94 protein-coding genes, 1 tRNA gene and 1 pseudogene (2 of these 96 cut by a window edge) are annotated in these 115,343 nt (G+C 63.6%); 43 read left to right on the forward strand and 53 right to left on the reverse strand.

Going from position 1 to position 115,343, the window contains the following annotated elements:
* From J7I12_RS11655 to J7I12_RS11690, 8 genes are all read left to right on the forward strand, one after another.
* Positions 1-340, forward strand: partial view of a NuoI/complex I 23 kDa subunit family protein gene (locus J7I12_RS11655; RefSeq protein WP_118230209.1) — the 3' portion only. Its footprint begins 101 nt before the window's first position; the window shows 340 of its 441 coding nt (coding positions 102-441); its start codon lies off the left edge, out of view; the stop codon is at positions 338-340.
* Entirely contained in the window at positions 340-864 is a 525-nt protein-coding gene (locus tag J7I12_RS11660) for an NADH-quinone oxidoreductase subunit J family protein (protein WP_288907955.1), read from the forward strand. The genes J7I12_RS11655 and J7I12_RS11660 overlap by 1 nt, the downstream gene beginning before the upstream one ends.
* Positions 861-1,184 (forward strand): NADH-quinone oxidoreductase subunit NuoK, encoded by a 324-nt coding sequence (gene nuoK / locus J7I12_RS11665; RefSeq protein ID WP_118230207.1) that lies wholly within the window; start codon positions 861-863, stop codon positions 1,182-1,184. The genes J7I12_RS11660 and nuoK overlap by 4 nt, the downstream gene beginning before the upstream one ends.
* 147 nt (positions 1,185-1,331) lie before the next feature.
* Positions 1,332-2,828 (forward strand): monovalent cation/H+ antiporter subunit D family protein, encoded by a 1,497-nt coding sequence (locus tag J7I12_RS11670; RefSeq protein WP_118230206.1) that lies wholly within the window; start codon positions 1,332-1,334, stop codon positions 2,826-2,828.
* Positions 2,825-3,076, forward strand: a complete 252-nt coding sequence (locus J7I12_RS11675; protein WP_118230205.1) for a hypothetical protein — start codon at positions 2,825-2,827, stop codon at positions 3,074-3,076. Before J7I12_RS11670 ends, J7I12_RS11675 begins: the two co-directional genes overlap by 4 nt.
* Positions 3,069-4,859, forward strand: coding sequence for a Na(+)/H(+) antiporter subunit D (locus J7I12_RS11680; protein ID WP_302549061.1), 1,791 nt, complete (start codon positions 3,069-3,071; stop codon positions 4,857-4,859). Before J7I12_RS11675 ends, J7I12_RS11680 begins: the two co-directional genes overlap by 8 nt.
* Before the next feature lie 25 nt (positions 4,860-4,884).
* Positions 4,885-6,408 (forward strand): NADH-quinone oxidoreductase subunit M, encoded by a 1,524-nt coding sequence (locus tag J7I12_RS11685; protein ID WP_118230229.1) that lies wholly within the window; start codon positions 4,885-4,887, stop codon positions 6,406-6,408.
* A gap of 31 nt (positions 6,409-6,439) precedes the next feature.
* Positions 6,440-7,864, forward strand: a complete 1,425-nt coding sequence (locus tag J7I12_RS11690; protein ID WP_302548414.1) for an NADH-quinone oxidoreductase subunit N — start codon at positions 6,440-6,442, stop codon at positions 7,862-7,864.
* 317 nt (positions 7,865-8,181) lie between these two features.
* Here J7I12_RS11690 and J7I12_RS11695 read toward each other — a convergent pair whose 3' ends face one another.
* Together J7I12_RS11695 and J7I12_RS11700 are read right to left on the reverse strand one after the other, a co-directional pair.
* A complete protein-coding gene (locus J7I12_RS11695; RefSeq protein WP_288907953.1) occupies positions 8,182-9,468 on the reverse strand; it encodes a dicarboxylate/amino acid:cation symporter in 1,287 nt (428 codons plus the stop codon).
* A gap of 842 nt (positions 9,469-10,310) precedes the next feature.
* Complete coding sequence (locus J7I12_RS11700) at positions 10,311-12,152, reverse strand: carbon starvation CstA family protein (protein WP_270229340.1); 1,842 nt, start codon at positions 12,150-12,152, stop codon at positions 10,311-10,313.
* Positions 12,153-12,803: 651 nt separating this feature from the next.
* Between J7I12_RS11700 and thiS the strand changes: the two genes are divergently transcribed.
* The 3 genes from thiS to thiH all read left to right on the forward strand — a co-directional run bounded on the left by thiS (position 12,804) and on the right by thiH (position 15,301).
* Positions 12,804-13,004 carry a sulfur carrier protein ThiS gene (thiS, locus tag J7I12_RS11705; RefSeq protein WP_118230202.1) on the forward strand — a complete coding sequence of 67 codons (201 nt, stop codon included), beginning with the start codon at positions 12,804-12,806 and terminating at the stop codon, positions 13,002-13,004.
* A 96-nt stretch (positions 13,005-13,100) separates the two neighbouring features.
* The gene (locus tag J7I12_RS11710; RefSeq protein WP_302548415.1) at positions 13,101-13,898 is read left to right on the forward strand and encodes a thiazole synthase; all 798 of its coding nucleotides are present in this window, start codon (positions 13,101-13,103) and stop codon (positions 13,896-13,898) included.
* Between the two features lie 284 nt (positions 13,899-14,182).
* On the forward strand, positions 14,183-15,301 hold the full coding sequence (gene thiH, locus J7I12_RS11715) for a 2-iminoacetate synthase ThiH (protein ID WP_118230200.1): 1,119 nt from the start codon (positions 14,183-14,185) through the stop codon (positions 15,299-15,301).
* Between the two features lie 140 nt (positions 15,302-15,441).
* Here the strand turns inward: thiH and J7I12_RS11720 are convergent, their stop codons facing one another.
* The 3 genes from J7I12_RS11720 to galE all read right to left on the reverse strand — a co-directional run bounded on the left by J7I12_RS11720 (position 15,442) and on the right by galE (position 19,744).
* Positions 15,442-17,502 (reverse strand): elongation factor G, encoded by a 2,061-nt coding sequence (locus J7I12_RS11720; RefSeq protein ID WP_302413367.1) that lies wholly within the window; start codon positions 17,500-17,502, stop codon positions 15,442-15,444.
* 314 nt (positions 17,503-17,816) lie between these two features.
* Complete coding sequence (locus tag J7I12_RS11725; protein ID WP_302148881.1) at positions 17,817-18,752, reverse strand: bifunctional methionine sulfoxide reductase B/A protein; 936 nt, start codon at positions 18,750-18,752, stop codon at positions 17,817-17,819.
* Positions 18,752-19,744 carry a UDP-glucose 4-epimerase GalE gene (gene galE, locus J7I12_RS11730; protein ID WP_288907810.1) on the reverse strand — a complete coding sequence of 331 codons (993 nt, stop codon included), beginning with the start codon at positions 19,742-19,744 and terminating at the stop codon, positions 18,752-18,754. Before galE ends, J7I12_RS11725 begins: the two co-directional genes overlap by 1 nt.
* A gap of 164 nt (positions 19,745-19,908) precedes the next feature.
* Between galE and J7I12_RS11735 the strand changes: the two genes are divergently transcribed.
* From J7I12_RS11735 to J7I12_RS11755, 5 genes are all read left to right on the forward strand, one after another.
* Entirely contained in the window at positions 19,909-20,343 is a 435-nt protein-coding gene (locus tag J7I12_RS11735) for a hypothetical protein (protein ID WP_118230197.1), read from the forward strand.
* Positions 20,344-20,540: 197 nt separating this feature from the next.
* Complete coding sequence (locus J7I12_RS11740; protein ID WP_118230196.1) at positions 20,541-21,977, forward strand: efflux transporter outer membrane subunit; 1,437 nt, start codon at positions 20,541-20,543, stop codon at positions 21,975-21,977.
* A gap of 34 nt (positions 21,978-22,011) precedes the next feature.
* Positions 22,012-22,425, forward strand: a complete 414-nt coding sequence (locus J7I12_RS11745; RefSeq protein ID WP_118230195.1) for a copper-binding protein — start codon at positions 22,012-22,014, stop codon at positions 22,423-22,425.
* A 54-nt stretch (positions 22,426-22,479) separates the two neighbouring features.
* Positions 22,480-23,895: an efflux RND transporter periplasmic adaptor subunit gene (locus J7I12_RS11750; protein ID WP_118230194.1), complete on the forward strand. Its 1,416-nt coding sequence runs from the start codon at positions 22,480-22,482 to the stop codon at positions 23,893-23,895.
* Positions 23,892-27,047, forward strand: coding sequence for an efflux RND transporter permease subunit (locus tag J7I12_RS11755; protein ID WP_118230193.1), 3,156 nt, complete (start codon positions 23,892-23,894; stop codon positions 27,045-27,047). The genes J7I12_RS11750 and J7I12_RS11755 overlap by 4 nt, the downstream gene beginning before the upstream one ends.
* A 119-nt stretch (positions 27,048-27,166) precedes the next feature.
* Here J7I12_RS11755 and J7I12_RS11760 read toward each other — a convergent pair whose 3' ends face one another.
* The 4 genes from J7I12_RS11760 to yedF all read right to left on the reverse strand — a co-directional run bounded on the left by J7I12_RS11760 (position 27,167) and on the right by yedF (position 30,444).
* On the reverse strand, positions 27,167-27,613 hold the full coding sequence (locus tag J7I12_RS11760; RefSeq protein ID WP_118230192.1) for a flavodoxin: 447 nt from the start codon (positions 27,611-27,613) through the stop codon (positions 27,167-27,169).
* Between the two features lie 349 nt (positions 27,614-27,962).
* Positions 27,963-28,637, reverse strand: a complete 675-nt coding sequence (locus J7I12_RS11765) for a hypothetical protein (protein WP_130957901.1) — start codon at positions 28,635-28,637, stop codon at positions 27,963-27,965.
* An 83-nt stretch (positions 28,638-28,720) separates the two neighbouring features.
* The gene (locus J7I12_RS11770; protein WP_118230190.1) at positions 28,721-29,488 is read right to left on the reverse strand and encodes a septal ring lytic transglycosylase RlpA family protein; all 768 of its coding nucleotides are present in this window, start codon (positions 29,486-29,488) and stop codon (positions 28,721-28,723) included.
* Between the two features lie 344 nt (positions 29,489-29,832).
* Complete coding sequence (gene yedF / locus J7I12_RS11775; RefSeq protein WP_118230189.1) at positions 29,833-30,444, reverse strand: sulfurtransferase-like selenium metabolism protein YedF; 612 nt, start codon at positions 30,442-30,444, stop codon at positions 29,833-29,835.
* A gap of 152 nt (positions 30,445-30,596) precedes the next feature.
* On the opposite strand from yedF, the gene J7I12_RS11780 reads away from it, so the two are divergent.
* Positions 30,597-32,291, forward strand: coding sequence for a bacteriohemerythrin (locus tag J7I12_RS11780; RefSeq protein WP_302548417.1), 1,695 nt, complete (start codon positions 30,597-30,599; stop codon positions 32,289-32,291).
* A gap of 561 nt (positions 32,292-32,852) precedes the next feature.
* Positions 32,853-33,779 (forward strand): energy transducer TonB, encoded by a 927-nt coding sequence (locus J7I12_RS11785; RefSeq protein WP_302548418.1) that lies wholly within the window; start codon positions 32,853-32,855, stop codon positions 33,777-33,779.
* 139 nt (positions 33,780-33,918) lie between these two features.
* Here the strand turns inward: J7I12_RS11785 and J7I12_RS11790 are convergent, their stop codons facing one another.
* The 5 genes from J7I12_RS11790 to J7I12_RS11810 all read right to left on the reverse strand — a co-directional run bounded on the left by J7I12_RS11790 (position 33,919) and on the right by J7I12_RS11810 (position 41,035).
* Positions 33,919-37,044 carry a molybdopterin dinucleotide binding domain-containing protein gene (locus J7I12_RS11790; RefSeq protein WP_302548420.1) on the reverse strand — a complete coding sequence of 1,042 codons (3,126 nt, stop codon included), beginning with the start codon at positions 37,042-37,044 and terminating at the stop codon, positions 33,919-33,921.
* A 4-nt stretch (positions 37,045-37,048) separates the two neighbouring features.
* Positions 37,049-38,056, reverse strand: a complete 1,008-nt coding sequence (gene nrfD, locus J7I12_RS11795; RefSeq protein WP_288908453.1) for an NrfD/PsrC family molybdoenzyme membrane anchor subunit — start codon at positions 38,054-38,056, stop codon at positions 37,049-37,051.
* The gene (gene dsrO / locus J7I12_RS11800) at positions 38,049-38,768 is read right to left on the reverse strand and encodes a sulfate reduction electron transfer complex DsrMKJOP subunit DsrO (RefSeq protein WP_118230184.1); all 720 of its coding nucleotides are present in this window, start codon (positions 38,766-38,768) and stop codon (positions 38,049-38,051) included. Before dsrO ends, nrfD begins: the two co-directional genes overlap by 8 nt.
* A 226-nt stretch (positions 38,769-38,994) precedes the next feature.
* Positions 38,995-40,575 (reverse strand): ammonia-forming cytochrome c nitrite reductase subunit c552, encoded by a 1,581-nt coding sequence (locus tag J7I12_RS11805; RefSeq protein WP_118230183.1) that lies wholly within the window; start codon positions 40,573-40,575, stop codon positions 38,995-38,997.
* Positions 40,568-41,035, reverse strand: a complete 468-nt coding sequence (locus J7I12_RS11810) for a cytochrome c3 family protein (RefSeq protein ID WP_118230182.1) — start codon at positions 41,033-41,035, stop codon at positions 40,568-40,570. The genes J7I12_RS11805 and J7I12_RS11810 overlap by 8 nt, the downstream gene beginning before the upstream one ends.
* A gap of 217 nt (positions 41,036-41,252) precedes the next feature.
* On the opposite strand from J7I12_RS11810, the gene J7I12_RS11815 reads away from it, so the two are divergent.
* The 3 genes from J7I12_RS11815 to J7I12_RS11825 are packed head-to-tail and all read left to right on the forward strand — an operon-like array spanning position 41,253 to position 45,242.
* Entirely contained in the window at positions 41,253-42,866 is a 1,614-nt protein-coding gene (locus tag J7I12_RS11815; protein ID WP_498793737.1) for an ATP-binding protein, read from the forward strand.
* A complete protein-coding gene (locus J7I12_RS11820) occupies positions 42,812-43,522 on the forward strand; it encodes a response regulator (protein WP_498793739.1) in 711 nt (236 codons plus the stop codon). The genes J7I12_RS11815 and J7I12_RS11820 overlap by 55 nt, the downstream gene beginning before the upstream one ends.
* A gap of 55 nt (positions 43,523-43,577) precedes the next feature.
* A complete protein-coding gene (locus J7I12_RS11825; protein ID WP_487125946.1) occupies positions 43,578-45,242 on the forward strand; it encodes a sigma-54-dependent transcriptional regulator in 1,665 nt (554 codons plus the stop codon).
* Between the two features lie 63 nt (positions 45,243-45,305).
* On the opposite strand, the gene J7I12_RS11830 is transcribed toward J7I12_RS11825, so the two are convergent.
* From J7I12_RS11830 to J7I12_RS11845, 4 genes are all read right to left on the reverse strand, one after another.
* A complete protein-coding gene (locus tag J7I12_RS11830) occupies positions 45,306-46,289 on the reverse strand; it encodes an AEC family transporter (RefSeq protein WP_118230179.1) in 984 nt (327 codons plus the stop codon).
* 214 nt (positions 46,290-46,503) lie between these two features.
* Positions 46,504-47,130, reverse strand: a complete 627-nt coding sequence (locus tag J7I12_RS11835; protein ID WP_118230178.1) for an OmpH family outer membrane protein — start codon at positions 47,128-47,130, stop codon at positions 46,504-46,506.
* A gap of 167 nt (positions 47,131-47,297) precedes the next feature.
* A complete protein-coding gene (locus J7I12_RS11840) occupies positions 47,298-48,032 on the reverse strand; it encodes a transglycosylase SLT domain-containing protein (protein WP_498793741.1) in 735 nt (244 codons plus the stop codon).
* Positions 47,930-48,364, reverse strand: coding sequence for a hypothetical protein (locus tag J7I12_RS11845; RefSeq protein ID WP_498793743.1), 435 nt, complete (start codon positions 48,362-48,364; stop codon positions 47,930-47,932). Before J7I12_RS11845 ends, J7I12_RS11840 begins: the two co-directional genes overlap by 103 nt.
* A gap of 310 nt (positions 48,365-48,674) precedes the next feature.
* On the opposite strand from J7I12_RS11845, the gene J7I12_RS11850 reads away from it, so the two are divergent.
* From J7I12_RS11850 to J7I12_RS11870, 5 genes are all read left to right on the forward strand, one after another.
* On the forward strand, positions 48,675-49,787 hold the full coding sequence (locus tag J7I12_RS11850; protein WP_118230226.1) for a hypothetical protein: 1,113 nt from the start codon (positions 48,675-48,677) through the stop codon (positions 49,785-49,787).
* Between the two features lie 79 nt (positions 49,788-49,866).
* Entirely contained in the window at positions 49,867-52,002 is a 2,136-nt protein-coding gene (locus J7I12_RS11855) for a SulP family inorganic anion transporter (RefSeq protein ID WP_302548424.1), read from the forward strand.
* Entirely contained in the window at positions 51,999-53,021 is a 1,023-nt protein-coding gene (locus tag J7I12_RS11860; protein WP_303193223.1) for a tRNA dihydrouridine synthase, read from the forward strand. The genes J7I12_RS11855 and J7I12_RS11860 overlap by 4 nt, the downstream gene beginning before the upstream one ends.
* Before the next feature lie 48 nt (positions 53,022-53,069).
* The gene (gene ispH / locus J7I12_RS11865; protein WP_118230174.1) at positions 53,070-53,921 is read left to right on the forward strand and encodes a 4-hydroxy-3-methylbut-2-enyl diphosphate reductase; all 852 of its coding nucleotides are present in this window, start codon (positions 53,070-53,072) and stop codon (positions 53,919-53,921) included.
* A 92-nt stretch (positions 53,922-54,013) separates the two neighbouring features.
* The gene (locus tag J7I12_RS11870) at positions 54,014-55,015 is read left to right on the forward strand and encodes a chemotaxis protein (RefSeq protein WP_118230173.1); all 1,002 of its coding nucleotides are present in this window, start codon (positions 54,014-54,016) and stop codon (positions 55,013-55,015) included.
* Between the two features lie 854 nt (positions 55,016-55,869).
* Here the strand turns inward: J7I12_RS11870 and J7I12_RS11875 are convergent.
* The 8 genes from J7I12_RS11875 to J7I12_RS11910 form a co-directional block, all read right to left on the reverse strand.
* The gene (locus tag J7I12_RS11875) at positions 55,870-56,697 is read right to left on the reverse strand and encodes a histidinol-phosphatase (protein ID WP_302413512.1); all 828 of its coding nucleotides are present in this window, start codon (positions 56,695-56,697) and stop codon (positions 55,870-55,872) included.
* Between the two features lie 72 nt (positions 56,698-56,769).
* Positions 56,770-57,219, reverse strand: coding sequence for a GtrA family protein (locus tag J7I12_RS11880; protein WP_288908115.1), 450 nt, complete (start codon positions 57,217-57,219; stop codon positions 56,770-56,772).
* Positions 57,220-57,295: 76 nt separating this feature from the next.
* Positions 57,296-58,240 carry a carbohydrate deacetylase gene (locus tag J7I12_RS11885; RefSeq protein ID WP_302549065.1) on the reverse strand — a complete coding sequence of 315 codons (945 nt, stop codon included), beginning with the start codon at positions 58,238-58,240 and terminating at the stop codon, positions 57,296-57,298.
* A 2-nt stretch (positions 58,241-58,242) separates the two neighbouring features.
* Positions 58,243-59,133, reverse strand: coding sequence for a glycosyltransferase family 2 protein (locus J7I12_RS11890; protein WP_498793748.1), 891 nt, complete (start codon positions 59,131-59,133; stop codon positions 58,243-58,245).
* A gap of 71 nt (positions 59,134-59,204) precedes the next feature.
* Complete coding sequence (locus J7I12_RS11895) at positions 59,205-60,848, reverse strand: translation initiation factor 2 (protein WP_487125943.1); 1,644 nt, start codon at positions 60,846-60,848, stop codon at positions 59,205-59,207.
* 522 nt (positions 60,849-61,370) lie between these two features.
* Positions 61,371-62,789, reverse strand: a complete 1,419-nt coding sequence (gene gltA / locus J7I12_RS11900; protein ID WP_118230815.1) for an NADPH-dependent glutamate synthase — start codon at positions 62,787-62,789, stop codon at positions 61,371-61,373.
* Positions 62,779-63,621: a sulfide/dihydroorotate dehydrogenase-like FAD/NAD-binding protein gene (locus J7I12_RS11905; RefSeq protein WP_118230816.1), complete on the reverse strand. Its 843-nt coding sequence runs from the start codon at positions 63,619-63,621 to the stop codon at positions 62,779-62,781. The genes gltA and J7I12_RS11905 overlap by 11 nt, the downstream gene beginning before the upstream one ends.
* Before the next feature lie 98 nt (positions 63,622-63,719).
* The gene (locus J7I12_RS11910; protein ID WP_130957905.1) at positions 63,720-63,944 is read right to left on the reverse strand and encodes a hypothetical protein; all 225 of its coding nucleotides are present in this window, start codon (positions 63,942-63,944) and stop codon (positions 63,720-63,722) included.
* A gap of 144 nt (positions 63,945-64,088) precedes the next feature.
* Between J7I12_RS11910 and J7I12_RS11915 the strand changes: the two genes are divergently transcribed.
* The gene (locus tag J7I12_RS11915) at positions 64,089-64,373 is read left to right on the forward strand and encodes a hypothetical protein (protein ID WP_118230818.1); all 285 of its coding nucleotides are present in this window, start codon (positions 64,089-64,091) and stop codon (positions 64,371-64,373) included.
* 427 nt (positions 64,374-64,800) lie between these two features.
* On the forward strand, positions 64,801-65,418 hold the full coding sequence (gmhB, locus tag J7I12_RS11920) for a D-glycero-beta-D-manno-heptose 1,7-bisphosphate 7-phosphatase (protein ID WP_118230819.1): 618 nt from the start codon (positions 64,801-64,803) through the stop codon (positions 65,416-65,418).
* Here the strand turns inward: gmhB and J7I12_RS11925 are convergent.
* Both J7I12_RS11925 and fliM read right to left on the reverse strand, forming a co-directional pair.
* Positions 65,415-65,708 (reverse strand): hypothetical protein, encoded by a 294-nt coding sequence (locus tag J7I12_RS11925; protein WP_288907986.1) that lies wholly within the window; start codon positions 65,706-65,708, stop codon positions 65,415-65,417. The two genes, gmhB and J7I12_RS11925, sit on opposite strands and share 4 nt — an antisense overlap.
* 20 nt (positions 65,709-65,728) lie before the next feature.
* Complete coding sequence (fliM, locus tag J7I12_RS11930) at positions 65,729-66,709, reverse strand: flagellar motor switch protein FliM (protein ID WP_118230822.1); 981 nt, start codon at positions 66,707-66,709, stop codon at positions 65,729-65,731.
* A 145-nt stretch (positions 66,710-66,854) separates the two neighbouring features.
* Here fliM and J7I12_RS11935 point away from each other — a divergent pair, with 145 nt between their 5' ends.
* The 4 genes from J7I12_RS11935 (at position 66,855) to J7I12_RS11950 (ending at position 70,636) form a co-directional block, all read left to right on the forward strand.
* Entirely contained in the window at positions 66,855-68,621 is a 1,767-nt protein-coding gene (locus J7I12_RS11935) for an ASKHA domain-containing protein (protein WP_303193163.1), read from the forward strand.
* A 384-nt stretch (positions 68,622-69,005) separates the two neighbouring features.
* Positions 69,006-69,560 (forward strand): small ribosomal subunit Rsm22 family protein, encoded by a 555-nt coding sequence (locus tag J7I12_RS11940; RefSeq protein WP_498793752.1) that lies wholly within the window; start codon positions 69,006-69,008, stop codon positions 69,558-69,560.
* Positions 69,557-70,453: a small ribosomal subunit Rsm22 family protein gene (locus J7I12_RS11945; RefSeq protein ID WP_498793754.1), complete on the forward strand. Its 897-nt coding sequence runs from the start codon at positions 69,557-69,559 to the stop codon at positions 70,451-70,453. Before J7I12_RS11940 ends, J7I12_RS11945 begins: the two co-directional genes overlap by 4 nt.
* 106 nt (positions 70,454-70,559) lie before the next feature.
* Positions 70,560-70,636 (forward strand) — tRNA-Pro (locus J7I12_RS11950).
* A gap of 163 nt (positions 70,637-70,799) precedes the next feature.
* On the opposite strand, the gene J7I12_RS11955 is transcribed toward J7I12_RS11950, so the two are convergent.
* The 12 genes and pseudogenes from J7I12_RS11955 to J7I12_RS12010 form a co-directional block, all read right to left on the reverse strand.
* Positions 70,800-70,976 (reverse strand): integrase core domain-containing protein, encoded by a 177-nt coding sequence (locus J7I12_RS11955; protein WP_417038452.1) that lies wholly within the window; start codon positions 70,974-70,976, stop codon positions 70,800-70,802.
* Positions 70,977-71,007: 31 nt separating this feature from the next.
* A pseudogene (locus J7I12_RS11960) lies at positions 71,008-71,223 on the reverse strand (transposase); the annotation flags it as partial.
* 203 nt (positions 71,224-71,426) lie between these two features.
* Positions 71,427-76,559, reverse strand: coding sequence for a DEAD/DEAH box helicase (locus J7I12_RS11965; RefSeq protein ID WP_487125939.1), 5,133 nt, complete (start codon positions 76,557-76,559; stop codon positions 71,427-71,429).
* Positions 76,560-76,561: 2 nt separating this feature from the next.
* Complete coding sequence (locus J7I12_RS11970) at positions 76,562-79,903, reverse strand: STY4851/ECs_5259 family protein (protein WP_487125938.1); 3,342 nt, start codon at positions 79,901-79,903, stop codon at positions 76,562-76,564.
* Between the two features lie 59 nt (positions 79,904-79,962).
* On the reverse strand, positions 79,963-80,055 hold the full coding sequence (locus J7I12_RS11975; protein ID WP_498794173.1) for a hypothetical protein: 93 nt from the start codon (positions 80,053-80,055) through the stop codon (positions 79,963-79,965).
* A 24-nt stretch (positions 80,056-80,079) separates the two neighbouring features.
* Positions 80,080-81,212, reverse strand: a protein-coding gene (locus J7I12_RS11980; protein WP_498793755.1) for an IS3 family transposase whose coding sequence is annotated in 2 segments (ribosomal slippage) — positions 80,080-80,963 and positions 80,963-81,212 — 1,134 coding nt in all. Because the reading frame shifts where the segments join, the coding sequence is not laid out codon by codon here.
* Between the two features lie 219 nt (positions 81,213-81,431).
* Positions 81,432-81,683: a type II toxin-antitoxin system BrnA family antitoxin gene (brnA, locus tag J7I12_RS11985; protein ID WP_207287321.1), complete on the reverse strand. Its 252-nt coding sequence runs from the start codon at positions 81,681-81,683 to the stop codon at positions 81,432-81,434.
* Positions 81,673-81,933, reverse strand: a complete 261-nt coding sequence (locus tag J7I12_RS11990; RefSeq protein ID WP_118230486.1) for a BrnT family toxin — start codon at positions 81,931-81,933, stop codon at positions 81,673-81,675. Before J7I12_RS11990 ends, brnA begins: the two co-directional genes overlap by 11 nt.
* 410 nt (positions 81,934-82,343) lie before the next feature.
* Complete coding sequence (locus J7I12_RS11995; RefSeq protein WP_487126147.1) at positions 82,344-82,658, reverse strand: hypothetical protein; 315 nt, start codon at positions 82,656-82,658, stop codon at positions 82,344-82,346.
* Positions 82,659-83,187: 529 nt separating this feature from the next.
* A complete protein-coding gene (locus tag J7I12_RS12000) occupies positions 83,188-84,486 on the reverse strand; it encodes an amidohydrolase family protein (protein WP_242621210.1) in 1,299 nt (432 codons plus the stop codon).
* 13 nt (positions 84,487-84,499) lie between these two features.
* Positions 84,500-85,366 carry a YitT family protein gene (locus J7I12_RS12005; RefSeq protein WP_118230483.1) on the reverse strand — a complete coding sequence of 289 codons (867 nt, stop codon included), beginning with the start codon at positions 85,364-85,366 and terminating at the stop codon, positions 84,500-84,502.
* A 245-nt stretch (positions 85,367-85,611) separates the two neighbouring features.
* Positions 85,612-86,409, reverse strand: a complete 798-nt coding sequence (locus tag J7I12_RS12010) for a sulfite exporter TauE/SafE family protein (protein ID WP_302548880.1) — start codon at positions 86,407-86,409, stop codon at positions 85,612-85,614.
* Between the two features lie 339 nt (positions 86,410-86,748).
* Here J7I12_RS12010 and J7I12_RS12015 point away from each other — a divergent pair, with 339 nt between their 5' ends.
* The 4 genes from J7I12_RS12015 (at position 86,749) to amrB (ending at position 91,514) form a co-directional block, all read left to right on the forward strand.
* Positions 86,749-87,705: an aspartate carbamoyltransferase catalytic subunit gene (locus J7I12_RS12015; protein WP_118230481.1), complete on the forward strand. Its 957-nt coding sequence runs from the start codon at positions 86,749-86,751 to the stop codon at positions 87,703-87,705.
* Positions 87,702-88,964 carry a dihydroorotase gene (locus tag J7I12_RS12020; RefSeq protein WP_118230480.1) on the forward strand — a complete coding sequence of 421 codons (1,263 nt, stop codon included), beginning with the start codon at positions 87,702-87,704 and terminating at the stop codon, positions 88,962-88,964. Before J7I12_RS12015 ends, J7I12_RS12020 begins: the two co-directional genes overlap by 4 nt.
* 42 nt (positions 88,965-89,006) lie before the next feature.
* Positions 89,007-90,470, forward strand: a complete 1,464-nt coding sequence (locus tag J7I12_RS12025) for an NAD-dependent succinate-semialdehyde dehydrogenase (RefSeq protein ID WP_118230479.1) — start codon at positions 89,007-89,009, stop codon at positions 90,468-90,470.
* Positions 90,471-90,587: 117 nt separating this feature from the next.
* Positions 90,588-91,514 (forward strand): AmmeMemoRadiSam system protein B, encoded by a 927-nt coding sequence (gene amrB, locus J7I12_RS12030; protein ID WP_302548881.1) that lies wholly within the window; start codon positions 90,588-90,590, stop codon positions 91,512-91,514.
* Positions 91,515-91,870: 356 nt separating this feature from the next.
* On the opposite strand, the gene J7I12_RS12035 is transcribed toward amrB, so the two are convergent.
* From J7I12_RS12035 to J7I12_RS12060, 6 genes are all read right to left on the reverse strand, one after another.
* On the reverse strand, positions 91,871-94,687 hold the full coding sequence (locus tag J7I12_RS12035; protein WP_302548566.1) for an FAD-binding and (Fe-S)-binding domain-containing protein: 2,817 nt from the start codon (positions 94,685-94,687) through the stop codon (positions 91,871-91,873).
* A 490-nt stretch (positions 94,688-95,177) separates the two neighbouring features.
* Positions 95,178-95,765, reverse strand: coding sequence for a GDSL-type esterase/lipase family protein (locus J7I12_RS12040; RefSeq protein WP_288907713.1), 588 nt, complete (start codon positions 95,763-95,765; stop codon positions 95,178-95,180).
* 20 nt (positions 95,766-95,785) lie between these two features.
* The gene (locus J7I12_RS12045) at positions 95,786-97,060 is read right to left on the reverse strand and encodes a uracil-xanthine permease family protein (protein ID WP_302149110.1); all 1,275 of its coding nucleotides are present in this window, start codon (positions 97,058-97,060) and stop codon (positions 95,786-95,788) included.
* A gap of 14 nt (positions 97,061-97,074) precedes the next feature.
* Entirely contained in the window at positions 97,075-97,701 is a 627-nt protein-coding gene (gene upp / locus J7I12_RS12050; protein WP_118230474.1) for a uracil phosphoribosyltransferase, read from the reverse strand.
* A 157-nt stretch (positions 97,702-97,858) separates the two neighbouring features.
* Entirely contained in the window at positions 97,859-98,950 is a 1,092-nt protein-coding gene (locus tag J7I12_RS12055; protein ID WP_288907422.1) for a DUF362 domain-containing protein, read from the reverse strand.
* 262 nt (positions 98,951-99,212) lie between these two features.
* Positions 99,213-99,899 carry a hypothetical protein gene (locus J7I12_RS12060; protein ID WP_302413589.1) on the reverse strand — a complete coding sequence of 229 codons (687 nt, stop codon included), beginning with the start codon at positions 99,897-99,899 and terminating at the stop codon, positions 99,213-99,215.
* Between the two features lie 714 nt (positions 99,900-100,613).
* Here J7I12_RS12060 and thrB point away from each other — a divergent pair.
* Positions 100,614-101,168: a homoserine kinase gene (thrB, locus tag J7I12_RS12065; protein WP_242621211.1), complete on the forward strand. Its 555-nt coding sequence runs from the start codon at positions 100,614-100,616 to the stop codon at positions 101,166-101,168.
* A gap of 175 nt (positions 101,169-101,343) precedes the next feature.
* On the opposite strand, the gene cobM is transcribed toward thrB, so the two are convergent.
* Genes cobM through J7I12_RS12085 form a run of 4 tightly spaced genes read right to left on the reverse strand, consistent with a single transcriptional unit; the run spans position 101,344 to position 106,167 of the window.
* Positions 101,344-102,177, reverse strand: a complete 834-nt coding sequence (gene cobM / locus J7I12_RS12070; RefSeq protein ID WP_118230470.1) for a precorrin-4 C(11)-methyltransferase — start codon at positions 102,175-102,177, stop codon at positions 101,344-101,346.
* Positions 102,178-102,221: 44 nt separating this feature from the next.
* Complete coding sequence (gene cbiE, locus J7I12_RS12075) at positions 102,222-104,030, reverse strand: precorrin-6y C5,15-methyltransferase (decarboxylating) subunit CbiE (RefSeq protein WP_302413256.1); 1,809 nt, start codon at positions 104,028-104,030, stop codon at positions 102,222-102,224.
* The gene (gene cbiD / locus J7I12_RS12080) at positions 104,027-105,271 is read right to left on the reverse strand and encodes a cobalt-precorrin-5B (C(1))-methyltransferase CbiD (RefSeq protein ID WP_118230468.1); all 1,245 of its coding nucleotides are present in this window, start codon (positions 105,269-105,271) and stop codon (positions 104,027-104,029) included. The genes cbiE and cbiD overlap by 4 nt, the downstream gene beginning before the upstream one ends.
* Positions 105,268-106,167, reverse strand: a complete 900-nt coding sequence (locus J7I12_RS12085; RefSeq protein WP_118230467.1) for a histidine racemase CntK family protein — start codon at positions 106,165-106,167, stop codon at positions 105,268-105,270. Before J7I12_RS12085 ends, cbiD begins: the two co-directional genes overlap by 4 nt.
* Positions 106,168-106,451: 284 nt before the next feature.
* On the opposite strand from J7I12_RS12085, the gene J7I12_RS12090 reads away from it, so the two are divergent.
* Together J7I12_RS12090 and J7I12_RS12095 are read left to right on the forward strand one after the other, a co-directional pair.
* Entirely contained in the window at positions 106,452-107,447 is a 996-nt protein-coding gene (locus tag J7I12_RS12090) for an OmpA family protein (protein ID WP_118230466.1), read from the forward strand.
* An 82-nt stretch (positions 107,448-107,529) separates the two neighbouring features.
* On the forward strand, positions 107,530-108,111 hold the full coding sequence (locus tag J7I12_RS12095; protein ID WP_118230465.1) for a translation initiation factor 2: 582 nt from the start codon (positions 107,530-107,532) through the stop codon (positions 108,109-108,111).
* 225 nt (positions 108,112-108,336) lie between these two features.
* On the opposite strand, the gene J7I12_RS12100 is transcribed toward J7I12_RS12095, so the two are convergent.
* Genes J7I12_RS12100 through J7I12_RS12110 form a run of 3 tightly spaced genes read right to left on the reverse strand, consistent with a single transcriptional unit; the run spans position 108,337 to position 111,025 of the window.
* Positions 108,337-109,209 (reverse strand): DMT family transporter, encoded by an 873-nt coding sequence (locus J7I12_RS12100; RefSeq protein WP_118230464.1) that lies wholly within the window; start codon positions 109,207-109,209, stop codon positions 108,337-108,339.
* Positions 109,210-109,223: 14 nt separating this feature from the next.
* Positions 109,224-110,012, reverse strand: a complete 789-nt coding sequence (locus J7I12_RS12105) for an alkaline phosphatase family protein (RefSeq protein WP_302549089.1) — start codon at positions 110,010-110,012, stop codon at positions 109,224-109,226.
* Complete coding sequence (locus J7I12_RS12110; RefSeq protein ID WP_118230462.1) at positions 110,012-111,025, reverse strand: polysaccharide deacetylase family protein; 1,014 nt, start codon at positions 111,023-111,025, stop codon at positions 110,012-110,014. The genes J7I12_RS12105 and J7I12_RS12110 overlap by 1 nt, the downstream gene beginning before the upstream one ends.
* A gap of 250 nt (positions 111,026-111,275) precedes the next feature.
* On the opposite strand from J7I12_RS12110, the gene J7I12_RS12115 reads away from it, so the two are divergent.
* The 4 genes from J7I12_RS12115 to J7I12_RS12130 all read left to right on the forward strand — a co-directional run.
* A complete protein-coding gene (locus tag J7I12_RS12115) occupies positions 111,276-112,370 on the forward strand; it encodes a glycosyltransferase family 4 protein (RefSeq protein WP_303192863.1) in 1,095 nt (364 codons plus the stop codon).
* A gap of 176 nt (positions 112,371-112,546) precedes the next feature.
* The gene (locus J7I12_RS12120) at positions 112,547-112,900 is read left to right on the forward strand and encodes a hypothetical protein (RefSeq protein WP_130957915.1); all 354 of its coding nucleotides are present in this window, start codon (positions 112,547-112,549) and stop codon (positions 112,898-112,900) included.
* Positions 112,901-113,129: 229 nt separating this feature from the next.
* Complete coding sequence (locus tag J7I12_RS12125; RefSeq protein WP_302413255.1) at positions 113,130-114,305, forward strand: glycosyltransferase family 2 protein; 1,176 nt, start codon at positions 113,130-113,132, stop codon at positions 114,303-114,305.
* Positions 114,306-114,635: 330 nt separating this feature from the next.
* A protein-coding gene (locus J7I12_RS12130) for an ABC transporter permease (RefSeq protein WP_498793764.1) crosses the window boundary here: on the forward strand, positions 114,636-115,343 show its 5' portion. The gene runs 474 nt beyond the window's last position; only the first 708 of its 1,182 coding nucleotides appear in the window; it begins with the start codon at positions 114,636-114,638; its stop codon lies beyond the right edge, outside the window.

Here is a 115,343-nt window from a genome sequence, read left to right on the forward strand (position 1 = left end):
CTACCCGCGCGAAACGCCGCCCATCCCCCCGCGTTACCGGGGGCACATCGACCTGGTGTACGACCCGGAAACGGGCAAGGACCGTTGCATTGTCTGCGGTTCCTGCCAAAAGGCCTGTCCGTCCGGCTGCATTTCTTTGGAAGGGGAAAAGCTGGAGGGCGCCAAGAAAAAAACGCTTACCCGCTACGAACTGGATTTTACCCGCTGCAGCCTGTGCGGCATGTGTGTGGAAGCCTGCCCCACAGAGGCCCTGACCTTTTCACGCGAATACAACCTGGCCGGCTTTGACGCGAAGGACTACCATTTCGATCTCGTCCGGCGGCTCAAGGAGCGTCCGTGATGTTCAGTCCGCAGACCCTGGCGGCTCTGGCCGAAGGCATTTTCTGGTTCTTTGTGGTGGTGACCTTTACGGGCGGCGTGCTGGCCGTGGGGGCGCACTCGCTTATCCGCCGGGTGGCGGGGCTGGCCCTGTGCTTCACGGGGGTGGCGGGCCTTTACTACTATCTTTCCAGCCCCTTTGTGGCTTTTATGCAGATGCTCATTTATGTGGGCGCGCTTTGCGTCACCATCACCTTTGCCATCATGTTGGCGGAAACCACCGACGCCCGGCGCGCGCCCCGGCGGCGGGGCTTTACAGTGCTGCTGGGCGCGGCGGGCAGCGTTTTGGTGACGGTGGTTCTGGCGGGGCAGGCATTGTATGGCGTATGGCCGCAAACCCCCGCTGCACAGGCCCCCGGCACGGTGGAGCGCGTGGGCGAGGCTCTGTTGAGCACCTACTCCATGAGTTTTGAGCTTATTTCCGTGGTTCTGGTGGTGGCCATGGTAGGCGCGCTGGCCCTGGCGCGCCACGGGAGGGAGAAATGATCGCCAGCGCAAGCCAGTCGTTGGAAGCGTACCTGATTATCGGCGCGGGCCTGTTCGGTCTGGGCTTGTTTGGCATGGCCGTGCGGCGCACCTTTATCGGCATGCTTATCGCTTCGGAGCTGATCCTCTGCGGAGCTTCGGTGAATTTTATGGCTTTTGGGCGCTTTACGGCCCCGGACCCGGTGGCGGGGCAGGTGGCCACCCTGTTTGTCATGGCCATTGCGGCGGCAGAGGCGGTCATCGTCCTCTCCATTATTCTGGCCGTATACCGGCTCTACCGCTCCATTGAGACGGACGGGCCCTCGGATATGCACGGCTAGCAAGGTTATTTTGCCATTGCTCCAGAGGCCCCGGCAGGGGGCTGACGGCGCAGACCGTGGGCAGTTGAAAGCTGCGGTCGGGATTTTTTACAGCTCACACGGCGCGAGGGGGGCAGACCCCCGCGCGCAACCGCTCTGGGGGAGCACATGGAAATGGTTGCATCCGTCATACCCCTGGCCGCCGTATTCTCCGGCCTCGTGGGCGCCTGCCTGGTCGTGCTGACCGGGCGCTGGCCCAACGTGCGCGAGACGGTCTCCTTTGTCACGGCGGTGGTCATGTTTGCCCTGGTGGCCTCCATGATCCCCGACGTGGCCCCCGCGCCTGTGGGGCGCGGCCTCACCCTGCACCAGACGCTCTTTCCCATTCTTCCGGGGCTTTCGGTAAGTTTTCGGGCCGACGCCTTTTCTATGGTTTTTGCCCTGGTGGCTTCATTTTTGTGGATTATCACCGTGTTCTACTCGGCGGGCTACATGCGCGGCCTCAAGGAGCACGCCCAGACCCGCTTCAGCGTCTGTTTCGCGCTGACCCTGTTCGGAGCCATGGGCGTGGCCTTTGCGGACAACCTCTTTACCCTCTACCTGTTCTATGAGGTGGTCAGCATCTGCACCTACCCCCTGGTGGCCCACCACCAGGACGAAGAGGGGTATGAAGGCGCGCGCAAGTATATCGTCTACCTGACCACTACGGCCAAGGGTCTGGTGCTGCCCGCCATGATCGTCATCTATGTGCTCACGGGCAATCTGGACTTTGCCCATAACAGCCACGAGGGCATCTTCCACGGCGGGGTCAGCAATGCCCTGGCCACGGTGCTCTACGTCTGCTGCCTGCTGGGCTTTGCCAAAAACGGCATCATGCCGCTGCACCACTGGTTGCCGGGGGCCATGGTTGCGCCTACGCCGGTGTCGGCCCTGCTGCACGCTGTGGCCGTGGTGAAGGTGGGCGTGTTCTGCACCACGCGGGTCATGCTCTACGTCTTCGGCACAGACCTGATGAAAAGCCTCAACCTGGGCGTGCCCACGGCCTATTTTGTTTCCTTCACCATCCTTACGGCCTCGGTCATCGCGTTGACCAAGGACAACCTTAAGGCGCGGCTGGCCTATTCCACGGTGAGCCAGCTTTCCTACATCATTCTGGGCGTGGCCCTGCTTACCGTGGACGGCATTCAGGGCGGCATTGTGCACATTGCCAACCACGCCTTTTCCAAGATTACGCTCTTTTTCTGCGCCGGGGCTATCTATGTGGCCACGCACAAGAAGTGCATTTCGGAGATGAGCGGCCTGGGGCGCACCATGCCCTTTACCTTTGCGGCCTTTGCGGTGGCTTCTCTTTCCATGATCGGCGCGCCGCCCGTGGCGGGCTTTGTGACTAAGTGGAAGCTGCTGACCGGGGCCATGGAGATGCCCGCCCATGCCGTGGGCATCATGCTGGTGCTGCTGGCCAGCACCTTGCTGAACGTGGCTTACTTTGCCCCGGTGACCTACAAGGCCTTTTTCGGCAAGCGCCCGGCAGGAGAGGCGACGCAGGGCATCCGCGAGGCCCCGCTGGCCATGGTGGTGCCCATTCTTCTGGCCGCAATCGTGTCTGTGCTTCTGGGCGTCTATCCCGACGCCATCATGTCCTTCGTGAAGGCGGTGACAGGATGATAGTCAGAATCATCGAATTTTTCCGCGCCAGGCTCAAGGGCACTATCCGCGCCTGTCTGGTTTTGCTGGCCTTGGTGGTGCTGTGGGACGCCCTGTTTGTTCCCAAGGAGCATGTGCACACCTTTATGGAGCGCCTGCCAGGTTTCTGGGCTGTCTTCGGCTTTGTGGCCTGTGTTGTAATCATCATCGTTTCCAAGTGGTTTGGCCATTTGGGCATCATGACCCGCGAGGATTATTACGATGACTGAACCCTGGATCCATCCCTCTGCCGTGCTCCTGCTGGGGGCTGCGCTGTTGCCCTTTGTGCCCAGGGCGGCGCGCAAGGTCTTTCTGGTGCTGGTGCCCGTGCTGGCCTTTGCCGCCGTGCTGCTCATGCAGGGGCACAACGGCGTGTACGGCGTGGTGCCCTTCATGAAGTGGACGCTGACCTTCGGCCGGGTGGACGCCCTGAGCCTGGTTTTTGCCTACATCATGACGCTCATGTGCATCATCGGCACCGTTTATGGCCTGCATGTGGAGCAGCCGGCCCAGCACATGGCCGCCTGGACCTATGTGGCGGGCTCTCTGGGCGTCATCTTTTGCGGCGACTACCTGACGCTCTTTCTGTTCTGGGAGGTCATGGCTTTTTCATCCGTATTTCTGGTCTGGTTCCGGGGGCGCAAGGCCTCGCTGGGCGCGGGCTACCGCTACCTGCTGGTGCACACGGCGGGCGGCCTGCTGCTGCTGGCCGGGCTGGTGCTGCGCTACCGGGCTACGGGCGACCTGAGCTTTGGGCCCATAGGCGTGACCGACCCGCAGACGTATACCTATCTGATTATGGCGGGCTTCATTCTCAACGCCGCCGTACCGCCCCTGCACGCCTGGCTGCCCGACGCTTACGGCGAAGCCACGGTGACGGGCGCGGTGTTCATGTGCGCCTTTACGACCAAGACGGCCGTGTACGTGCTGGCGCGCAGTTTTGCGGGCATGGAGGTGCTGGTGCCCCTGGGCGTGGGCATGGCTCTCTACGGCGTAGTCTACGCCGTGCTGGAAAACGACGCCCGCCGGCTGCTGGCCTACCACATCATCAGCCAGGTGGGCTACATGGTGGCAGCCGTGGGCATAGGCACGCCCCTGGCCATCAACGGGGCCTGCGCCCATGCCTTTGCCCACATCCTGTACAAGGGCCTGTTGTTTATGGGCTGCGGCTCGGTGCTGCAGATGACGGGCGTAAGCAAGTTTACCCAGTTGGGCGGGCTGTATAAAAAAATGCCCCGGACCTTTGTGTTCACGCTCATAGGGGGGCTTTCCATTTCGGCCTTCCCGCTGTTCAGCGGCTTTGTGAGCAAGGCCATGATCGTGTCCGCCGGTTTTGAGGCCCACAACTACTGGGCGGGCTTTCTGCTTACCCTGGCTTCGGCGGGAACCTTTTTGCACACAGGGCTGAAGGTGCCGTACTTCATCTGGTTCGGCAAGAACAACTGCTCTGAAGAAACCTGGAAGCGCGCCTGCGATCCGCCCAAGAACATGCAGGTGGCCATGGCCGCGGCGGCCTTTTTGTGCATCTTTATCGGCTGCTACACGCCGTATCTCTACAACATGCTGCCCTTCCCCGAAGCGGCGGCCGCCTATGATCCGTACACGGCGGCGCACATTTCAGAGACGCTGCAAATCCTGCTTTTTACGGCTCTGGGCTTCTTTTTGCTGCTCAAAAAGCTCACGCCCGAACCCACCATCAGCCTGGACCTGGACTGGTTTTACCGCATGGGCGGGCGGCTGTTCTACTGGTTTGCGCGCAAGCCCGTGCAGTCTGTGGATACGGCCGTGGGCCAGGCCTGGAACCGGCAGGGCATAGTGCCGCTGATGCGCTCCGCGCGCTTCTGGTCCTGGTTTGACTGGCACGGCATAGATACGGTGGTGGACGGCGCGGCTCGGAGCGTGCGCGCTCTGGGCGGGGTGCTGCGCCTGGTGCAGAGCGGCAGGCTGCAAACCAATATTGTTTCCATGGTCGCGGTAATGGCTGTGGTGCTCACGCTGCTGGCGCTGGTCTGAACGGATCGGGAAGGAGATGGCCGCCATGGATTTTTTGAGCATGAACACCCTGGGCTTTCCCATTCTTTCACTGCTGATTTTTCTGCCCCTGGCCGGGGCGGCGGTGGTGCCTCTGCTGCGCGGCGACAACCTCGTGCGGCTCTGGACGCTGGCCGTCACCTTGGTCAATGCCGGGCTTTCCCTGCCGCTGTACACGCATTTTGACCCCACGTCGTCCCTGTTCCAGTTTGGCGAGCACCGTCCGTGGATTGAGACCTTCAATGTCAATTATACCTTGGGGGTGGACGGCATTTCGCTTTTGCTGGTGCTGCTGACTACGCTCATCATGCCCATCTGCGTGCTGGGCTCCTGGCGGTATATCCAGAGCCGGGTCAAGGAGTTTATGGTCTGTTTGCTGGTGATGGAAACGTCCATGCTGGGCGTGTTCATGGCCCTGGACCTGGTGCTCTTTTACGTGCTCTGGGAGGCCATGCTCATCCCCATGTACCTGCTTATCGCCGTGTGGGGCGGTCCGCGCAAGGCCTACGCTTCGGTGAAGTTTTTCCTGTACACTCTGGCCGGATCGGTTTTTCTGCTGGTGGCCATTGTGGCCCTGTACATCAATCAGGGCACCTTCAGCATTCCGGCGCTTATGGGGCAGCAGTACGCCGCCAACTTCCAGCTGCTGGTCTTTCTGGCCTTTTTCATCGCCTTTGCCATCAAGGTGCCCATGTTTCCCTTCCACACCTGGCTGCCCGCAGCCCATGTGGAAGCGCCCACGGCGGGCTCCGTACTGCTGGCTTCTGTTCTGCTCAAGATGGGCACCTACGGCTTTCTGCGCTTTTGCCTGCCCATTACGCCGACGGCGGCCATTGACCTGTTGCCGGCCCTGCAGTGGCTTTCCGTGGCGGGCATCCTTTACGGCGGCCTGACCGCCCTGGCCCAGCAGGACATGAAAAAGCTCATTGCCTATTCCAGTGTGGGGCATATGGGCTTTGTGACCCTGGGCATCTTCTCCCTGAATCAGCGCGGTCTGGAAGGGGCCATGCTGCAGATGATCAACCACGGCGTGACCACGGGCGCCCTGTTCCTCTGCGTGGGCATGGTCTACGAACGCTCCCACAGCCGGGAGCTGAACGACGCTGCCGGCCTGGGCAAATTTATGCCCATCTATGTGACGTATCTGACGTTCTTTTCTCTCTCGTCCTTAGCCTTTCCCGGTACCAACAGCTTTGTGGGCGAGTTTCTCATCCTGGCCGGGGCCTTTTTTAACAACAAGATCGTGGCGGTCTGCGCCGTGCCCGGAGCCATCCTGGCCGCCGCCTACATGCTGCGGATGCTGCAGCGCGTCATCTGGGGCGGCACGCACAACCCAGACCAATCCCATATGCGGGATCTGGGCTGGCGTGAAACCGTGACCCTGGCGCCTTTGCTGGCCTTTGTTTTCTGGATAGGCCTGGCCCCGGAGCCCTTCCTCCGGGTCATGCGGCCAAGCCTGGACCATCTGCTGGCCCAGACCGGCTACCAGGCCCACAACGCCCTGGCCCTGGCCGAGCTTTTTGCGCGTTGACCCGAACCCCAAGCACAGACAAGGCCCACGCATGAACGCACATCTCTTTGCCCCGGAACTGGTTCTTCTTGCCGGCTGCCTTCTGGCCTTCGGCATGACCCTTACGGCATGCCGCCCGCAGAGCCTGCGCCTGGTGGCGCTGGGTGTGGGCGCGGCCTTTGCCGTGGCCTGTTTTGTCAGCCTTTCCGCCACGGGAGAGCTGTTTTACGGCGCTTACCGGGTGGATCTTTTCTCCCAGCTGGTCAAATGCGCCCTGGCCACGGGCTTTACCCTGCTGACCCTGTTTGGTGCGGACGTGCGGGGTGTTTCCGTGCGGATGCGGGCGGAATACTACCTTTTTCTGCTCACGGCCCTGCTGGGGCTGACCCTGCTTTCCAGCAGCGTGGAGCTGATCACCCTGTTTGTGGCCCTGGAGCTTTCTTCCTATTCCCTGTACCTGCTGGTGCCCATGCGCACGCCGTCGGAGAGCCTGCGCCTGCCCATGGAAGCGGCGGTCAAATACCTGCTGTTCGGCGTGACGGCTTCGGGCATCATGCTCTTTGGTATGAGCTGGATTTTTGGCCTTACGGGCACCACCTATCTGGCCAAAGCCCTGCCCGTCATGCACGCGGCCGGCGTGCAGGTTACCGCCGCCATCGCCCTGTGCATGCTGCTTTGCGGCATGTTCTTCAAGTTGGCCGTGTTCCCCTTCCATTTCTGGGCGCCTGACGTCTACCAGGGCGCTTCCAACGACACCACAGCTTTTATTTCCTCCTTGCCCAAGGTGGCGGCCGTGGCTGTGCTGGCCCGCTTCTGCGCTTTGGCTGAACCGGGCCCCGGGCCGCTGGTCTGGCTGCTTACGGCGCTTTCCATCGCCTCCATGTGTTACGGCAACCTGGTGGCTCTGGTGCAGACGGACGTCAAGCGCATGTTGGGCTTTTCGGGCATTGCCCACGCGGGCTATATTTTGCTGGGCATGGTGACCTTGCAAAGCTGGGGCTTTGGCACGGCCCTGTACTACGCCACGGGCTATCTGTTTATGATGCTGGCGGCCTTTCTGGTGCTCTGCGCCGTGGCCCCGCAGGGCGAGAACCTGGCCGTGCGCGACCTTAACGGCCTTGCCGGGCGCTCACCCCTGTTGGCTTTTGTGCTGGGCGTGAGCATGTTTGCCCTGGCGGGCATTCCGCCCTTTGTGGGCTTTATGGGCAAGTTTCTGCTGCTGACCGGGGCCTGGAAGGCGGGGCACAGCGCTTTGGTGGTTATTGCCGCCATCAATACGGCCATAGGCATCTATTATTATTTGCAGGTGGTGCGCGCGGCCTACACTGAAGCCGCCCCTGCGGAAACGGCCGCGCCGGCCCCGGCCGTGGGCACGCGTCTGGCGGGCATCTGCCTGGTGGGGCTGGTGGTGGCCTTGGGCGTGGCCCCTGAAAGAATGGTGCAACTGGCTATGGAGGCCGTGCAGTCTATCTGGTAGGTCTGCCGCTGCCGCCTTGCTTTACGGCCGCCTTGGGCGGCCGTTTTTTGTGGCGCGCCGGTTCGCCGGAAGCGTGAAGATCCTTGTGTCGCGCTTGCCGCAGCATATGGACGGGGCGGAGCACCGGTCGCAGCCGCCAAAGGGTGTTTGCTGCGGGGTGCAGAGGGGCATCGCGGGGTAGAGAATTCGGCCGTGTTGCGGCAGGGGGCGGCATTGAAGTGCAGAAAAACGGCCCCGCAGGGGCGAAATTGCGCGCGGCCCGCCGTACGGAGAACTTCCGTCCGACGGGCCGCGGCATAACGGATGCGGAGTCAGCGTCAGGCGGCTTCCGCTGCCAGGGCTTCTCCCTTTTTATCAAGCACGTCGCGCATCCTGTCGCCGTCGAGCTGACCGGTCATCTTGGCCACGGCGATGGTGCCCACGCCATACCCCACCAGGTTGGTGAGGGCGCGGGCTTCGGACATAAAGCGGTCAATGCCGAAGATGATGGCAATGCTTTCGGGCGGGATGCTGCCCACGGAACCCAGGGTGCCGGCCAGCACGATAAACGCGCCGCCCGTTACGGCTGCCGCGCCCTTGGAGGATATGAGCAGCACGGTCAGCAGGATCAGTTCGTCACTGAGGGTCATGGGCGTGTTGGTGGCCTGGGCCAGAAAGACCGAAGCCATGGTCAGGTAAATGGCCGTGCCGTCCAGGTTAAAGGAATAGCCGGTGGGGATGACCAGGTCCACCACGCTCTTATGACAGCCAAGGCGCTCCATCTTGTGCAGCATATTGGGCAGCACGGATTCGGACGAGGAAGTGCCCAGCACGATGAGCAGCTCTTCCTTGATGTAGCGGACAAATTTGAGCACGTTGAAGCCGCAGAGCCTGCCGATGAAACCCAATACCACGACCACAAAGAGGATGCTGGTGATATAGAAGCAGACGATCAGCTCACCCAGCGAAACCACCGAACCGATGCCTTCCTTGCCGATGGTGAAGGCCATGGCCCCGAAAGCGCCCAGGGGAGCCACATACATGATGATCTTGATGATGCGGAACATGACTTCCGAAAAACTTTTGATGAAATCAAAGACGATTTGCCCCTTGGCCCCGCTGAAGTGCAGCGCAAAGGCAAAAAGAACGGCCACCAGCAGTACCTGCAGAATTTCGCCGCTGGTAAAGGCTGAGGCAAAGGTCTTGGGAATGATGTTCATGAAAAAGTTGACCAGGTTGTTGCTGTGAGCCTTGCCGGCGTACTGATCGGCCAGATGTCTTTCGGCTTCGCCGAAGGTGCTCACGTCCACATTCATGCCTACGCCGGGCTGCGCCAGATTGACGACCACCAGGCCGATGATCAGGGCCACAGTGGTGAGCACCATGAAGTAGGCCAGCGCGATGCCGCCGGTTTTGCCCACAGACTTCACGTCCGACATGCCGGCAATGCCCGTAACAACGGTACAGAAGATCAGGGGGGCGATGATCATTTTGATGAGATTGATAAAACCCCTGCCCAAAGGCTGCATCTTAACGGCGATATCGGGGTAAAAATGTCCGAGTAAAATGCCGATGGCAATAGCGATCAGCACTTGAACATAAAGAATTTTAAGATATTTCAGCATAAGGCCCCCTCGTGTTGTTGCAGTTCAGTCTTTGCGGCAGCACCTTCAAGAGTACGATAGTTTGGCGTGGGAGGTGGACGGTCTTGCGGGACGGCCGACGCAGGCCGTTATACCGCGTTGTTGTCGGCGGTGTTCGGGTGTGGGGGAGGGGGGCGGGAGGCATTACGCCGCAACGAGAGGTGTTTTTCAGGCCTGTGGGCGTGATTTCGGCGGCGTCCCCGGCAGCGGGACGGCTCGACGCAGTGGTCAGTATGCCTGAAGGTACAGATGGTTGGCGGATCGTAGGGTCGGTAATCCATATGGAACCTCTGCGCTGCAGGTGCAAACCGTGGAACCATCCGCATACTGACAAGATCTGTTTTGGATAAAGTCATATTTTGATACCGCATCGCCGCAATTATTGGCAATCAAAAGAAAAATTTCGCAGCCGTTTTGGTACAGCTTTTTTTGATAACTGCGTATAATAAAAGGATGAAAATAATTGTTGCAACTATATCCACAAAAAGGTGCGGTCGCTTGTGCTGTGCGGCTAGAGCAGTTAGCGAATGAAATGAGCTAACTGCTCTGCAAGGATTTTCTTGAAAATCCTTGCCACGAAATGCGAGAAGGCAGGCTTTTGCCTGCCGTAAGCGAGCATTTCAAGTGTTAAATGCTCTAAGCGTCGAAGGGGGCATCTTGCTGCCAGCGACAATGCATAGGGGCAAGGCCGCTTGCCAACGGGAAAAGGTTGTGAGGGCGCAGGCAGGAAAGGGCAAAGAAAAGCCCCCGCACGGTCTGGCCGCACGGGGGCTGAGCTGTCCAAAAGGGGCGTGGAGCGCCCCCCCAATACTGTGTTTGTAACCTTACTCTTCGGCCAGGACGCGCACGGATTCTCCATAGGCGTCCTTGACGGTAGTCTTGATGCCCATGAGTTCATTCCAGCGGCGGAAGGTGCCCACAAAGACGAAGATCATCAGCACCATGACCAGGCAGGCCAGGGTGGCCAGCAGATACTTGCCGTTGGGGATGTAGTCGCCCGTCACCTGCAGATAGCCGGCCCAGAACGTGACCGCCGCCATGAACACGCCGGGTATGGCCGTGAGCAGGCAGAGCTTGCCGCGGTTCATACGCAGCAGCATGGTGGTGCTGACGATCAGGGCGCAGGCGGCCAGCAACTGGTTGCTCATGCCAAAGAGCGGCCAGATGCTGCTGATGTTGCCGGTGTAAACCAGGTAGCCCCACATGGAGGTGAAGATCAGGCTGGTAATGACCACGCCGGGGGCCCAGCTCTTATCTCCAAAGGGCGCGTAGACCTTGCCCAGCATTTCCTGCAGGAAAAAGCGGCCCACGCGCGTGCCGGCGTCAATGGCGGTAAGGATGAACACCGCCTCAAACATGACGGCGAAGTTGTACCAGTAGGCCATCAGGCTGTCCATGTACGGGATTTTGTGGAAGATATGGGCCATGCCCACGGCCAGAGAAACGGCCCCGCCGGGACGGGCGTGCAGGTTCAGGCCAATTTTTTCTTCAAAAAATCCCAGGTCCACGGTATTGAGGGCCGGGTGCGCGGCTACCAGGGCGTCGAACTTGGCCGGGGTAGCGTTGATGGCAAAGTAGTCGCCGGGCATGAGCGTGCAGGCGGCGATAAGGGCCATAATGGCCACAAAGCCTTCCGTCAGCATGGCGCCGTAGCCCACAAACAGAATGTCGCGCTCATTGGCGATCATCTTGGGTGTGGTGCCCGTACCGATGATGGCGTGGAAGCCGGAAACGGCCCCGCAGGCAATGGTGATGAAGATGAAGGGCAGCACAGGCCCGCCGATGACGGGGCCGCCGCCGTTGATGAAGGGGGTAATGGTGGGCATGAGCAGCGTGGGCCGCACAAAGATGATGCCCAGGGTCAGCATGAGGATGGTGCCGATTTTCAGATAGGTGGAAAGATAGTCGCGCGGCACCAGCAGAAACCACACCGGCAGCACCGAGGCGATGAAGCCGTACACGGCAATGGCAATGGCCACGGTGTTGCGGTTCCAGTCAAAGGCCCAGCCCAGCACGTCCTGTTTCATGAGGTCGTGCCCGCTGAGGATGCCGATAACCAGCAAAACCACGCCCACCACGCTGGCCAGGATGACGCTGTTCTGCTTGTAGCGCATGATCAGGCCCATGAGCATGGCTATGGGCATGGTGATGACCACGATGAACAAAGACCAGGGCGCGTTGTGCATGGCGCTGATGCAGGCCAGCGAAAGGCCCGCCAGGGTCAGAACCAGGATGCAGAGCACGGCGATGCCGGCTACGGTGCCGGTTACCGGCCCCACTTCGCGCGTGGCAATGGCCGCAAGGCTCTGCCCTTTGTGGCGCACGGAAGCAAACAGAATGACCATATCGTGCACGGCGCCGCCCAGCACGCAGCCGATCAGAATCCAGAGCGCGCCCGGCAGATAGCCGAACTGCGCGGCCAGCACCGGGCCCACCAGCGGGCCAGCGGCGGCGATGGCGGCAAAATGGTGCCCGTATAACACAAATTCATTGGTTTTGACATAGTCGTGGCCGTCGGCAAAGCGCACGGCCGGGGTGGGGCGGCTGCCGTCCAGCCGCAACACTTTGTTGGCAAGAAAAATGCCGTAAAAACGGTAGGCGATGGCAAAAACGCACAATGCCACAAAGACCAGAGTCAGGGCATTGATATGCTCCAGAGCTTCCATCTGGCTTCTCCCGTCAGAACTGTTTACGAATCCAGCGGTCACGCATCCTTGAGACCGTGATCGTGGCAATAGCCAACATACTTGAATTATTGCTTCCTTCCCCCCAAACGCCTCCTTGCTGCAAAATTGTGCGTATACACATGGGCGGGCTGTACCATGCCGAACATTCCCGCTGGTGTGCTCAGATAGTGAAGATGTACTTTTGCCTACACCAAACAAGTTTTACTGTCCATAACCCCGCACGGCGCGTGGCGCGTGGGTTGTGCGGCATACATTTCCCATTAAATACGTCAGGAATATATCCGTTGCGCGCCAAGGCCCTGCCCTCCGTCCGGCTTGCCGCCCTTGCATTCGCCCCGGCTCGGTACTATGGTAAGACATACCGGCTGGGGGAGCCCACACAAGGCTGAGAAAGGGTGATCGCGCCCTGACCCCTAGAACCGCGCAAACAAACGCGGTTCTGCACCTGACGCGGATAGTGCCGACGAAGGGAAGCTGGCCAGCCTGCCACAACGCAGGTTTGTGCTCGCCCGCAGCCGTAATGGTCTGACGGGCGTTTTTTGTGCCGCATGCGAGCCGTTTCGTCATGAAGCCCTGCAGCGGGGCGCCCGCCGGTCCGTTACTCACCAACCTGTAGTTTGGAGGTGCGTTATGGACATCCTGGTCAACGGCGTGGCTGAGCCCCACCCGCAAGGGTGCAGTGTGGCCGACCTGCTTGCCGCGCGCGGGCACGACCCCGCGGCGGTGGTGGTGGAGCGCAACGGGCAGATCCTGCCCCGCGAGCGTTTTGCCCAGACCCGGCTTGCGGACGACGACCGTCTGGAAATTGTGCAGTTTGTGGGCGGCGGCTAACCGCCGCGTCCCGGCTTCGGCCGGCGGCGTTTTTCCCGGATTCCTCTTTCCGTTGAAACCACGACCCGCAATTTTTTTGCAGACGGAGCAAACATCATGGAAGATTCTTTTGTCATCAACGGCGTGACCCTCAGCAGCCGTCTTTTTATCGGCACCGGCAAGTACGGGGCGGACAGCCTTATTCCGCAGGTGGCCGCCGCCAGCGGCGCTGCCGTCATTACCGTGGCCATGCGCCGGGTGGATCGCCAGAATCCCGCCGATGCGGCCGACCCGGCCCGACAGGGCGTTATGGCCCACATCCCCAAAAATCTGCGCCTGCTGCCCAATACGTCGGGCGCGCGCACGGCCGAAGAAGCCGTGCGTCTGGCCCGCCTGGCCCGCGCAGCCGGCTGCGGCGACTGGATCAAAATAGAAGTCATCGCCGACACGCGCCACTTGCTGCCCGACGGCTACGAAACTGCCAAGGCCACGGAAATCCTCGCCAAAGAAGGCTTCACCGTGCTGCCCTATATTAATCCCGATATCTATGTGGCCCGCGCCTGCGTTGACGCCGGAGCCGCCGCCGTCATGCCTCTGGGCGCGCCCATAGGCACCAACCGGGGCCTGCGCACCAAGGAAATGATCGGCATCCTCATTGACGAGCTGGATCTGCCCATCGTCGTGGACGCGGGCATCGGCCGGCCCTCCCAGGCCTGCGAGGCCATGGAAATGGGCGCGGCCGCCTGCCTGGTCAACACGGCCATTGCCTCGGCCGAAGACCCTGTACGCATGGCCGCCGCCTTTGGCGCGGCGGTCAAAGCCGGGCGCGGGGCCTGGCTGGCCGGCCCCGGCGCGGTGCGCGCCCAGGCCGAAGGGGCGCAGGCGTCCTCGCCGCTGACCGGCTTTTTGCGGTAATGCTGCGGGATAGGGCATTGCAGCGTTGCAATACCCTGGCGGTTGCCCAAGCAGCCGCCCCTGTGGAGGCACAAGCGCAAGGTATTTGCGCGGTTAAGCGCCGGAGCGAGCGTGCCGTAAACTTTTTGCTGCCGCTCCGGCAGGCACGCGGTTTTTGAGGGCTTTTGCGGCAACGGCCTTTTGCCGGTCGGGAAGCCGCACACCGCGTGCGGAAAACTGCAGCTCTGCCCCTATGCGTGCAGGAAGCTGCGCACAATCTGCAAAGAACGTACGACAGGTGACCTATGGAAACCTTTGAAGAATATCTGCAGCAATGGCCGACTGAGCGCCGCAGCGCCGGTGCGGCCCGCGCCACGGGCGATGCCGTCCTGGCCGTGCTGGAAAAGGAATCGCTCACCCCGGCCGATTTTTTAACCCTGCTCTCGCCAGCGGCCCAGCCGCATCTGGAAGCCCTGGCCCGCAGGGCGCACGGCCTCACCCAGCGGTATTTCGGCCGGGCGGTCAACATCTTCACGCCCCTTTACATCTCGGACGTCTGCACCAACCAGTGCCGCTACTGCGGCTTCAACGCCAAAAACAAACAGCCTCGCCGTCACCTCAGCGTAGACGAGGCCTGCGCCGAGGCCTTTGCCATTGCGGACAGGGGTTTCCAGCATATTCTGCTGCTCACGGGCGACGCCCGCAAGCTCTCTTCCCCGGAATACATCGCCGCCGTGGCCAGGCGCATCAAGCCGCGCTTCGCTTCTGTGGGCATTGAGGTCTACTCCCTCACCACCGAGGAATACGCCCTGATGGCGGCCGCCGGCGTGGAAAGCATGACCATGTTTCAGGAAACGTATAACCAGGAACTCTACGCCTGGCTGCACCCGGTGGGGCCCAAGCACGATTATGCCTTCCGGCTCAATGCGCCCCAGCGCGCCGCCGAAGGCGGCATCCGCTGTCTGGGCCTGGGCGCGCTGCTGGGGTTGGAATCCTTTGAGCAGGATGCTTTTGCCACGGGCCTGCACGCCTGGTGGCTGCAACGCCGCTATCCTGGCGTGGATATGAGCGTATCCATCCCGCGCATCTGCCCCCATGAGGGCAGCTTTGAGGTGCAGCACGGCGTGGACGACCGTCATCTGGTGCAGTACGTTACAGCCCTGCGCTGCTTTTTGCCCCGTGCCGGCATCACCTGCTCCAGCCGCGAGAGCGCCTTCATGCGCGACCACCTGGTGCCCCTGGGCGTTACTCGCGTGTCTGCCGGGGTTTCCACCGCCGTGGGCGGCCGCGCCACCGCAGACCTGCACAATCCCGGCCAGTTTGAGATCACCGACCACCGCAGTCTGGATGAAATGATGGATTCCCTCGTCCGCCTGGGTTATCAGCCCGTGCTCAAGGACTGGGAACACCCCGTGGCCGTGTAGCCGTCCACGTCGAAGCCAGGGCATTGCAACGGGTTGCAATGCCCTGGCGGTTGCGTAAACAGACGCCCGGTATGTGGGGAAAAACGGCGTCGGGCCGTTGGGGCCCGACGCCGTGACAGTGTCCGCAGCGCGGCTGCAGGCTATTCGCCGCGGCTTTTCTGGTGCTCGGTCATGACCTTTTCGACCACGGGCTGCGGGGCCTCTTCATAGTGGTCAAATTCCATGGTGAAAAAGCCCTGGCCGCCGGTCATGGAGCGCAGGTCCGGGGCATAGCGCAGCACTTCACTCATGGGCACATGGGCCTTGATTTCCGTGGCGCCGCCCTGGGAATCGGAACCCAGCACCTTGCCGCGGCGGGAGGAAAGGTCGCCGATGACGTCGCCCATGCTTTCGTCCGGCACGGAAACGGTGAGCAGGACGATGGGTTCCAGCAGCACGGGTTTGAGGGTTTCCATGGCTTTTTTGAAGGCCAGGGACCCCGCCACTTTGAAGGCCATTTCAGAGGAGTCCACCGTGTGGTAGCTGCCGTCGTAGACCTTCACGCGAAAGTCCACCACCTGGCAGCCGGCCAGAAAGCCGCGCGCTGCGGCTTCCTGCACGCCTTTGTCAATGGCCGGGATATACTGGCGGGGGATGACGCCGCCCACGATGGCGTCTTCAAAAATATAGCCGGAGCCGCGCGGCAGGCCTTCCATCTCAATCCAGCAGTCGCCGAACTGCCCCCGGCCGCCGGACTGTTTTTTGTGCCGCCCCTGCACCTGGCACTTGCCCCGCACGGTTTCGCGGTAGGGCACCTTGGGCGTTTTGAGCACAATATCCACCTTGAAGCGGCGTTTGGCCTTTTCTACCGAAAGCTCAATGTGCAGCTGGCCCATGCCTGAAAGCAGGATGTCGCCGGTTTCTTCATCGCGGCCCAGGCGCAGGGTGACGTCTTCGTCCAGCAGCCGCTGCATGGCGGTGTAGACTTTGTCTTCCTCGCCTTTTTCCTTGGGGGCCAGGGCGTAGGTGATGAGCTGCGGGGGCAGGTCGGGCACGGGCAGGCTGAAGGGGGCTTTTTCGTCACACAAGGTGTCGCCGGTGCGGGTATTTTTGAGCTTGGCCACAGCCACCAGCGCGCCGGGGCCCACGGCTTCCTTGCAGGGGGTCTGGGTTTTGCCCAGCAGGTAGAGCAGCCCGCCCAGGCGTTCGCCCTCGCCGCTGCGGACGTTTTTAAGATTCATGTCGCCGCCGAGCGTGCCGGAAAGCACTCGCAGCAGGGAGAGCTGCCCGGCAAAGGGGTCCGCCAGGGTTTTGAATACAAAGCAGGCCACCGGGGCTTCGGGGTCGGGCGCGCGTTCCGCGCCGTCTTCGCCCACAAAGGCCGGGCGGTCCAGGGGGGAGGGCAGCAGGGCCTCAATGGCCTCCAGCAGGGCTTTGCCGCCCTTGTTTTCCAGTGAGGAGCAGGCCAGCACCGGGGTCAGCTCGCCCTTGAGCACGCCTGCGCGCAGGCCCGTGCGCAGGTCTTCGGGGCTGAGGCTGCCTTCCTCCAGATATTTTTCCATGAGTTCTTCATCGCTTTCGGCGATGTTTTCTACGGCAACGTCGCGCAGCAGGGTTACGTCGTCAGCCAGGCCCGCGGGGATGTCCGCGTCGGCCACGTCGCCGTCGGCGCCGTACATCCGCGCCCGGCCTGCGAGCACATCAGCCATGCCCACCAGGGTCTCGCCCTGGCGTATGGGCAGCTGCAGGGCCACGGGCTTGATGCCCAAGGCGGTCAGACCGTCAAAGGCCATTTGAAAATCGGCCCGGTCGCGGTCCATTTTGTTGATGACCAGCAGGGCGGGCAGGCCGGCGGCGCGTACCATGCTCCAGAATTTTTTGGTCAGGGGGCGCACTCCGTCCACAGCGTCCAGCACAAAGACCACGCTGTCCACGCCTTTGAGCAGATATTCCATATCGCCCGTAAAATTGCCGTCACCGGGGATATCCAGCAGGAAATGGCGGTTTTTGTTCCAAAGGTAGGTGGCGCAGGCGGGCTGCACCGAACCGCGGCGGCGCACTTCTTCGGGTTCGTAGTCCAGGCAGGTGCTGCCTTCTTCGATGGCGCCCAGGCGGCTCACGGCCCCGGCGTTGAAGAGCAGCATCTCCGCCAGAGACGTTTTGCCGCAGCCGCCGGTGCCGACGAGTGCGAACGTGCGTTGCATTTCCAGTGGAGTAGGCATGGTTTTCTCCCTTGCTAAGCGATATGGCGGGCGCGTCGGGCGCTGGCCGGATGTACGGAACAAAGGACGGGCAGTATCCTCCTGAAAAGGCGGCTCAAGCTCATGGATTGCGGCTTCTGGTCCGGCGTCGGTCCCCGTGCGGACGGGGGCCCGGCGTCGCGGCAAAGGCGGCCGCCCCGCTTGGCCCATTGTCTTGTACCCTACAGGGTTGCCGTCAAAAAGGGAAGAGGGGCGGTGCGGCGGCGGGAAGGGGATGGCTCCTCTGCCCTTTTTGACGGCAACCTTTGTGGCGGGTGGGGACGCGCGTCGGCGGGTCAGTCTTCGGCCCGACGGGAAAAGCGCGGCACGGAAAGGTGACAGGCCCCGCGCCCCGTGCGCCGGGCAAAGTGCTGGTGGTAGGCCTCGGCCGGGTAGAAGGGCCCGGCGGGCAGCACCTGGGTGACCACGGCGTAGCCCAGGCCGCGCAGCGCGTCCAGCAGCCGCAGGGCCGTGTTTTTCTGGTCTTCATCCACATAGAACACGGCGGAGCGGTATTGCTCCCCCACATCCGGTCCCTGGCGGTCCAGTTGGGTGGGGTCGTGGATTTCAAAAAAGCGGCGCAGGATCTGTTCGTAGCTGATGCGGGCGGGGTCGAAGGTCAGGCGCACGGCTTCGGCGTGGCCCGTGAGGCCGGTGCAGACCTCTTCATAGGTCGGGTCGGGGGTGTGGCCGCCCGTGTAGCCGGACTGGGCCGAACACACGCCGGGCAGACGGCCCAGAGCGTCCTCCACGCCCCAGAAGCAGCCCCCGGCCAGCAGGGCCAGCCCCGTGCAGGCGGCGTCCGCGTCCGGCCCGGTTGCGCCGGGCTGCGGAGCGGCGGCTTTGGCCGTGGGGGCCGCCGGGTCTTTCCCGGCCGGCACAAAGTGCAGGGAAAGGGAATTGACGCAGTGCCGGGTGTTTTTGGGGGTAAAGCCTTCGCCTTCAAAAACGTGGCCCAGGTGGCCGCCGCAATGGGCGCAGACGATCTCCGTGCGGCGTCCGTCGGGGTCGGGCAGGCGGCGCACGGCCTGGGGCAGGGCGTCGTCAAAGCTGGGCCAGCCGCTGCCGGAGTCAAACTTGTCTTCGGCGCGGAACAGGGGTGTGCCGCACTGGCGGCAGAGGTAAGCTCCCGGCGTTTGGGTATGTACATAGGCTCCGCTGAAGGGCGGTTCCGTGGCCTTGTGCAGCAGGACGGCGGCTTCTTGCGGCGAAAGTGGGGGTATGGCGGGCATCAGGAATCCTCCTCATAGCCGTGGGGATGGCTCTGGTGCCAGGCCCAGGCCGTGGCGATAATGCTTTCCAGCGGGGCGTGGGCGGTCCAGCCCAGCACCTGGCGGGCGCGCTCCGGCGCGGCTACCAGTCGGGCTGGGTCGCCGGGCCTGCGGGGGCCGATTTCGATGGGGATGTCTTTGCCGGTGACCAGGCGGGCCGCGTCAATCATTTCCCGCACGGAAAAGCCCCGTCCGTTGCCCAGGTTACAGACCACGCTCGCGCCGCCGGCGCGCAGATAGTGCAGGGCGCGGCAGTGGGCGTCGGCCAGTTCCAGTACGTCCAGATAGTCGCGTATGCAGGTGCCGTCCGGAGTGGGGTAGTCGTCGCCGAACACGGTGATGTGGGGCCGCAGGCCTAGGGGCACCTGCAGGATGAGGGGCACCAGGTGGCTTTCGGGCCGGTGGTCTTCGCCCATGCTGCCGTCGGGCCAGGCCCCGGCCACGTTGAAATAACGCAGCACTACGGCGCGGATGCCGTGGGCCCGGCCCGCCCAGTGGGTCATGCGCTCCATGACGTGTTTGCTTTCGCCGTAGGGATTGGTGGGTTCAAGAGGCGTGTCTTCGGGGATGGGCACGCTGGCGGGCTCGCCGTAGACGGCGGCGGAGGACGAGAACACGATTTTGTCCACGCCGTGGCGTAGCATGGCTTCCAGAAGAACCTGCATTCCATAGATATTGTTGTTGAAATAGGGCAGGGGCTGTTCCACGCTTTCCCCCACCAGGGACCAGGCCGCAAAGTGCAGCACGGCCTCTATCTTATGGCGCGCAAAAATGGCGTCCAGTTGGGCCGGGTCGCGCATGTCGCCCACATACAGGGGCACGCCTGCGGGCACCGCCGCCCGGTGGCCGGTGCGCAGGTTGTCCAGCACCACGGGTTCTTCGCCGCGCGACTGCAAGAGCCGCACGTTGTGTGAGCCGATGTAGCCGGCGCCGCCGCAAACCAGTATGGACATACCTTTTCCTTTCGTTGGGGGTGACGGGGCCCCGGCGCAGCGGGGCCTGATTCCAGTCTGCCCCGCTGCGCCGGCTTTGACAAGAGTGCGCCGCAGCGGCCGAGACAGGAATGATTCCGAAAATTTTACTTGACACAGCTTCGATCTATTCTTATTAAAAAACTATGTTGAAGCGGAAAACCTCCATATGCGTCATCCTGCTCATGGCCCTGCTTGCGCTGGGCCGGGCGCAGCCCGCCTTTGCCGACGGGTGCGGTCAGGCCGCGCCCGCAGGGGCGGTCTGCGCCATGGGCGATGCTGCGCCGCTTGCGACGTGTTGCGCCACAGCCATGCACGGGGGGTGGGGTGCGTCAGCCGATGTTGACGGCGCAAGCGCCGCCAACGCGGGTCACGCCAATGACGCGCCCGCCCCTGCGGGGCAGGCCTGCTCCATGCAGCTCTGCCTGCAGTTCTCCGCTTCCATTCTGCCGCAAGCGCTCACCGTGACTGCGCCGTCGCCTTTGGCGGAGCCCCTCGCGGTTTTGGGCGAAAGCGTCCTTCCTTTCCGTCTTGTCCACGATCTCTTCCGTCCTCCCCGTTCGACCACCTTCCGGGGATAGTGTCGGGCCTGCGGCCTTCCGTCCTTTGCGGGCGGCCTGAACGCCGGGGCCAGACCTCCCCTCCGGGCCGGTGCGGCGCGTAATGGCGCGGCGCGTCCGGCGTGCAATCCGAGATTCTGTTTTGGCAACCTTCGTGCGCGTCCGTACCTGCGGCGCGGCGGGCGGGTTGCGTGGATTGACCCCAGAGGTGGTGCCTTATGGATACTACGCGTGTGCCGACCGTGGTGGCCCTTGTGCTGACACTGTGGCTTGCCGCCTGCTCTCTTGCGCCGGAATACCAGCGCCCGGCGGCCCCCATTCCGTCTTCGGTGACGGATGCGGGCTACGGCCCCGACGTCGTTGCTCCGGCCGCAGGGCAGCCTGCGGATGCGGCGGCCCCGGGCTGGCGCGATTTCTTCACCGACGACCAGCTGCGGGCGCTTATTGCGGAGGGCCTGCAGCAGAACCGCGACCTGAAGCTGGCCGTGCTGGCCGTAGCCGAAGCCCGCGCCCAGTACGGCGTGCAACGGGCTGAACGCCTGCCCCAGTTGTCGCTGGACGGCAGTGATACGGTTTCCGGTTCCTTCTATGATCAGAAACCCAAAGACAAGTTTGCGCCCATGCTGACGATTCCGGCTTTTGAACTGGACTTCTTCGGCAGGGTAAAAAACCTCAGCGGCGCGGCTCTGGAACGCTACCTCGCCAGTGAGGAAGCGGCTAAAACCGCGCAAATCAGCCTGGTGGCGCAGATCGCCCAGAGCTGGGCCGACCTGCGCCTGGCCCGCGAAAGTCTGCAGCTGGCCCGCGAAACAGCGCAAAGCTGGCAGGCTTCTTACGCCTTTATGGAAAATCGGCTGCGCTCCGGCCAGGCTTCGGTGCTGGAGCTGGAGCAGGCCCGCGGCGCGGCGGCTTCGGCCCAGGCGGCGCTGGCCCAGCAGGAGCAGGAGGCCGTGCGGGCCGCCAACGCCCTGTCCTTGCTGTTGGGCAGCTTTGAGAAGCGAAACCTGCCCCCTGCCGTACCCCTGGCCGAGCAGGTCATGGCGCCGCTGCCGTCCAGCTTGGCCTCGTCCGTGCTGCTGCGGCGGCCGGACGTGCTGGAGGCCGAGCACAAGCTCCGGGCCGCCAATGCGGACATCGGCGCGGCGCGGGCGGCCTTCTTTCCCGTCATCAGCCTGACAGGCAGCGCGGGCTACGCCAGCGGCGCGCTCACAAGCCTGTTTGACGGCGCGGCCTCGGTCTGGACTTTTGTACCGCGTCTGGTCCTGCCCATTTTTACGGCGGGACGCAACAAGGCCAACCTGGATCTGGCCACGGTGCGGAAAGAAAGCTCCGTGACAACCTATGAAAAAACCCTGCAGACGGCCTTCCGCGAAGTGGCGGACGCGCTCATGACCCGGCAGCACTACGCCGGGCAGCTGGCGGCGCAACAGGAATACCTGGCGGTTCAGCGTCGGGTGCTGGCCCTGGCCAAGGGCCGTTACGCCAGCGGAACCATCAGTTATATTGAAGTGCTGGACGCACAGCGTACGGTCTATGCCGCCGAACAGGCCCTTTTGACCATCCGGCGCAACCAGCTGGTCAACGACAGCAACCTCTACGCCGCTCTGGGCGGCGGGCAGACGGAACACGCGCCCGCTCCCGCGGTGCGGCCCTGACCAAAACCCTTATACCCATACCATGAGGAAGATCATGAATACCCGTATCTTTGCTTTTGCCGCAGCCCTGGCCCTGACCCTCTCCTTTGGCCTTGTTTCCCGCAACGTTTCTGCCGCCCAGAGCCTGGACCACGCGGCCCACGGCGCGGCCCCGGCCGTCGATATGACGCAGAACGGCCCGATGGCCGGCATGAGCCACGACGCCCCCGCAGCCGACGCCGGACAGGTGTATACCGCCCAGGGGACGCTGGTGAGCGTGGACGCGACCATGCCCAGGGCGGTCATCAAGCACGCCCCGGTGACAGCTCTGAACTGGCCGGCCATGACCATGGGCTTCGCCGTGGAGGACGCCGCCTTGCTGGATGGTCTCAAGCCCGGCGACGCGGTGCGCTTTGACTTCCGTATGGAAGGGACCAAGGCCGTCATCGTGGATCTGGAACGCCGCTAACAAAGCCAAGCCCGGCGCGCGGACGCCTGTCCGCGCGCCGCAAAGGAATACGCCATGACTGCGAAACATCTGCTGCTGGCCGCTGCTCTGCTTACAGGCGGCCTGGCTTTGGGCTACGCCTTGTGGGGACACGGGGGAGCCGCGGGGGGCGAGGCCCCCGGCGGCAGCACGGCTGCCGCGCCCACGGGCGAACGCAAGGTGCTGTACTGGTACGACCCCATGTATCCGGGCACCCACTTTGACAAACCGGGCAAATCGCCCTTTATGGATATGGACCTGGTGCCGCGCTATGCCGACGCAGGCGATGGCGCGGGCGTGCGCATCGACCCAACCCAGGTGCAGAACCTGGCCGTGCGCACGGAAAAGGTGCGGCGCGGTCGGTTGATTTTTGCCCGGCAGCTGCCCGCCAACATCAGCTACAACCAGTACAGTATGGCCAGGGTGCAGCCCAGGGCTGAAGGCTTTGTGGAAAAAATCCAGGCCTATGCTGTGGGCGACGCCATAGCCAAGGGCGCGTCCCTGGCGGAAATCACCGTGCCCCAGTGGGCAGCGGACCAGAGCGAATACCTGCTGCTCAAGGCGCAGAAGGGCGACCCCGCCGTGGTGCGCGGCGTGCGGGAAAAAATGCGCCTTACGGGCATGCCGGAAGAAATGCTGGCCGCCGTGGACAGGACCGGCCGGGTGCAGACCCGCATGGCCCTCAAGGCTCCGGTGGCGGGCATCATCACCGCGCTGGACGTGTACCCCGGCATGAACGTGGGCAAGGACAAGACCATTGCCGTCATAGAGGGCGTGGACCCCGTATGGGTAACGGCCAACGTGCCGGAAAGCGACGTACACCTGCTGACGGGCCGAAGTCGCGTGCGCCTCAGCGTGGCGGCCTATCCGGACCGGGTTTTTCAGGCGGAATCCTTCACCTTGCTGCCCGACGCAGACCCGGCCACGCGCACCGTGCCCCTGCGCCTCAGCGTGCGCAATCCGGAAGGGCTGCTCCGGCCCGGCATGACCGCCACCATAAGCCTGCGCGGCAGCGGGCCGGAAAGCCTGCTCATCCCCACCCAGAGCCTCATCGACTTCGGCGAGGAGCAGCGCGTCATTGTCCGCGCGGCAGACGGCAGCTTTGTACCTCGGCGGGTAGAGGTGCTGCGCTCCTCGCGGGAGCAGACGGCCGTGGCCTCCGGCCTGGAGGAAGGGGAGGACGTGGTGGCTACAGGCCTCTTCCTCATTGATTCCGAAGCCAATCTGCGCGGCGCTCTGGAAAAGATGCGGGCAAACGTCGCCCCGGCGGAAACTGCGGCGGCCCCGGCGGCCGGTTCCGCAGTTCCGGCAGGTGCTGCGCCTTCGGGTGGACCGCAGACGGCACAGGATGCGCCGTCTGTCCCGGCGGCGCAAACGGGGGCGGGCCATGCCCCCGATCACGGCCAAAGCGGCGCGGGCGCTGCGACGTCCGGCGGGAGGCAGGGATCATGATCGGCGCTCTTATCCGCGCCTGCGTGCGCAACCGTTTTTTTGTGCTGCTGGGGTCCGTTCTGCTGGCCGTCTGGGGGGCCTGGGCCGTTTACCATACGCCTGTGGACGCCCTGCCCGACCTTTCGGATACCCAGGTCATCATCCGGACGTCCTATCCGGGCAAGGCCCCGCAGTTGGTGGAGGACCAGATCACCTATCCGCTGACCACGGCCATGCTTTCTGTGCCGGGGGCCACCAGCGTACGCGGCTATTCTTCCTTCGGCGATTCATATGTCTACGTCATTTTTGACGACAAGACAGACCTCTACTGGGCCCGCAGCCGTGTGCTGGAATACCTGAACCAGGTGCAGGGGCGGCTGCCCGATGGCGTGACGCCCGCCCTGGGGCCGGACGCCACGGGCATCGGCTGGATTTATGAATACGCCCTGGTGGACAAAAGCGGCAAACACGACCTGGCCGAGCTGCGCTCTTTGCAGGACTGGATGCTTAAGTTTGAGCTGGCCGCCGTGCCCGGCGTGGCCGAGGTGGCTTCGGTGGGCGGCGTGGTCAAGGAATACCAGATCGTTGCGGACCCAGTGAAGCTGGCGCAGTACAACATCCCCCTGGGCGCTATTGCCAGCGCTGTGGGCAAGGCCAACCAGGAGGCCGGCGGCTCCGTCATCGAGCAGGCCGAGGCCGAATATATGGTGCGCGCGGGCGGTTATCTGCAAAGTCTGGACGATTTTCGCAAGATCGTGCTCAAAACCGCCGCCGACGGCACGCCCGTCTATCTGGAGCAGGTGGCCACGGTGCGTCTTGGCCCGGAAATGCGCCGGGGCCTGGTGGAGCTTAACGGCCAGGGCGAGGTGGCGGGCGGCATTGTGCTGCTGCGTTCGGGCGAAAACGCCCGCGCGGTCATCAACGCCGTGCGTGAAAAACTGACTGAGCTGAAGAAAAGTCTGCCCCAGGGCGTGGAAATAGTCACTACCTATGACCGCAGCCAGCTCATCCAGCGCGCCGTGGACAACCTTACGGATAAACTTAAGGAAGAATTCCTGGTGGTGGCTGTGGTCTGCGCGCTCTTTCTGCTGCACCTGCGTTCGGCCATGGTGGCCGTGCTGGCCCTGCCCCTGGCCCTCTGCGCGGCCTTTATCACCATGTACTATCAAGGCATCAGCGCCAACATCATGTCTTTGGGCGGCATAGCTATCGCCGTGGGGGCCATGGTGGACGCCTCGGTGGTTATGGTGGAAAACGCCCACCGCAAGCTGCGCCGCTGGGCGGACGCCTCGCCCGGCGAACCCCTGACCGAGGCGCGCCGCTGGGAAATCATCACCGATGCGGCGGTGGAACTGGGCCCGGCCCTGTTTGTGAGCCTGCTCATCATCACCCTGTCGTTCATTCCGGTCTTTGCCCTGGAAGGGCAGGAGGGCAAGATGTTCCGCCCCTTGGCCCTGACCAAGCTCTATGCCATGGGCGCTTCGGCCATTCTGTCCGTGGTGGTCATCCCTGTGCTCACGGGCCTGTGGGTGCGCGGCAATATCCCGTCGGAGGAGAAAAACCCCATCAGCCGTTTTCTCATCCGGCTGTACAATCCGGCCATCCGGGCCGTGCTGCACAGGCCCAGGACGACGTTGGTCGTGGCCCTGCTGGTGCTGCTTTCCACCCTCTGGCCCCTTGCGCGCTTGGGCGGCGAATTTTTGCCGCATATGGACGAAGGCGATCTGCTCTACATGCCTTCCACCCTGCCGGGCGTTTCTGTGGCCGAGGTGGGCCGCATCCTGCAGCTGACGGATAAAATGATCAAAACCGTGCCGGAAGTGGATACGGTTTTCGGCAAGGCGGGCCGGGCCGAAACGGCCACAGACCCCGCACCGGTGGAAATGCTGGAAACCACCATCCGCCTCAAACCCCGCGAGCAGTGGCGCAAAGGCATGACCATTGAGAAAATCATTGAGGAGCTGGACGCGGCCGTGCGTCTGCCGGGCATGGCCAACCTTTGGGTGCCGCCCATCCGCAACCGTATTGATATGACCTCCACCGGCGTAAAAAGCCCCATAGCCGTCAAGGTGTCCGGGCCGGACATGGCGCAGATCGACGCCACGGCCCTGCAGGTGCAGCATGTGGCCGCCAGCGTGCCCGGCGTGGTTTCCGCCCTGGCCGAAAGCCTTACCGGCGGCCGCTATGTGGACGTGCGCGTCAACCGGGAGCGTGCGGCCCGCTACGGCATGAACGTGGCGGACGTGCAGCTTTTCGTTTCTTCCGCCGTGGGTGGGGAAAAGATTGGCGAGACCGTGGAGGGCGTGGCCCGTTACCCCATCAATCTGCGCTATCCGCAGCAGTACCGCGACAGTCTGCCCGCCCTGCAGAGCCTGCCCGTGCTGACCCCCGCCGGGGAGCAGATCACCCTGGGCGACGTGGCCGACGTGCGTATGGTCTCCGGCCCCACCATGCTCAAGAGCGAGCAGGCGCGCCTGGCCGGCTGGGTATACATTGACGCGCGCGGGCGGGACATGGTTTCCGTGGTGCGTGACCTGGACAAGGCCATCCGCGAGCAGATCAGCCTGCCTGCCGGGGTGAGCGTGTCCTTCACCGGGCAGTACGCCATGCTGGAACGGGCTACGGAGCGGCTGACGCTTATGGTGCCCGCCACCCTGCTGATCATTTTTGTGCTGCTCTACATGGAGTTCAAAAGCGTACGCGAATCCCTGCTGATCATGCTCTGCCTGCCCTTCTCGCTGGTGGGCGGGGTGTGGTTCATGTACCTTAAGGGGTACGCCATGTCCGTGGCCACGGGGGTGGGCTATATTGCTTTGGCCGGGCTGGCGGCGGAGTTTGGGGTAGTCATGCTCATCTATCTCAAACACGCCGTGGCGGAACGGCCAGGTCTGGCTTCGCCCGCCACAGCCACGGCGGCAGAGCTGGACGAGGCCATCCACGACGGCGCGGTGCTGCGCGTGCGCCCCAAGGCCATGACTGCCGTAACCACTGTGGCGGGCCTGCTGCCCATCTTCTGGACGGCGGGCACGGGCTCGGAAATCATGACCCGCATTGCCGCGCCCATGTTTGGCGGCATGATCAGCGCAGCGGCCCTGTCCATGTTCATTCTGCCGGCGGCCTACAAGCTGCTGCTCGCCGCCCGCCTGCTGCCGCACGGCAGGCCGCAGGCGTAGCGCGGCAGCGTGATACTGCGCCACAAGGCCGGAGAACCTGCAGGTTCTCCGGCCTTGTGCGTTATGAGGGGGAGGTTGTCGCGCGGGCTCGCGTGCGGCGCGCGCCCTGGCGGGACGGGCTAGAGGTTTTTGAGGACGTCTTCGGCGAAGGAGGCCACGGCGTCGGGGTCGTTCATGGCGTCGCCTTCCATTTTGAGGCCTTCGGCGATGATGGTGGCGCCCAGATCCTTGGCGCGCTCTTCAATGGCGTTGACGGCCCCGCAAAAATGTTCGTATTCCCGGTCGCCGGAGGCAAAGGCGGCCACCTTGCGGCCCTTGAGGTTCATCTGGTCGAATTCGTCAAACAGAGGGGCGAAGTCGTCCTGCATTTCCAGGTCGTCCGTGCCCCAGGCCGAGCAGCCCATGAGCACGGCGTCGTAACCGTCGGCCAGATTGTCCGCCGAGGCTTCGGCAGCGTTGAGCAGCTTCACGTCGTGCCCGGCCGCGCCGATAAGCTCCGCGAGCTTCTGGGCGATGCTTTCCGTGTTGCCCGTGCTGGAACCGTAGAGAATGAGAACCTTGCTCATGAGGCGAACTCCTCCCGGCATGGCCGGGGATTAAAATTGAAATCCATTTTCACAAAAGAAGTAAAGACCTTCGTCCTTGCTGTCAAGGGGATATCCCGCAGGGATTTTATCAGGGGTTGCGGACCAGTGCCGGGGCAGCCCGGTGGGGTCCGCAGACTGCCCGCGTTGGCGCAGGGTTTGGGGCTGATGCCGGGCGGATCTGTGCGGGGCCCCATGCGTCGCCCTCCGGCGCATCTTTTTGATTCTGGTCCGAGAAGACGGCGTGGGGGCCGCGTGTCCTGCCGGGGCGCAGGCCTGCCTGCGGATACAGTGTGGAACCTGCTCTAGGAGTAAGGCGCTCAAGGGCGGTTCAGAAGTCCAGTTTGAACTGCATGCCCAGGCCCAGTTGGGAATCGGGCTGGCGGTTGTTGCCGGGGCGTTCGCGTTGTTCGTTTTTAAGGATGAGTTCTGGGCCCACGCCGATGCTCAGATCCTCCGAGGGGGCCATATCCGCATAGGCGCGCACCACATGGCGGCTTTCCAGGGTCAGATTTTCGTCCGGGGCGCTGTTTGGGTCGGCAGGGGATTCGCGCCAGGAGGCGCTTTCGTCCGCCACCTGTACGTTCATGCCGCCCCGTTTTTTTTCTTCCTGCTGGGCTTTGTCCAAGGCGGAATTGATGCCGGCGGCCGTGTCCACACTACCGGATTTTTTACCTACGGCCCGCTGCTGCAGATTTTCGGAGGGCAGGCCCTTTTGCCAGGCGTTGCGGCTGGAATCCGCCGGGCCAAAGGCCCACGGGCGGGCGTGCAAGCCCTGAGCCTGGCGGTGGGCAACCGGGTGACGGGGCGGGGCCTTCTTGCCCGCGTAAGATTTTTGGGGCGTGCCCGCTTTGGACGGCACAAGCCGGGCCTTAGCGCCGGTTTTGCCGGGCGCGGCAGGCTGGGGCTGGTCCGCACCTGTCGGGCCCGCAACAGCGGGCGCGGCCGCAAAAGCGACCACAAGCAGGCAGCAGAGCAAAAAAAGCCACAGTCTGACCATAGGCACAAGTGTATGCGGGGGACAGGCCCCCTGTAAAGGGTGGGCCGGCGTCCTTGCCCGGGCCCGTGGGCAATCCGCCTGGGGTTTTGTCAGCGTTGGGCCGCGTTGCCCAGCACCACCACGGCTTCTGGGTGGACCTGGCGCACGGCTTCGTGCATGGCGGCAGCATCGGCAAAGGCGCGGTAGGGGCCCAGGGTCTCATCGCCCATGGCGGCCTTGTAGCGCACGTAATAGGCTTCATCGGGGCTCAGGGGGGTGCCGCTTTCGTCGCTGACAACCTCCAGGGCCACGCGCCCCACGCCCTTGTTGCCGATATCGATCTGCTGGGCTGCGGCGTAGGAAAGATCGATGATGCGACCGCGTACAAAGGGGCCGCGGTCCGTCACACAGACCATGACACTTTTGCCGTTTTCCTGGTCCGTGACGCGCACTACGGTGCCCATGGGCAAAGTGCGGTGAGCTGCGGTGAAGGTGTACATGTCGTAGTTGAGCCCGCTGGCCGTGGGGCCGCCGTGAAAGTCGCGGCCATACCAGGAGGCCTTGCCCGTCATGATCTCGCTTTCCTGGGCGCGGCGCAGCCACACGTCACGGCTGTCCACGCTTTCGCGCGTCACACGGCTTTGCTTTTTGCCGTTTTTGCGCTGCGTTTTCTGCTTTTGGGCGGAGGTTTTTTTGACGTTGCGCTTGGCGTTGCGCACATCTTTGGAAGCGGATTTTTTGGAGGCGGCTTTGGAAGAAGCGGAAACCTTTTTGACGGAAGCATCGCCGGAAGAAGCCGCGTCGGCTTTAAGGGGAGCGACCAGGAGCATACAGGCTGCCAGGACCGCCGGCACAAAAAGCCAGCGTGAATACTGCATGACCATTCCTTTGTTGTTGTTCGAGGCTGGCCGGCGAATTTGCCGGACGGACCGCGCCCGCAGTCCTGACCCCAGAAACCTTCCTCTGGCGGCGGCAGCGCCTTGCGCCCCGTTCCGCCGGTTTCCCCGGGGAATGCCTTTTCTGATGCATCAAGTGTACCGTAGGTAAATGGTTTGTGTCAAACTGTGAATAAACTTTTTATTTCAATGGATTAGCATGAAATTTTTTCTAAAAAAAGTCAAAAAAACGGCCGCCGTGGGTCTTGTGACGCCCGAACGTTTTGTCTGTTTTTTGTCGCCGTACCGCAGCGGCCGACGGCGTGGGGGCAGCATAAAGGTCTGGTTCAGGGCCGGATGATTTTGTCCGCCAGGTCAAGGCTGGTGACAATGTCCAGCATGTTGGAAGTTTCGCCTACGGCCTTGGCTTCCAGCAGGCCGTAGTGGGTGAGGCAGGTGCCGCAGACCAGCACGGAAACGCCGTCGGCGGCCAGACGCTGCAAAGCCTCCAGGGCCGGGCCCGGTGTGGCGGCCAAGGTGACGCCGCCGTTGATGAGGATCACCCGCCAGAGGTGGGAGCCCAGTTCCGGCAGGGTGGTCAGAAAGTTGGTCATGAGCTTGGCGCCCAGGCCGTCATCACCCCTGCCCAGGGTGGGCGTGGTGATAAGCGCCAGGGTACGCGGGCCGTTTTTTGCCGCAGAGGCAGCGGGGCGGGCTTCCGGCGCGGCGGGCGGCTGCCCTGCTGCTTCGTCGGCGCTGGCCGTAAGGCTCCAGCAGGCCGGTCCTTCCTGCGCCACACTCACGGCAAAGCCCTGGCCGCGCAGAAAGCGGCTTACATTATCCACTGCGGGTTCGTTGTCTACCAGCAGGCGCAGGTCTTTGGCGCCCGCCCGCAGCAGGTCGCGGCAGCGCACCACCGGCAGGGGGCAGGCCAGGCCGCGGAAATCGGCTGTTTCCATATGTCCTCCTCACGCTCCGCCTGGGGGCGGGCCGCGTCAGTTGTGGTTTGTGCACGGCCCCTTAAGAATAGAGTTGAATCGGCCGATAAGCAAGCAAGGGCCGCGTCGGCAGATGCAACGCGCGGCCACGCGCAACATAAGGCGGGTTGGTTATGGGTATTGGACTGCAGGTGTTGGTGCTGGCGATTCTGGGGGCCCTGACTTTTTACGCGGATCTTGGCGGCGACAGGCTGATTTTTGTTGGGCTCGCGGCCCTCTGCGCTCTGGCCGACATGGCCTTGTGGCTGCAGGCGCGCGCTCAAAGCCGGAAACTCTACGACTACACAGGCACGCTTATTGACGTCGGCGATAATGCCCTGCACGGCGATGCCGCACAACGCGCCCTGCACTGCCTGGAGCAGCTGCGTGCGGCCACGGCCCGCCAACCGGAAAACGACGCCGCGCTTGTGCGGCTGCAGGAGGAAAATGCGGACCTGCACAGTCGGCTGACGGCGCTGGAGGCAGAGAAGGAAGCCTTGCAGCAAAAGACCGAGCAGGGGGGCAGCGTGCTGCACAAGGCCCACACGGTCTGCAACAAACTTTCTGAAGAGGTGCGCGGCCTTTCGCATCTGATTACGGCCGTGAACAAGGGGGTGGAGGTGCAGCGCGACCACCTGGCCGAAACAGCACAGGCCATGAAGCGGGTGGCCGCCACGGCCAGCGAGGCTTCGGTACAGGTGCGTGGACTTTCGGACAGCGCCCAGAACTCCAGCGCCAGCGCGGCCACGGGCGAGCGCGAGGTGGAGGGATCCGTGGCCTCCATTGAACGGGTTAAGGACACCATTGTGCAGCTCAAGGAAGCTATGGCCGGGCTGGGCGACAAGGCAAGCAACATCGGCCAGGTCATGTCCGTCATCAATGAAGTGGCGGATCAGACCAACCTGCTGGCGCTCAACGCGGCCATTGAGGCGGCACGGGCCGGCGAGGCCGGGCGCGGTTTTGCCGTGGTGGCCGACGAGGTGCGCAAACTGGCTGAAAAGACCATGGGCGCCACCAAGGAAGTGGAAGAGGCCGTGCGGGCCATTCAGGACGAAACCCGCCGCAACGTGCTTACGGTGGACAGGGCCGCCCAGCTTAGCGTGGACGGCGCGGAGCAGGCCTCGCGCGCCGGCAACTTCATGCGCGATATTATCCATGCCATGACGGAAACGGCCGGCAGCCTGCAGGTCATTGCCGACAACGCGGCGGGGCAGTCCAAAAACAGCGCGGGCACCAACGGCGCGCTGGAAGAAATCCGCAATGTGGCCGAAAACACGGCCACGGCCATGGAAAACTTTACCGCAGCCCTGCTTACCTTCCAAAGCGGCATGGAAGAGCTGGACATGATCGTCAACGCCCTGGTGAGCGGCGACTACGACCAGGCCGCCACAGACCAGTTTGTGCAGTGGACGCCCAAGCTGGACCTGCACGTGCCCATGGTGGACCGTCAGCACAGGATGCTGGTGGGCTATATTAACGAGCTCTACGAAGCCATGGCCCACAACCGCACCAGCAAGGAGCTGCAGGCCATTGTCAAAAAACTGCGCGACTACACGGCCACCCACTTCAGCGACGAAGAAAAGCTCTTTGCTCCCACCAGCTACCGGGGCACGCAGGAGCATATCAAAATCCACAGAAAATTTGTGGCCAAGCTGGACGAAGTGGAACAGGAACTGCAAAACGGCACGGCCACGGTGAGCATGGAGCTGCTTACCTTCCTCAAAGACTGGCTTGTGCAGCACATTATGGGCACGGACCCGACCTATGTGCCCTACCTGCCGGCCGAGGACAAGGATTCGGAAGCGGACCTGAAGAGCGCGGCGGTTTAGCGCCGGTTTATCCTGAACGTGCGTTGGCGGTCTGACGGCTTGCCCGGGCTGCACGGCCGGGCTCTTGCTTTTATCGTATTTTAGTGTTACGATTATTTTAAAGATAACTTTAGGGCATTGCAACGTTGCAATGCCCTAGCAGTTGTGTGAGCAGACGCCCGCCATGGAGGCGCAAGCGCAGCTTTAGCCGTTACGTCGCAGGAGCTTGGCCCGCTACGACGAAGGAAGTTCCGGGCAAAGACAGCGGCGCTGGCTACGGATGAAGACGGCACCGCTATGTATTTGCGCGGGTAAGCGCCGGAACTCGTGTGCCGTAAACTTTTGTGACTACCTCTTTTCAAAGGTAATCTGCTCTAGAGCATGTAACACTTGAAATGCTCGCTTACGGCAGGCAAAAGCCTGCCTTCTCGCATTTCGTGGCAAGGATTTTCAAGAAAATCCTTGCAGAGCAGTTAGCTCATTTCATTTGCTAACTGCTCTAAAAGCCGCCACATTCTGCCGCCCGCAAGGCGGGGCCGGCGCGTAACAACGCATTTGAAGGTAAGATAAGGAGTCTGCGGCATGGGTCGTTCCGCGCATCCCCTCCCGCTTCCCGTCCTGACGGTTTCCGCCGTCGGCGCTCCGGCTATGGCTGCGGAGCCCGGAGTGGGCGCGTCGGAGGCGGCGGTCTTGCCTGCTCTGCCCGCGCCGGAATCCGGCGGCCGCCTCGCGTGCTGCAGAGGGGTGTTCTCTTCCCTGCTGCTGCACGCCGCTCTGGTCATCCTGGCGTTGGCGGCTCCGCTGACCGGCGGCGGGCCGCAGCCCGTCCCCTTGCTGCGGGTCACTCTGGTCAGCCTGCTGCCCGGCCCGGCGGTTTCCATGCCTGCGGCCCCTGCCGCGCCCACAGCCGCCGCGCCCGCCCCGCCGTCAACGCTGTCTGCCGCGGAAGCGGCTGCGTTGGCCCCCAAAGCCGTTACCCCGTCCCCCGTGCCCCGCAAAAACGCCGCCCTTGCTCCCAGACCGCGCGCGCCGGCCTGGCCCGCATCCGTGCGGCCTACGCCCGTAAAGCCAAATCCTGCCCGGCCTGCCGCTGCCGGTTCCGCGCCCGTTGCCGCAAGTCCGGCCAAAGCAGCCGCCGACGCTCCGGCAACGGCCTTGGGCGCAGGCACGCCCGGCCCGACGCCCGGCGCGGCCCAGGGCGAGATTCGGGGCGAGGCCCTTTACACGCCCAGCCAGCTGGACAGGCCTCCGGCCGTCACCCGTCCGGTACGGCCCCATTATCCGGACAGCGCCCGCAGCCGCCGCCTGGAAGGCCGGGTAGTGGTGCGGCTGGTGGTGGAATCTTCCGGCCTGCCGGGCCCCTGCGCCGTCCACGCGGCCAATCCGCGCGGCTATTTTGAGGACGCCGCCCTGGAGGCCGCGCAGCGCACGCGCTTTCGTCCCGGCAGCAAGGACGGTCGGGCCGTGCGCACGGTGGTGCTGCTGCCCTTTGATTTCCGGCTGCAATAGCCTGCGATAGCCCGCGGAAAAGGGGCGGGTCGCTCACCGCTCCCAAAAAAAGCGGAGAAAGCCTTTGGTGCAGCTTTCTCCGCCCGTGTAGGCGCATATGGAATTCCAGGCTCCAGGACCGGGAGGGCGCGTAGCGCCGCTACCCCCGGAGCCGTTCCACCCGGACAGGAATGCCCTGGCGCACAGCGCTGCCCGAATCGCTTTCGGTCAGGGCGGTAACGCCTTTGCGGCTGGGGTCGCCGGGCACAAGGTCGTTAAGGTTCATGCCTGTGCCGCAGCCAGGTACAGCGGGGATGCGCCTTCCGTCCACCCAGACGTCGGCGGCGCCCAGGGCCTTGTGCCCAAAGCCGTGTTCTACGGCCACTACGCCGGGCATAACTGTTTCCGTCACCGTGACCTGCGCTTCAGTCGCGCCGCCGGGGCTGACCAGACGCACGCGTTCCCCTTGCAGTACGCCCAGGGCGCGGGCGTCGTGCGGGTGCAGAAGGACCATGTTCACTGGTTTGATGGTCCGCAGACGCGGCGAAACAATGGCGTAGGAATTGATCAGGTTGGATTTGAACGAAATCATCAGTAAAGGATAGTCTCGCTCGCTCCAGTGCTGCCGCAGGGGCGTGCCGTCGCTGAATTCTCCGGTCCGCAGGGTAGGAAGGCCGCTGTAGTGCCGCCCTGTCTGCCAGTGCACAGCCTTGGCGGCGTCTTCGTTGTATACGCACAAGGCGCGGGTCCAGCGGCTGCCCAGTTTATCGCCGTCGTAGCCGGCGGCAAAGGGCGCGAAGAGGCCGCCCCGGCTGTAGATGCGGGCCACGGGGCCGCGTTCTTCGGGCGGCAGCACGGCCGTAATGTCCGGCAAAATGCGCCCGATGCCCGAAAGCCGCGTGTCTTCCGCACTGGGTGCGGCCTGAACCTGCCCCTTACCGAAGGCCATGTTGGCGGCCAAGCGCAGATAATAGTCCTGCGGCGTGTTCAGGGGGTGCAGCGCGCCGTCCGCGCCGGGGATGGCCTTATCCCCAAAGCCGGGCAGATCCATGCGTCTGGCCACGGCAATGAGAAACTGCTCCATGCACACGGGTTGTCCTTCGGCGGTCTTTTGCTGCGACGGGGCCACAGCAGGCCAGCGGGCCGTGGACATGCGGGTAAGCACGCCGCACCAGGCCCCGGCAAAGCCGCCCCAGCCCTCGTACATGCAGGGGTCCGGCACCAGGTAGTCGGCATAGGCGTTGGTTTCGTTGTGAAAGGCGTCGATGCCGATGATTAGGGGCAGATTTTTGGGTTCGCGCAACAGCGGGTCCATAACCTTGTGCAGCCCGCCGTGGCCGTACAGCACGTTGCCCGTCCAGTTGATCCAGGCTTTAAAGGTAAAGGGATAGCCGTTGGCGTGGCCCAGCAGATGCTCGCCCGGCATATTGGGGGGCGTCAGCGGAAACCAGGGTGAATCTGCCGGATAAGGATTGAGGCCCGCCGCCTTCCTTTTCCGGAAGGCCGTGGATTTTTCGTAGGGGGCGCGGCAGCGGTTGGCCGGAAAGCCCTGCGGTCCCTTTTTGCCGGGAAAGTTGTTCAGATCGTAGCGCGGCCCGGCATAGGCGGCCTTGTGGAAGTTCGGCGGGGGCACGGCCACGCCGCCTTTAACGTTAAGGTTGCCGATAAGCGTGTTCAGGGTCAGGGCCGCAAAGGTGGCATTCATTCCGGAAAGGCTCATCATGCCGCCGTGCACGTCCACCACGGCCCGCTTGCCGTGGGCGGTAAACTCTCGCGCCAGGTCTTCTATGGTTGCACGCGGTACGCCGCAAAGCGCGGCATACTCGTCCAGACTGTGGGCGCAGGCTTCTTCCTTCAGCAACTGCAGGGCCGTGGCCGCTGTGGCCGTGGTTCCGTCGGGCAGCGTTACCTCGCCGCGAAAGAAAAGCGCCGCCGTGGGGCACTGCCCCGCCGGGGTCAGCTCTCCTTGAAGGCTCATGACCAGGGGCTCGCCGGGCAGGGGGGTACCGTCCGGGCCTTTTTGTCCCGTGGGGGGCAGGCGCAGTATTTTGTTTTGCTGCGGGCCGGAAAGGCAGACCAGGTGGGTGGCGTTGGAAAAGGCCGCTTCCCCGGCAGAAGTGGCGGCCTCCAGGGTGGGGTGGCTCAAAAAGGCCGCGTCGTGACGCGCGTTTTCCAGAATCCAGCGGATCATGCCCAGGGCCAGGGCCGCGTCTGTGCCGGGCCGCACAGGCACCCAGCGGGCCCGGTCGCGCGCGGCGTCAGTGACGGAAAGGCGCAGTACCGGGTCAATGACCACATAGTGCAGGTTGCCCAGGGTGCGGGCCTCGGCCACCATGCGGGCCGAGCGGTTGAAGGGGTTGCCCGCCTGGGCCGGGGCCGTGCCCCAGAATAAGGCAAATTCGCAGTGCTCAAAGTCCGGCTTGGCGTGCGTGTTGGTGGCCAGATTGTTCAGGGCCATGCCGGAACCCATGCGGAAGGAAAGCCCGCAGTAAGCCCCGTGCTTGCCGAAGTTGCGCGTGCCGTAGGATTGGATGCCGAAGCGCTGGAAGAAAAAGACCTCCCGCCCGTCGTCAAAGGCGTAGGTCAGAAGCAGGCGGTTGGCGTGGGGGCCGAACTCCGGGTGTTCCGGATTGGCTGGGCCGGGTGTTTCACGGATGGCGCGCAGGCCGTCCACCGGCCCCTCGCCGAACAGGTCTCCGCCTTCCACCACCTCTTCCACCAGCTGCTCAAAAGAGATGCTCTTCCAGCGGCCTTCGCCGCGCTTGCCTACCCGTTTAAGGCACTGCCGCACGCGAAAGGGGTTTGTTTGGGCGTCGGTCATGGCCGCGCCGCGTCCGCAAACAGCGGCCCGCCCGCTGTGCCCGGCCAGGGGGGATTCAGGCGCGTCGGCTCTGGCGGAAAGGGCGCGCAGGGCTTCGCTTACGGGAGTCTGCATGGGCAAGGCGTGGGAGGACGCCAGCGGATTGTAGGGATTGCCCGCCACGCGCGTCACCTGCTCCTTGCCCGCATCAATGTGCAGACGCACGCCACAGAGCGTGGTGCAGCCCCAACAGAGATTGAAGGCGGTGCGGACGCCCTGACCGGGACTGACCTGCCCCTGGGCGTCCACCGAGTATTCGGGTTCCAGAGCGTTTTTGTTCACGGGGTCGCGCACGGGCATGCCCGCCGTGCCCCGCATAATGCCGTCCAGAACGTTCTTGCCCGCACCGGCCGAGGCGGCGGCCAGTGCCCCCGCGCCCAGCAGGGCCGCGCCTGTGCCCAGAAATTTACGTTTCTTCGCGTCCATGGTCCTATCCTTCCAGAGTGGGGGCGGCCGGCGGCAACAGCCGGGGCAGGAGCACGGCCACCAGCACGGCCAGCCCCGCCGTGCCGGCAAAGGCGGCCAGCGCGTCCGGCCGCAGCAGGTCAAAAAAGGCGGCACGCGCCGGATACAGCGCAGCGTTGCGCCCAAAGATTTCCCCCATGTGTACAATCTTCCACAACAAAAGTACGCCGGACAGCAGCGCGGCAAGCCCCCAGGCCGTCCGGCCGCCGCGCCCCGTATTGTGCAGCAGCAGGGCCGTCAGCCCCAGCAGGACCATGAGCGTTTCCGGCCCGTGCCACCAAGGTCCCACAAAGGGGGCAAAACCCTGGGGCGCGGGCAGCAGCAGTGCGGCCAGAGCGCAGAGCGGCACAAGGGCGGGCGCGGTGCGGCGCAGGCCTTCCGGCGGGGCGGAGCAGCGCCCCAGCACGGGCCAGAGGCGCAGGGCCAGCAACAGGGCCAGGCCTGCAGCCCCGGCGGTCCCGCCCGCCAGCAACACGGGCGTGGCCCAGAGGGCGGACCAGAGCGGACGCCCCACGCAGGCGCGCAGCTCGCCCGTGGCATAGGCCAGCACCAGTCCCCCCAAAATCAGGGCGGCCAGCGCCAGGGCAAGCCGGACCGGGGCGATCAGGCCCCCTGTGCGGACCGCAGGTTCCTTGCGCCGGTGCAGCCAGAGCAGGGCCAGGGAGCAGAGCAGGGCCAAGGGCAGAATATAGGCTCCCCAGGCCGTCCACGACGAAAAAGCCGGATGGGCCACAAATTCCCAGACGCGCAAGGGCTGTTCCAGGGGCACGAACACGCCCAAAAGGCCGCAGGCCAGGGCGCAGAGGGCCGTGAGGGCAAAGAGGTAGGCCCAGGAAGCGGCGGCGTGCCAGGCGGCCAGCCCCGCGGCCGGCAAGGCTACGCCGCCCGTCAGGATCATAGTCAGGGCCAGGGGTTCCCAAGCCCCCCACTGGGGCGGTCGGGCAAAAGGCACGAGGTCAAGAAATTCAGTCATGGCTGGCCCTCCCTGCCGGATCCACGGGCAGCGGCTCCGGCACGCCGTTCGCATGGATGAAGCGTGCGTCCAGGCCGAGGTAGAAGACGTGCGGCCTGGTGTCTTTTTCAGGATACAGCACGGCCACCTTGCCCGTGTAGGCGGCCAGCAGGCGGCTGACCGGACTTAGGGGGTCGTGCAGGTCGCCAAAAACGCGCGCGCCGCCCACGCAATTTTCTACACAGGCGGGCAGCAGGCCGGCGGCCATGCGGTGGGCGCAGAAGGTGCACTTGTCCGCCGTGTGGGTTTCGCGGTTCAGAAAGCGCGCGTCATACGGACAGGCCTGCACGCAAAAGCCGCAGCCGATGCAGGTGGCGGCGTTGATGAGCACCAAGCCGTCCTTCCGCTTGTAGGTGGCGCCCACCGGACATACGGGCACGCAAGGGGGATTTTCACAATGGTTGCAGAGACGCGGCAGCACGGCCAGGGCAGGGGCGTGACCGGCGGCCGGATCGCCGCCCAGAGCGTATTCGTTGACCGTGGTGCGGAACTCGCCCAGGGGTACGGCATTTTCCGCCCCGCAGGACACGGTACAGGATTGGCAGCCCACGCAGCGGCGCAGATCCACCACCATGGCGTAACGCGGGCCTTGCGGCGCATCCGCCTGAGCCGGATCTGCAAGCAGACCGGCCGCGCTCACGCAGCAAAGGGAAAGGAAGGTTCTTCGGCGCATCAGGCCCTCCATTAACACGATCCCGGCGAAACCGTGACTGTTGCATGTCAATCGTAATTAGACCAGTTTTGTAGGCTTTGGACCTCTGGCTGTCAACTTTGGACCATTTGGCACAATCTGTTGCCAGGCTGGAGAGGAACCGGCCCGCCGCGCGTGGACAAAAAAAGGCGGGGGCAGACCGCAAAGGTCCACCCCCGCCGCAGCGGTCAGGAAGTACGCGCGCGTGCTATCGGGGCGCGGCGCTGGATTCCAGGCGGTTTTGCCCGTCCCAGACCTGGTCGGCCTTGGGCAGCACGGGCAGCAGTTTGGTCCAGGGGTTCTTTTGCAGGAACTCGCCGTCCTGCTGCAGCTTGCGGCTCAGCTCCAGAATGGGCGGCACCACTTCCCTGATGTCCTTGGCCATGATCGGCGCAATGGTGAACTGCGTGGCCTCGGTGGCCAGAGCCACGGCGCGCTCGCTGCATTCCAGCGACACGGCCAGCGTGTTCATGGTCTTCACGGGGTTATGGAAGCCCATGCTGTTTTCGGCCGAAACGTAGTCCCAGAAGAGCTGGCCCTTGCGGACCATCTCGCGGGCTTCGGTCATAAGAGCGTCATAGTTGTCGGGTCGGGGGCCTTCATAGGCATTGGCCAGGCGTACGGCCTCGTGGGCCTTGACCGAAAGCGCCTCGGCCCTGATGAGCTGCTTGTACGCCTTTTCCTGTGTATAGAGCACGCGGCTGCGCAGGTAGTCCGCAGTCTTGTCGGCGTGGCACTGGCGGCAGGCGCGCATTTCAGGATCCTTCATGGGCGAGGTCATCCAGTGGCTAGAAACCTTTTTGCCGTCTTCTCGCACGTACTGCATGTGGCAGTCGGCGCAGGAAACGCCCGCTGCGCCGTGGGGGCCGTCCTGGAAGGTTTCGTAATCCGGGTGCTGCATCTTGATCATGCCCACCTTGGAGGCGGCGTGCACCCAATCCACAAAGGGGCCGGGCTTGCCGTCGGGGCCCTTGGGGCCGTGGCTCTTGTAGTACTGGTACATGTCTTCGGGGTTCTTGCCGTTGTCCCAGGGGAAGACCGGACGCAGCTTGGGGCCGTTGTCCTGGTGGGTAAAGTAGTATTCTACATGGCACTGGGCGCAGACCAGGGTACGTTTTTCGTTGCGGCTGAGCTTGTTCCAGTCCTGTCCGCTGCGTTTGAGCCAGTCCTTGAGAGGCTCGGAGTAGGGGCGCAGCTCCATGGTGGCCGGGTCGTGGCAGTTGGCGCAGCCGATGGTTTCGTCTCTGGCGTCGATGGATTCCTTGCCGCGAAATTCGTTGACGTCCTTGGACCAGAAGGAATCGCCGTACTGGGCGATCCAGTTCATCATGCGCGGCGTTTTGCAGTTCCAGCAGGTGGCGGGCATGTTGCCCTTGCCGTCCGCGCCAAAGCGGTTGAGGCGATCAATATTGACAAAGTCTTCCACCGCGTGGGTGTGCCCGCGCGTTTCATTGTATTCATACATAAAAGGGTAGCCCAGCCAGAGATTTTTAAGATAGGGCTGGGCGTGCTTGAAGCCCTTGGGCAGCGGGTTGACGCCGTCGTTCTTGTGGTAGGGCACGGAGCCTTTGTACTCCGTCATCACCTTGTCTTCGTCGTTTTTCATGTACGAAGCGTGCTGCTGCGGAAAGGCTGCCTTGAAGGCGGAAATGCGCGTTTCCGTTGCGGCAATGCCCGTCTTGTAGGTGGGGGCCTTGAGCTCGGTGGAAACATCTTCACAGCCGCCAAGCGCCAGCACGGCCAGCAGTGCGGCCCCGGCAAAAAGAGGAGAAACTACGGTCTTATTCATAGGCTACCGTCCTTGTGCTGATGGGCCGCATGCGCATGTGGGCCACGTTGCGGTGACAATCCACACAGTAGGGTTTGGCGTCCATACTGGCCACGTTGACGTTGGTCTGGGCGTGGCAGGCCTTGCAGTTGGCATTGACGACGTCACGGGTGTGCAGACTGACGGGGTGCGGCACGTCCTTGCCGGTGATGTTGCCCCAAAAGTCGCGCAGGCCCTCCTGGGCCTTGAATGGCAGCTTGACCAGCAGGTTGTGCGGCGCGTGGCATTCGTTGCAGGCCAATCGCGCGTGCGTGCCTTTCTTCTGGGTGACGGCGGCCTCTTCCATGATGTGACAGGTGGAGCAAAAAGGCCGACTGTCCGTGGTCGTCATGGCGTAGGCCAGCACGCCCAAAAGCGCCATGCCCGCCACAACGCCGCCCGCCAGCCACTTGAGCCAAGGTCCATGGCGGGGTGTTCCCATAAAGCCTCCTTGGATGCGTTGCCCGCGGCCCCCATGACCACGGTTTGGCGACATACATCAAAAAGCATACCAGTTTCTTATTTCCACCTGTAAAAAAAATCACATTATTTTTCACACAAGTACAGAAAGCTACAGCATGGCGTCGGTTCGCGCTGTTGCTTTTTTCATAAAAAAAAGACAGTATTCATAAAAATCAGACAAGCCAGGTGCCATTGTCATGTCCCCCATATGCCCTTTTCGCCATCCTCCCGGTCGCCTGCTCTGGCTGCCGCTGGCGGCCTGCGCGCTCTGGCTGGCCCTGGTCTTTGGGCTCTACCGTCAGGCTCTGCACGCGGAAACCGCGCACCGTCTGGAGCTGGAGCGCACCAGGCTGGCCACAGTGGCCCGGCAACTGCTGGACGTACGCAACTGGAACGCGGCCCACGGTGGCGTCTATGTGCGCCAAAGCCCTTACGGCCCACCCAATCCCTGGCTGCCGGAGGAAGACCGCACCCTGGCCGTTGCCGACGGCCGCACCCTGGTGCTTATGAACCCCGCCTACATGAGCCGTCAGCTGGCCGAGCGCGTGGCCGAACCGGGCCTGCGCATCAGCATCGTCAGTCCGCATCCCCTGCGTCCGGACAATCTGGCCGACGCCTGGGAAAGCGGCGCGCTTGCCCGCTGCACCGAAGGCGCACGCGAAATTTTTGCGCCGCCGCAGGCTGATGGTCAGGGGCGTCTGCGCCTGCTCAGTGTGCTTACGGCAGGGCAGGACTGCCTGCGCTGCCACCATGACCGCGCTGAAGGCGAAATCCTGGGCGGCATCAGCGTGAGTCAGGACGCCACGGATTTCCAGCGCGGTCTGGCAACGCAGGTCCGCCACATGCACCTGCTCTACGGCCTGCTGGGGCTTACGGGCGTGCTGAGCGTCGGCGGCGCCAGTCTTTATCTGACCAGACGACGCTGGCTGGCGGAGGAAACCAGCCGCCTTAAAAGCGCCCTGCTGGCCCGTCTGGGCCACGACATGCGCACCCCGCTTTCTGCCATGCTGGGCATGGCAGAGCTTTTGCGCCGTCCGGACCTGCGCGCGCCGGAAAAAAACCGCGCCTTGGACTACCTGACCCAGGCGGGCGGGGCCCTGCTGGAAATGGTCGGCGACATCACGGACCACGCCGCTCTGGAACAGGCTGCGCCCCCCTTGCGGGAAATCCCCTTCAATCTGCGGGCCTGTCTGGAGGAATGCCTGGCCCTTTACCGTCCTGTGGCCGAGGCCAAAGGCCTTTTCCTGCGCCTGGAGGCGGCCCCGGACCTGCCCCAGACCGTGACGGGCGACTGCTTTCGCCTGCGTCAGGCTCTGGGCAACCTGGTCAGCAATGCGGTGAAATTTACGGAACTGGGCGGCGTGCAAGTGGACGTGCGCGCCCAGCCTGAAGGGGACCGGCTGCGCTGCGTCCTGGCCGTGACGGACACGGGCCCAGGTCTGCGGCCGGAAGAGCAGGAACGGGTCTTTGCCAATTTTCAGCGCGGGGAGGCCGCTTCCAGTTGCCCTGGCACGGGCCTGGGCCTGGGCATGGCCCGCCAGCTGGCCCGACGTATGGACGGCGAGGTGCACCTTTGCTCCAGCCCTGGCCAGGGGGCGCGTTTTACTCTGGAAGTTCTTTTGCGCCCGGCCGCGACACCGGCCGCGTCCGCCGCGCGCTGCCGCCGGAGCCCGCAGGCCCTGCGCCCTCTTCCGGGGCCCTCGCCGCGCCGCCCCTGCCGAGGGCCGCAGGCCGGGACGCGCTGCCCGGTCTGCGCGTGCTGCTGGTGGAGGACAATCCGGCCACGGCCTACTATCTGCAACAGATGCTGACCCGCGCCGGGGCTGCCGTGCGCGCCCTGGACGACGGCGATGCGGCCCTGGCTCTGCTGCGGGACGCCTCCCGCGGCCCTTGGGATGTGCTTTTGCTGGACGCCTGCCTGCCCGGCCGCAGCGGTCTGGACCTGCTGGAAGCCGTGCGTCAGGGCCGCACCGCCGTGCCCAGCGACCAGAAAATCCTGCTCTGCACGGCCTCGCCGGCCATGACTGAAACGGCCGAAGCCCGCCGTCGCGCGGCCCTGGCCGACGGCCTGCTGCGCAAGCCCTTTACCTTTGCGGTCCTGCGTCAGGCTCTGGCGGCCACCCTTGGCCCGGCAACACCTTTGCCGGTCTGGGACCGTCAGGCCGCCCTGGCCGCCGTGGACAACGATCCCGCCCTCCTGGCCCAACTGGCGGCCGTGGCCGCGCAGGATCTGCGGCAAAGGGCCGCTGCCCTGGCCGCGCTGCCCCTGGAGGCCGCCTGCGGCCCGGAACTGCGCCGCCAGGCCCATGCCTGCAAAAACACCGCGGGCAGCCTGTGCCTTGAGCCCTTGCGCCGTGCCGCCGCCGCGCTGGAGCAGGCCCGCCCGCAGGATGCGCCTGCCGCCCGCACGGCGCTGACCGCCGCCCTGGGCCATGCCCTGGAAGCCCTGGAAGCACCGGAAGCCTGAACACGGACGTCGCGGTATCCGTATGATGGCCGCGTAAAACCTGATTTGGATGCCTATGGCCCGCATACTGGTGATTGACGACGAAGCGCTTATGCGCACCATGGTTACGGTGGCCTGCGCCCGGCTGGGGCATGAGGCTCTGGCGGCGGCGGACCTGCGGACAGGTCTGGAGCAAGGCCGCACCGGCGTGGACGTGGTCCTGCTGGACGTCTGGCTGCCGGACGGCAATGGCCTGGAGTGGCAGAACGACTTTGCGCATCTGCCGGGCCGCCCCGACGTGATCATTGTCACCGGCCACGGGGACGGCGACGCGGTGGAAGCGGCCCTGCGTTCCGGCGCCTGGGAGTTTTTGTGCAAGCCCTTGCACGTGCGGGATATTGAACAGTGCCTGCGCCAGGTGCTGACCTTTCGTCAGCAGCGCAACCCCGCTACGGAGGCTCTGCTCCTGGACAGCGGGCACATAGCCGGTTCCGGGCCGGAAATGTGCCGGGCCCTCAAGCTCCTGGGGCAGGCGGCGCGCAGCGAGGTCAACGTCCTGCTGCTGGGAGAAACGGGCGTGGGCAAAGAGGTTTTTGCCAAGGCCCTTTACCGCAACAGCCCGCGCGCGGCGCGGCCCCTGGTGACGGTAGACTGCGCCTCCCTGCCGGACACGTTGGTGGAAAGCCACCTCTTCGGCCACAGCCGGGGGGCCTTTACCGGGGCGGACCGGGCGCGCGAGGGCCTGTTGCTGGCGGCAGACAAGGGCACCCTGTTTCTGGACGAGGTGGGCGATCTGCCCCTGACCGTACAGGGCTCCTTTTTGCGCGCCCTGGAGCAGCGGCGTTTTCGGCCTGTGGGCGAAGTGCGCGAGGTGTCCAGCGACTTCCGCCTGGTGGCGGCCACCAACCGCGACCTGGAGGGGATGGTTCTGGAGGGGCTGTTCCGGGCTGATCTGCTCTACCGTCTGCAGGGCCTGACCATCCGGATTCCGCCGTTGCGGCGGCGGCGGGACGAGATCCCGGCCCTGGCGCGGCAGGCCGTGACGCGCTTTTGTCTGCGCAACGATCTGCCGGAAAAAGCCTTGGCGCAGCCCCTGCTGGACGTGCTTTTGCAGTATGCCTGGCCGGGCAACGTGCGGGAACTCATCCACAGCCTGGAACGCGCCTGTCTGGCCGCCGGACAGGCGGATGTGCTGTTGCCCGCGCACTTGCCGACACGCGTGCGGGTGGATGCGGCGCGCCGCCGCCTGGCTGGCGTGGATTCGCTGACCTGTTGTTGTGAAGGCCGCGCCGCCGGGCGGAACGCCAAGGGGCAGGGCCATGCCGGGCGGGATCAGGCCGGGCGGGATCAGGCCGGGCGGGATCAGGCCGGGCGGGATCAGGCCGGGCGGGACCGGAATGCAGAAGCCCAGAACGGGTGGATGTGGGACGATCGGGGCCTGGACGACTGGCCGCAGGCCTGGACGGAAGCGGACGGCACATCTCCGGCCCGGAGCGCCAGACCGGATACTCCAGAGCAGTGGGCCGCCGCAGGCCGGGAAGCGTCCGCCCCCCTGCCGGCGGCAGACCAAACGGGCCACGCGCCCTTGCCTGGCCTGCGCCAGTGGAAGCGTCAGGCCGAGGCGGCCTATGTGCGCCGCCTCTGGGCCCAGTGCGGGGGCGACGCCCGTCGGGCCGCGGCCGCGGCCGGGGTTTCGCGCGGGCACTGGTACGAATTGCTCAAGAAGTACGTGGCCGGCTAAGGCCTTGCCGTTTTGATAATAGACATTTGTAACGTGGTCTAGGCATGTTGGCGTGCAAGGGCTTTAAATCAGCCCCAGGTACTGGAACAGCCAGACAAAGCCCGTGAGGGTAAGCAGGCTTACGCCGTTGGAAAGCACGGCGGTGAGGGCGGCCTCTTCCGGTACGGCCTTGTAAACTTCGGCTATGACTGTGACCAACAGGGCCGTGGCTGTGGCGCTGACCAGCACGCCCACTACCAGCCAGCGGCCGCCGACGCCCAGCCAGGCCAGGGCGGCCCAGCAGAGCAGGGGATGGATGAGCAGTTTGCAGCCAAGGTACCAGCACTGCCGCAGCACGGTGTGGCCCTGGGCGCGGCGGCGGGCCAGCAGCAGCTTCTGGTGCAGGTCGAGCCCCAGGGCCAGCAGCATGCAGGGCGCTGCCGTGTAGCCTATCAGGCTGGCGGCGCGGTCCAGCGGGGTCCACAGCCCCAGGCCGGATACGGCCAGGGCCATACCCAGCAGGGTGGAGAGCAAGATGGCGTTGCCCAGGAAGAACACGCGCAGAAAACGCCCCAGCCGGACCAGTGTGCCGGATCCGTCCCGGACTGCCGCGCTGTTAAGCAGGTCCAGCCGCCCCTGGGCCAGAATCATGACCACATTGGGCGTGAGGGTGGCAAGCCCCGCCGCGAGCATGGCCTCTTTGTCGCCGGGCAGCAGATTGGCCACAATGGGCAGGCCCACGAAGGCCGCGTTGCAGGCCGAGCAGGAAAGCCCGCTGACGACCGCCGGGCCTGTCCCTCGGCGGCAGAACAGCCTGTCCCCCGCATAGCCCAGGGCGTAGACTGCGAGCTGGGAGCCGATGACCCCCACCCAGAAGCCCCAGCGGGCCAGGTCCTGCGGGCGCGCGTCGGCCAGCAGATGCAGGATGAGCAGGGGCAGGGCCACCCGCAGCACATAAATCCCCAGTACGGCGCCGGCGCTTTCGGGCAGCACGTCCCGGCTGCGCAGGGCAACGCCCGCGAGGATGATCAGAAAAACCGGCACAACGGCGGCAAGAGCGTAGAGCATGAGAATACGGCGACGATTGTTTGGCCCGCCTGCGACCGCCGGGCATATGCCGACGCCGCGGGCGGGCCGTGTAGTGTTTGCGGTAGGGGCCTTGCAACGTTACAACGCCTTGGCGGTTGCGTAAGCAGGCGTCCGCCGTGCACGGTTAAGCGCCGGAACGGGCGGTCTTTGACGTTGCTCTCCGGGCGTGCCGGGGCAAGCCCCGGCAACGGCCTTACTTCTTGGCGGGCGCGGCCTTCTGGTCCGCGTCCTTGGGGGCCTGTTTGGCGTCCTTGCCGGCCTTCTGGTCAGCGGCGGGCGCAACGTCCTTGCCGGCGGCCTTGTCGGCGGGCGCGGCTTCCTTGGCTTCCTGGTCGGCTTCTTTGGCGGCGGGCTTGAAGTCCACCTTCTGCTTGTTGACGGCAGCCACGATGTCGGCGGTGACGTCGGCCTTGGCGTCATAGGCGGCCGCAGCCTCGCTGTTGAGGATAACGGCGTAGCCCTTTTCGGTGCGGTAGCCGTTGATGACGCGCTGAACCATATCGTAGAGCACGTTGATCACGTTCTGCTGCTCCGTCTGCATGCGCTGCTGGGCGGCCATGTAGATGGTCTGCAGTTCTTTTTGGGCCTGGGCGTCGTTGGGGTTCTTCTGCAGTCGGGACTGGATGTCGTTAAGCGAAGACTGCATTTCGGCCTGGATGCCTTCCAGGAATTTGACGCCAGCTTTGCCCGGTTCGCTGTCGCGCATGATGCGGGCCATGTCCACCACGGCCAGCTGGGGTTTGGCGGTATCAGCCTGTTGGCAGGCGGGAAGCAGCAGGCAAAGCCCCAGGGCCAGGGGCGCAAAGAGAGAAATTCGCATGGTAGTGAGCACTCCTTGTGGGATATCCCGACGGTTCTCCGGGCGGTCGGACGGGCCCGCTGCGGCGTGGGGATCAAAAGTAGCCGGCGACGCGAAGGTCCGGACCGCCGTCGGCCGTTCAGATGTACGTTGTTTTGCCGTCCGCCACAACCTTTTTCCAGGGGCATTCAGCGCAGGGCCGCATAGTGGTCCTTCATGCGCCGCACCTTGGCCACATAGAACCGCGTTTCGCGCGCGGGCAGGCGGGAGGTCAGGTCGGCATAGAGCTCCGTCGCGCTCATGGTGTTGATGCGGGCCACGGCGGCCGCGTCCGTAGCTCCGTAAAGCCGTAGAAAACGGTTGGGGCCCATGTTGTAGGCCGCCACAACGCAGTATTCCCGCGCCAGTTCGTCTTCCACTCCGGCAAAATAACGGGTCAGCAGAATGTGCAGGTAGGTGGTGCCGTAGCGGATGTTTACCTCCGGCACGCGCAGTTCGTCAAAGCCGATTTCCCCGCGATGGCCGTACAGGTAGCGGTGCACTTCGTCGCTGGCTGTGTCTGGCAGAATCTGCATGAGCCCCATGGCCGACTTGTTGCTGACCAGAGTGGGCGAAAAATCACTTTCGCTGTGAATGATGGCGTAGACCAGGTCTGTATCCAGGTCGTAGCGGCGGGCAAAATTCTCTACCAGCCGACGGTAGCGGGCCGCGCGGGCGTGCAGGGCGGCGGGGCTTGCGTCTTCGCCCGTGAAAGGCGGGGCAACCGCTTGCGGCGCAGGGGGCTGCCAGGGGCTGTAGCCCGCCAGCGTGCCGGGCCCCGTCAGCCAGCGCAGGGGCCGTCCGCCGGTGTCCAGGGCGTCGCCGTAGAGCGGCGGCAGGCTGCCCAGCAGCAGGGGAGGGCTTGCGCCGTCCAGAGACAGCAAGGGGCAAAGCCGCCGGGCTCGCCCACGGCGGCCCGCAACTCCGGCGGCCATGCGCCGTGCGGAGCAGCGGGTCCGGCACGGCCCTGCGCGGCACCGGCTTTGGGCGAGGCGGCCGTCACTGGTCTGCGCACAGCCCACTGGCGCGCGCCGTCCCCCAGGGGCACGATGGGCGCAGGCAGGTCTGCGGGGGTCAGGCTCACCACGCGAGGGTTGGCCCGCCGCCGCAGCTCCGGGCCTTCGGTCTGCGGTACAAAGCCCGCCAGCAGGCCCAGCACCAGCAGGGCTGTCAGCAGACCGAGCATGAGCAGTAAAAGAGCAGTACGGCGTTTCATGGCAAACCTCATTACGGGCTCTGGCGTGCAGGGCCCGCCGCAGGTAATGCAATTCTTCTGCCACTAAAAAAATAACCTTTGTTTCCGATTTGTTGCCGACAACTTGTGAACAGTGTGACACATGCGGTCAATTTTCTGAACGGCGTTGACCGGACGGCCCCGAAGCCGTATACTTTTTTTTCGACGGAAAAGCGGTTTCAGGAAAACGCGCGTCCGGTTCCGCAGATGGGCGGGCGCGGCTGGTTCCGGACGGGCGACCGTCCTCGGGGCCGCTTTGGCCCTGTCCAGGCCTGCGGGTATGGAGTTCACCGTGTCACAGCACAGTCCCGAGTATATCCGCGAAGAAATCAAGCGCCTTCTCAAGTATGCCCCGCCGGAAATGCGCGTCGCCGCGCTGGCTCTGTTGCCGGCGGCCAAAAGAACCCTCAATACGGGCTACCATCCCGCCGTACGCGGCGTGCCCATGCGCAGCTGGCGTTGCCTGCTCATGCTGCTCACCTCCGTGGCTTCCATGCAGAATGACACGGAAATGCTGCTGCGCGTGTCCAACGACCTGCTTTCCATTGCCGACCGCATGGCCCCGCCCAGCGAGGTGCTGCGCCAGAGCGCGGAAATCCTGGTTCACGCCCTGTATGCCGAAATGTACGTCTGTCGCCTGCGCACGCCCAACGGCGAGTGGGTGGTGAGCACGGCTAACCAGGTGGACGGCAAAAGCATCCCCATTGTGGCCCCCATGCTGGAAGAGGGCCTGCGCAGGCACCCGGTCATGCGGGCCATCCTTGAAGGGCACACCCGCTATGTGGTTTCCAACAACCTGCACGCCCTGGACCGTGGGGGCGAATCTTTCGACTGCATTATTTATAAAGAAGGCTACCGCTCCCGCCTGGCCTTTGTGCTGCGCGAACGCAGCAACCGTCCGCCTTTCGGTCTGGTCATGCTTTACACCAAGCGGGAATACGGCTTTGAGAGTTTTGACGAACGCTTTCTGTCCAAGTGCGCCAGCATTGTTTCACTTTCCGTAGGCCGCCGCGTGGCCGTGGCCCGCGACACACTGGAAAAGGCCGCCGGGGCTATGGCCCACTACGGCAACAACGCCCTCAACGTCATGCGCAACCAGGCGGAATATTGCGGCGAACTGGTGGAGGACATCGACGCCAACCAGGCCCGCGCCCTGCGCCTGGCCCGCGAACTTTTGGCCGAATTTCCTGAAGACTCGCGCGGCCGCAGCCTGGCCCTGGAGCTGGAAAGCATCCTCGCCCGCACAGACCTTACCGAGCTGGCCGGTCATCTGGGCGGCGTGCTGGAAGGCAACAGGCGCATGACGCGGATCATCAATTCGCTGATGAAGTCCGCCGAGCGCCCCCGGCTTATGCACTACGCTTTGGGCCACGACGTGCTGCGTCTGGAAGACGACAATCAGTAAACGGGCACGGCCTGTGCCCCCCTGACGGCTGCGTGTGCCGCAGACGCCGCAGACGCCATAGAGGACGCCGGAAACTATCGTGAACACGCGCGCCGCACGCTTCTTTCCCTTTCTGGAAACCCTGCGGGGCTACTCCCGCGCAGACTTCCGCGCGGACCTGCTGGCCGCCGTGACGGTGACGCCCATGGCCGTGCCTCAGGCCATGGCCTACGCCATCATCGCCGGGGTGCACCCGCAGTACGGCATCTACGCCTGCATGCTGCCCGTGGCCCTGGCCGCCCTGTGGGGCTCCTCCCGCTATATGGCGGCCGGGCCCACCAACGCCATCTCCATGGTCATCTACTCCACCTTCGCCACAGTAAGCGTGGGGGGCGTGCTTATTTCCAGCCTGCCCGAAGCAGCCCGCATGGCCTACGTTTTCGGGCTGGCCGTGCTCTGCGGGCTGATCCAGATCGGCATGGGCCTGGCCCGGCTGGGCGACCTTGCCAATTTCATTTCCCATTCGGTCATGGTGGCTTTTACCACCGGTGCGGCCCTGCTCATTGCCGTGGGGCAGATCAGCACGGTGCTGGGCCTTACCGGGCCCAAACCCGCCGGCTTTTTTAACCAGATTTTCGCCGCACTGCACGGTCTGCCCCAGGCCAACATCTGGTGCCTGGCCCTGGCCGTACTCACCGTGGTTCTGACGCTGACCTTCCGGCGGGTCTCGCGGCGCTTTCCCGCCTCACTGGCGGCGCTGGCCGTGGTCACGGCCGTCAGCGCCCTGTTGGGCGCGGGGGAGCGCGGCGTGCCCCTGGTGGGGGCCATCCCCAGCGTGGTTCCGCCCCTTTCCCTGCCGCCCGCTTTTGATCTGGACGCCCTGCGCGATCTCTTTATGCCCGCCCTGGCCCTGGCCCTGCTGGGCACGGTAGAATCCCTGGCCATCGGCAAGCAACTGGCCAACGTCAAAAATGATTCCTTTGACGGTAGCCAGGAGCTCATCGGCCAAGGGCTGGGCAACCTGGCTGCCGGGCTTACTTCGGGCATTCCCGGTTGCGGCTCTTTTACCCGCAGCGCTCTGATGGTTTCCTCAGGCGGGCGTACGCGTATGGGCACGGTTTTTTCCGGTATTCTGGCTCTGCCCATGCTTTTCCTTCTGGCCCCGCTCATCCGCTGGCTGCCCCTGCCCGCCCTGGGGGGCATACTGCTGCTCATTTCTTTCAAAATGATCGACGTGGAGGCCATCCGCCTGTGTCTGGTGGCCACCCGCGTGGACCGCGTTGTTCTGCTGATTACCTTTCTCTCCACCTTGTTGTTTGATCTGGAAAAAGCCATCTTCATCGGCGTGCTGCTCTCGCTGGTCCTGTTCATTTACAAGACCTCCCACCCCCGTGTGCGCCGTCTGCAGCCCGGCGACCCCCTGCTGCGCGAGGCCCCGGCCGATCTGCCCGACGGCGTGGCCGTGTACGTCATCGAAGGCACGCTCTTTTTCGGGGCCATCCATGAGCTGGAACGTCAGCTTTATGAAGAGGACCGCGAACCCGCCCGACTGGTGCTGCTGCACCTTTCGCGCGTGTTCTGGCTGGACGCATCGGGTGCGCACGCTCTGGCCCAGTTTGTGGAGCGCTGCTATGCCCGCAGCATGCCCGTCATTCTGGTGGTGGGCAGCAGCAGCGTGCGCAATATTTTGCAGCGCACGGGCATTCTGGACTACCTCAGCAATGGCTTTGTGGCCGACACCATCAACGAGGGCCTGCGCCTGGCCGCCACCCTGCTGCGCCGCGTGAGCTGCCGCGACGGCCAGTGCGCCTTTCCCATGCCTGCCATGCCCGCTTGGCGGGACGACCAGGAGACGGATCCCCTGCTCTCGGCAGGCGAGGCCGGGGCCGCCGCAGGCCTTGCCCCCACTCAGGCGGACCAGCTGCCCGGCCCTCTGCGCTCCGCGCCCGGCAATGCGGCCGCAAACGCCGCGCAGGCCCGCTCCAACGAGCCCGCCCCGGCCCGGTCCACACCTGCAGCCGAAGCCCGCGTGACCCTTACGGGTCCGCAGCCGCCTGCGGGCGGTCCGGCGCATCCCGCATCCGAGGATGCGGCCGCAAGCGTCGTCTCGGCGGCCCCCTCCGCCGACGGCCCGGCAGACTTTGTCCCCGCGCCCCAGCCAACGTCGTCCCCCACCGCCGCCCCCGCGCCGCCCGCGGGGCGCAAATCCGGGTCGGACCCCAAAGAACTTGCATGAGCCTGTCCCTGCCTTCTTGTCCCGCCAATCCCGCAGCCTTGCCTTTTGGGCGGGAATTCCCCTGGCTGGCCCCCTTGGCGGGGTACAGCGATCTGCCCTTTCGCCTGCTCTGCCGGGAGTACGGGGCTGCCGTTTGCGTTACGGAGATGGTCAGCGCCAAGGGCCTGGCCTACCAGAGCCCCGGCACCAATGAACTGCTCCAGACCCTGCCTGAGGATCAGCCCCTGGTGGTGCAGTTGTTCGGGGCTGAGCCCGTTTTTCTGGGTCGGGCCGTAACCCTGCTGCGCGAGGCGGGCTTCGGTTGGTTTGACCTGAACATGGGCTGCTCCGTGCCCAAGGTGCTGCGTCAGGGCGCGGGGGCGGCCATGCTGGACCATGTGGACAACGCCCTGGCCGTGGCCCGGGCCATGCTGGCCGCCGCCGGGCCGGGGCGCGTGGGCTTTAAGCTGCGGCTGGGCCTGGACGCGGCCCGCCCCGTGCTGCCCGACTTGGCCCTGCGTCTGGAGGACGCCGGCGCGGGCTGGCTGACCCTGCACCCCCGCACGGCGCGTCAGGGCTTTGGCGGCACGGCGGACTGGGAGGCTCTGGCCCGGCTGGTTCCGCATTTGTCCATCCCCCTGCTGGCCAGCGGCGACCTGTTCAGCGCGGCGGACGGCCTGGCCTGCCTGGAGCGCACGGGCGTCGCGGGTCTCATGTACGCGCGGGGCGCGCTGCACAATCCCGCTGTTTTCGCCGACCACGCAGCCCTCTGCCGCGGCTGCGTCCCTAAACCTCAGGACGCTGTCGGCCTTAAAGCCATGATTCTGCGCCATATAGCCCTGGCCCGCCGCCACTGCCCCGGCCGGGCAGCGTTGTGGAAGATGCGCTCGGTGGTGCCCCGCTATGTGCGCGCCCTGCCCGGAGCGCGTGCCCTGCGGCAGGAGCTTTGCCGCTGTGAAGACTGGGAGGCCGTGGCCGCCGCGCTGGACAAATTCCTGGACGGCTGCGACAGTGGTACGGCACAGAGCCATCTTTTTTGAACACGCTTTGGAACAAACGGCTTGTCACGTTTTTGAGGAGAAATCGGTATGGAGGTCATCCGCGCCGGAACCGCGGGGTTCTGCATGGGCGTAAGTCTGGCTCTGCAGAAGCTGGAGGCCGCCCTGCGGGAGCGCACGGCGGATACGGAACGCATCTGCACCCTGGGCCCCATTATCCATAATCCGCAGGTGCAGGAAGAGTACGCGGCCAAGGGCGTGGCGCGTCTGGACGACCCAGAGCAAGCCCGCCCTGGCGATGTGGTGGTCATCCGCGCCCACGGCGTCACCCGCCAGACCGAGGAGCGCCTGCGCGCCGGCGGCGCGCGCGTACTGGACGCCACCTGTCCCAAGGTCAAAAAGGCGCAGCTGGCCATTGCCCGCGCCACGGCCTACGGGGCGGTGCTGCTGCTCTTTGGCGAGGCAGATCACCCAGAGGTGCGGGGCCTGGTTTCCTACGCCGGGGGGCCGGCCCACGTTTTTGGCGGCATGGAAGAGCTGACGGCTCTGCCCCTGCCTGTGGACCGGCCTTATGTGCTGGCCTCGCAGACCACGCAGGACCGTGCCCTGTTCGGTACTATTGAAGCCTATCTGCTGGAGCGCCTGCGAAAACTCACGGTGCTTGCCACCATCTGTGACGCCACGCGCGAACGCCAGGAAGAGGCCCGCAACATCGCCTCCCGCGTTGACGCCATGGTTGTGGTGGGGGGGCGCGAAAGCGGCAATACCCGCCGTCTGGCGGATGTGGCCCGGGCCGCAGGCATACCCACCTACCATGTGGAGCGCGTGGACGAGCTGCAGGCCGACCTTTTTGCGCAAAATCGGCGCGCAGGCCTAACGGCCGGCGCATCCACGCCGAAAAGCCTCATAGATGCGGCGGAAGAACGGCTCGCGTCCTTGTAGGGCGGAGGTATTTTTGTCATTGTTTCAAGGCGGGCGCAGCCCGAAACAGCCCGCAAGGCCGATCTGCGCGGGATATTTTTGCTGGAGGCAGCATGGCCCAGACCAATATTTTGCTGGAAGCCGGCACCAACGAACTGGAAGTGGTGGAATTTTATCTGGACGAGGCCGTGCCCGACCAGACGGACGTTGCGGCGGACAGACCCGCTGACGCGCCTCCGCCGCCCGACCGGTACCGGGGTTACTACGGCGTCAATGTGGCCAAGGTGCTGGAAATCATCCGCATGCCCAAGGTCACGGAACTGCCTGAAGTGCAGCACCCCAGCGTGCTGGGGGCGTTTAACCTGCGTTCGCGCATCATCCCCCTGGTGGACTTGGCCATGTGGCTGGGCAAAACCCATCCGGCCTCGGAAGATCAGCCCAAGACCATTGTGACGGAATTCAACAACGTCACCACAGCGTTTATGGTTTCGGGCGTCAACCGCATCCACCGCATCAGCTGGGAGCGGGTGGAACCGCCCAACAAATATGTGGCTGCCGTGTCCAACAATACGGTCATCGGCGTGGTTAAGCTGGAGGACCGCATCGTCTTCCTGCTGGATCTGGAAAAAGTGGTGGCAGACCTGAACCCCAAGCTGGGCCTGCGTCTGGACGACCTGGGCGCGGACTGGACCAATACGGGCTACAAGGCGCTGGTGGCGGACGACTCCGCCCTGGTGCGTGAAATGCTGCGCGACCTGCTGGAAAAGGCCGGCTTTGCCGTGGAGGTGGTTTCCAACGGACGGGCCGCCTGGGACAGGATGGAAGAATTCAAGCGCCGGGCGGAAGAAACCGGGTGCGACATCAACGATTTTGTGCACGTGATGGTTTCGGACATTGAAATGCCCGTCATGGACGGCCTCAACCTGACCCACCGCATCAAGACCGACCCGGTGCTCAAAAAACTGCCGGTGGTATTGTTTTCCTCGCTCATCACGGACAAGCTGCGCCACAAGGGCGTGAGCGTGGGCGCGGACGACCAGATTTCCAAGCCCGAAGTCACCCAGCTGGCCCAGCGGGCTTTGGCCTTGATCAAGGCGCGGGAGCATCCTGCGTAAAGGGGGCCCGCCGGGGGCGGGGGAACTCTGACCGAGAATTTTTGTCGCCCTGCGGCGACTGGAGAAAAGGGGGGCTGACCGGGAGTTTTTGTCGCCCTGCGGCGACTGGAGAAAAAGGCGTGTCCTGACCGGGACTTTTTGTTGCCCTGCGGGCATGGCGGCCTGGTTCTTTTATGGCATTTGGGCCGCCTCCGGCGAGGGCAGGGGGCCAAGGGCGGGGCTGCGCCCCCCCTTAGGCCCCCTACAACCCCCATAACCCCCCGCTTTCCCAGGGCAGCCCCACCATGTTCGGCGCGGCTGGGACGCGCCGCTTGCGCGACCGCGTCCCTTATGCCGGGCGCAACAGCCGCAGGCCCTGCAGCCTAAATCTATTGTCGTGTCCCGCGGCCGGTATCCTTCGCGCCGCACAGGTTCTCCTCGCGTTTGCTCTCACCTTTCCCCTTCTGTCGGTTGGGCGTCAGCCCGACTGTGCCCGGCGCGGCTGGGGTGTGCCGCTGCGCGCCCACACCCCTTTATGCCGCGCGCAACTTCCGGGGGGGAGTCCATGACGTGTATGTGGTAGCTGCGGTGAACAAAGCCGGGCCATAACGTGTATGGAGTAGCTGCGGTGAGCAAGGACGGGCTATGGCGTGGATGTGGTAGCTGCGGTGAGCAAGGACGGGCTATGGCGTGGATGTGGAGGCGCGGGGTGGCAAAAGCCCGCACCGTGGTCATCTGCCATGCAGAGTTGTTTCGGACAGGGTACGCCCGGCGTATTCCTTCGGGGAAAAAAGTTTTTTGAAGGATGGGGGGCGTGGGGGGAAGGGAACTTTTGTTCACAAAAGTTCCCTTCCCCCCACAAAAATCCCTCCCCTCTAAAATGTCCACTCGCTGCGGCGGCCGTGGTCGAAGACGGTGTGGCGGGTGAAGCCAAAGGCTTTGGCGTAGGAGGCCAGGCGGGCGAAGCCGTAGCCCACGTCGGCGGTGCCGTGGGCGTCGGAAGCAAAGCTGATCTGCAGGCCCAGTTCCGCTGCGGCGGCCATGATGGGGGGGGCGGGGTAGATTTCGCGGCAGGCCTTGCGCAGTCCGGCGGAGGAAACTTCCATGCTCATGCCCGCGTCGCGCAGGGCGGTGAGGCCCTGGCGCACAAGGGCCATGCTTTCGGGTTTGGCCAGCCAGATGTGGAACTGCTCCACGGAGAAGATTTTGATCAGGTCCGGGTGGGCCGCAATGTTGAACAGGCCTGAGCGCAGCATGGCGATCCAGGCGGAGAAGTAGGCGCGGTAGTGCTGTTCGCATTCTTCCTGCGAAAAAGCCTTCCAGGGCTCTGCGCCGTCGTCAAAGCCCCAGTGCCCCACAAAATGGACGCTGCCCAGCAGGTAGTCGAAGTTGTAGGCCGCGCAGCCTTGTCGGGTATAGTCTTCCTGTCCTTCCAGCCAGTCCATTTCCATGCCGAACAGCACCCGGCAGGGGCCGTGGGCATTGGCGGTCTTGAGCTCCTGCACTTCGCGCACATAGTCCGGCAGGTGGCGGGTGAGCTGTTCGCGGTATTCGTGGGTGTAGTCAAAGCCCGCAGGCCGGGGGGAATGCTCGGAAAAGCCCAGCAGCGTAAGGCCGCGGGCCACGGCGGCCGCGTGCATGGCGGCGGGGGTGTCGCTGCCGTGGGAATAGCGGGTGTGGGTGTGCAGGTCGGCGAGAATCATGGGGCGTTCCTTATGGGGCAGGGGCGGCGCGTGCGGCGACAAAGGGGCGTGCCCAGGCGTCGGGGCCCGTGGTCAGGGGTTGTCGTGGGAGCGTGCCGCGGGCCTGGGGCGGAAGACCCAATATTTGCACGCCGCATAGACCACCACGGGCACCAGCAGCAGGGCAATGGGCATGGCGGTTTCGTATCTCAGCCCCAGGCTCATGAGCAGCCAGACAATGAGGGTGTTGAGCGTCAGTCCCAAAGCCTGGGTGGCGGCAAAGCGGGGCAGCATGGCGCTGTGTGCGGCTTTTGTGTGGGGGGCGCTGAAGGTCCAGAGGCTTTGCCCCAGGTAGGAGACCACAAAACTCAGCACATAGGCCAGGCCATTGCCCACCAGGGCGGGCAGGCCCAGCACGTTCACAAACAGCAGGCCCAGCAGCGCGTAGCACAGGGCCGCAGTGCCGCCGACCATGCCAAAGCGCACCCAGCGCCTGGCCAGCAGGCTGCGTACAAAACTAAAAAAAGCGTCGGTTCCGTTCATGGCCTTTCCCGTTCGCAGATGTAAGCGCTAAACCAGGGCATTGGCAAGAAGTGTCCGCATGGGCGGCGGCACTGCCTCAGGAAGCCTTTGCCGCTGCAAAGGCGCACGGCCGGCCGTACCGCCGCAGTACGGCGCTCAGGCTGCCGTCCAGCAGCATGGTTTTTTCCACATGGCGCGCGGGGCTGTGGTAAAAAGCGCTGTGCCGCAGGCAGGGTTCGTCAGCCTTCTGGCCGCCGGGATGACACATGATTTCCACCAGCGGGGAGGTCTGGCTTTGACGGCGGATGGCCGCGAGGGCTTTTGCCGCGCGCGTGGCGGTAAGGTTGCCGCCGGAAACCAGGCCGCAAAGAAAGTCGTTGTGCGCAATGCCGGCCTGATCCAGCAGGGAGACGAAGCGGGCCGACCACAGCGCCAGCAGGGCCCGGCGCGCGCAGCCTGTCAGCAGCTGCGCCGCAGGCAGCGGCGGCAGATGCGCGGGCTCTCTGGGCAGGCGCACATAGGCGGGCGCGCGTTCGTGGAGGAGGCCGCGCATGGTTGTCGCCAGGGCTGGAATGGTATGGACGTGCAGGTGCCCGTCCAGGTGCAGCCCGCCCCGCTGCCGCCACTGGGGAAAGGCGGTGGTGAAGGCGTCGATCTGCGCTTCAAATTCGGTGCGGATGGCGCAAAGCAAGGCTTTTTTGCGGCTGCCGACAGCGCAGGCCAGCGCGATGAGCAGCTGGCCCAGACTGTGGCGGAAGACGCCATCGGCAGTGACCAGCGGGCGCACTTGCGGGATGGGGGCGGAGCAGCGGCCTTCAAGAAGGTTGAGGTGCAGGCAGACGCGCGTGTACGGCAGGGCAGCAAGCCGCCGCAGGCTTTCCGTAGCGTGGGAACCGCCCATGATGACGGAAACGGAATTGAGCGGGCCCTGGGCAAGGCAGGCAAAAATGTCTGCGCTGACGGCCGGAGTCAGCCCGCAATCGTCCGCATGGACAATAAGGCGCATGGGCGACGTGTTTTTCGGGCGGGAAAAAGGCTGCATGGTCAGAATTCCGTGGTGTCGCTTTCCAGTGTTTCCGAAAGCAGAAAACGGGGCCTGCCTTTCAATTCGACGAAGGCGTGGTGGATGTAAGCTGAAAGGATGCAGAGGCCGGTGAGGATGGCGCTGCCGGTGAGCAGGGTGAGCAGGATGAGCGTGGTAAAGCCTGACCGCGCCTGACCCGTGGCATAGTTCCACAGCGCCTCGCAGCCCACAAAAATGGACAGGGCGTAGAAGAGCAGGGTGATGCAGCCGATGAGCAGCAGGGGTTTGCCACTGAACGAGGTCATGGAATCCACAGCCAGAGTGGCCCGGCGGGCTAGGCTCCACTTGCTGGTGCCGCCGTGGCGGGCCAGGGGCGTAAAAAAGATCTGTTCGTGGCGAAAGCCCATCCATGAGGTCAGGGCGCGGTAAAAGGGTTTGCGTTCGCCCAGGCTTTTCCAGGCCTCCACCACCTTGCGGTCCAGGAGCTTGAAGTCGCCGGAACCTTTGAGGTCATAGGAGGTCAGCGCCTGGAACAGACGGTAGAAAGTCAGCGCGCAGAACCTGCTGAAAAAGGATTCTTTCTGTCGTTCCTGCTTGCGCACGTCAATGACGTCCACCGTGCCCGTACGCCAGCGCGCCACCATTTGGGGGATGAGCGTGGCCGGGTGCTGCATGTCGCTGTCCATAGTGATGACAACGTCGCCGCGTGCGGCTTCCAGCCCTGCGGAAAGCGCGGCGTCCTTGCCGAAATTGCGGCTCAGGCGCAGGCAGCGCAGGCGGGGATAGCGTTGCGCCAGGGCGCGCATGGCGGCCCAGGTGTCGTCAGTGGAACCGTCGTCGACCAAAATGATTTCGTAGCCCAGGCGTGTTTCCGCCCGCAGTTGGTCCAGCACGGCGATAAGGTCGGTCACAAACGCGCCCAGGCAGGCGCCTTCACAGTATGCCGGTGCAATTACGGAAAGTGTGGACTCCATGCGATGCCTCACTGCAGAGGGGTTTCGGGCGCAAGGTCGCGCCTGGCGATAAACCAGCGGTCATTGCTCCAGACGATACGGCCGTGTCGGGCGATATTTTCGCTTTCTGCCATGTCGCCGCACAAAATCCATGCCGCGCCTGAGGCCAGCCATGTTGCGGTCAGCCCCAGAGTATCGCGCGTGGCGGCCAGGTCAAGCCAGCGCGCCGCCCCGCGCGGGTCTTCATTGTAGAGGTAGGAAGACCCGTCCTTGAAGGCGTAGGCCAGGGGCCGGTAAAGCTGATAGCGCACAGCCATGGCGTCGGGTTCCGCAAAAACGGGCGTCTGCGGCGGTACAATGCGCTGCAGGGCCTGCAGGGCCTGTCCGTAATCGGCGGCATTGCGCGCAAGGCGTAGTACGGCGGCCGGCTGTTGCAGCCCCAGGGCATGCCGCAAGGCGTACCGCCCCCCACAGGCCCAGCGGCCCTGATCGAAGGCCAGCACGCAGACCACCGCCGCCAGGGCGATGCCGCCGGCCCAGCGGGGGGCGCGCCGCCACAGGCAGGTAAAGGCGCAGAGGATCATGAGCCAGCACAGAAGCACAACAAACCGGACGCCGCGCAGCAGTTCCGAGCCAAGAGGCAGCCTGTGCAGCCTTTCGGCCAGGCTTGTTTCGGCCACGGAAAGCAGTACCGCGGTGCACACGCCCAAAAACAGGGTGGGCACAATGGAGGCCAGCCGCTTCATGACCGGGGTGCCGCAACGCCGCACGATAAAAAATCCGGCTACGCCGCCCAGGAGCAGCGGAAAGCTGTCGCTGGCGTAGTGCAGATGGCTGATCAGTCTGTGCCAGCGATTGCCTTCATCTTCAAGAAAGCGTCGGCCAAAGACGTGCTGGAGCGCGGCCAGCTCTTGCGCCGAAAATGCCGAGGATGTTTTGATGGAACTGCACAGAAAGGCCAGCGTGGGGACGCTCCAGGCCAGAAGGCTGAGCAGCAGCCACAGGCAGTGCCGCCGCAGGCTGTCGTTGGGGGCCCTGTGGAAAAAAAAGACTGTAAACAGCATGCAGCTGGCCACAAGGGAGCTGATGCCGTGCAGGTACATGCCGCAGCCCGAAACAAAAAGGATGATGGGCCGCAGCTGTGGTTTATCCAGGGCGGAAAGCGTCGCCGCCAGCAGCAGGGGAAAGAGCGCCGCGTAGAAGACCCGGGGGGTGATGTCGCCCGAACCGAAACCCCAGTACGTGCCGAAGTTGACCCACACGGTCACGCCTGTAAGCAAAGCGAACAGGGCGGCGGGCAAGGGCGCGCCCAGCAGGCGGCGGCCCAGATAATAGAAGGCGGCGTAATGGAAAAAAACGCCCGCCGCGCCGGCCCGCAGCAGGCCCTGCGCAATGTCGCCGCCGGGCTGCAGCAGGCCCGCCAGCGCGGACTGAAGGTTGACGATGGAATTGGCCGTGGTGGGCACGGCCAGCAAAGGATCCTGTGCAAACAGCCCTCGGTGCAGCTCGCCCGCGATATTCTGGGCGTAGCAGCAAAGGTCGCTGCTGATGGCCAGCCCGTTGGCGGAGAGCTGCGTCACCCCCCACAGGCCAATCAGGGCGTAGCCGGCCGCGACAAGCAGGAAGGCCAGATCCCAAAGCGCATATTTTTTTGAGCAGTCAACAAATGCCATGTGCGATGCCTGCGGAGCACAAAAAAAGAGTGCCCCGTCCAGAGAAGGACGGGCGAAATCGGCTACGCCGCCAGGGCGTTTTACGGATGCAATGCCTTGACGGTAGGGATGAACATGGCGCAGGGACACCAGAATGTAAAGGCCAATTTTATAGTGAAGCTGTGCGGTTAAAATTTGTCGGCGGAAGCTGCCGCACGCGCAGGCCCCGCCGCAAGGAAAAGGTGTGGTGGTGCGGGGGGCGCGTGACGGAAAGGGCGTTTTGTGTGTTGCGTGCGCAAGAGGGCGGCCGTACGGCGTAAGGCCGCCAAGGGCGGTGAGGCCTTGCCCCAGGCGCAAGGAGAAAGGCCGCCGATGCCTCGCAGCGGCAAGAATATGCGGGCCTTGCCACGGCCGCAGGGGAAAAACTGTCCGGGGTCAGGCTATCGAGGACGCAGAGCCTTGGCATAGCCGCGGAGAAGAAAGCCCCTGGCGGGCTTTCTTCTCCGCGGCAAAATAGCTGGTTACGCGCAGACGGCGTTTTGTTCAGCCCCGCAGGCGGCGGACAATCTCCTGTCCGGCGCGGCGGCCTGCGCCCATGGCCAGGATGACCGTGGCCGCGCCGGTGACGATGTCGCCGCCGGCAAAGACGTTGGGGATGGAGGTTTCGCCTGTTTCCTCATTGACCTGGATGTAGCCGCGCTGGGTCTGGGCCAGATCGGGGGTGGCCTCCAGCAGGATGGGATTGGAGCGCGTGCCCAGGGCCACGATGGCCAGATCTGTGGACATGTCGTATTCCGATCCGGCAATGGGCACGGGGCGGCGGCGGCCTGAGGCGTCGGGTTCGCCCAGTTCCATTTTCTGCAGGGTGACGGAGGTCAGGTGCAGCTCCGCATTGCCGTTGAAGCGCAGCGGCGCGGAGAGCATGGCAAACTGCACGCCCTCTTCTTCGGCGTGCTCCACTTCCTCCAGGCGGGCGGGCATTTCGGCCTTGGTGCGGCGGTAGACAATGTGCACGCTTTCCGCGCCCATGCGCAGGGCGGTACGGGCCGCGTCCATGGCCACGTTGCCCGCGCCGAATACGGTGACGTTTTTGCCGGGAAAGGCCGGGGTGTCCTGGGTGGGAAAGTCGTAGGCCCGGCCCAGGTTCACACGGGTCAGGTATTCATTGGCCGAGAACACGCCCACCAGGTTTTCGCCGGGCACGCCCAAAAAGGTGGGCAGGCCCGCGCCCACGCCGATGAACACGGCGTCGTAGTCCTTGCGCAGATCGGCCACGTCCACGGTGCGGCCGCCCACGCTGTTAAGGTGGAATTCCACGCCGGACTGACGCAGTCCGTCGATTTCCGTGGCCACCACGCTCTTGGGCAGACGGAAGGCGGGGATGCCGTAAATGAGCACGCCGCCCGGCTCGTGCAGGGCCTCAAACACGTCCACCCGGATGCCCGCGGCGGCGCAGACGCCCGCACAGGTGAGGGAGGAGGGACCGGAACCGATGCAGGCCACCTTTTTGCCGTCCAGCGGCAGGGAGCAGGCATTGGTGCCCGTCACCTGCTCGCAGGCCGTGGTGGCGATGTAGGTGTCGGCCACAAAACGTTCCAACCGGCCGATGGCCACGGCCTGACCCTTGGCCTTGAGCACGCACTTGCCTTCACACTGGTGTTCCTGCGGGCAGACCCGGCCGCAGACCGCCGGCAGGCTGTTGGTGCTTTTGATGATGCGGTAGGCGGCGTCCATATTGTTCTGGGCCACTTGGTGGATGAAGTCGCGGATGGGCACTTCCACCGGGCAGCCCGTGACGCAGAGGGGCTTTTTGCACTGCAGGCAGCGCGCGGCCTCCTGCAGGGCCATTTCCCTGGTGTAGCCCAGGGCCACTTCCTTAAAATTGCCGCGGCGCACCGCGGCGGGCTGACAGGGCATGGGCGTCCTGGGGGCCACGGTCTTTTTGGGCTTGCTAGTTTCCATGTGTGGACCTCTGGTAGGCTTCAAGAGAAATGCGTTCCTGTTCCCGGTAGGCGGCCAGACGGCGGCGCAGTTCGGGAAAATCTACTTCATGCCCGTCAAATTCGGGGCCGTCCACGCAGGCAAATTTGGTCTTGCCGCCTACGCTTACGCGGCAGGCGCCGCACATACCGATGCCGTCCACCATGATGGGGTTGAGGCTTACCGTGGTTTTGACGCCGAAAGGACGGGTGGTTTCGGCCACGGCGGCCATCATGGGTACGGGCCCCACAGCCACCACCTCAAAGACGGCCTTGTCCTTTTCCAGTCGATCCCGCAGCAGGTCGGTGACCAGGCCCTTGTGGCCGTAGCTGCCGTCGTCTGTGGAGATGAGCAGCTCGTCCACAAAGGAGGCCAGCTCCTTTTCAAAGAGCAGCAGATCCTTGCTGCGCGCGCCGATAATGCCCACCACGCGGTTGCCCACGCGGGCGTGCCCCTTGGCGATGTGGTGCATGGCGGCAATGCCCGTGCCGCCGCCCACACAGATCACGGTGCCGTGCTTTTCAATGTGGGTGGGGTGCCCCAGGGGGCCGCAGACGTCCAGGACGGCGTCGCCCTGGTTTAGTTCTTCCAGCATGGCCGTGGTCTTGCCCATAACCAGGTAGACGATGGTGATGGTGCCCTGCGCGGGATCGGTATCCGCTATGGTCAGGGGGATGCGTTCGCCCGTGGGGCTCACGCGCAGCATGACAAAGTGTCCGGGCCGCGCTTTTTGGGCGATTTGCGGCGCGTGGAGCACCAGCTTGCTGGTTTTGCCCGGGATCAGGCGTTCCTTGTGCAAAATGGGTGTCGGCATAGGCTCTCCTCATTCAAGCAGCATTGTTGCCGATAGTAGCCATGACGTCCACGGCTTGCAAGCGGGCCGCGATTTGTAACGCTATCGCTACAATTATGTTAATAGTTATACCATGAAAAAGGCAGGAAAAATCTGTCCTGCAGAGTTGCATGGTCTGCAAAAACGTCCGAACTGATGCCCTTGTTGCGCCCGGAATATTTCAGGCATGCCGAGCCCTCGGCAACTGCGCGGGCACGGCCCCGCCATGATGCGCCATCATTGCTTGGCTGTGCGCCAAAGCCCGCGGCAGCGTTCCTTTTGTTTTTGCGGATGCGCATGTCCACTGGGGATCTGCCCTAAAGAACCTTGTCGGTTTACCGATAATGAGAAGTGTTGTGGAGAAACAGGGGCCGTTACGGCGCGCCGTGGAGGCGGGCGGGCGCGCCCCAACAAACGGGAAGCAATGACCGATTCAGGGAGGAATGGTCATGATGCACGACTGGTTGCGCGCGCTTCCCACGGCGGCGTCGCCGCCAGAGCCGGAATACGCGCCGGAACAGCGCGATCTGGAGGCTCTGGAGCGCTACCTCGCCGTGTTGGAAGCGAACAAAAAGGCCGGCCGCACGGCGGTTACAGACGCGGTGCTGGCCCTGGATATGGCTGGATTTGTGCGGGAGCGCCTGCGTGAGTCCGAGGGACGTCCTTGCGGCGCCAGCGCGGCGGTGCTGGCCTTGGCCCTGGTGCGGCGTACGGTGGACGCCCCGGACCAATAACACGATCATATTTCCCGCAGGCTAGAGCAGTTAGCGAATGAAATGATCTAACTGCTCTGCAAGGATTTTCTTGAAAATCCTTGCCACGAAATGCGAGAAAGCAGGCTTTTGCCTGCCGTAAGCGAGCATTTTAAGTGTTAAATGCTCTAGGGGGCCGACCCCTGAGCCTGCGGGAATCCGCCTGTGGAAGCGCCGTCGCGAAGGCATCCTGTGCCCTCGCGGCGGCGTTGTTTTTGGGGAAAAGGGCACAGCGTCCTGTGGCGGGCAACTTTTGACGTCCGCTGTGGACGCAGAGCTTACGGCCGCCGCTTTTACCCTTGCGGTTTTTGGGCTATGCTGGGCTGGTCGCCGGGGTGCGGGCCAAACGGCCTGCGGCACGTGGTGCTGGTTGGCATCCAGGCTGAAAACTTTTGCGCGGGGAGGATTTATGGACGGGCAAGGCGTGTTGCGGCGGGCCATTTTTCTGGACCGGGACGGCACTCTGAACAAAGATACGGGTTATGTGCACCGAAAGGAGGACTGGCACTGGCTGCCCGGCGTGGTGGAGGCGCTCAAACGTTTCCACGCCGTGGGCTATGCCCTGGTGGTGGTCAGCAACCAGTCCGGCCTGGCGCGCGGCATGTACGACCTGGCGGCCCTGCACGAGCTGGAAGCCTGGATCAACGCCGATCTGGAGGCCAAGGGCGCGGCCATTGACGCCTGGTATTACTGCCCGCATCTGCCGGAGATCACCGGCCCCTGTTCCTGCCGCAAGCCCGCGCCGGGGCTGATTCTGCGCGCGGCGGAAGAAATGGGCCTGGACCTTGCGCGCTCCTGGATGGTGGGCGACCGGGTGCGCGACGTGGAGGCGGGCCTGGCCGCGGGCTGCCGTTGCGTGCTGTTGCGGCCGGCGCAGGGCGGTTATGAGGCCGATGCGCCTGTGCCCCCAGGCGTGGCCGTGGCGCCGCATCTGGCTGCGGCGGAAGTGCTTATTCTGGGGCCGGAGCTGCGCCGTTTGCGTACAGAGCGCGAAATCCGCTCCGGACGTTTAAAGGGAGTAGGTTAATGACTCAGGGGAGGGAGTGCTGCCAAAAGATTTTTGGCTTGAGCAATTATCCCTGCGTCAATTTTTTTTGCTTGAAAAGCTACATAGGTAAGACATTCCCGCAGGAGGAAAGGGTTTGAAAAAATTTTGCGGGCGGCATTAGCTCTTCGTGCAGCTCCAGCCTCATTAGAAATTCGTTTGTCTATTAGATAGTTGATTGCTGTCTTGAGATTGGGTTTCGAAGTAAAAAAGCTATACTCAGTTATAAATTTTTCTATTCCGAGGCTTTGTAACTCTCGTGGAGCTGGCATTTGTACACTCCTTGCGGGTGTTAGGTGTACTGCGGCTCGTTTTCCTTGATGATCTGAAAGGCCTTCATGGCTTTGACCGTGCCGGCAATGCCCTGATATTTGCGCACGCCCGCCACAGTGCAGGGGAGCAGGTCTTCCTGGTCCGTGTCCAGCACCAGCACGTCGCCCACCTGCATGCGCAGCAGCTGGTTGCCGGTGATGGTGGTGCGGCCGAAGAGCACCTTCATCTCTACGGGCGTTTCCATGAGCCGTTCCTTGAGACGGGCCACCCAGGCGTGGTCCACCTCCAGGCGTTCGGTCTGGAAACTGGCGTGCAGTTTGGAACGGATGGGTTCGATGGTGGCATAGGGCAGGCAGATGACCATGGAGCCCAGGGCCGTGTCCAGCTCCACCTCAAAGGTGATCACCACCACCACGTCGCTGGGCGGCACAATGGCCGCGAACTGGGGGTTGATCTCGCTGCGCACCAGCTCCAGCTTCACATCGTGCACGGGCCGCCAGGATTCTTCCATGTTGTCCAGGGCGATTTTGACGATCTTGTCCACCACGGCCTGTTCAATGCGGGTGAACTCGCGTCCCTCCACCTTGGGCTGGGAGCCGGAGCCGCCGAAGACGTTTTCCACCAGGGCGAAGACCAGGCGTGAATCCACCACCATGATGGCGTTGCCCCGCAAAGGGTCCATCTTGAAAATGTTGATGGAGGTGGGCACGGGCAGGGAGCGCATGAACTCCCCGAACTTGGTCATGTCAATGGAAATGGGGTTCAGCTCCACCCTTTTGCGCACGGCATTGGAAAGGGCGTTGGTGCAGAGGCGTGCAAAACGGTCGTTGACGATTTCCAGCACGGGCATGCGCCCGCGGATGATGCGGTCCTGGTTGGCCAGGTCAAAAGGCACAATGCCGGAGTCGTCCTCCGGCGCTTCTGTCTCGCTTTCAATTTCGCCGCCCGAAAGGCCCCGCAACAGGGCGTCAACTTCGTCTTGCGCCAGCACTTTGTTCATGTCTGCCCCGAGCCCCCGCCGGAAGGTCTTGCCGCAGCACGGCGTTATTTTTTTATAATGCAAAAAAAAGGCCAGTTTGACAAGCGGCAAAGGCCCGGGCGCGGTTTCCCTTGCCTTTGCCCCGGCCTTGAGGCAGGCTGCGGACATGCGTCTGCGTCTTTTTTTTCCAGACCCGGCGGCGGGCGTCCGGCCTCTTGAGCTGGAGGCCGCGCCGGGCGTGCCCCTTTCGCAGGCCGTCTGGCTTTCGGGCCTTGTGCCGCCCCTGCCCCTCTGCGGCGGGCTGGGCCGCTGCGGCCGCTGCCGGCTGCGCTTTCGTCGCGCTGCCCCACCCCCGCTGCCCGCCGAAAGCGCCGTATTTACGCCGGAGGAACTGGCCGTCGGCTGGCGGCTCGCCTGCCGTCACACAGTACCGGAGGCCGGGGGCGATCTGGAACTGGAACTGCCGGCCGAGGATTTTTACGCCCCCGACGCGGGGGCAGGGGCGGCGGCCCCCAAAGCAGCCGCATTGAGCCCGACGGGGTTGCACGCGGGGCAGCTTGGCACGTCCGCCTTTGCAGCGGCTGCGCCCGGCTCGAAAACGGCTGCGCCCGGCTCGGAAACGGCTGCGCCTGGCTCACAGGTCGACGCGCTCCCGGATCTGGTCCTGGCCGTGGACCTGGGCACTACCTCGTTGTACTGGCAGGCCGTGGATCAGGAGGGCAGGACGGCGGCGCAGGGGCACGGGCTTAATCCTCAGGCCGGGGCCGGCGCGGACGTCATGTCCCGTCTGGCTGTGGCGCGGGAGCCGCAAGGCCGCGGCATTCTGGCGGCGCTGGTCCGCCGTGAGCTGCAGGCCGTGGCGGAAGGGCTGGCGGTGCGGGGCGTGGGCCGGATCGTGCGCTTGTGTCTGGCGGCCAACCCCGCCATGACGGCCATTTTTTTGGATCGCGACGTATCGGGCCTCTGCGCCGCGCCCTACAGGCTGGATTTTACCGGTGACGTCGTGGCGGACGTGCCGGGTCTGCCGCCCGTCTATGTGCCGCCCCAGCCCGCGCCCTTTGTGGGCGGCGACGTGAGCGCCGGGCTGGCGGCCCTGCTGGAGCGCGGCGCGCCCCGGCCTTTTGTGCTGGCGGATATGGGCACCAATGGGGAAATGGCGCTGCTGACCGACACGGCGCTTTGGCTTACCAGCGTGCCTTTGGGGCCGGCCCTGGAGGGCATCGGGCCCCAGTGCGGCCAGCAGGCCGGGCCCGGCGTGGTCACGGGCTTTGCCCTCACGCCCCTGGGCCTGACGGCGCGGCTTTTTGCGGAGCCTGCGGCGGCCGCGCCCCACGGCGCGGCCTGTCCTTGTTCCGCCTGTGCCGCTGTCGGGCCCGGCACGCAGCCGGAGCCTGCCGCGCGGGCGCGCGGCATCAGCGCCACGGGGTACTTGTCCCTGTTGGCCGTGCTGCTGCGCGCGGGCCTGCTGCAATCCGATGGGCGGCTGGACCCGGCCCCGGCCATGCCTCTGACCCGCCGTCTGGCCGCCGGTCTGGAGCACGGGCGGCTGCGTCTGCCGCACGGCCTGTGGCTGGATGCCGGGGATGTGGAGGAACTGCTCAAGGTCAAGGCGGCCTTTGCCCTGGCCCTGGAGGCCCTGCTCCGGGCGGCGGATCTGCCCGTGGCCGGGGTGGCGCGTCTTTGTCTGGCCGGCAGTCTGGGGGCGCACGTTTGTCTGGAGGATCTGGAAACCCTGGGCTTTTTGCCCGCCGGGCTGGCCCGCCGCACCGAGGCCGTGGGCAACACGGCTCTGGAAGGGGCCGCCCTGCTGGCCCGTTGTCCGGAACGGGGCGCGGCTGTAGCCCGGCTCTGTTGCAAGGCCCACGTCCTGGCCCTCACCCAACAACCGGATTTTGCGCACGACTATTTGCGTCAGATGCGCTTTGGAGGTTGAATGTCCCGCTCTGCCGCCGCTCCACGCGGCGTATCGTCGTCCCCCAAATCCCGACGGGACGGTTCCCGGCCCCGTAAGCCCGCGTCCCCCGCAAACCCCGCTGCTCAGGGGCAGGGCCATTGGCCTGACCGCAAGGGTATGGGGCGGGGGGAGCCGGATGGGGAGCGCCGTCCGTCCGGGCAGTCGCGCCCGTCGCGTGCGGGTCGGGACGCGCCGCAGCCCACGGGGCCGCGTCCCCCGGCGGAACGTCCGGCCCGTCCCTCTTCCGCAGGGCGTGCGTCCCACGCGGGAGCCGCGTCCCAAAGGAAAGCGGAGGCCGGGCGTCCGTCTGTCGGCGGGCCCGGCTCTTCACTCTGGACAACGGCGGAGCGCCTGCTGCCCCCTGTGCCTGAGGCTGCGCGCCTTCTGCTGGAACGCCTGCCCGAAGCCTTGCGCCGGGTCCGTCCGCTCAGTGCGGCCCACCGGCGTTCTCTGCCCGACGATGTGGCCGCCCTGTCCCAGCTGCTCACCACGGAGCGGGCCGGGCTGCAGCGCCCGTACTGGAGCTCTCCGGCGGCGGTGAGCGCCTATCTGTATTACTTCCTGCCCTGGAATCTGCTGCGTCTGACGCGGCTTTTGGCGGCGTTGCCCCTGTCGGACCCGCGCGCGGCAGCTCCGGCCGGGGGGCAGGCCCTGTTGCTGGACCTGGGGTCCGGGCCGCTGACCCTGCCCCTGGCCCTCTGGCTGGCCCGGCCGCAGTGGCGCAGGGCTTCCGTGCAGGTGCTGGCCGTGGATACGGCGGTGCAACCTTTGGAGTTGGGCCGGGACCTGCTGGCCGCCCTGGGCGAGCTGAGCGGCGAACCGGTCTGGCCCGTGCGCCTGGCGCGCGCCCCCTGGAACGCGCCGCCCGCGCCGCCGCCCCTCTGCTGGCCGGGGGACGGACCCGGCCCTGGCTGGTGAGCGCGGCCAATGTGCTCAACGAACTGCGTTTTGGCGGACACGGCGGGCACGGCCCGCATGAAGATGCGGACGTGGAGGCTGAAGAACGCCCCCAGGGCTGTCGGGACGAACGGCTGGAAGCCCTGCTGGCCTCGCTGGGGCCGCTGTTCTGGGAGCGGGAGGCGAGCGGCGAAGCGGGCGCGGCCCTGGCGGACGCGGCAGGGAACAGCCCGGCGAAGCTCGGCCCGTGTCGCAGCGAAGACCGCAGCCAGGACGGCGTGTCCGCTGTGGCGTCCGGAAGCCCGTGCGGGGTGGCATCCGAACTTGTGTCCGGGCCGGACCTGCTGGTGGTGGAGCCGGGCACCAGGCTGGGCGGCGGCACGGTCATGCGCCTGCGTCGTCTGGCCCTGGAGGGCGGCCTGCGGGCCGTGGCTCCCTGCCCGCACAGTGCGGCTTGCCCTCTGCTGGAAGAACGCGGCCGGGGCTGGTGTCATTTTACCTTTGACAGCGGCGGCGCGCCTGCCTGGCTGGAGAAAATTTCTGTCCAGGCGAGGCTGGCCAAAAGCGGCTTGAGCCTTGCGCCCCTGCTGTTGACCCCGCGTGCCGCAGGGAATGCCGGAACGGTGGAGGCGCGCGGCGCGATGGCCGGAGAAGGCCCCACCAACAGAGGGCATGGTGAGGGCGGCGCGCCGTCGGCTGTGACAAAGAGTCTGGCCAGGGTGCTTTCCGCACCTTTTGCGGTGCCGGGGCTGCGCGGCGAGGCGCGTTATGCCTGTATGGACGAAGGGCTGGCCCTGCTGGAGGATGCGGCTGGCCTGGCCAGTGGCGACCTTGTGCCCGTGCGTGTGCCGGAACGCGCGCGCCGCGACCGCAAAAGCGGGGCCGTCATCCTGCCCGCGCCGCCAAAAAAATAACGGCAGGACAGAGCAGGGCGCAGCCGCGCCGATGCGACGCAGGGGCTTGACACCCCCCGCCCGCCAATGGTTAAACCAAGCCCGAAGCCGATACGGAAACCAATTTCGGAGCGTGGCGCAGTCTGGTAGCGCACCTGCTTTGGGAGCAGGAAGTCGCTGGTTCGAATCCAGTCGCTCCGACCAAATAAATCAAGGGTTTATGGTTATTCACCATAAACCCTTTTTTGTTGGGACATACAAAAGGACATACAAAATATTTTTTCGAGATGTCGATATGAAAATAAAAACAAATCATTCCAGCATGTTATTATTTTATTGATATTAATGTCATGTGCAATCGTTGACCTTACCCCATTGCGTATACCACTTGTAACTTAGTGGTTCCTGTTGGGTTATGGGGTCTGTTCTGTCGGCAAAATTCTTCCGGCGTCAGCCAGCCCAAGGAGCTGTGCGGACGCCGCTGGTTGTAGTCCTGTCTCCAGGCTTCAACTGTTTGACGGGCATCATGTACGGATGAAAACACATATTGATTCAAACAGAGGTGGATCCCATTGTTCGCCGACAATCCTCTTCAACCGAGCGTTTTCATCCTCCAATTGCCGTAGCCGTGTGGCATCAGAGACTTGCATCCCACCGAATTTGCTGCGCCATTTATAAAATGTCGCGTCCGAGATGCCGTTCTGTCGGCACAAATCGACAACGCGCACTCCTGCCTCGGCTTGCCGCAATATCCCAATAATCTGCTCTTCGGTAAATCTGCTACGTTGCATCCTTGTGCTCCTGTGTCAGGAACACGAACTTTTTAATGGCATACTTTTCGGGGGGAGGGTCATTATCACAACGGGCGGCGCAGCTTCTTCGCTGAAAGTGCGAATGATTTCTTCAAGGCGCGCCTTGACCGCACTAATTGGGCGTGCTGCTGCGCTGAGTTGCATAACTTCTCTCCTATACGGCTGTGCTCGTAGGTGCTGGATCACTCTTCAAGCCTCATGGTATCCGTTTGGGGCGAAGGGCCAAAGATATACGCTTCTTGTGGGAGATCGAGCAAGCTTAGATATTTTTCTGTAAGAATTTTCAGTCCCTTGTGTCTATAGAGTTCCTTACTCTGGTAGCGTAGATCAAAGCTGAGGATACAGTGGGGACAAGCCGTTTCACAGTTGTGCTCTCGGCAGAGCAGGTGCTCACGCGCGTCGCGCAATAGATCCACCATGTATTCTTCAGCGGAAGAGGCATATCCTGCGGCGTTTTTATCGAAGACAAATATGGAGGTGCAGAGCTGTTTTCCTTCTATCTTGCGGGATGCCACGGTGCATTCCAACTCTTCCGTCTGAATGCCTAGTCGTGCGGCCAGAGCGTCGCGAATGGCGATGGCTATGGGGAAAGCCTGTTCCGTGTCGTTGAGCCAGGACTGATCTTCCTTGCGTATTTGTAGTTCGAGAACGTCAGTTTTGCTTTCGAAGGCAAGCCAGAGCGGGGCTTTTATCTTCCACTGCATTCCTTCCCGACAGGCTGGACAGACATGGTTGGCGGGGTCATTCTCGTTCTTTCCTCCACGGAGTTTTTTATGATGCTGCATGGTAGAGGGAATTTCACCTGTTTCGGAGATAGATTCCACTCGGCCACAGGCCAGACATATGGCATAGCCCTTGCCGTACAATCCGCGGGCACTGTGAAAGACCGTACCGGACGTGGTGCAGCGAAAGCGAGCTGCTTCGTGAAGGCCCAGGGATATCCATGGGCCACAGGCGCACACGTCGGCCTCGGCATGACTCAGGCCTATCACACCCAAGCTGGCATTGTTGGAAGGCTCCTCGAAAAAATCGACAGCAAAGCCTGCAGGTTCAAGGTATTCATGCCAGTTTTCTTTGGACAGAGGCTCCCCGCAATCGCTGCATACCGTCAGGCAACGGCTAGCCGCCGTGCCGAAGTTACCGCATTTCCTGCAGCGCCAGCGGCTTCGTATGTTTTGCAGTTCCGCAGCGGCTTCTTCGGAAGCGGGGATGTGCCAGTTCAATGTAATACCCTTCGATTTGTAGACAAGGCCGTTGATGGCGACACTGTTGCCGGGCGCATATTCGGTAAGAGCCGTAGCCAGGGAGCGGCTGGGCAGCTCCCTACGCAGGAACATGTTGTCCGCATTTTCTCTGCTTTCATGCTTTCTGCGCTGCTGGGACAGAAAAAGGGCAAGGTGCATAGTGTCGAATGTGGCCACATGCAGAGGGAAACCGTGGGCGGGCAAAAATTCCTGTGAGATGAGTTCCTTGAGCAGATATTCTCTGGCCATGCGCTCTTTGCGGAGGATAACGGCCTTTCTTGCTGCAGAATTTTCCTGATCCGTGTTGCTCAGCATGGCCTTTTCCGCCTGATTCAGGGCATCGTAATCCCCTCTCCAGCGTTGGTACGCCCTGTTCATTATTTCAGCAGCTTTTTCAGCCATGTCCCCTGGACGTTCGTTCTGGAACAAGCTGTTACGGCATAGAATCCGTATGGCTTCCTGCAGGGGAGAGTCTTTTTCTAGCGTCTTGAAGCGAAGGGAGAAAAGTTGGGCCGCCGGTTTTTTACCAGTAAAAAAGGCTTCACAGGAAAGCTTGGCCAAATCTTTATCATCCGCCTGGTGTCGGTCTTTGAGAAAGGCTGTGAGCAGAAGGGCGTTGACATGCCTTTGAAGTATGACGGGGCTGTTCAGCGATACTCTGGGCATGGGCAGCGGAGTGTCAAAGGCCCATCTGCTGTTGGCATATGCCGCCATTTCATGAGGGTTGTCCTTGCACATGGTAAAGGTGAGTGCGCGCGTTTCCCCACGGCGGCCGGATCGTCCGGCACGCTGGAGATAGTTGGCAGAGTGGGGAGGCACGTTGTTCATGCCCACGATGGAAATACCACCTATGTCTATGCCCATTTCCATAGTGGTGGAGCAGGAAAGCACATTGATGTCCCCAGCCCGAAATTTTTGCGTACACAGCTCCAACTCAACGGACGTAAGTTGCGCGGAATGTTCCTGTGCCCGAAAGTAGGGCGTCAGTCCCACTACGCTATCGTGGTCGGCAAACCAGAGACCTGCCTGGCGGAGCGTCTGAACATTTTTGTTTTCCGAAAGCCATGTACGGGCTTCTTGTATGCCGTTTTCAGAAGAGGGTCCGAAAGGATGCGGATAGAGAGGAATGTTATACTCCTGGCAAAGAGTATCCTTCTCGCTTTTTTGCGGAATGTAGGGGGAGAGCTTAGCAAAGGTTGTGTCTAGAAAGTTTCGCGTAAAGGGGCAGAGCCACGCTTTTTTTAGCGGTGCAAAGCCCATGGCCGAGGTGCGCAGAAGAATACCGTCGTCTTCATGTCGCGAACAGAGCGAAGAGGCGTTTGAAAGTTGGTTCCATGCCTGACGAAGGATACTGTCGATCTCGTCAGCATGGTCCCACTGTTCGGAATCAAGGTGGAGGGCGTGCTCAAGCAGGCGTACCAGTTTGTGACGCCTGTTGCGGCGGCACTGGGGCCAGATAATTTGGAAGCGTTTGTGTTGCTCCGTGCCGGGGGCCAGGATGAAGTTCTGGTTGTAGGGCATGCCCAACCATTTTCTCCAGTTCCTGGAAAAGTCGGTAGCTCCGTTGGCCCGGAACATAACGTCAAGGCAGATTTTCAAAAAGTTTTTCCAGTCCTCCAGACTCAGACTTTTACGTTGGAACTCCCGAGGGAAGTCGGATATCTGGTTCAGTGCCGGATAGCACACGGCCATGAGTCCCCTTGTCTCAAGATTGGCCCCCTTGGCCGGACGTCGTCCGAATTCCCGGAAAATAAGCATGTTGGCAAAATCCTCCGTACCGGAACTTGAGGAAAGCAGCATGGGAACTTTTTCTTGGTAGAGCCGGTAAAGAGTCTCAAAACTGGAACGTTCATTCTGAAGTGCCCTAGCCATATCGCTGAAGGAGACGGGGGTAATGTTTTTGATATTTGCGAGCTCAGTTTTTTTATCGTCCAAAATACTCTGCAGACTGGACCGGATCTCTTCTGGCAACGCCTCAAGGTTGGCGATTTCCTGATGCAATTGGACAATTTTTTCATCATTATTGCGGTTACAGTCCTGCAGGCCAATGTGATAGAGAAGCCCGCGTATACGCGTAAGTTCGGAAAAAAGTTGCATTCGCATGGCAGAACGCGCCGTTCCCTGTCTGCTGTCGTTGAACGTGAGCATTTTGCGTCCGCGGCAGGGGTGCTGAATGGGATCCGTACCGTCAGGAGCGAATTCCAGAAGCACTGGAGCGATAGTGTTCTGCAGATAAGGAGTACCAATGAAGTTGTAATAATAGAAATTCTGATTGCCCCGCGGCGTTTCCTGACAGTGGGGACACACAAGATAGCCTTCATCATGTCCATGTTCCTTCAAAAACACGCGGACGGCATTACCTGAATCCTTGTCCATGAGTCGACAGGATTTTTTGTCGAGAAAGAAGGGATTCAAAGAAAGACCAGGCTGGACAAGCAGAACCGCGTAGGAGTCTGGAAGACGCTTGGTAGTTGTTTCTTCGTCGGTCAGAGCGTTATCTTCCTCCTCAAGATCAGGGTGATGTTCCTTTTGCATGAGAAATTCTGCGGGCAGGCCTTCTTTATTGGTACTGTCCTGCTTTTGTGCCAAAAGGAAGGGGGTGCGGCAGCCCTTGCATGTGACGATTTCATATACGGGACTTCCACAGGAGCAGTGGATGCGGGATTCTGTCCATACGGTGCCATAGGGCCAGTCGTCCTGCAGTTCCTTTTGTCTGTGAGGACAGTTCGGATCCGCGCAAGCCCAGAGACCGAGAAGCCCTTTGCCGAACATGTGGGCACGCAACGGAAGAAACGGCGTGCCACCATCTCCTAAGGTCCACGACAGAACATCAAGCCAGCGCAGCGCAGCGGAGACATCACAGGCAAGGCCGTGCTCTTGCAGCAGGGCGCGTATTTCAGAAAGGCGAGCTACAGTGTTATGCCGTGTGAATAGGGCACGCAGGGCTTTTGCCGTTTCCGAGCGGCAGAGAGATTTATGGCGGGTGGCGTCTCGAGGTGTGTCGGGGGACATAGCCTCCAGTTCTTCCAAGGTGACAGTCTGGCCTTCCAACTGGGGAAGTTCGGGAATCATTCTCTCTCCGGCAATGAGGGAGACCTGAGACACCGGAACCCCCGCAACGTCCGCAAGAAAGCGCTTCAAATCTTGGCCGGCCGGACCGTCAGGATCGCCAATGGTGGCGGAAGTAGCTACAAAACGTACGGCATCAGGCGTCACTCCAAAGGCCATCTGTACACGGCGCAGAAGAAGTGAAAGCTCCGCAGCCTGGGAACCTATATAGCAGTGTGCTTCATCGAGCACTATCCATTCCAGTTTGCCCTGGGATTTCTGCAGAATAGAGGCGTCTTCTGTACGTATCAGCATGTATTCTAGCATGGACGCGTTGGTGAAAAGAATAGGGGGAGGACAAGAACGAAGTTCCTCGCGAGAGAGGACTTCATTGTCATGCTTTTTTTCATGGGCAGGCAAGCTGTTGGGCGTATTACCGTTGTATAGACAGAAGCGTATGTCGCCGTTAAAGCCTCGCGTCCATGCGTCGAGTCGGTCGCGCTGACTGCTGATGAGAGCATTGAGAGGATAGAGAAAAAGTGCTCGTACGCCCTCAAGCGGGCTACCCTGTTTCGCGCTTTGACAAGCCAGCCTGTGAAGGATGGGGATCATGAAGCATTCCGTTTTTCCCGACCCCGTGCCACTGCTGATGACGGCGGAGGCAGGGGTTTCTCGGCAAAGGGTTTCCCATGCCTCAAGCTGATGCGTATAGGGACAGCGGGAAGGCGGAAAGGCATAGTCCTGTCGCAGTTCTTCTGGTGGATTGCTCAAACATTGGACAAGACGTTTATTCAGCAAACGGCCCGTCAGATCCGCTATACTAACTTCTGTCTGTCGCCAGCCGAAGGTGGCCTCAAAGGAAGGGTCGCCTACGAGGCTGCCTTCTTCGCCTGGAGCGCAGGAAAGCATGGCATCTAGGCAGCGGCGCAGAGAGTCATTGTTCAGGGGCAGCGTAGAGGGCACTGCCTCCCGTATGCGAGCCTGAAGACGGGGAAAAAGCCTGGAAAAATACGATAGAGACATGATCATTCCTTTAATGTGAAATTCTCTGCTGCGCAGCAGTAAGTCGTGAGTGTTGAGGCCTGCTCAAACCATTCGGCATCAAAATGAAGATGTTTACGGATGTGAAAGATGACATCCTGGCTAGGTGGGAGGGAGATAAATACTTCCTTAGAAACGAAAGCCTGGATTGCCAGTAGGATAGGCAGGCCAAGGACGCCGCTTTTGTACCCCTGGGCAAAAGGCAGAAGAGCTTTTATTTTTTTATTGTAATGTCCCTGTTTGACGAGAGGGGTGAAGTCTGTAGGCCATACGTCATCGGCATGTCGTCGAAGTAGCTTCTGCATTTCGGCATTGTCATTTTTGAACAGGATACTAGTGACCTGTTCGGCGGTATAATAGTCTCTGAGACTATTCAGGATATGTTCGTCGCGGGGCAGGCAGAGCGCAAAATGCAGCAAAGAATTGACGGCAGGGCAGCATGAGCCAAGTTTTTCCATTCTTTTCTGCATATGTTCCTGCCAGTATCTGAAGGCCATGTCGCCAGGAATACGTTTTTCAAGATAGAGCCTGATGTCTGCACTGGCGGCGTTCCAGTCCTGTAGGGAAACAAAAGTCCACAGGAAGGGAAGCTCTGTACTGACTCTGGAGGTAAGAGACTGAAACGATATCCCCGGGTGCAGCGCGATCAAGGCCATAATACGTGGGGAACGAAGGAAGGCCTGCCAGACTTCCAGAGTGGAAAGCGGTAGGTTTTTCACGTGGCTCAGTAGGGTAAGGAGGGTCGTCCATTCTGGAGCATCTAAGTTTTTTTCCATGGTGCAAACACAAGCTAAAAAAGCCTTTTGACGGGTCCCTCTTTCATTTTCGGCAATAGCAGCCTGCAGGCTGTTACGGGGGAGATCATCGTGACCGTCATATACAGGCCATAGGAGCGGACGAAGAGAGGTTCCTTCCGTATCGTTGAAAATGAGCCAGGGCCCTGGTCTATCCAGGCATTCAGTGATTTCCCATGTCCCCGAAGGTGTGCCGTCATCGAGCAGCATTTCCGCAAGCGAAATCAACCCAAGTTCCGGGTGGTCAAGCAACAGTGCTTTGATGGAGTACCCCTGTGGTGGGTGAGTTCCGTGCTCTGGAATGGATAATACAGCCTTTGTATCATCCGGTATAAGGCAAGCTTCGTAACGTGTCAACCTCCAGCCTGCGACATTGTGTCCATCAAAAAGAATGTCCAGAGATACATAGGCATCCAGCTTACTTCCCATGGCAAGCATTTCTAAAAGAGCTCCTTGCCAGTCTATGAGGCGAATAATGGTGCCGTTGCTATATTTTTCCAGAGGATAATACAGGCTTTTCCCGTTATTGAGGGAGAGACGTAGCGCAGCATGGTGCACTCCAGTACTGAAACAGTACAGACAGAGTCCATGGAGAAGAAAAACGCAGATTTGTTTTTTCGGCAGGATTTCTTGCCCATCGGCATTGAAAAGACGAGCCCCTTTTTGCGGGAAAGGTACACGGATCTGTGCGGGATGAGGATTCCCTTGCCAATGTACCCACAGGTCTACCGTCGCTGGTGGTACATGTCCTGGCAGGGCTCTTAGGGCAAGTTCGAGTCGATCTCCCTGACAGCGGCAGTCTATATCCAGGCCTTCCTGTGATCGGGCGAAGGTTGCGCTCACAGCGTGCCACCGATCAAGGCGTATGAGGCCGTTTCCTTCAGCATCCGTTCCCAGGTTCACAGAGGCATCTGAGGGGAGAAGAAGTATGCGGTTGCGCAGGCTTGCTCCACCGCTCGCTTTGAACCATACCTGCGCGATGCCAGCTGGCATGTTCGACGAGGAAAGGGAGGAAAACTTCTCCATCCCCGGGGTCTTTCCCAGCAGTTCGCCGCGCGGAATTCTGGTTCTTTCCGTGGAGATGACGGCTTTGGGGAGACCGCGGAAGGCCAGGGCTGGCTGGATCATCTCCACGTCCCAGAAGCGGTTAGTTCTGCTCCAGTCGTATTCTTCCCCGTTCAGTATGGCGGTTTGCATCAGGAACACGAGGTCACCATTTCTCAGCTGGCCGGATTCCACCATGCGATATACATGTCTGTCTGTACCCGATAGGGGCCCCACATGCTCCGCCTTTTCAGCCTCCCATCCTGGAGCAAGTGCAACATACGCTACTTTGCCGCGAACGCTGCCCCCGCCCTGCTGTCGGAAGCGGTAGTCATACTGTTCCCCTTCGAAAATCCAGGGCAGTTCCGCGTCGAGTTCTGTACCACCGAGACAAACATGGATTTGGCAAAAGCCCGAAGGTGCTGTGTACCGGATAAGGATCTCTTGTGTGGCATCCAGACCGGAGAACAGGAAACTCTGCTTCTGCTGAAAAAAGTAAAAGTTATTCTCAGCATGTTTTTTCAGGACGGACTCAAAGGCTTTTTGCCCTGAGCTGATGCGCATCGAGAGCAGCCGATGTGTGTGTTCACCGAGTTTAGTATCTATCTTGGAAGGCATGTCTATGCGGGCCTGAAGCCCCCAGTTTTGCCCACTCCTCCTGGCAAGGCAGCGACGGACGGCGATGGGACTGCCGGACTGTGCTGCTTGCGTGGAAGAGGTGGCGTCTTCAAGCAGACGGTTCAGAAGATCGCGGGCAGCCTCGTCATAGAGAGGCAGAGGAAAACGGGCGCGCCAGTCTGGGGCCTTCGCATCCAGCTCTGCCATGGCGTCTTCGAGCGTGCTTGCCCGGAGGAATTTTTTTATGTCGAGGATGGCATTGATGGAGTCGGCCAGGAGCGCCGTGATGCTTGCGTCCCGGTAGGACTGGGGCAGAAAGTTCTTAAAACTTTCGACCCAGGTCGTGATGATGTCACCGGACTGGTTGGAGTGCAGGGCTTCTTGCAATACGGAATGGAGTATGCGGCCTACGGCACCACGGTTTTCACAAAGCAGTCTTTGCGGCAGTCCGGCTTCGCGTGCGATGGCCCCAAGATACTTATATCCCTTGTTGTTTTCTTCGAGTCCCCAGAATCTAAGACCAGTGCTGATGAGGCCTTTTAGTTCCTGAGTGGAGTTCTTCAGGGTGATATTGAGCCCCTCCAGAATAACCTCGTACGACCATGTCGTCCCTGCATATCTCTGCTGCCAGCAGAGCGAAGCATAAAGCACAAAAACAGCATTAAATTCAGAAACGTTTTTCCACAGGGCGAAGGGATTTTGACGCCCCAGCTTGGAAGCTGCAGCCACGTTTTGTCGCAATCCTTCTTCCAGAGACAGAAATTCCTCCGGTGTGGGATGATAGGAAAAAAGATGGCGGCCATCCGGTTCATGAAGTCCCCGCCGGGAAAGAAATGCGTTCAGCCAGTCTTTGCTCTTGAACTGTTGCATAGAGGTGGTCCCCATTGTTCGGACAGCAAATAGCGCTTTGTTAGCTAGTTTTACCCTTATCAGGCTGCCTTTAAAAGTCCTTGTTCATGAAAACGTTCCGGGGGGACCCCACCCAGGCTGCTGTGCGGCCGGAAACGGTTGTAGAAGTCAATCCACCAGAGGTGGTCCCCATGACCTTACCCCATTGCGTATACCACTTGTAAGTTAGTGGTTCCTGTTGGGTTATGGGTTCTGTTCTGTCGGCAAAATTCTTCTGGCGTCAGCCAGCCCAAGGAGCTGTGCGGACGCCGCTGGTTGTAGTCCTGTCTCCAGGCTTCAACTGTTTGACGGGCATCATGTACGGATGAAAACACATACTGATTCAAGCATTCATCGCGGAATTTCCCGTTGAAGCTTTCAATATGCCCGTTATCCGTGGGTCTCCCCGGACGAGTAAATTCTATCTCCACGTTATGCTCAGATGCCCAGGCATCCAGTGCCTTACCACTAAATTCCGGGCCATTATCAACTTTTATCCGCTGTGGCTTTCTCCCTTGAAGGCGTAATCTTTCCAACACTCGCACAACACGCAAGCCAGGCAGTGACATATCTACCTCAAGTGCCGGGCTTGAGCGATCCCACAGATCCGCAATCGTCAAAATCCGGATGCGGCGTCCATTCATAAGGGCATCGCTTACAAAATCCATCGCCCACTGTTCATCCGGGCCTGTAGGGCCCACTTGCTCGACCCGGGTATGGCTCGGGCGCTTCGTCCGTTTCCGTGTACGCAGAGAAAGCCCCTCCTCCCGGTAAATTCTTTCTGTCCGTTTATGGTTCTGCACCAAGCCTTCGCGGCGCAACAGTGCATGCAACCGGGGAGAACCGAAACGCCGTCGCTCTTCCGCCAGTTCCCGCAAGCGAGTGCGCAAAAGCAGATCGCGGTCCTTGGATGGCGGCCGCCGGGCGGAGCCGCGGTTAAACTGGATGACTCGGCAAGCCCGCCGCTCTGAATAGCCGTGCTCCCTCAGAACGTACTGCACGGCTTCTCTGCAAGCTGCGGGCTTCAGAAGTTTTTTGAGAGTACATCCTTCAGGACGACAATATCAAGAGCCTGTTCGCCGACAATCCTCTTCAACCGAGCGTTTTCATCCTCCAATTGCCGTAGTCGTTTGGCATCAGGGACTTGCATCCCACCGAATTTGCTGCGCCATTTATAAAATGTCGCGTCCGAGATGCCGTTCTGTCGGCACAAATCGACAACGCGCACTCCTGCCTCGGCTTGCCGCAATATCCCAATAATCTGCTCTTCGGTAAATCTGCTACGTTGCATCCTTGTGCTCCTGTGTCAGGAACACGAACTTTTCAATGGCATACTTTTTGGGGGGAGGGTCAAAATGTGTTTTATATATTAAAAGAGTTTTAAATGTTTTTGGTGTATTCGTTAGGTATGCGGAACCTATTTGCAGCATAGGCAGGTGGTATTTGTTCGCAGGGCAACAGAAAAGCCGGATTGCTCCGGCTTTTCTTATCTTCTCTGCGTGGATGAATTTTATCTGGCGCTGTGGGCGTCACGCGCAAGGCAGTTGGCTATCCAGACCTTGACCAGCGCCTGACGGCTCACGCCCAGGTGGCGGGCCTCCGTATCCAGCGCTTCCACCATCCAGGTGGGAAAGTCCACATTGACCCGCTGCGTCTGCTTGTTGGGCCTGCGGCCTGCTGCCCAGTCCACATGGCCGGAAATGTCTTCGCCAGCGTCAAAACGGCGGTCAAATTCCTCTGCGGAAATATGTTCACGATCCATAGTGTTCCACCTCGTCCTTGCGGGCGCGCCGTACGGAAATGATGCGCACGGCGTTGCCCCTGTATGTGATAACCCCGGTCCAGATCTTGCCCCCAATGCAGCCAATGACAAGAAAGCGCGGCTCCCCGGTGCGCAGCACGGGAACCTCCAGCAGGTTTTCGTCTTTCCACAGGGCCTTGGCCTCTTCAAAATCGAGGCCGTGTTTGGCCTTGTTGGCCGCGCTCTTGGCCGGATCGTATTCAAACTTCATACTCATAAGGTATAAAAAATATACCGTTTGTCAATGGGCGGCGAGGGGCTGCCTGGGGGTGTTTGCATATAAAGCGGCACAGGGGTTCGCAACACCGTAATAAGTGTAATCGTCTGTAATTCAGGTGTGATATGGTGTAACATTTTTTAGGGCTATTTGTAATATCTGTATAAATTCAGTTAGTTAAAAGGACACAAAAATTACAGCAAAGAGTAATTTTATTACATGGAAAAGTGTAACCATATTACAAAAATATTACACTTTAATATACTGAAATATAATGAGATTACACTTATTACACCTTTCCGATGCCCCCGAAAATATTTTGCGGTTATTTTTCCAAGAGGGCCAAGTTTAGAGGCATTAAACAAACTTTTCAGCATGTTGTGCTGTTTTTGCGTTATGTCTGCTTATGGACAAAAAGCCCCGCGCCGGACGAGGGGTTCCGGCATGGGGCTGGACCGTGGGAAGCGACCCGGGAGGGAAAGATCAGAGGGCCAGCCGGGCCTGCCCCAGGGGGCGCCTGTTGCGGCGGCGGCAAAAATGCAGCAGATATTGCACATAAGGCGCGCGCCCTCGGCTGGGTCGCTTTGCCGAGCCGCGTAGCTCAGCAGGCGGCGGAACGCCTCGCGTTTATACGCTTCCGGCAGGCGCATGATCTGCTGCACGTCGTCCATGATCAGGGGCAGGCCGTAGCAGCCGGTTTTGCGGATAGAGGGCAGCACCCCGCCATAAATCCATCTTTGAAAGGGCAGGGCTTGGGGGTTGTCGCTGCGGCCCAGAAACCAGTACAGACCAGGTTCGGCAAGGCAGGGTCTACACCAAAGACAGGGGCAAGCCCTTTTTAAGGGTTCACCCCGAAATGCGCGTTGGCCCGCGTTTGCCTGTCCCAAGCGGGCATTTCTCTTTGAAGTGCCCTGGCAGGTCAGCAGCCGCCCGTCGCTGAGGCGCAAGCGTAGCTCAGACGTTGAGATGCAGGAGCCTGATCCGTTACAACGAGGAAGTTACGGGCAAAGACAGCAGCGCCAGCTGCGGATGCAGACAGCATCGCTATGTTATTTGCGCGGGTAAGTGCCGGAACAAGCGTGCCGTAACCGTTGAGAATGCGTATTCTCAACGGAACGCTGTTCTAGAGCAGTTAGCGAATGAAATGAGCTAACTGCTCTGCAAGAATTTTCTTGAAAATCCTTGCCACAAAATGCGAGAAGGCAGGCTTTTGTCTGCCGTAAGCGAGCATTTCAAGTGTTAAATGCTCTAATAGACCAGCGCTTCGGGCAGAACGCAGAAGTCCGCCGGGGCCCCCGGTTCCAGGCGGCCCGCGCCGCTGGCCTGCAGGTTGAGGGCAGCTACGCCGTTGACCGTGAGCAGGCGCACCAGGGCTTCGGGCGGCACGTCCAGGGTTTCGCGCAGCCACGCGGCCTCCTGGCGTACGTCCAGGTCGCGGTTGGAGGTCAGGCCGTCTGTGCCCAGGCAGAGCAGGCAGCCGCTTTCCATCAGTTCGCGCACCGGGGCCAGACCTACGTCCAGGCGGCGGTTGGAGCGGGGGCAGAGGCAGAGGGCCGCGCCGCTGGCCGCCAGCACTTCCACTTCCTGCTGGTCCAGCTGTACGCCGTGCACGGCCAGGGTCCCCGCGCACAGTAAACCCAGGCGCAGGGCGTAGGCCAAAGGCCGCAGGCCCGGCGCGCGCCAGTCCGGCGGCAGCACCACCCCCGCATAGCAGTCCAGCAGGGGCCCCGCGCCTTCCGTGAGCAGCTGCGTTTCCTCCGGCGATTCCGCCAAGTGGAAGGAAAATACCCGCCCCATGCGGCGGCAGTTTTCGTGCGCGGTTTGCAGCACGTCCGGCCCGGTGGAGTAGAGGGCGTGTCCGCCGGGGGCGCAGCGCGCCGCCAGAAAGGGGTCTTCCTCGGCGGCCTCGCGGCAGCGCGGCGGCCAGGGGCCTTCCCCCTGGGCAAAGGGCGGGCCAAAGCCGAACCACTCACAAAAATGGCTTACCGTAAGGCCTGCAGCACGGGAAGCCGCATCGGCCACCAGGATGCCGTGGGGCAGGGAACCGGCCACATTGCCCACGCAGCGCGTGCCCATGGCGGCCATATCGGCGCAGGCCGCCTCTGCCGCAGCCACCACCGCGCTGGCGGCCGCCGCGTCCTGGGGCGGGCTCAGCAGGGGGATGAGGCTTTGGAGCCAAGCCGTAAAACCGGCTTCCCAGCGGGTACGCCCGGCCAGGTGGGAGAGCTCCAGGTGGGTATGGGCATTGACGCAGGCCGGGGCCAGGCATACGGGCCCCACGTCCCGCACCAGCGCGCCCGGCGGCAGGGGCGTGGAGCCCCAGCGGCCCACGGCCTCCACCAGACCGTGGCGCACCACCAGCACGGCATTGTCCACGCGCTTCAGGGGGGCAAAAAGGCGCGCGCCGCGCGCTGGTTCCTCCCCGGTCAGGGGCAGCAGGCTTTTGGCGCGGATGGCAAGCACGGGGCCGTGGCCTGCATCCCGATCGGGTGCGATGCCATCGGGCAGAGGCTGCGCTGGTGAGGAAAGGGGCGGCGTGGCGTGCACAGGGCCTCCGCGTTCAGCGAGGGCGGCGGGCAAACTGGCCGCCAGCCACGTAAAACGTGTTTTCCACAATGAACAGGGCATGGGGGTCAATGCTGTAGACCAGGTTTTCCAGGCGCTTGAGAGCCACGTTGTTGGTGACCGTGAGCAGAATTTCGCGGTCCACGCCGGAATAGGCCCCCTTGCCGCGCATAAGGGTCACGCCAAAACGCTCTGAAACCAGGATGGCCTCGCTCACTTCTTCCCCGTGGTCGGAAATGACCATGACCAGCTTGTAGCGGTTAAACATGCCCAGCACGTATTCCAGGGTCTGGGACGAGATGAACATCATGATCATGGACGCCACAATGCTGTCCAGGGGCATGTGTGTGCCTGCCGCGAGAAAGAGCAGGCAGTTGAAGGCGAAGTTGAACTGGCCGATGGGCACGTTCCAGCGGTCCTTGAGAGCTACGGCAATGACGTCCGTGCCGCCGCCGCTGCCCAGGGTGCGCAGCATCATGCCGCCGGCCGTGCCGTGCAGCACGCCGCCCACCACTGCGGCGTAGAGTTCCGTTTGCAGAGGGATGGTAAAATTGATGCAGAAGCCGAACAGCGTGGTGCAGAGCGTGCCGTAGGCCGTATAGAGCAGAAAGCGGCGGCCCACAACAAACCAGCCCAGCACATAAACCGGCGCGCAGAGCAGGGAATACCAGATCAGGGGGGTGAGCGTGTCGGACCAGTAATTGGTCAGCAGGGCGAGCCCCATGACGCCCCCGGACAGAAAGCCGTGGGGCGCGGCCACGCCCTGAATGCACAGGGCCATGAGCAAAGAGCCCAGAGTGAGCCAGAGCAGGTTCCACCAGATGGCCCGTGCGCGCTGGATGTTGTGGGTGTGTAGTTTCATAGTTCCGTCTTGGTCGGGTGGAGTGGAAGAACCGCCCCCACACGGGTGCGCCGCAGCGGTCGGCCCAAGCTGCGGCAGAACTGGCAGCCTCTTGCGTAAGCGCCGCCGCGCCGCTGTCCAGCGTGTCGCTCGGGCGCGTCGCGTTGCGAAGGGCGCTCCCCCAGGTTTTTTGCCGGTGGTGCGGCCATGCCGTCAGGCTGCCGTTTTTCCGGTGTCAATGGACGTTCATGGCTTGGGGATGGGGGTTATAGAAGCCCCCAGGCCATTTTTGCGGCTACAATGATCAGAAAACAGGCAAAGCCTTTTTTGAGCTTGGCCGCAGGCAGGGCGTGGGAAAGACGCGCCCCCAGCGGTGCAGTGCAGAAACTGGCCGAGGCTATGCCCGCCAGAGCCCAGAGGTTGACAAAGCCGAGGCTGGCGGCGGGCAGATCCGGCCGGCCCCAGCCGCCTATGATATAGCCCAGGGTGCCGGCTACGGCAATGGGAAAGCCGATGGCCGCCGAGGTGCCCACGGCGTGGTGCAGAGGCACGTTGCAAAAGGTCATAAAGGGCACGGAAAGCGTGCCCCCGCCGATGCCCACAAAGCTGGAAACAAGCCCGATGCCGCCGCCCACGCAGGCCGTGCCCAGGGATCCGGGCATGTCGCGGCTGGCCGGCGGCCGATAGTTGGAGAGCATCTGCACGGCAACAACCAGCAGAAAGCAGATAAAAAAGACCTTCAGGAACATGGTGGGCAAGTGCGTGGCCAGCAGGCCGCCGCCGAAGGTGCCCACCAGAATGCCGGGGGTGATGGCCTTGAAAATGTCCCAGTGCACGGCTCCACGTTTGTTGTGGGCCCGCGCGCTGGAGATGGAAGTGATCATGATGCTGGCCAGCGAGGTGCCCAGGGCCATCTGCTGCACATACTGGGGCGGCACGCCTACGGTGGGAAAGATGGCGAGCATCATGGGCACCAGCACAAGGCCGCCGCCCACGCCCAGAAGTCCGGCCAGGATACCGGCTACAGCCCCACAGCCAAGATAGGCCAGCAGCGAAAACAACATGACCCCCTCCCTGTTGCAGTGTCGTAAGGTTGTCGCGGCCCCGGTTCGGAGCGCGCGGCCGCAGCCGTCCGGAGGCGGCGGCCCGGGAGCGGGCGGCGTCGGGGCGGCAGTCTGTGCGTCCATAACTAGTCAAAGCCCCAGGGAGCGTCAACCGACTTTTTGCTTTACAAAGGCCGGGCCCGCGCCTACATTTTGCCCATGAAGACCGCCACCCCCATGCCCGGCAGCCCACGGCCGGGAGGGCTTCGAGCCTCTGGTCTGCCGCTTTTTGCGGCTTTTAAGCCGTTTTTTTCCACCCCCGTTGGTTCCAGCGGGGATTTTTTTTGACCGGGCACCGCCATGCACAGTACAGAAATCTACCAATGGCCCCACAAGGACTTGCTGGACGTCACCCAGCTCAGCCGCGTGGATACCCTCCACCTGCTGGACCTGGCCGCCAGTTTTCAGGAAATCAACCGCCGACCCGTAAAGAAGGTGCCCACTCTCAAGGGCAAGACCGTGGTGCTGTTTTTTGTGGAAAACAGCACTCGCACCCGCACCTCCTTTGACGTGGCGGGCAAGCGCCTTTCGGCGGACACCTATTCCCTGGCCAAGACCGGCTCCAGCCTAAATAAAGGCGAAAGCCTCAAGGATACGGGCCTGACCCTGCAGGCCATGGGGCCGGACGTCATTGTCATCCGCCATCCCAGCAGCGGCGCGGCGCGCTTTCTGGCGGAGCTGCTGCCCTGCGGCGTGGTTAACGGCGGCGACGGCTGGCACGCCCATCCCACCCAGGCCCTGCTGGACTGCTTCAGCCTGCGGGCGGCCTGGGAGGGCCGCTTTACGGGCCGTACCCTGCTTATTCTGGGCGATATTGCCCACAGCCGGGTGGCCCGCTCCAACGTGCACTTGCTGCACATGCTGGGCGTGAAGCTGCGGCTCTGCGCCCCGCGCACGCTCTTGCCCGCCGGCGTGGAGCACTGGCCCGTGGAGGTCTGCAGCGACCTTGCCGCCGCCGCGCGTGACGTGGACGCGGTCATGTGCCTGCGCCTGCAGCTGGAGCGGCAGCAGGCGGGGTTGCTGCCCGACCTGGCGGAATATTCCCGCCGCTTCTGTCTGGGCGCGCGCCATCTGGCGCTGGCCCGGCCCGGCGCGAAGGTGCTGCACCCCGGCCCCATGAACCGGGGGCTGGAAATCGCCGACGACGTGGCCGACGCCCCGGCAAGCCTGGTGCTGGACCAGGTGGCCGCCGGCGTGGCCACGCGCATGGCGGTGCTCTATCTGCTGGCCACGCGCCGTGACGGAGGACGCGCATGAAACTTTGCATCAAAAATGCCCGCCACCTGGAAGCCCCGGTGGACCTGCTGATCGAAGACGGCAAAATTCTGACCATGACCCCGGCCGGACACTGCCCGCCGCCGGAAGGCTGCGAAATTTTTGAGGCCCAGGGCTTTACCCTCATGCCCAGTCTTACGGACGCGCATACTCACCTGCGCGAACCGGGCTATGAATATAAGGAAGACATCGCCTCCGGTCTGGAGGCGGCAGCGCGCGGCGGCTTTGGCGCGGTCATGTGCATGGCCAACACCAGGCCGGTCAACGATACGGCCAGCGTCACCACCCTTATGCTGGAGCGCGCCCGCCACAGTCACCCCCACGGCCCGCGCCTCTACCCCGTGGCCGCAGCCAGCATGGGGCTCAAGGGCGAGGAACTGGCTCCTCTGGCCGAGCTTAAGGCTGCGGGCTGCGTGGCCGTGTCCAACGACGGCCGCCCCCTGGAGAGCGCCGAGCTGGTGCGCCGGATTATGGAATACGCGGCCGACCTCGACCTCACCCTCATCGACCACTGCGAAGACCCGCATCTGGCCAGGGGCTGGCGCATGCACGAGGGCGTGACCAGCGGGCTGCTGGGCGTCAAGGGCCAGCCGGCGGCGGGCGAGGCCGTACAGGCCGCGCGCGACATCATGCTGGCCGAGTACCTGCAGTTGCCCGTGCACATTGCCCACGTTTCCGCTGCGCTCACCGTGGACGTCATTGCCTGGGGCAAGGCGCGCGGAGTGCGGGTCACGGCCGAAACCTGCCCCCACTATCTGCTGTTGGACGAAACCGCCCTTGAAGGGTACAATACCCTTGCCAAGGTGAGCCCCCCCCTGCGCACGGCCGAGGACCGCGCGGCCCTGCGCCGCGCCGTCAAAGAGGGGGTCATCGACATTCTGGTGACGGACCACGCCCCCCACGCCGCCCACGAAAAAGAAGGCACCCTGGACGAAGCCCCTTGCGGCTTCACAGGTCTGGACCTGGCTTTGAGCCTGACCTGGGAGCTGGTGCGCGCAGGCGTGCTGGCCGAAGCCGACCTGCAGCGCCTGTGGTGCCGACGGCCGGCAGAGATTTTTCACCTGCCCTGGAACGGCTTTGCCCCCGGAGATCCGGCGGATTTCTTTTTGCTGGACCCGGAGGCCGTCTGGGTTCCCGGCAGGGAGACCATGTACTCCAAAAGTCTGAACACGCCCTTTCTGGGGCGCGAACTGCACGGGCGCGTTGTCCACCACTGGCTGGGCGGCAGGCAGCTGTTCTGATCCCGGCCGCGGCGGCGGTCCCGTGCGTATCTGGGGGAAAAGATGCAAAAACTACTGCGCGATGCGGGCCTTTTTCGTGAGCAATGCCTGATCAACGGCCAATGGTGCGGGGCCGACGACGGCAAGGTGCTGCGTGTGACCAATCCCGTCGACAACAGCCTGCTGGGCCAGGCGCCGGACTGCGGCGCTGCCGAAACCCGCCGGGCCATTGAGGCGGCGCAGGCGGCTTTTCCCGCCTGGAAGGCCAAAACGCCGCAGGAACGCGGGGACCTTTTGCGGGCCTGGGGCCAGGCCATTGAAGACAACCTGGAAGACCTGGCCCGCCTGCTCACCCTGGAGGAAGGCAAGCCTTTGGCCGAGGCCAGGGGCGAAATCCGCCAGGGGGCGTCTTATTTCCCCTGGTTCGCCGAAGAAATCCGCCGCGCTGCGGGCGAGGTGACGCCCGTGTTTCGGCAGGGAGTCCAGGCCTTGACCCGGCGCGAGCCCGTGGGCGTGGCCGCAGCCATTACGCCCTGGAATTTCCCCATGTCCATGCTGCCGCGCAAGGTGGCCCCGGCTCTGGCTGCGGGCTGCACCGTGGTGGTCAAGCCCGCCAGCGCCACGCCTTACAGCGCCCTGGCCCTGGCCGAGCTGGGCCAGCGCGTGGGCCTGCCCGCGGGCGTGCTCAACGTGCTCACGGGCGGGGCTGCCGCCATTGGCGGCGAAATCACCGCCAACCCTCTGGTGCGCAAGCTGAGTTTTACCGGCTCCACCGCCGTGGGCAAGGCCCTGGCCGCCCAGTGCGGCCCTACGCTCAAGCGCCTTTCCATGGAACTGGGCGGCAACGCCCCCTTCATCGTCTTTGCCGATGCGGATTTGGACCGCGCTGTAAGCCTGGGCATGGCCTGCAAGTTCCGCAACGCCGGGCAGACCTGCATCTGCGCCAACCGCTTTCTGGTGGAGCGGCCCGTATACGATCAGTTCGCCCAGGCCATGCTGGCCCAGGTGCGGGCCCTGCGCGTGGGCAACGGGCTTGATCCGGCCACGGACATGGGCCCCCTGATCAACCCCGCCGCCGTGGCCCATGCCGACGCTCTGGTGCGCGACGCCCAGGACAAGGGCGCGCAAGTGCTTGCCGGCGGCAGGCCTCACAGCCTGGGCGGCAATTTTTACGAACCTACCCTGCTCACGGGTCTGACTCCGCAGATGCGCATTTTCCATGAGGAAATCTTCGGCCCCGTGGCGGCCCTCATGCCCTTTGACACGGAAGAAGAAGCCGTGGCCTTGGCCAACGATACGGAATACGGCCTGGCCTCTTACGTCTGCACCAATCACATGCCCCGCGTCTGGCGGCTGTTTCGGAACCTGCAGTACGGCATGGCCGGCGTCAACGACATCACCCTGGCCGCGGCGGAGACCCCCTTCGGCGGTACCAAAAACAGCGGTCTGGGCCGTGAAGGCGGCCGCGAAGGCCTGCTGGAATACATGGAAACCCGTTACCTGCTGCTGGGCGGACTGGAGGGGTAGGGCCAGCCCCTGCTGCCCCGGCCGGGCGCATTGCCTGCTGCCTCCCCACCGTAAGCCTTCCTCTGCGGTTTGGCGTCGCTGCAGCGCCGCATGTGAACATTTGCAAGGAGAACCGCCATGCCCCTGCGTCAGCCCATAGCTGCGGGTCGGTTTTATCCCGACGATCCTGAAGCCCTGCGCGCGGCCCTGCGGGCCTGCCTCACGCCTAAAAATCTGCCCGAACCCACGGGCCCGCGCCCGCACAGGGTCGCTTCCCGCCTGTTGGGCGTCATGCTGCCCCACGCGGGCTATGTCTACAGCGGCCGGGTTGCCGGAGCCGTGCTGGCCGGGCCCTGGGGCGCGGGCACGGTGGGGGCGGCCCTGCCGCGCCGTTGTGTGGCGCTCTGCCCCAACCATACGGGGCAGGGGCAGCCCCTGGGCGTCTGGTCCGACGGAGCCTGGCGCACACCCCTGGGCGACGTGCCTGTGGACGCGCCCCTGGCGGCGGCCCTCTGCGCTCAGGGCGGTTTTGCGTCGGATATGGCCTGCCACCTGGGCGAGCACGCCATTGAAGTGCTGCTGCCCTTTCTGCAAAGCCTGCCCGCCGCAGCCGCACCGGAAGCGCCCCCGCAGCCGGACGCGACAATGGAACCGTCGGTGCGCGTCGTCGTGCCCGTGTGCGTGGGCACGCGGAGGCCCGAAATACTGCGCGCCGCCGGTCAGGCTCTGGGCGCGGTGCTGGCCGCCGCTCAGACGGCGGGCGATCCCGTGGGGCTGGTGGTCAGCTCGGATATGAACCACTATGAAGACCAGCAGACAACTCTGCAAAAGGACGGTCTGGCCTTGGAGCGGGCCCTGGCCTGCGACCCCGAAGCCCTGCTGGACACCGTGGCCTGCAACCACATCAGCATGTGCGGCGCGGCCCCCATGGCCTTAGCCCTGTACGCCCTGCGCGTTCTGGGCGAACCCTGGGCCGAGCTGGCCGCCTACGATACCTCAGCCAGCGCCTCCGGCGATGCCGCGCAGGTGGTGGGCTACGCCGGACTGCGCTTCGGCATTGCGTAGGGGGAAAGGGGAGAGGCTGTTGTGGGGGGAAGGGAACTTTTGTACACAAAAGTTCCCTTCCCCCCACGCCCCCCATCCTCCAAAAACCTTTTCTTCCATAACAGCCAAAAAACGTTTTTCGTACAGCGCCGTGCCGGACGGAGTCGGGGCGGGAAGCGCGGCAGTAAAAAGCAGGCGGCGCGGGAAGGATTCCCGCGCCGCCGTGGCATATGTCCGTGGGGAAAGGGCTCGTTAGCGCAGTTTACGAATGCAATGAGTTAATTGCTCTGCAAGGATTTTCTTGAAAATCCTTGCCACGAAATGCGAGAAGGCAGGCTTTTGCCTGCCGTAAGCGAGCATTTCAAGTGTTAAATACTCTAGCTGCTGGCTTCGTCCACCAGGAAGACGATGGAGTAGTACGGGATGCCGCTGTGCAACGAAAGGCCGATCTGGCAGGTGCGGCTGGAGGAGTAGCCGACCTCGCACCCGCTGACCTGCATGCGCAGGCTCTTGAGGGCGGATTCGTTGAGTTCCGGATGGGTAAAGCCCCGGTCACCGGCCCAGCCGCAGCAGTCTATGCCCTCCGGCAGCACCACGTTTTCGGCGCATTTTCTGGCCAGGGCCTCCAGTTTGTCCGTCAGGCCCATCTTGCGGATGGAGCAGGTGGCGTGCAGGGCCACGGTTTTGGACAGCTTTTTGAGGGGCAGCACGTCCATAAGGTTGTCCATGATGAATTCCACAGGCTCGTAGAAGCGGATGGCCGGGTCCAGGGTTTCCTTCATGTGCAGCAGGCAGGGGCTGGTTTCACAAAGTACGGGGTATTCCCCATTATTGCTGGCCGCCTTAAGGGCGGCTTCCAGTTCTTTTTCCTTTTTGTGGGCCGCGTCGGTCAGCCCTTTGCTGGCAAAGGCCATGCCGCAGCAGAGTTTTTCCATATTCTTGGGCAGGATCACGTCGTAGCCGCCTTTGAGCAGTACGCTGACCACGGCCTCCGGCTCGGTGCGGCGGTCCGTGTGTTCCGCGCCGGGGCCCATGTTGCGGGCAATGCAACTGGGGAAGTAGACCACCTTTTTGGCATTGACGGCGGGGGCGGTGGGCAGGCGGAGCTTGCTGCCGCCGCGGGGCATGTCCTTGTTCCAGAGAGGCATTTTTTTGAGGCTGATGCGGCGCAGCAGGCGCGCGCCGTTTTCCATGACCGAGGTGCCCAGCAGACGGTGCAGGCCGTCCGCGCCGTTGAGCATGAGGGACATGGCCCTGCAGGTGCCGGCAAAGTGGTCGGCAATGCTGTTGGCCACGGTGTTGGCGCATTTGCCCGCGTCTTTGTGGCGCAGGCTTTTGATGAAAACGCCCGTATCCACGCCTGCAGGGCAGCGGGGTCGGCAGAGACTGTCTGTGGCGCAGGTGGCTTTGCCCATGTATTCATAGGCTTTTTCCAGTTTTTTGAGTTCGGCCCCCTTGGGATCCTCCGCGCGCAGGCGGCAGATTTCGCGGTAGGCGGTAATGCGCTGGCGCGGGGTGAGGGTGAGCTCGCGCGAGGGGCAGACCGATTCGCAGAAGCCGCATTCCATGCACTTGTCCGCCAGAGGGTCCGCCGGGGTGAGGGGCTTGAGGTTTTTAACGTGTCCCTGGGGGTCGTCGTTGAGCAGCACGCCGGGGTTGAGAATGCCCTGCGGGTCCAGCAGCTTTTTGATCTCCTTCATGATGGCGTAGGCCGTGGCGCCCCATTCCAGTTCCACAAAGGGGGCCACGTTGCGGCCCGTGCCGTGTTCGGCTTTGAGGGAACCGTCGTACTTTTCCGTAATAAGTTTGCTGAAGTCGCCCATAAAGGCCTTGTAGCGGGCCACCTCGGCGGGCGCGCCGAAGTCCTGCCAGAACACGAAGTGCAGGTTGCCGTCGCGGGCGTGGCCGAAGAGCGGGGCCACGCTGTAGCCGTGGCGGGAAAAAAGTTCCTGCAGGTCTGTGGCGGCCTCGCCCAGGCGGTCCAGGGTAAAGGCCACGTCCTCAATGACGATGGAGGTGCCCACTGGCCGCATGCCGCCCACCGAAGCCAGGATGCCCTTGCGGATGCGCCAGAGCTTGCCGTATTCCTCCGGATCGTCCGTAAAGGCGTAGGGCCGCACAAAGTGGACATCCTTGAAGGCGGCGTCAATGGCGGCGATGTTGGCGTCCAGGGCTTCCTTGCTGGAGGCGCGGGTTTCCACCAACAGGGAGCAGACCTGATCGTCCAGGGTTTCCAGCCCTTCAGGCAGGCCGGGCGTACCTTCCACAGAGCGCAGGGAGGCGCGGTCCATAAGCTCGGCGGAGGCAACGGGCAGACGAGCCACGGCCGAGGCCAGGTCACAGGCGGCCTTGACCGTGGGCAGGAGCAGCAGGGCCGAGGCCTTGAAGGGGGCTTCCTCCACGGTGCGGTAGGTCACTTCGGCGATGAAGCCCAGGGTGCCTTCGGAACCTACCATGACATGCTGCAGAATTTCAAAGGGGTCGTCAAAATCCACCAGGGCGTTGAGGCTGTAGCCTGTGGTGTTTTTGATCTTGAATTTTCGGCGGATGCGCTCGGCCAGGGCCGTGTCGGCCAGGATTTTTTCGCGCAGGGCGGCCAGGCCCGCAAGGATGTGTCCGTGGCTGCGGGCAAAGGCCGCGCGGCTTTTGGCGTCCGCCGTATCCAGCAGCGCGCCGTCGGCCAGGACCATGCGGGTGGAAAGCACGGTTTTATAGGAGTTGTCCGCCGTGCCGCAGCACATGCCGCTGGCGTTGTTGGCAAAAATGCCGCCGATGAAGCAGCTGTCGATGGAGGCCGGGTCCGGCCCGATTTTTTTGCCGAATTCCGCCAGGATCCTGTTGGCTCCAGAGCCGATGATGCCCGGCTGCAGGGTAATGCGCTCGGCGTTTGCACCCACCCGCCAGTTGCGCCAGCCCTTGCCGATGCGCACCAGCACGGAATCCGTCACGGCCTGGCCGGAAAGGCTGGTGCCCGCCGCGCGGAAGGTCACGGGCACCAGCAGGCGGTGCGCCAGACCCAGTATCTCCATGACTTCAGCCTCGTCCAGCACATCCACCACCAGCTTGGGCGTGAGGCGGTAGACGCTGGCGTCCGTGCCGTAGGCCAGCAGGCGCAGGGGGTCGGTATAGATGCGTTCTTGGGGGATAAAAGCTGACAATTCCGCTTTGAATTCTTTGTAGGGAGAGGGGAGCATGGAAATCCTCCGGTGCGGACAAGCGCCGCTTTTTTTGAGGGTAACTGCCTGCGCAAGGGCGCTGCGGGCTTTTCACGGAAGAACGGCCCGCAAGGATTGTGCAATCCTTGCCGTGAAGCAAGCGGGGGCGGGCTCTTTGCGCCGTCACGCGCTGCCTTGGGCGCTTGCTGCTCCAGAGACGTCCGGTCTGGGCGACGCGCGGGGGAAAGTCCGCCGTGCGCCGGACGGCCGGGCAGTTGGTCTGCGACAAGCTGGGAAGAGCCCTGCCGGAGCAGGGCGTTTTATAAATTAATAGTATCGATTCTCGCAAGAAAAATCCACTGCTTTGTGTGCGCGGCGGGAACGGGCAGCGGGCTGTTCAAATAGTGCCGTGCGGATAAGGCACGCCCACCGTGCCGCCTGAAAGGAAAAAGTTTTCTCTTCCCCTTCCTACGCGCGCAGCAGGCGGGCCAGAGCATAGAGGCGGCGGAGTATGCGCAGGAACCCCTTCCTACGCGCGCAGCAGGCGGGCGGCCTCTTGGGCCATAAGGCTGTGGCCGGCTTCGGATGGGTGCAGGCCGTCACTGTAGAGGGCGGCCAGGGCGGCTGCGGGGTTGGGGGCGGCGGCCGCGTGTTTGGCAAAGTAACGGGCGAAGTCCAGGCAGGAGAGGCCAAAATCGGCGGCCAGCAGGCGCAGCCAGGCGTGCAGGTCTTCGTAGGCTGCGCAGGCCTGGTCCATGTTTACGCTGCGCAGCAGGGGAAAGGTCAGGGGGTGGCGCACGGCGATGGGCACGCCCAGAATGGGCCGCACGCGGGCGTGGAAGCATTGCTGCACCAGGGCGAAAAGGTTGGCCCGCACGGCCCCGGGGCCCGCGCCCAGGGCCAGGTCGTTGAAGCCGCCCATAAGGCACACGGCGTCGGCCTGCGCCGCCAGCACGTCGGTTTGAAACCGGGCCAGCATGCCGCTGGTGGTGTCGCCGTTGATGCCGGCATTGCGCACGTCCAAGCCGGTCATGCTGCCCAGCAACGTGGGCCAGACGCGGGGGCGCGGCACGCCATAGCCGTAAGTCAGGCTGTCGCCCAGGCAGACCAGAATCATGGCAGACTCCTTTGGTTGCTTCAGGCGCGCGAACGGGGCAGCAGCAGGTTGAGGGCAACACCGGTGACGGCGGCCAAGCCGATGCCGCCGAGCTTGAAGCTGCCGATGTTGAACTGCATGCCGCCCACGCCGAAGATGATGACCAGGGCCACGATGATCATGTTGCGGGGCTCCATGAGGTCCTTGCCCGCGCGTACCAGAGTGTTGAGGCCCACCACCATGATGGCCCCGAAGAGCAGGATCATGATGCCGCCCATGACCGGCACAGGGATGGCCCCCAGAAAAGCGCCGATTTTGGCCACAAAGGAGAGCAAAACAGCGCAGAGCGCGGCCCAGGTCATGACTGCGGGGTTGAAAACGCGGGTCAGGCTCACGGCGCCGATGACCTCTGCGTAGGTGGTGCAGGGCGGTCCGCCCACCATGCCCGCGGCCATGGTGGCCAGGCCGTCGCCGAACATGGTGGTGTGGATGCCGGGGTCTTTGAGGTAGTCTTTGCCCGTGATGGTGCTGATGGCCACCACGTCGCCAAAGTGCTCAATGACCGGGGCCAGGGTGATGGGCACAATGAACAGGATGGGTTCCAGCGAAAATTCCGGAAACATAAAATGCGGCAGGCGCAGCCAGGGGGCGGCGGTCACCGTGCTCCAGTCGCCCACGCCCAGGATGAGGCAGGCGGCCAGCCCGGCGACGATGCCGCAGAGGATGGGCATGAGCCGCAAAAAGCCTTTGCCCAGCAAGGAAACCAGCACCGTGGCCGCCAGAGAGGTCATGGATATCCAGAGGGCCAGGTTGCCGGGCACGATCTGCTGCGCGCCGTCGCCGGTTTTGCCCAGGGCCATGTTGACGGCCACAGGCGCGAGGATGAGCCCGATGACCATGATGACCGGCCCGGTGACGATGGGTGGCAGCAGGCGCAGCACAAATTCCGTGCCGCGCCAGCGCACCAGGGCGCTGACAATAAAGTAGACAAAGCCGCAGCAGACCAGCGCGCCCAGGGTTTGCGGCATGCCCCAGGTCTGCACGCCGTAGATGATGGGCGCGATAAAAGCGAAGGAAGAGGCCAGGAAGATGGGCACCTTGCCTCTGGTGCAGAGCTGGAAGAGCAGTGTGCCCACGCCCGCCGTGAACAGGGCCACATTGCTGTCCAGGCCGGTGAGGATGGGCACCAGCACCAATGCGCCGAAGGCCACAAAAAGCATTTGCGCGCCCAGCACGCAATCGCGCAGGCGCAGGCGGTAGTCGGTGGCGGGCGCGGGCCGCTGGCCGGGGATAGAGCCGGGGGTGGGGCTGGTCATGGGCGCTCCGGTAGTTATTTGGTGCCGAAAATACGATCCCCGGCGTCGCCGAGGCCGGGGATGATATAGCCGTTTTCGTTCAGGTGGTCGTCCACGGCGGCGGTATAGATGTCCACATCGGGATGCTTGGCTTCCACCTTGGCGATGCCTTCGGGCGCGCAGACCAGGTTGAGGCTGCAGATCTGTCGGCAGCCGTGCTTTTTGAGCAGGTCTATGGCTGCGATGATGGAGCCGCCCGTGGCCAGCATGGGGTCAAGGATGATGGCCAGGCGCTGGTCCAGGTCGCTGGCCAGCTTCACATAGTATTCCACGGGTTCCAGGGTGCTTTCGTTGCGGTACATGCCCACCACGCTGATGCGCGCGCCGGGGATCATGTCCAGTACGCCGTCCATCAGGCCCAGACCCGCCCGCAGGATGGGCACCACCGTGACCTTTTTGCCGGAGATGGCTTCCACGTCCACCGGTCCGGCCCAGCCCTGCACGGTGAGGGTTTCCGTCAGCATGTTTTTGGTGGCTTCGTAAATGAGCAGACGGGCCACTTCGTTGGAAACGGCGCGAAATTCGTGGGTGGAGGTGGACGCCTGCCGCAAGATGCCCAGCTTGTGGCGCACCAGAGGGTGGTTAACAATATGCACAGCCATGAAAGTGCTCCTGCGAATAAGGATAAACATTTGTTTTACAAAGGTAAAATCGAGAAAGCCTAGGCGTTTGAGCGGGTCTTGTCAAGGCTCTGGCGCGGTTCGGCAGGGCCCCTCAGTCGCCAAAAAAAACGCGGGCCTTGGGGGCGCCGCGTTTCGGTCAGATTTTTTTGAGCACATACTCCCGGTTGCCCAGGCCCAAGCTCTGGCCGTAGCTCAATTGCACTTCGCCCCTGGTGTGGGGCCAGCGGGCGACAAAAACGTCCGGAGCGCCGTTGAGAGCGGGATCCAGCCGGGGCGCGGCATTGACCATGTCCAGACAGGCCTGGTCCAGAGCCACCGGGTCGGTGGAGGCCAGCAGGCCCACGTCGGGCACCAGGGGCAGGTCGCTCCAGCCCACGCAGTCGCAGTCCGGGGTCACGTTGAGCACAAAGTTGATGTAACAGACGCGCTTGCCCCGGCCCTTGACCGCGCCGTAGGCGTATTCGGTAAGGCGTTCCATAAAGGGGACCATTTCTGTGGCCCAGTCCAGGCTGATGGCCTTGACCGGGCAGACGGTCATGCATTCAAAGCAGCCGATGCAGCGCGCTTTATCCAGTACGCTTTTTTTGTTGTGCAGGCTCAGGGCCTGCTGCGGACAGACCTTAACGCATTTGCCGCAGCCGATACAGGTTTCGGCCTCCACGCTGACGTGGGTGGCGTGCTGGTCGCGCTTGCCGCGTACGGCCGCGCCGCCCATGGCCAGGTTTTTGATGGCCCCGCCAAAGCCCGCCATTTCGTGCCCCTTGAAGTGCGAGAGCACAACCATGGCTGGCGCGCGGCGGATTTCCGTAGCAATGTGCACGGTTTTGAAGTGCTTGGCGTTGATGCGCACGGGCACGTCGTTTTCGCCGTACAGACCGTCGGCCAGGATGACGGGCGCGCCCGCCACTGCGGGGGTGAAGCCGTGCCGGTAGGCCGTGTTGAGGTGGTCCACGGCATTGTGGCGCGTGCCGGAATAGAGCGTGGTGGTATCGGTAAGGAAGGGTTTGGCCCCGGCTTCCAGCATTTTGTCCACCACCTGGCGCACCAGGGTGGGGTTGAGGTGGGTGTCGTTGCCGTATTCGCCAAAGTGCAGCTTGACGGCGGCCAGATCATTTTTTTTCAGGATTTTTTTCAGGCCCAGAGCGTCGCAGAGGCGGGCCAGCTTGGCCAGCTTGCTGTCCTCGTGGGATCGGGTGCGGGAGGCCGCAAAATAGACTGTAGAGGGCATATTTTTTCTCCCCGAAGTCTTCCGCTGTATTCAACAGCCTGCTGCGCGCTTGCCTGCGCAAGTGCGTCGCACGGCTTCAGTGCGGAACTCCGTGGTGGCTGTGCGCTTCGCGCGGGGCGGAGCAAAAAACAGAAAGCCGTCCGTAAGCCTCCCCACGGGGGCGCGCAAACGGTACCGCGCTCCGGGCAGGACGGACGGCCCAAGAATGCCAAACCTGAGGGCGGAGGTCGAGAAAAAAATCTGGGGTGGCGGCGGCGCGCCGTCAGTGGGGCGCGGTTCCTGCCGGGGGCGTGCTTTCCGGCGGGGTGGCGCTGAGCGGCGGGGGCAGGGGCGTGCTTGCCCCGGCGGCCTGGCCGCTCGCTGCGCTGCCGGGAAGTGCCGGGGGCGTTGCATTTTTTTCCATCCATGCCCTTGATCCAGGGTAAGGCAGGGGCGTCGCTCCGGACGCGGGCGCAGCGGCGGGGCGGCCAGAGTTGGAAGCGTCGGAAGCGGACAGCGCACCAGAAACGGAGGCTGCATTGCGTGCTGGGGCTGCGGCCGGGTCGGCCTTTTCCCCCACGGGCGGCATGAGTGCGGCAGAGCCCACGCCCTTGGGCGCGGCAACACGGGGGACCGTGGCCGGGGCGGCCTTGCGCGCCTGCACTTTTTTGTGACCGTTCCGGTAACGGCGGGGAACGGGCTTGATTTCCGGCGGCGTAAGGCGCAGTTCCGGCACGGCGGCAGGGTCGTCAAAGCGCGCGCCGGCCATACGTATCTGCAGGGGATCCACCAGGGTATTCCAGTACAGGCGCGCGCCGCCCTTGTCGGTCCAGATTCTGGTCAGGTTGGTCTGCCCGGCGGGAGTGCGGGCCGGCGGCAGGGTATAGGCTTCCACCGCAAAAGCGGACGGAGCGGGGCAGACAACCAGGGCCAGCAGTCCGGCCCACAGGGTGCGACAGAGCAGGCGCATGACAAATCCTCCACTAGAGCAGTTTACGAATGAAATGAGTTAATTGCTCTGCAAGGATTTTCTTGAAAATCCTTGCCACGAAATACGAGAAGGCAGGCTTTTGCCTGCCGTAAGCGAGCATTTCAAGTGTTAAATGCTCTAGAGCAGTTATCGAATGAAATGAGCTAACTGCTCTGCAAGGATTTTATTGAAAATCCTTGCCACGAAATGCGAGAAGGCAGGCTTTTGCCTGCCGTAAGCGAGCATTTCAAGTGTTAAATGCTCTAGAGCAGTTATCGAATGAAATGAGCTAACTGCTCTGCAAGGATTTTATTGAAAATCCTTGTCACGAAATGCGAGAAGGCAGGCTTTTGCCTGCCGTAAGCGAGCATTTCAAGTGTTAAATACTCTAGTAGAGCGGATAACCTTTGAGGATACATATTCTCAAAGGTTACGGCACGCTCGTTCCGGCGCTTAATCGCGCAAATACAGTGCGCTTGCGCCTCCACGGCGGGCGTCTGCTTACGCAACCGCCATCCTGATATCGGGCGCACAGGCGCTCGCCACGGCGGTTCCTGCAGCGCCACCGCGCCGCTGCCGTCTGAAAACGCCCTTTCAACTACGCTTATCGGCGTGCGTCCGCAAAACTTGAGGCCTCCCTTGACAGGGGTTCCGGCCGTTGGCACAGTCGATGGGCGTCCGGTTGGCCCGGCACGCGCATTTCAAGGAGCTTTCATGGCTGCTACCGCTCTTATTGCCGCCCCCAAGGCCGCTCTGCCCTGTGTTGTGCTTATCGGCATGGCCGGAGCGGGCAAAACCACCGTAGGCAGCGCGTTGGCTCAGGAACTGGACTGGGCCTTTGTGGACAGCGACCACCTTATTGAAGCCGTCTACGGCGCGCGTCTTCAGGATATCACCGACGCTCTGGGCAAAAGGGCCTTTCTTGATGCCGAAGCCACGGTCGTCTGCGCCATCCGCGCGCAGCGCACAGTCATTGCCACCGGCGGCAGCGTGGTCTACAGGCCGGCGGCCATGGCGCATCTGGCCTCCCTGGGGCCGCTGGTTTTTCTGGACGTACCCTTTCAACTTATTGAAGAGCGCGTGGCCCGCAATCCGGAACGCGGCATCGCCATGAACCCCGGCGAAAGCCTGCGCGATATTTTTGACGAACGCCAGGCCCTCTACAGCCGTTACGCCAGAGTGCACTGCCCGGCCCTTGAGAGCCCCCAGGCCTGCGCCCGCTGGATCCGCGCCAATCTCCCGCCGCACAGCCTGGACCCCAGGGGGTAAGGGAGCTTTTATAAACAAAAGTTCCACTTTTCCCCCCGCTCCTCCATTTTCAAAAAACGTTATCCTTCACGACGAACCATGCGGGGCGTGCCCTGCACTGCGGCAGTGCGCCTTTGCGCCTCCACGGCGGGCGTCTGCTTACGCAGCCGCCAGGGCATGGTAACATTGCAATGCCCTAGTCCTGATCTTTTTCCGCCCCATTGCGGGCGGCACGGCAGGCGTGGGCAAAGTCCGCGGCGTAGAGGCGCGAGGCCGTGCCTTTGCGGCATTCGCCGGGTAGGATCAGGAAAACCGTCTGCCGGGTAAGGTTGTGCCGGGCCACGCAGTGGGCCAGATCCGCCAGCCGGGTCCAGTGCAGTTCTTCTTCGGGCCAGCCCACCAGATGCGCGCAGAGCACGGCTGTTTCCGGCGGGAGGTGGCGCAGCAGCTCTGCCTGCAATGTGCCGGCCTCGCGGGCCGAAAGATAAACGGCCATAGAACTGCCGTGGGCGGCCAGGGCGGCCAGGCTTTCGCGTTCCGGCACGGGGGTGCGGCCCTCCAGCCGGGTAATGATCAGGCTCTGGGTCACTTCCGGCACGGTAAAGGTCACGCCCCCGGCCGCAGCCGCGGCGCAGGCGGCGGTGACGCCGGGGATGACCCTCCAGGGGATGCCCTCGGCCTCCAGCAGCGCGGCCTGTTCGCGCAGCGCGCCGTAAAGAGAGGGGTCGCCCGTGTGCACGCGGGCCACCGTGCCCCCGGCCAGGGCTGTGGCCCGCACCAGGGCGTGGCATTCCTCCAGAGTCAGAGGGGCGGAATCCAGCACTTCCGCTTCGGGCGCGGCGCAGGCTACCACGGCGGGGGGCACCAGGGAGCCCGCGTAGAGCACCAGGGTGGCTTCTTCTATGGCTTTGCGGCCTTTAATGGTGAGCAGTTCCGGGTCGCCGGGGCCGGCGCCCACAAAGGTGACCATGCCGGGCCGGGGGGCCTGGCGCGGGGCTGGGGAGGGGGTGTCTGCAGGGGTGGAGTGCATGTTGTTTCCTTGGATGCGCGCGGGGCGCGGCGTTGCGGCGGCCTTCAGACGGCGCGGACCGGCGCGGGCGCGCCTGGCTCCGGCTTTTGGGCTGCCAGCAGGAAAACGGGATTCATGGCCGCCAGGTGTACGTCACCGCCCAGGGGGCGACCTTCGGCGGCGGCGATCTGTTCAATTTCTACGGGCCAGCCCAGGCGTTCGAAAAAGCGACGGCAGAGGCAGAGGGTCTCCAGCAGCACGCAACTGGCCACTACCCGGCCGCCCACAGGCAGGCGGTGGCAGACGTGGCCCAGGATGTCTTCGCCGTCTTCGCCGGAAAGACCGCCGCCGATAAAGACGCGCTGCGGGTCGGGCAGGGCGGGCAGGCATTCCGGGGCCTCGCCCAGGCGCACGTCCAGAATGGCCACACCGAAGCGGCGGCGGTTTTCCTGGATGCTCATGGCCCGCCCGGCGGAACGTTCCACAGCCACCACCCGACCTTCGTGGGCCAGCACGGCAGCCTCCAGCGCCACAGCCCCGGAGCCTGCGCCAATATCCCAGACCACATGACGCGGCGCAATGCGCAACAGGGCCAGAGCCGCGGCCCGCACGGGCTTTTTGCTGATCAGGCCGCGTTCTACAGCCAGTTCTTCGCTGTTCAGCCCCAGGCAAGGGCGGCGCGACGCTTCGCGCGGCGTGAGGATCAGGGTGCAGGCCGGGCCGAAGTTGCGGCCCGCAGCCGCAGCCATGCTCAGATGGTGCACAGCTTCGTCCGGCGCGCCCATGCGCTCAAAAACATGGGCGTCAAACCAGTCTACGCCCCGGTCCAGCAGGTGCCGCGCCAGCACGTCGGGGGTGGTGCGCGCGTCTGTGAGCACGCAGAGGGGCGCGTTTTTACCCGCAGCCGCATTGAGCGGCCCCAGGTCGTCGCGGCCGTGCAGGGAAAGGCAGATGACTTTGTGCCAGGGCAGGGCCAGGCGGGCGCAGGCCTGTTGCAAGGAACTGACCGCCGGCAGCAGCCGCACGGCCTCTTCCCCCAGCAGCCGCACCAAGGTGGCCCCGATGCCGAACAACAGCGGGTCGCCGTCCGCCAGCACCAGCACGCGTTCGCCCATGGCGCGCAGCTGACTCAGGCGGGCGAGGACATTTTCCAATGGTGTGGTCAGCGGCAGCAGGCGGGCCGTGAGGACCGGCGGTGGGGCTGCGGCCGCGTCGTGAGAGGGCAGCGCGGCCGCAGCAGCGCCGGAAAGGGGCGTGCCCTGGGGGGCCGCAGCAGCAACGTCCGTGGTTGCCGCGTTGTCGTGTTCACGGTCTGGATGATGGTCCGGCGGGCAGCGCTGTCCTGTCAGTTCCTCCAGCAGGGCCCTGCCGCCGCAGATGACGTCCGCCTCCAAAACCAGGGACCGGGCGTAGGCCGGCAGTCCGGCCAGACCGCGCGGGCGGCCGCAGTCCAGGCCCAGCACGGTAATGGGCGCGGGGACTGCCGTGGTGGGCTCAAAGATGAACATGGACTGGAGCATCTGGCTCATGGGCGGCCAGTCCTCGGGCTCCGGGGCGGCCTCTGCTGCGGCGGCCGGAGCGTCCGGGGAAGGATGGGGCTCGTCTGCCGGACGGGCTTCGGTGTCGGGAACGGCGCGTTGGGGCCAGGGGTGGGGCAGGTTCCGGCCTGGCCTGTCGGTTACTTTCCCGGACGGGTTTGGCGCCGCATCGGCGCTGTCCGCAACAGCAGGCGGGACGGCGGACGCTGCGGACATGTCCACGGCAGTGACGGCTTTGTTCCCGAAAGACGCCGGGGACGTGTCCGCAGGGTCGGATCGGGGCGGGGCGGCCGGTTCCGGCAGGGGGATTCCGGGCAAGAGGATTTGTTGTTTCATAACGTCACCAGCTCCCGACCGTCGGTATGAAAAAGGTGCAGCCGTACGGGGCGTCCCGCAAAGCCGGCCGCCACACCAGCGGCTTGGGCCGTCACGGCGCGCAGCACGGCGGGGCCTGCAGCCTCGGGCAGCAGCAGTTCCAGGGCCTGGGCCGCCGTGGTGCAGCGGGCCACGGCCTGGGAGCAGGCAGCGCCGTGTTTTCGGCAAAGGGCAGCCAGGGTTTCCAGGTCCAGGTCGGCGCTGCGGGCGTGGGTGTAGGCGTGGCCTTGCGCCAGTTTGAGCAGTTTGCCGAAAAAACAGCCCCAGATAATCTGTATGTTCGGCAAGGCCCCGGCGGCTTTAAGGGAAAAAGCCGCAAAATCCGCCACCTGCACAAAAGCCAGGGCGGGCAGGTGGGGATGCCGGGCCATAAGCAGGCGTTCGGAGCGCCGTCCTGTGCTCAGCCCCACGGCGGGGCAGCCCGTGGCCCGGACCACTTCCAGTCCTTGGGCGATGGTGGCCTTCCAGGCGGCGTGGCTGAACGGCCGCACCGTGCCCTGGGTGCCCAGAATGGAGATGCCCCCCACAATGCCCAGCCGCGAGTTGAAGGTGTGCTCGGCCAGGGCCGCGCCTTGGGGCACGCTGACCAGCACGGTGAGCGGGCGGCGCGCGCCGGGACGGGTCTGCAGGGCGTGGCGCAGGGCCCATTCCATTTGCCGGCGGGGTACGGGGTTGATGGCCGCCGCGCCCACGGGCACGGGCAGGCCGGGCAGGGTAACCCGGCCCACGCCGGGACCGCCGTCAATATGGATGGGTGGGGAGGGGAGATCGGGGCTGCCTGCGGTCTGGCGCGCTTCCGTCGGGTCTTCCGCAGCGTCCGCGCCTTCGATGACGGTGACGGTGATGCGCGCGCCGTGGGTGGCGTCCGGGTCGTCCCCGCCGTCCTTGATCACCACCGCGTGGGCCGCGCGCCCGGCCGGAAGCGGCTGCGGCGGGTCGCACAGTTCGGGGGCGGGACCGGATCCGCAAAAGGCCACGGGCAACCTGCGCCAGCCGTGGGGGACGTCTGTAAGCGCCCCGCCTTCTCCTCCGGCGGGCGAAGGGTTGGCTGGTCGGACATCGGCTGGCGCGGGGGCAAAAGGGGGCAAGGGCACGTCCACCTCGTGGGGGGCATGGCCTTCCCGCAGCAGGCAGAGGGCCGCCAGAGCCGCGCCCGTGGCTGCGCTGCCAGTGGTGAAGCCTTCGCGCAGCGCGGTTTTCATGGTTGGGACGCGTCCTCCAGCCAGGCAACGCCTTGCGCCGTAAGCGCCACGGGGCCGTCCACGCCGGCCCAAGGGCCCGTCCAAGGATTTGTCCCTGGGGCGGCTGCGTCCTGCTCAGTGCAGAGGCGCACCCGCAGAACGGATCCGCCGGGCTGGGCCAGGTCAAAAATTCGCTCCTTTCCCCGACGGGAGAGGTGCAGCGCCAGCGCCAGCGCCCCGGAGCCGCAGGCGCTTTCCAGAAAGGTGGTGCCTGCGTCCCGCACGTGCACCAAAGGCGTCATGCGCAGGGCCGTTGGCGTGCGTCGCCACCAGACCACGCCGGCGGCGGCTTCCGCATCCAGTCCGTATCGGCGGCGCAGGGCAGCGGCTTCCGTGTGGCAGTCCTGGGGCAAAGGGTGGAGGGTTTCGTCCAGCAGCAGATGGCTGATGCCCGGCAGCCGCGTCAGGCAGACGCCAGGGGCCGCGTCTTCCAGGGGGCAGGGGGGCAGAGGCAGGCGGGCCTCCACCTGCCAGAGGGGGGACGCGCCGCGGATGTGCAGATGCAGGGGGGCGGGCCAGCCGGAAACGTGGAATTCGTCCAGCCGGTCTACGAGAACGGACGCGGTCTGGGGCACGGGCGTGCTTTGGGACGGTACATCGACGCGTTGGGCCGCAGCCTCCGTCAGGGCCAGCAAGGCGCCCGCCGCGCGGCTGGCGTTGACGCAGAATTCGCCGCCGGCCATGCGCAGGCGGCGCGCAGGCAGATCCACAAATCCCGCCTGCTCCCCGCCCAGGCAGGCGGGGGTCAGCGCCACGGCGGCCAGCCGGGCCTGGGCGCGCGCGTCAAGCCCGGCGGCGGGAAAGAGCAGGGTGGTGTTGCCGCCGGGGCTCCATTTGGAAAAAGGCAGTGCTGGCATGCGGACAATCCTTGACGCTTGGCGTAAGTATGCCCCATGCACGGCGCGCTGTCCAGCCGGAGGGCCGCCCTGGACAAGCCAGATCCGCCTGCCCGTGCGGTGGCGGCTGGAGCGCCTTTTCCATTTATGCCTTGCGGTTTTTCGCAAAGCCGGGTATGGGAAAAGCAGTTACCGTTCCCAGAAAGCCCTTGGCCGGACGAAGGGCGGTAATGTGGCGGGCATACCGCGATCTGCCGTCGCTGGATGACGGCAATCGACGACACTTTCAACGTTTGGGAGGCACTATGAAATCATTTCGTCTTCTTGTTCTGGCGGCTGCACTTGTGTTGAGCTACGCCGTGGTCGCGGCGGCCGCACCCGCGTGCAATAAAAAAATCGAAAGTTTCGACTTCGTCGTGGACTACTCCGGGTCCATGATGATGAAAAACGCCCAGCTCAAGCAGGATAAAATTGTGGTGGCCAAAAACGTGCTGCAGCGCGTGAACGCGGCCATCCCCGCCCTGAGCTACAACGGCGGCCTGCACACCATTTCGCCCAACGGCACCATCGTGGCTCAGGGCCCCTGGGACCGCGCCGCCATGTCTGCGGGCATCAACAAGCTGCGTAGCGGCTTCCAGATCTTCGGCCGTATGACCAGCATGGGCAACGGCCTGCAGGTCTATGAACCCTTCCTTTCCAGCATGAAGCGCGACGCCGCCCTCATTCTGGTGACCGATGGCGACAACAACCGCGGTACCGACCTGGTGGAAGTGGCCCGTCAGCTCTACGCCAGCCAGCGTAACCTGGTGGTGCACATCATCTCCCTGGCCGACACCAAAAACGGCGAAGCCACCATCAAGCAGATTGCCGCTCTGAACCCCAACAGCATCGTGGTGCGCGGCGAAGAGCTGGCCACCAGCGACGCCGCCGTGGAACGCTTTGTGCTGGCCGTGTTCTGCCAGGACGAGGACGTGATCGTGCTGCGTGGCGTGCACTTTGCTTTCAACTCTTACGCTCTTGACGGCAAGGCCATGGGCATCCTTAACGAAGCCGCCGGCCTGATTAAGTCCAACCCCAACAAGCGCGTGATCCTCTCCGGCTGGACCGACTGGATCGGCTCTGACGCTTACAACATGAAGCTCTCGCAGGAGCGCGCCAATTCCGTGAAGAACTACCTGGTGAAGCAGGGCATCCCCGCCAGCCGCATGACTTCCATTGGCCGCGGCAAGTCCTTCAAGTACAACAACAAGACTGATGAAGGCCGCGCCATGAACCGGCGTACCGAAATCTCTTTCGAGTAGCCTTTATCGGCAAAATTATGTGAACTTGCAGTAAAGCCGGGCGGCCTGGGCCGCCCGGCTTTGATGTGAGGAGGTCTGGTACATGCGTAATATGCTGGCTTGTATATTGGCTTTGGGGCTTGCCACCGGCGGTTGCGCCTGGTTTGGCGGCGATACCGACCAAAAAGACGTTCCCCCCGCGCAGCCTCAGGAGCAGACTGCGGCCCCCGCCCCGGCCCCTGACGCCTCGGCGCCGACCAAAGCCGGCAAAAAGGTGGACGCCAAGGCCACCAAGGCCGAGAAGTCCGCCAAAACCGCCAAAGCCAAGGGGGGGAAGAGCGCGCCCAAGAGCGAAGCTCAGATTGCTGCGGAGCTGGATATGGTGGGCAAACGCCTGGCGGCCCAGGCGGCGCGTACGGTGGTGCCTTCCAAGGCGGAAAAGCAGGTGCGTCAGCAGGGTAAGGAATATGTGGCGTCGTATGTGGATGTGGATACCGGCAACGTGAGTACGGAACTGCGCCCCGGCGCCAAAGGCCAGTATGTGGGCTTTGTGCGCTACCACGAAAATGTTTTTGAGTGCCGCGGCAAGTCCAGAAAGGAAGCCCTCACCGCCTCTTGTGATCAGGTCAAGTCCCGGCGGCTTAACGAGCTGATCCGCTACGACGGCAGCTCCTGGCAATATTAGAGCAATTTTCAAACGGAGTTGTTCTGATCGTTATTGCCCGTCAGCCTGGCAATATTTGCAAGGCCCCGGTCGCCCAAGCGGCGGACGGGGCCTTTTGCGTTCCTTCAGAAAAAAAGCGGCAACATGTTTGGGGCCATTGCAGGTGAAGCGTAAGGTGTTTGCGCGTTTAACTACCGAAGTGGGCACAGTAACTTTTTTGAAACGGTGGCCTGCAGTCTGTGCCCGCTATTCCCGCGAACTGTCCGTGCTCAGCAGGGCCACGGCGGCCAGCACCAGCGCGCCGCCCAGCCAGCCCGTCGGGGGAAAGGTTTCGTCCCAGAACAGCCAGACCCAGAGCGTGCCCAGCACGGGTTCCAGGTGACAGGTGACGGCGGCCCGTACCAGGCTGATCTTTTGCAGGCCCTGGCCATAGCAGATGTAAGCAAGGTAGCAGGTTAGCAGGCCCAGAGCGCTCAGCCAGCCCCAGGTTGTCGGGTTGTAGTGAGGCGGCAGCGGCACCCAGGGGGTCAGGGCCAGAATGCCGCCCAGAAGCATAAAGGCGTAGATGGCGGCAGTGCCGTAGCGCGGCTGCCACCAACGATAGAAGGGGTAGTGCGTGGCATAGCACAGGCCCGCCAGCAGGCCGCAGGCAATGCCCGCCGCTGAGGGTTCGCCCGGCAGGCTGCCGCCCGAAAGGCAGACCAGGGCCGTGCCCGCCAGGGCCGCCAGAATGGCCGTGGCCTTGCGGCCCGTGATGCGTTCGCGGAACAGCAGGCGGGAGAAGACCGCCACCCAGACCGGAGCCGTGTACAGCAGCACCACTGCCGTGGCCCCGCCGCTGAGCTTGATGGAATACTGCATGGCCCCGAAAAAGACCCCCACGCCCCAGACGCCGAAGGCCATAAAGGCGAGCGCGTGGAGCGGGCGCACGCGCAGCGCGCCCGTGAGCCCGGCGTGCAGGAAAAACAGGGCGCAGCCGAGCGCCGCCCGCCAGAAGGCCGTTTCCAGCGGGGCCACGCCCGCCTGCAGACAGAATTTGGAAAGCACACCCAGCAGGGACCAGAGCAGGGCCGCCAGCAAAATCCAGATATAGCCGCTCACGGAGCCGCGCATGTGCATGGTGTGGTTTGTCCTCAGGCCCTGACGGGCGATTGCGGGCGCAGGCCCAGGGCCTGCAGAATCACGCCGGCCACGCCGGTCTGCGCCTGCGGCAGGGGCAGAGTTTGCCAGGCCGGGCCCACCAGCCACAAGGGCACGCGGCGGGCTTCTTCAGTCACGTCGTTGTGCGCTCCATCGGCGGTCATGCCGTGGTCGCTGGTGACCAGCACGGCGTAGCCCGCGTCCAGCCACTGCGGCAGCCAGCGGGCCAGCAGACTGTCCACCAGCCGCGTGGCCTGACGGTAGGCCCGGCTGTCCGCACCACGGCAGTGCCCGGCGTAGTCCACGCCCATGCTGTGCGCCAGCAGCAGATCCGGCGCGTGGCGGCGGCAGAGGCAGGCGGCGTCCGCAAACAGCGCCTGGTCCGGGTAGGCGTCCTGGTCGTAAAACAGGCCGTGGCCTATGGGCAGGGCAGGGTCGTCCGTCAGGCGGTGCAGGGCCGGGTCGTAGGGCGTTCCGTTGCAGAGTTCGTGCACCCAGTGGTACGCGGCCGCCGCCGTAACCAGCCCGGCGTCACGGGCCAGAGAAAAAATGGTGGGCGCGGGGCAGGGGGACGGGTCGTCGTTGCGCAGAATGCCGCTCTGCACCGGCGTCAGCCCACTGAACAGCGTGACGTAGAGCGGGCGCGAAAGGGGCGGCAGGGCGCAGTCCAGCTCCGTATAACGGGCTTTGTCCGCTTCTTCCAGGGCGCGCAGCACGGTCAGGCAACGTCGGGCCGTGGCCGCGTTCAGGCCATCCAGCAGAACCAGACAGACGCGGGCCATTACCAGTCCCCCGGTCCGGCCGGACGCGGGCCGAAACCCAGGGCCGGAGCCTCGGCCCGCAACTGTGCGGCCGTAACGCCCCGCACCGGGCGGCTTTCCCTGAGCCAGGCCAGAAAGTCGTAGAGCTTGCGGTAAAGGGCCGTGGCCGCCGCCGTGTCCGGCACGTTGGGCGAAGCGCCGGGCAGCAGCTCCGAAGAGTGCAGAAAGAGGTGCAGCACCCGCCCGCCGCGCCAGGCGTGCAGCCGGACGCAGCCGCGCATGACCGGGGCCGCGTGCCAGACGGGATTGGGACTCAGCGCGCCCCAGAAGTGGAAATTGTCCGTCCGCGCTTTGCCCCGGCCCAGCCAGTGCCACAAGCGCGCCAGGGGCCGGAGGATGGGAATCTGCGTAATGGGGGAGATGAGCAGGGCGTCCCTGGCAGGGCCGTCCGGCGTTGTTGCGGGCTCCGCCCAATAGGGATCCGCCGGGGCCAGAAAGTGGTCCGGCCCGGCATGGTCAAAGACGCGCAGGGGGCAGACGGAGCTGTCCAGGGTAATGCCTTCCGCCGCCAGCAGGGGCCGCAGCACGGCCTTGCAGTCCCAGCGCCCCATGCGAAAGCTGGTCAGCGGCGCGCCCTGAAAGTCGCGTCCGGCCTGCAGCAGGGTGTGCAGGCGCGCCCGCAGCAGGGGCCGGGGCAGGGTGTCCGTGCGCGGGGGCGGGCCGTCGGCAAGGGGGCCTTCGGACAGGGGCGGGGTGCTCCAGTGGTGCAGGTGGGCGGCGATTTCCGCGCCGTAGTGGTCCCGCAGCCAGGCCAGGTGGGGCCGGGCTTCCGCGCTGGCAAAAACCGTATGGGCGCAGAACAGGGTCAAGGGAAAGCCCAGCTCCTGCGTCAGCGGGGCAAGCTCGCGCAGCAGGGCCACGTTGCGCACGCCGCAGCCCGTGGCGGCGTAGCGGCCCGAAAACAGGCCTTCTTCCTCCACGTCCAGGCTGACAATGACGCGCAAGGGGGCGGCAGGGGGGGGCAGTTGGGTCATGGCGGCATATTATGCGCAAGGGGCGCGCAAGGCAATGTCCCTGGGCGTGCCGCAGCCTTTTCTTTTGGGCGCGCCTTGCCGTCCGGCCGGGCGCTGGCGGCCGCTAAACGGCCGACGCTTGCAAAAGGGCCGGGTTTGCATAATGATTGCTACTGGCATATGGGGCAGACTTGCCCGCGCGTCGGACAAGGGAGCCCCTTGAACCGCCAACGCGCAGCGCGCCCTTTTTGCCGGTTTACCGAGGAGAAGCATGCCCCAGACCCTGCGCGTTTTGTTTTTGATGGAAGACCTCTGTTTCGGCGGCACCCAGCGGCAGATGCTGGAGCTGGCCCGTCGCCTGGACCGCGGGCGCTTCACGCCCGTCATGCTCACCCTGACCGGCCCCACGGACCTGGACGCCCTGGCCCGTCAGGGGGGGGTAGAGCTGCATCACCTGGGGCGCAGCCGGCGGGTGCCGCCGTTGTTTTTTTTGCGCATGGCCAGGGCTTTGCGGCGGCTCAGGCCGGACGTGCTGGTGCCCTGCACGGCTCTGCCCAATATCTGGGGACGCATCTGGGGGCGGCTGGCTTGGCTGGGCCGCGCCAAAGCGCCGCTGGTGCTGGGCACCTGCCGGGGCGGCGGCGGCCCTGTGCGGCAGCACGAACGCTGGCTCTGGCGGCTGGCAGATGAACTTATCTGCAATTCGCAGGCCCTGCGCGAAGTGCTGGAGGACCTGGGCGTGCCGCCCGTGCGCCTGCACTACATTCCCAACGGGGTGGATACGGAATTTTTTGCGCCCGCGGCCCCGCCCGTGGCGGAGCGCGGTCCGCTGATCCTGTGCGTGGCGCGTCTGGCCGAGGACAAGGACCATCTGACCTTGCTGCGGGCCTTTGAACAGGTGCTGGCCCGCCACCCCCAAGCGCGGCTGCGCCTGGTGGGCGACGGGCCGGAAGAGGCGCGTTTGCGCCGCTGGACGGCGGAACATCCGGCGGGCGCGCGGGTGGAGCTGACGCCCGGCGGCCTGGACATGCGGGCTCACTATGCGGCGGCGCGGCTGTTTGCCCTGGCCTCGGTGCGTGAGGGGCAGCCCAACGTGCTTCTGGAGGCCATGGCCTGCGGTCTGCCCGTGTGCGCCACGGCTGTGGGCGGCGTGCCCCGGCTGGTGATGGAAGGGACCACGGGCTTGCTCTGCGCTGCGGGCGACGCTGACGCCCTGGCGGAAAACTGCTGCCGCCTGCTGGAGGATGACGACCTTTGCACCCGTTTGGGCCATGCGGGGCGGGAAAGGGCGCAACGGGATTTTTCTTTTGCCCGGATGGTAGCGGATCACCAGACGCTTATGTCCGCTGCGGACGAGAGGTTGTGATGCAGCCACACAATACGGAACGTGCGGGGCTGTCCGGCTTGCTGCGGCGCTGGGTCTGCCTGTTGTTTGCGGCGGTCTGCTGTGTGGGGCCTTTCTGCGGTCCGCAGACGGCGTTGGGCGAAGCCCCCCCCCCTGTCCGGACGGAGCCGGGGGCACAGGGCGCGGTCCCGCCCGCAATGTCTGTCGCTCCAGCGCCGGCGGAAGTGACCGAACTGTGGACCGGCTCCATCTTTTCGTCCACCTACCGGGTAGGGGTGTGCTTTTCCGCTGCCGGGGCGGTGCGCGGGGTGGTGTATCTGCGCCTGCGCAATGGGGAGGTGGACGTCTACCACATTGACGGCAGCGTCAAAGATAATGTGGTCAAAGCGCGTCACAGTTCCGGGCATACCTTTAAGGGCCGGCTGGTGGCGGCGGACCGGGTGGAAGGCGTGATCCATCTGAAAAATGGTCTGCGGCTGAACGTGGAGGGCCGTCGCATCCAGGGCGCGCCCTTGACCGGCGATGACTGCGCGCCGCCCGCAGCAGACTGAGGTCATCGGGGCGGTAAAGGCTTTTTCGTTCCCCGCCGCGGGGTGAAGCCACTGGGAAGAATCCCCGCTGGGAGCCTTTTCCCTGAAATGCTCCGGGCGTTCGTGCAACGGGCCGCCTGTCGCCAGGGGCAAGGGACTCTCCACACGGTTGCGCGCCGGAGTGGCCCCCTGCCTGCCCTTGAGAATGAGGGCGCTCAAAGATACTATGCGGTAGTGAGGAGGTGTTGCCATGTTTTGGCTGTGGTTTGTGCTGGTGGTGGGGCAGTGCGCCCTGTTGTTTATTCTGGCCCGCACAGGCGAGGCTTTGCCGCGCCGGGCGCGGGAGGAGGCTGCTGCGGCGGCCGCCATGCCCGACGCGCAATGGCCTGCCGCGGCCCTCATCGTGCCCGTGGCCGGCGCGGACCCGCGGATGGAAGGCGCCCTGCGCAGCCTGCTGACCCAGGACTACCCCGGACTTGCGCCCGTGCTGGTGACAGCCACGGAAAGCGAACCCGCCGCAGAGCTTGTAACGCGGCTGTGCAAGGATTTTCCGGCCACGCGGCATGTGGTGGCCGGTCCGGCCCAGGGCTGCGGGCAGAAGAACCACAATCTGCTGGCCGGGGTGGACGCTGTGGGCCCTGCAGCGGAAGTCTATTTGTTCTGCGACAGCACCCACCAGGCGGCCCCGGACCTTGCGCGTCAGCTGGCCGGGCCGCTGGTCAGGGGCGAGGCGGCCTTTACCACGGGCTACCACGAAGTGGACCCTGGCGACAGCCAGACGGCCACCCTGGGCTATGCCTTCTGCGTCATGCTCATGCGTCTGCTGCAGGCCATGGGGGCCTTTACCCAGCTCTGGGGCGGGGCCATGGGCATGAGTCGCGCGGCCTTCGAGAAGTACGGCGTGCGCTCTTTGTGGTCTGAAACCGTGGTGGACGATTGCTCTCTTACCGCCCTGCTGCAGGTGCGCGGCGCGGGTGTGCGGCTGTGCCCCGGCGCGCTGTTGCGTACTGAGGCCGCCAATCACGCCCCGCACGTCTGGCGGGCCTGGATGGACCGGCAGGTGCTGTTTCTGAAGTTCTGTATGCCGGGGCAGTGGCTGCTGCTGGGGCTGCTGGCCGTTATGACGGCGGTGCCCGTGCTTGGCGCGGTGCTTTCTTTGTTGGGCTGGCTTTTGCACCTGGGCGGCGGCGCGGGCGTGCTGCTGACCCTGTTCTGGCTGGCGGCTACGGCCGGGGCCCTGTATCTCTGGCGGGCGCTTTTGCCCCGCCCCGTGTCCCTGCTGCGCTGGTTGTGGGCCTATGGCCGTTCCGTCTGCCTGTTTGCGCGGGTCTATGCGGCCAGCGTGGGGGCCACGGGCATCGCCTGGCGAGGCATTCGCTACGTGGTGGGGCGCGGCGGCGTAGTGCGCGAGACTTCGCGCCAGTAGGGCCTGGCATTTTTGCAAATGCGCATGCGCAACGTTGGGGCATCGCAATTTTGCAATGCTCTGACGGTTGTGTAAGCAGACGTCCGCTCCGGCACTTGCCCGTAACATTTTTGTCATAACGGGCCAGGCGGCGCTTGCGCCTCTGTAGCGGGCGGGAGGATGGATAAAAAAGTTCTTAATGATCAGTGGCTTTGACACAGGTACCCGGCGCTGTGTATGGTTCGCCCCTTGGCTGCCCGTAGAACCGGTCGTCGGTTGTCGCGGACGCGTCCCGGCGGGCGTGCGGAGTTTTTTTATGACGGTGATGACGGTGGTTGACGCATGATTGCCATGTCTGACCTTTTTCGCGTGAGCCTTAGGCAGGTTGTGCGCCAGCGCGGCTTCGGGGTGATGCTTTCCATTGCTCTGGGCATTACGGCCTTTATCGTGCTGGCCGTGCTGGGGCGCGAGATCCGCTACAAGGTGGGTCAGGACATGGTGCTCATGGGCGGGGTCAACGTCATTCAGGTCTATATGGATGACCGGCAGTATCCCGGCCAGCCCCAGCGTGAATTTTACCCCGATACGGTGGCGGCCCTGCGCGCCCTGCCCGGCGTGGGCATGGTAAGCCAGAACATCCGCAACGGCAGGGCCTTTACCCTGCGCGGCGAAGGCGAACGAACCCTGGCCCTGGACTTTATCGGCGTGGACCAGGAGTTTGCCGAGGTCTACTCTCTGGATCTGGTGGCCGGGCGGCTGCTGGACGATCAGGACGTGACGGCGCGCCGAAGGGTGTGCCTGCTGGGCCGCGAGGGCGCGCGCAATCTCTACGGCGAACCTGCCAACGCCGTGGGCAAGTTGTTGTTTCTGGATCAGGACGTCTTTGAAGTGGTGGGCGTGATCAGCGGCGTCATGCTGGGCGGTTGGGGGCAGGGCGGCTTTTTGCCCTACACCACTATGATGGACCGCAACTGGGGCAGCGGCAAGGTGACGCGGTTGTTTGTGCGGGCCGTAGGCTGGGAGGACGTGCCTCCCCTGGTCCGGCGCATTCCCGAAGTG

Source organism: Desulfovibrio diazotrophicus (genome assembly GCF_902498985.2).
Lineage (GTDB): Bacteria > Desulfobacterota > Desulfovibrionia > Desulfovibrionales > Desulfovibrionaceae > Desulfovibrio > Desulfovibrio legallii.

Coding starts and splice junctions, on each gene's coding strand:
- J7I12_RS11660 (WP_288907955.1), top strand. CDS start 340: ATGTTCAGTCCGCAGACCCTGGCGGCTCTGGCCGAAGGCATTTTCTGG.
- nuoK (WP_118230207.1), top strand. CDS start 861: ATGATCGCCAGCGCAAGCCAGTCGTTGGAAGCGTACCTGATTATCGGC.
- J7I12_RS11670 (WP_118230206.1), top strand. CDS start 1,332: ATGGAAATGGTTGCATCCGTCATACCCCTGGCCGCCGTATTCTCCGGC.
- J7I12_RS11675 (WP_118230205.1), top strand. CDS start 2,825: ATGATAGTCAGAATCATCGAATTTTTCCGCGCCAGGCTCAAGGGCACT.
- J7I12_RS11680 (WP_302549061.1), top strand. CDS start 3,069: ATGACTGAACCCTGGATCCATCCCTCTGCCGTGCTCCTGCTGGGGGCT.
- J7I12_RS11685 (WP_118230229.1), top strand. CDS start 4,885: ATGGATTTTTTGAGCATGAACACCCTGGGCTTTCCCATTCTTTCACTG.
- J7I12_RS11690 (WP_302548414.1), top strand. CDS start 6,440: ATGAACGCACATCTCTTTGCCCCGGAACTGGTTCTTCTTGCCGGCTGC.
- J7I12_RS11695 (WP_288907953.1), bottom strand. CDS start 9,468: ATGCTGAAATATCTTAAAATTCTTTATGTTCAAGTGCTGATCGCTATT.
- J7I12_RS11700 (WP_270229340.1), bottom strand. CDS start 12,152: ATGGAAGCTCTGGAGCATATCAATGCCCTGACTCTGGTCTTTGTGGCA.
- thiS (WP_118230202.1), top strand. CDS start 12,804: ATGGACATCCTGGTCAACGGCGTGGCTGAGCCCCACCCGCAAGGGTGC.
- J7I12_RS11710 (WP_302548415.1), top strand. CDS start 13,101: ATGGAAGATTCTTTTGTCATCAACGGCGTGACCCTCAGCAGCCGTCTT.
- thiH (WP_118230200.1), top strand. CDS start 14,183: ATGGAAACCTTTGAAGAATATCTGCAGCAATGGCCGACTGAGCGCCGC.
- J7I12_RS11720 (WP_302413367.1), bottom strand. CDS start 17,502: ATGCCTACTCCACTGGAAATGCAACGCACGTTCGCACTCGTCGGCACC.
- J7I12_RS11725 (WP_302148881.1), bottom strand. CDS start 18,752: ATGCCCGCCATACCCCCACTTTCGCCGCAAGAAGCCGCCGTCCTGCTG.
- galE (WP_288907810.1), bottom strand. CDS start 19,744: ATGTCCATACTGGTTTGCGGCGGCGCCGGCTACATCGGCTCACACAAC.
- J7I12_RS11735 (WP_118230197.1), top strand. CDS start 19,909: ATGTTGAAGCGGAAAACCTCCATATGCGTCATCCTGCTCATGGCCCTG.
- J7I12_RS11740 (WP_118230196.1), top strand. CDS start 20,541: ATGGATACTACGCGTGTGCCGACCGTGGTGGCCCTTGTGCTGACACTG.
- J7I12_RS11745 (WP_118230195.1), top strand. CDS start 22,012: ATGAATACCCGTATCTTTGCTTTTGCCGCAGCCCTGGCCCTGACCCTC.
- J7I12_RS11750 (WP_118230194.1), top strand. CDS start 22,480: ATGACTGCGAAACATCTGCTGCTGGCCGCTGCTCTGCTTACAGGCGGC.
- J7I12_RS11755 (WP_118230193.1), top strand. CDS start 23,892: ATGATCGGCGCTCTTATCCGCGCCTGCGTGCGCAACCGTTTTTTTGTG.
- J7I12_RS11760 (WP_118230192.1), bottom strand. CDS start 27,613: ATGAGCAAGGTTCTCATTCTCTACGGTTCCAGCACGGGCAACACGGAA.
- J7I12_RS11770 (WP_118230190.1), bottom strand. CDS start 29,488: ATGCAGTATTCACGCTGGCTTTTTGTGCCGGCGGTCCTGGCAGCCTGT.
- yedF (WP_118230189.1), bottom strand. CDS start 30,444: ATGGAAACAGCCGATTTCCGCGGCCTGGCCTGCCCCCTGCCGGTGGTG.
- J7I12_RS11780 (WP_302548417.1), top strand. CDS start 30,597: ATGGGTATTGGACTGCAGGTGTTGGTGCTGGCGATTCTGGGGGCCCTG.
- J7I12_RS11785 (WP_302548418.1), top strand. CDS start 32,853: ATGGGTCGTTCCGCGCATCCCCTCCCGCTTCCCGTCCTGACGGTTTCC.
- J7I12_RS11790 (WP_302548420.1), bottom strand. CDS start 37,044: ATGGACGCGAAGAAACGTAAATTTCTGGGCACAGGCGCGGCCCTGCTG.
- nrfD (WP_288908453.1), bottom strand. CDS start 38,056: ATGACTGAATTTCTTGACCTCGTGCCTTTTGCCCGACCGCCCCAGTGG.
- dsrO (WP_118230184.1), bottom strand. CDS start 38,768: ATGCGCCGAAGAACCTTCCTTTCCCTTTGCTGCGTGAGCGCGGCCGGT.
- J7I12_RS11805 (WP_118230183.1), bottom strand. CDS start 40,575: ATGAATAAGACCGTAGTTTCTCCTCTTTTTGCCGGGGCCGCACTGCTG.
- J7I12_RS11810 (WP_118230182.1), bottom strand. CDS start 41,035: ATGGGAACACCCCGCCATGGACCTTGGCTCAAGTGGCTGGCGGGCGGC.
- J7I12_RS11815 (WP_498793737.1), top strand. CDS start 41,253: ATGTCCCCCATATGCCCTTTTCGCCATCCTCCCGGTCGCCTGCTCTGG.
- J7I12_RS11825 (WP_487125946.1), top strand. CDS start 43,578: ATGGCCCGCATACTGGTGATTGACGACGAAGCGCTTATGCGCACCATG.
- J7I12_RS11830 (WP_118230179.1), bottom strand. CDS start 46,289: ATGCTCTACGCTCTTGCCGCCGTTGTGCCGGTTTTTCTGATCATCCTC.
- J7I12_RS11835 (WP_118230178.1), bottom strand. CDS start 47,130: ATGCGAATTTCTCTCTTTGCGCCCCTGGCCCTGGGGCTTTGCCTGCTG.
- J7I12_RS11845 (WP_498793743.1), bottom strand. CDS start 48,364: ATGAAACGCCGTACTGCTCTTTTACTGCTCATGCTCGGTCTGCTGACA.
- J7I12_RS11860 (WP_303193223.1), top strand. CDS start 51,999: ATGAGCCTGTCCCTGCCTTCTTGTCCCGCCAATCCCGCAGCCTTGCCT.
- ispH (WP_118230174.1), top strand. CDS start 53,070: ATGGAGGTCATCCGCGCCGGAACCGCGGGGTTCTGCATGGGCGTAAGT.
- J7I12_RS11870 (WP_118230173.1), top strand. CDS start 54,014: ATGGCCCAGACCAATATTTTGCTGGAAGCCGGCACCAACGAACTGGAA.
- J7I12_RS11875 (WP_302413512.1), bottom strand. CDS start 56,697: ATGATTCTCGCCGACCTGCACACCCACACCCGCTATTCCCACGGCAGC.
- J7I12_RS11880 (WP_288908115.1), bottom strand. CDS start 57,219: ATGAACGGAACCGACGCTTTTTTTAGTTTTGTACGCAGCCTGCTGGCC.
- J7I12_RS11885 (WP_302549065.1), bottom strand. CDS start 58,240: ATGCAGCCTTTTTCCCGCCCGAAAAACACGTCGCCCATGCGCCTTATT.
- J7I12_RS11895 (WP_487125943.1), bottom strand. CDS start 60,848: ATGGCATTTGTTGACTGCTCAAAAAAATATGCGCTTTGGGATCTGGCC.
- gltA (WP_118230815.1), bottom strand. CDS start 62,789: ATGGAAACTAGCAAGCCCAAAAAGACCGTGGCCCCCAGGACGCCCATG.
- J7I12_RS11905 (WP_118230816.1), bottom strand. CDS start 63,621: ATGCCGACACCCATTTTGCACAAGGAACGCCTGATCCCGGGCAAAACC.
- J7I12_RS11915 (WP_118230818.1), top strand. CDS start 64,089: ATGATGCACGACTGGTTGCGCGCGCTTCCCACGGCGGCGTCGCCGCCA.
- gmhB (WP_118230819.1), top strand. CDS start 64,801: ATGGACGGGCAAGGCGTGTTGCGGCGGGCCATTTTTCTGGACCGGGAC.
- J7I12_RS11925 (WP_288907986.1), bottom strand. CDS start 65,708: ATGCCAGCTCCACGAGAGTTACAAAGCCTCGGAATAGAAAAATTTATA.
- fliM (WP_118230822.1), bottom strand. CDS start 66,709: ATGAACAAAGTGCTGGCGCAAGACGAAGTTGACGCCCTGTTGCGGGGC.
- J7I12_RS11935 (WP_303193163.1), top strand. CDS start 66,855: ATGCGTCTGCGTCTTTTTTTTCCAGACCCGGCGGCGGGCGTCCGGCCT.
- J7I12_RS11965 (WP_487125939.1), bottom strand. CDS start 76,559: ATGTCTCTATCGTATTTTTCCAGGCTTTTTCCCCGTCTTCAGGCTCGC.
- J7I12_RS11970 (WP_487125938.1), bottom strand. CDS start 79,903: ATGCAACAGTTCAAGAGCAAAGACTGGCTGAACGCATTTCTTTCCCGG.
- brnA (WP_207287321.1), bottom strand. CDS start 81,683: ATGGATCGTGAACATATTTCCGCAGAGGAATTTGACCGCCGTTTTGAC.
- J7I12_RS11990 (WP_118230486.1), bottom strand. CDS start 81,933: ATGAAGTTTGAATACGATCCGGCCAAGAGCGCGGCCAACAAGGCCAAA.
- J7I12_RS12005 (WP_118230483.1), bottom strand. CDS start 85,366: ATGAAACTACACACCCACAACATCCAGCGCGCACGGGCCATCTGGTGG.
- J7I12_RS12010 (WP_302548880.1), bottom strand. CDS start 86,409: ATGTTGTTTTCGCTGCTGGCCTATCTTGGCTGTGGGGCTGTAGCCGGT.
- J7I12_RS12015 (WP_118230481.1), top strand. CDS start 86,749: ATGCACAGTACAGAAATCTACCAATGGCCCCACAAGGACTTGCTGGAC.
- J7I12_RS12020 (WP_118230480.1), top strand. CDS start 87,702: ATGAAACTTTGCATCAAAAATGCCCGCCACCTGGAAGCCCCGGTGGAC.
- J7I12_RS12025 (WP_118230479.1), top strand. CDS start 89,007: ATGCAAAAACTACTGCGCGATGCGGGCCTTTTTCGTGAGCAATGCCTG.
- amrB (WP_302548881.1), top strand. CDS start 90,588: ATGCCCCTGCGTCAGCCCATAGCTGCGGGTCGGTTTTATCCCGACGAT.
- J7I12_RS12035 (WP_302548566.1), bottom strand. CDS start 94,687: ATGCTCCCCTCTCCCTACAAAGAATTCAAAGCGGAATTGTCAGCTTTT.
- J7I12_RS12040 (WP_288907713.1), bottom strand. CDS start 95,765: ATGATTCTGGTCTGCCTGGGCGACAGCCTGACTTACGGCTATGGCGTG.
- J7I12_RS12045 (WP_302149110.1), bottom strand. CDS start 97,060: ATGACCAGCCCCACCCCCGGCTCTATCCCCGGCCAGCGGCCCGCGCCC.
- upp (WP_118230474.1), bottom strand. CDS start 97,701: ATGGCTGTGCATATTGTTAACCACCCTCTGGTGCGCCACAAGCTGGGC.
- J7I12_RS12055 (WP_288907422.1), bottom strand. CDS start 98,950: ATGCCCTCTACAGTCTATTTTGCGGCCTCCCGCACCCGATCCCACGAG.
- J7I12_RS12060 (WP_302413589.1), bottom strand. CDS start 99,899: ATGCGCCTGCTCTGTCGCACCCTGTGGGCCGGACTGCTGGCCCTGGTT.
- thrB (WP_242621211.1), top strand. CDS start 100,614: ATGGCTGCTACCGCTCTTATTGCCGCCCCCAAGGCCGCTCTGCCCTGT.
- cobM (WP_118230470.1), bottom strand. CDS start 102,177: ATGCACTCCACCCCTGCAGACACCCCCTCCCCAGCCCCGCGCCAGGCC.
- cbiE (WP_302413256.1), bottom strand. CDS start 104,030: ATGAAACAACAAATCCTCTTGCCCGGAATCCCCCTGCCGGAACCGGCC.
- cbiD (WP_118230468.1), bottom strand. CDS start 105,271: ATGAAAACCGCGCTGCGCGAAGGCTTCACCACTGGCAGCGCAGCCACG.
- J7I12_RS12085 (WP_118230467.1), bottom strand. CDS start 106,167: ATGCCAGCACTGCCTTTTTCCAAATGGAGCCCCGGCGGCAACACCACC.
- J7I12_RS12090 (WP_118230466.1), top strand. CDS start 106,452: ATGAAATCATTTCGTCTTCTTGTTCTGGCGGCTGCACTTGTGTTGAGC.
- J7I12_RS12095 (WP_118230465.1), top strand. CDS start 107,530: ATGCGTAATATGCTGGCTTGTATATTGGCTTTGGGGCTTGCCACCGGC.
- J7I12_RS12100 (WP_118230464.1), bottom strand. CDS start 109,209: ATGCACATGCGCGGCTCCGTGAGCGGCTATATCTGGATTTTGCTGGCG.
- J7I12_RS12105 (WP_302549089.1), bottom strand. CDS start 110,012: ATGGCCCGCGTCTGTCTGGTTCTGCTGGATGGCCTGAACGCGGCCACG.
- J7I12_RS12110 (WP_118230462.1), bottom strand. CDS start 111,025: ATGACCCAACTGCCCCCCCCTGCCGCCCCCTTGCGCGTCATTGTCAGC.
- J7I12_RS12115 (WP_303192863.1), top strand. CDS start 111,276: ATGCCCCAGACCCTGCGCGTTTTGTTTTTGATGGAAGACCTCTGTTTC.
- J7I12_RS12120 (WP_130957915.1), top strand. CDS start 112,547: ATGTCTGTCGCTCCAGCGCCGGCGGAAGTGACCGAACTGTGGACCGGC.
- J7I12_RS12125 (WP_302413255.1), top strand. CDS start 113,130: ATGTTTTGGCTGTGGTTTGTGCTGGTGGTGGGGCAGTGCGCCCTGTTG.